This window comes from Streptomyces sp. NPDC051582 (genome assembly GCF_040681715.1).
Classification (GTDB): Bacteria; Actinomycetota; Actinomycetes; order Streptomycetales; family Streptomycetaceae; genus Streptomyces.
Genome location: NZ_JBFAZJ010000003.1, coordinates 284,101 through 399,443 on the forward strand (window position 1 = coordinate 284,101; position 115,343 = coordinate 399,443).

96 protein-coding genes and 1 pseudogene (2 of these 97 only partly in view) are annotated in these 115,343 nt (G+C 71.6%); 37 read left to right on the top strand and 60 right to left on the bottom strand.

Annotated elements, in window-relative coordinates:
• On the top strand, positions 1–109 hold the 3' portion of the coding sequence (locus AB0M92_RS06870) for a lipopolysaccharide biosynthesis protein (protein ID WP_366101018.1). Its footprint begins 1,694 nt before the window's first position; the window shows 109 of its 1,803 coding nt (coding positions 1,695–1,803); its start codon lies beyond the left edge, outside the window; its stop codon occupies positions 107–109.
• Complete coding sequence (locus tag AB0M92_RS06875) at positions 106–1,332, top strand: hypothetical protein (RefSeq protein ID WP_366101019.1); 1,227 nt, start codon at positions 106–108, stop codon at positions 1,330–1,332. The genes AB0M92_RS06870 and AB0M92_RS06875 overlap by 4 nt, the downstream gene beginning before the upstream one ends.
• 12 nt (positions 1,333–1,344) lie before the next feature.
• On the opposite strand, the gene AB0M92_RS06880 is transcribed toward AB0M92_RS06875, so the two are convergent.
• On the bottom strand, positions 1,345–2,853 hold the full coding sequence (locus AB0M92_RS06880) for a hypothetical protein (protein ID WP_366101165.1): 1,509 nt from the start codon (positions 2,851–2,853) through the stop codon (positions 1,345–1,347).
• Between the two features lie 127 nt (positions 2,854–2,980).
• Here AB0M92_RS06880 and AB0M92_RS06885 point away from each other — a divergent pair, with 127 nt between their 5' ends.
• Positions 2,981–3,520 carry a WcaF family extracellular polysaccharide biosynthesis acetyltransferase gene (locus AB0M92_RS06885; protein ID WP_351780897.1) on the top strand — a complete coding sequence of 180 codons (540 nt, stop codon included), beginning with the start codon at positions 2,981–2,983 and terminating at the stop codon, positions 3,518–3,520.
• Positions 3,517–4,632 carry a glycosyltransferase gene (locus tag AB0M92_RS06890; RefSeq protein ID WP_366101020.1) on the top strand — a complete coding sequence of 372 codons (1,116 nt, stop codon included), beginning with the start codon at positions 3,517–3,519 and terminating at the stop codon, positions 4,630–4,632. The genes AB0M92_RS06885 and AB0M92_RS06890 overlap by 4 nt, the downstream gene beginning before the upstream one ends.
• A 54-nt stretch (positions 4,633–4,686) precedes the next feature.
• Here AB0M92_RS06890 and AB0M92_RS06895 read toward each other — a convergent pair whose 3' ends face one another.
• The 5 genes from AB0M92_RS06895 to gmd form a co-directional block, all read right to left on the bottom strand.
• Positions 4,687–5,490, bottom strand: coding sequence for a hypothetical protein (locus tag AB0M92_RS06895; protein WP_366101023.1), 804 nt, complete (start codon positions 5,488–5,490; stop codon positions 4,687–4,689).
• A 110-nt stretch (positions 5,491–5,600) separates the two neighbouring features.
• Positions 5,601–5,813 carry a DUF6458 family protein gene (locus tag AB0M92_RS06900; protein ID WP_030857282.1) on the bottom strand — a complete coding sequence of 71 codons (213 nt, stop codon included), beginning with the start codon at positions 5,811–5,813 and terminating at the stop codon, positions 5,601–5,603.
• A 120-nt stretch (positions 5,814–5,933) separates the two neighbouring features.
• Positions 5,934–6,611 carry a hypothetical protein gene (locus AB0M92_RS06905; RefSeq protein WP_366101024.1) on the bottom strand — a complete coding sequence of 226 codons (678 nt, stop codon included), beginning with the start codon at positions 6,609–6,611 and terminating at the stop codon, positions 5,934–5,936.
• A gap of 101 nt (positions 6,612–6,712) precedes the next feature.
• Positions 6,713–9,493, bottom strand: coding sequence for a LamG-like jellyroll fold domain-containing protein (locus AB0M92_RS06910; protein WP_366101025.1), 2,781 nt, complete (start codon positions 9,491–9,493; stop codon positions 6,713–6,715).
• 245 nt (positions 9,494–9,738) lie between these two features.
• Entirely contained in the window at positions 9,739–10,752 is a 1,014-nt protein-coding gene (gene gmd, locus AB0M92_RS06915; RefSeq protein ID WP_366101026.1) for a GDP-mannose 4,6-dehydratase, read from the bottom strand.
• Positions 10,753–11,061: 309 nt separating this feature from the next.
• Here gmd and AB0M92_RS06920 point away from each other — a divergent pair, with 309 nt between their 5' ends.
• Complete coding sequence (locus AB0M92_RS06920) at positions 11,062–12,006, top strand: GDP-L-fucose synthase (protein WP_366101027.1); 945 nt, start codon at positions 11,062–11,064, stop codon at positions 12,004–12,006.
• 20 nt (positions 12,007–12,026) lie between these two features.
• Here AB0M92_RS06920 and AB0M92_RS06925 read toward each other — a convergent pair whose 3' ends face one another.
• The gene (locus AB0M92_RS06925) at positions 12,027–13,514 is read right to left on the bottom strand and encodes a sugar transferase (RefSeq protein ID WP_366101028.1); all 1,488 of its coding nucleotides are present in this window, start codon (positions 13,512–13,514) and stop codon (positions 12,027–12,029) included.
• 381 nt (positions 13,515–13,895) lie between these two features.
• Here AB0M92_RS06925 and AB0M92_RS06930 point away from each other — a divergent pair, with 381 nt between their 5' ends.
• Both AB0M92_RS06930 and AB0M92_RS06935 read left to right on the top strand, forming a co-directional pair.
• Positions 13,896–16,163, top strand: coding sequence for a M4 family metallopeptidase (locus tag AB0M92_RS06930; RefSeq protein WP_366101029.1), 2,268 nt, complete (start codon positions 13,896–13,898; stop codon positions 16,161–16,163).
• A 227-nt stretch (positions 16,164–16,390) separates the two neighbouring features.
• Entirely contained in the window at positions 16,391–17,872 is a 1,482-nt protein-coding gene (locus AB0M92_RS06935; protein ID WP_366101030.1) for a nitronate monooxygenase, read from the top strand.
• Positions 17,873–17,942: 70 nt separating this feature from the next.
• Here the strand turns inward: AB0M92_RS06935 and AB0M92_RS06940 are convergent, their stop codons facing one another.
• Together AB0M92_RS06940 and AB0M92_RS06945 are read right to left on the bottom strand one after the other, a co-directional pair.
• Complete coding sequence (locus tag AB0M92_RS06940) at positions 17,943–18,386, bottom strand: hypothetical protein (RefSeq protein WP_366101032.1); 444 nt, start codon at positions 18,384–18,386, stop codon at positions 17,943–17,945.
• A 166-nt stretch (positions 18,387–18,552) separates the two neighbouring features.
• Complete coding sequence (locus AB0M92_RS06945; RefSeq protein WP_366101033.1) at positions 18,553–20,097, bottom strand: DHA2 family efflux MFS transporter permease subunit; 1,545 nt, start codon at positions 20,095–20,097, stop codon at positions 18,553–18,555.
• 149 nt (positions 20,098–20,246) lie between these two features.
• Between AB0M92_RS06945 and AB0M92_RS06950 the strand changes: the two genes are divergently transcribed.
• A complete protein-coding gene (locus AB0M92_RS06950; RefSeq protein WP_366101034.1) occupies positions 20,247–21,269 on the top strand; it encodes an AsnC family transcriptional regulator in 1,023 nt (340 codons plus the stop codon).
• 30 nt (positions 21,270–21,299) lie between these two features.
• Here the strand turns inward: AB0M92_RS06950 and glgP are convergent, their stop codons facing one another.
• Both glgP and AB0M92_RS06960 read right to left on the bottom strand, forming a co-directional pair.
• The gene (glgP, locus tag AB0M92_RS06955; protein ID WP_366101035.1) at positions 21,300–23,951 is read right to left on the bottom strand and encodes an alpha-glucan family phosphorylase; all 2,652 of its coding nucleotides are present in this window, start codon (positions 23,949–23,951) and stop codon (positions 21,300–21,302) included.
• Positions 23,952–24,179: 228 nt separating this feature from the next.
• Positions 24,180–26,927 (bottom strand): PKD domain-containing protein, encoded by a 2,748-nt coding sequence (locus tag AB0M92_RS06960; protein WP_366101036.1) that lies wholly within the window; start codon positions 26,925–26,927, stop codon positions 24,180–24,182.
• A gap of 529 nt (positions 26,928–27,456) precedes the next feature.
• On the opposite strand from AB0M92_RS06960, the gene AB0M92_RS06965 reads away from it, so the two are divergent.
• The 4 genes from AB0M92_RS06965 (at position 27,457) to glgB (ending at position 35,047) form a co-directional block, all read left to right on the top strand.
• Entirely contained in the window at positions 27,457–29,451 is a 1,995-nt protein-coding gene (locus AB0M92_RS06965; RefSeq protein WP_366101037.1) for an alpha-1,4-glucan--maltose-1-phosphate maltosyltransferase, read from the top strand.
• Complete coding sequence (gene treS, locus AB0M92_RS06970; protein WP_366101038.1) at positions 29,448–31,142, top strand: maltose alpha-D-glucosyltransferase; 1,695 nt, start codon at positions 29,448–29,450, stop codon at positions 31,140–31,142. The genes AB0M92_RS06965 and treS overlap by 4 nt, the downstream gene beginning before the upstream one ends.
• Before the next feature lie 153 nt (positions 31,143–31,295).
• Positions 31,296–32,762: a maltokinase gene (locus tag AB0M92_RS06975; protein ID WP_366101039.1), complete on the top strand. Its 1,467-nt coding sequence runs from the start codon at positions 31,296–31,298 to the stop codon at positions 32,760–32,762.
• A complete protein-coding gene (gene glgB / locus AB0M92_RS06980) occupies positions 32,759–35,047 on the top strand; it encodes a 1,4-alpha-glucan branching enzyme (protein WP_366101040.1) in 2,289 nt (762 codons plus the stop codon). Before AB0M92_RS06975 ends, glgB begins: the two co-directional genes overlap by 4 nt.
• On the opposite strand, the gene trxA is transcribed toward glgB, so the two are convergent.
• Positions 35,037–35,408, bottom strand: coding sequence for a thioredoxin (trxA, locus tag AB0M92_RS06985; RefSeq protein ID WP_366101041.1), 372 nt, complete (start codon positions 35,406–35,408; stop codon positions 35,037–35,039). The genes glgB and trxA overlap by 11 nt on opposite strands.
• The gene (locus AB0M92_RS06990) at positions 35,405–35,818 is read right to left on the bottom strand and encodes a MerR family transcriptional regulator (protein WP_366101042.1); all 414 of its coding nucleotides are present in this window, start codon (positions 35,816–35,818) and stop codon (positions 35,405–35,407) included. The genes trxA and AB0M92_RS06990 overlap by 4 nt, the downstream gene beginning before the upstream one ends.
• A gap of 294 nt (positions 35,819–36,112) precedes the next feature.
• Between AB0M92_RS06990 and AB0M92_RS06995 the strand changes: the two genes are divergently transcribed.
• The gene (locus AB0M92_RS06995) at positions 36,113–36,805 is read left to right on the top strand and encodes a helix-turn-helix transcriptional regulator (protein WP_366101044.1); all 693 of its coding nucleotides are present in this window, start codon (positions 36,113–36,115) and stop codon (positions 36,803–36,805) included.
• A 21-nt stretch (positions 36,806–36,826) separates the two neighbouring features.
• Here AB0M92_RS06995 and AB0M92_RS07000 read toward each other — a convergent pair whose 3' ends face one another.
• Entirely contained in the window at positions 36,827–38,845 is a 2,019-nt protein-coding gene (locus AB0M92_RS07000) for a hypothetical protein (protein WP_366101045.1), read from the bottom strand.
• A gap of 247 nt (positions 38,846–39,092) precedes the next feature.
• Entirely contained in the window at positions 39,093–40,118 is a 1,026-nt protein-coding gene (locus AB0M92_RS07005) for an ATP-dependent 6-phosphofructokinase (RefSeq protein ID WP_366101047.1), read from the bottom strand.
• A gap of 310 nt (positions 40,119–40,428) precedes the next feature.
• On the opposite strand from AB0M92_RS07005, the gene pta reads away from it, so the two are divergent.
• The 3 genes from pta to pyk all read left to right on the top strand — a co-directional run bounded on the left by pta (position 40,429) and on the right by pyk (position 45,282).
• A complete protein-coding gene (gene pta, locus AB0M92_RS07010; protein WP_366101048.1) occupies positions 40,429–42,522 on the top strand; it encodes a phosphate acetyltransferase in 2,094 nt (697 codons plus the stop codon).
• Between the two features lie 49 nt (positions 42,523–42,571).
• A complete protein-coding gene (locus tag AB0M92_RS07015; protein WP_366101049.1) occupies positions 42,572–43,789 on the top strand; it encodes an acetate kinase in 1,218 nt (405 codons plus the stop codon).
• A gap of 62 nt (positions 43,790–43,851) precedes the next feature.
• A complete protein-coding gene (gene pyk / locus AB0M92_RS07020; protein ID WP_366101050.1) occupies positions 43,852–45,282 on the top strand; it encodes a pyruvate kinase in 1,431 nt (476 codons plus the stop codon).
• Positions 45,283–45,389: 107 nt separating this feature from the next.
• Here the strand turns inward: pyk and AB0M92_RS07025 are convergent, their stop codons facing one another.
• From AB0M92_RS07025 to AB0M92_RS07040, 4 genes are all read right to left on the bottom strand, one after another.
• On the bottom strand, positions 45,390–46,679 hold the full coding sequence (locus tag AB0M92_RS07025) for a hypothetical protein (protein ID WP_366101051.1): 1,290 nt from the start codon (positions 46,677–46,679) through the stop codon (positions 45,390–45,392).
• Positions 46,669–47,208 (bottom strand): DUF6114 domain-containing protein, encoded by a 540-nt coding sequence (locus tag AB0M92_RS07030; RefSeq protein ID WP_366101052.1) that lies wholly within the window; start codon positions 47,206–47,208, stop codon positions 46,669–46,671. Before AB0M92_RS07030 ends, AB0M92_RS07025 begins: the two co-directional genes overlap by 11 nt.
• Positions 47,209–47,315: 107 nt before the next feature.
• Positions 47,316–47,966 (bottom strand): DUF6230 family protein, encoded by a 651-nt coding sequence (locus tag AB0M92_RS07035; protein ID WP_366101053.1) that lies wholly within the window; start codon positions 47,964–47,966, stop codon positions 47,316–47,318.
• A gap of 573 nt (positions 47,967–48,539) precedes the next feature.
• Complete coding sequence (locus AB0M92_RS07040) at positions 48,540–49,547, bottom strand: tetratricopeptide repeat protein (RefSeq protein ID WP_366101054.1); 1,008 nt, start codon at positions 49,545–49,547, stop codon at positions 48,540–48,542.
• Positions 49,548–49,787: 240 nt separating this feature from the next.
• Here AB0M92_RS07040 and AB0M92_RS07045 point away from each other — a divergent pair, with 240 nt between their 5' ends.
• Complete coding sequence (locus AB0M92_RS07045) at positions 49,788–50,414, top strand: TetR/AcrR family transcriptional regulator (protein WP_366101055.1); 627 nt, start codon at positions 49,788–49,790, stop codon at positions 50,412–50,414.
• A gap of 61 nt (positions 50,415–50,475) precedes the next feature.
• Here AB0M92_RS07045 and AB0M92_RS07050 read toward each other — a convergent pair whose 3' ends face one another.
• The 4 genes from AB0M92_RS07050 to AB0M92_RS07065 form a co-directional block, all read right to left on the bottom strand.
• The gene (locus AB0M92_RS07050) at positions 50,476–52,176 is read right to left on the bottom strand and encodes a methylmalonyl-CoA mutase family protein (protein WP_366101056.1); all 1,701 of its coding nucleotides are present in this window, start codon (positions 52,174–52,176) and stop codon (positions 50,476–50,478) included.
• A gap of 86 nt (positions 52,177–52,262) precedes the next feature.
• On the bottom strand, positions 52,263–52,592 hold the full coding sequence (locus tag AB0M92_RS07055) for a DUF3817 domain-containing protein (RefSeq protein WP_366101057.1): 330 nt from the start codon (positions 52,590–52,592) through the stop codon (positions 52,263–52,265).
• A gap of 61 nt (positions 52,593–52,653) precedes the next feature.
• Positions 52,654–53,160, bottom strand: a complete 507-nt coding sequence (locus AB0M92_RS07060; protein ID WP_366101059.1) for a MarR family transcriptional regulator — start codon at positions 53,158–53,160, stop codon at positions 52,654–52,656.
• Between the two features lie 21 nt (positions 53,161–53,181).
• Positions 53,182–54,423, bottom strand: a complete 1,242-nt coding sequence (locus AB0M92_RS07065; RefSeq protein ID WP_366101060.1) for an MFS transporter — start codon at positions 54,421–54,423, stop codon at positions 53,182–53,184.
• Between the two features lie 86 nt (positions 54,424–54,509).
• Here AB0M92_RS07065 and AB0M92_RS07070 point away from each other — a divergent pair, with 86 nt between their 5' ends.
• Together AB0M92_RS07070 and AB0M92_RS07075 are read left to right on the top strand one after the other, a co-directional pair.
• On the top strand, positions 54,510–55,547 hold the full coding sequence (locus tag AB0M92_RS07070; RefSeq protein WP_366101061.1) for a DUF5937 family protein: 1,038 nt from the start codon (positions 54,510–54,512) through the stop codon (positions 55,545–55,547).
• Between the two features lie 63 nt (positions 55,548–55,610).
• Entirely contained in the window at positions 55,611–56,618 is a 1,008-nt protein-coding gene (locus AB0M92_RS07075) for a glycoside hydrolase family 6 protein (protein WP_366101062.1), read from the top strand.
• Between the two features lie 20 nt (positions 56,619–56,638).
• Here AB0M92_RS07075 and AB0M92_RS07080 read toward each other — a convergent pair.
• The 4 genes and pseudogenes from AB0M92_RS07080 to AB0M92_RS07095 all read right to left on the bottom strand — a co-directional run bounded on the left by AB0M92_RS07080 (position 56,639) and on the right by AB0M92_RS07095 (position 61,229).
• Positions 56,639–58,642, bottom strand: a pseudogene (locus tag AB0M92_RS07080) (kelch motif-containing protein).
• A 3-nt stretch (positions 58,643–58,645) separates the two neighbouring features.
• A complete protein-coding gene (locus AB0M92_RS07085; protein WP_366101063.1) occupies positions 58,646–60,445 on the bottom strand; it encodes a cellulose synthase catalytic subunit in 1,800 nt (599 codons plus the stop codon).
• 146 nt (positions 60,446–60,591) lie between these two features.
• Positions 60,592–60,882: an MTH1187 family thiamine-binding protein gene (locus AB0M92_RS07090; protein WP_366101064.1), complete on the bottom strand. Its 291-nt coding sequence runs from the start codon at positions 60,880–60,882 to the stop codon at positions 60,592–60,594.
• Positions 60,879–61,229, bottom strand: a complete 351-nt coding sequence (locus AB0M92_RS07095) for a DUF3817 domain-containing protein (protein WP_030153811.1) — start codon at positions 61,227–61,229, stop codon at positions 60,879–60,881. The genes AB0M92_RS07090 and AB0M92_RS07095 overlap by 4 nt, the downstream gene beginning before the upstream one ends.
• 183 nt (positions 61,230–61,412) lie before the next feature.
• On the opposite strand from AB0M92_RS07095, the gene AB0M92_RS07100 reads away from it, so the two are divergent.
• The 5 genes from AB0M92_RS07100 (at position 61,413) to AB0M92_RS07120 (ending at position 64,816) form a co-directional block, all read left to right on the top strand.
• Positions 61,413–62,051 (top strand): AIM24 family protein, encoded by a 639-nt coding sequence (locus AB0M92_RS07100; protein WP_053689446.1) that lies wholly within the window; start codon positions 61,413–61,415, stop codon positions 62,049–62,051.
• Positions 62,051–62,701 (top strand): AIM24 family protein, encoded by a 651-nt coding sequence (locus AB0M92_RS07105; protein ID WP_366101065.1) that lies wholly within the window; start codon positions 62,051–62,053, stop codon positions 62,699–62,701. Before AB0M92_RS07100 ends, AB0M92_RS07105 begins: the two co-directional genes overlap by 1 nt.
• 26 nt (positions 62,702–62,727) lie before the next feature.
• Positions 62,728–63,543: an AIM24 family protein gene (locus AB0M92_RS07110; RefSeq protein WP_366101166.1), complete on the top strand. Its 816-nt coding sequence runs from the start codon at positions 62,728–62,730 to the stop codon at positions 63,541–63,543.
• 64 nt (positions 63,544–63,607) lie between these two features.
• Entirely contained in the window at positions 63,608–64,084 is a 477-nt protein-coding gene (locus AB0M92_RS07115) for a MarR family transcriptional regulator (protein ID WP_366101167.1), read from the top strand.
• A 153-nt stretch (positions 64,085–64,237) separates the two neighbouring features.
• Positions 64,238–64,816, top strand: a complete 579-nt coding sequence (locus AB0M92_RS07120; protein WP_366101066.1) for a PepSY domain-containing protein — start codon at positions 64,238–64,240, stop codon at positions 64,814–64,816.
• Between the two features lie 241 nt (positions 64,817–65,057).
• Here AB0M92_RS07120 and meaB read toward each other — a convergent pair whose 3' ends face one another.
• Both meaB and AB0M92_RS07130 read right to left on the bottom strand, forming a co-directional pair.
• A complete protein-coding gene (meaB, locus tag AB0M92_RS07125) occupies positions 65,058–66,017 on the bottom strand; it encodes a methylmalonyl Co-A mutase-associated GTPase MeaB (RefSeq protein WP_366101067.1) in 960 nt (319 codons plus the stop codon).
• A 49-nt stretch (positions 66,018–66,066) separates the two neighbouring features.
• Positions 66,067–67,272, bottom strand: coding sequence for an acetyl-CoA C-acetyltransferase (locus AB0M92_RS07130; protein WP_366101068.1), 1,206 nt, complete (start codon positions 67,270–67,272; stop codon positions 66,067–66,069).
• Positions 67,273–67,408: 136 nt separating this feature from the next.
• On the opposite strand from AB0M92_RS07130, the gene mce reads away from it, so the two are divergent.
• The 7 genes from mce (at position 67,409) to AB0M92_RS07165 (ending at position 77,848) form a co-directional block, all read left to right on the top strand.
• Positions 67,409–67,837: a methylmalonyl-CoA epimerase gene (gene mce, locus AB0M92_RS07135; protein WP_048476381.1), complete on the top strand. Its 429-nt coding sequence runs from the start codon at positions 67,409–67,411 to the stop codon at positions 67,835–67,837.
• 192 nt (positions 67,838–68,029) lie between these two features.
• Positions 68,030–72,565, top strand: coding sequence for a polarized growth protein Scy (gene scy / locus AB0M92_RS07140; RefSeq protein ID WP_366101069.1), 4,536 nt, complete (start codon positions 68,030–68,032; stop codon positions 72,563–72,565).
• 193 nt (positions 72,566–72,758) lie between these two features.
• Positions 72,759–73,697 (top strand): cellulose-binding protein, encoded by a 939-nt coding sequence (locus tag AB0M92_RS07145; RefSeq protein WP_362735377.1) that lies wholly within the window; start codon positions 72,759–72,761, stop codon positions 73,695–73,697.
• A 149-nt stretch (positions 73,698–73,846) separates the two neighbouring features.
• Positions 73,847–74,866: an ABC transporter ATP-binding protein gene (locus tag AB0M92_RS07150; RefSeq protein WP_366101070.1), complete on the top strand. Its 1,020-nt coding sequence runs from the start codon at positions 73,847–73,849 to the stop codon at positions 74,864–74,866.
• Between the two features lie 2 nt (positions 74,867–74,868).
• On the top strand, positions 74,869–75,648 hold the full coding sequence (locus AB0M92_RS07155) for an ABC transporter permease subunit (protein WP_366101072.1): 780 nt from the start codon (positions 74,869–74,871) through the stop codon (positions 75,646–75,648).
• Positions 75,649–75,845: 197 nt separating this feature from the next.
• On the top strand, positions 75,846–76,973 hold the full coding sequence (locus AB0M92_RS07160; protein WP_366101073.1) for an ABC transporter ATP-binding protein: 1,128 nt from the start codon (positions 75,846–75,848) through the stop codon (positions 76,971–76,973).
• Positions 76,970–77,848: an ABC transporter permease gene (locus AB0M92_RS07165; RefSeq protein ID WP_366101074.1), complete on the top strand. Its 879-nt coding sequence runs from the start codon at positions 76,970–76,972 to the stop codon at positions 77,846–77,848. Before AB0M92_RS07160 ends, AB0M92_RS07165 begins: the two co-directional genes overlap by 4 nt.
• A gap of 13 nt (positions 77,849–77,861) precedes the next feature.
• Here the strand turns inward: AB0M92_RS07165 and AB0M92_RS07170 are convergent, their stop codons facing one another.
• Positions 77,862–78,188 carry an ATP/GTP-binding protein gene (locus AB0M92_RS07170; protein ID WP_366101075.1) on the bottom strand — a complete coding sequence of 109 codons (327 nt, stop codon included), beginning with the start codon at positions 78,186–78,188 and terminating at the stop codon, positions 77,862–77,864.
• Positions 78,189–78,429: 241 nt separating this feature from the next.
• Here AB0M92_RS07170 and AB0M92_RS07175 point away from each other — a divergent pair, with 241 nt between their 5' ends.
• Positions 78,430–79,449, top strand: a complete 1,020-nt coding sequence (locus AB0M92_RS07175; RefSeq protein ID WP_366101077.1) for an LLM class flavin-dependent oxidoreductase — start codon at positions 78,430–78,432, stop codon at positions 79,447–79,449.
• A 56-nt stretch (positions 79,450–79,505) separates the two neighbouring features.
• On the opposite strand, the gene AB0M92_RS07180 is transcribed toward AB0M92_RS07175, so the two are convergent.
• Entirely contained in the window at positions 79,506–79,898 is a 393-nt protein-coding gene (locus tag AB0M92_RS07180; RefSeq protein ID WP_266997067.1) for an SCO5389 family protein, read from the bottom strand.
• A gap of 220 nt (positions 79,899–80,118) precedes the next feature.
• On the opposite strand from AB0M92_RS07180, the gene nucS reads away from it, so the two are divergent.
• Positions 80,119–80,790 carry an endonuclease NucS gene (gene nucS / locus AB0M92_RS07185; protein WP_048476388.1) on the top strand — a complete coding sequence of 224 codons (672 nt, stop codon included), beginning with the start codon at positions 80,119–80,121 and terminating at the stop codon, positions 80,788–80,790.
• 88 nt (positions 80,791–80,878) lie between these two features.
• Here the strand turns inward: nucS and AB0M92_RS07190 are convergent, their stop codons facing one another.
• The 4 genes from AB0M92_RS07190 to AB0M92_RS07205 form a co-directional block, all read right to left on the bottom strand.
• Positions 80,879–83,320: an ATP-binding protein gene (locus tag AB0M92_RS07190; RefSeq protein ID WP_366101078.1), complete on the bottom strand. Its 2,442-nt coding sequence runs from the start codon at positions 83,318–83,320 to the stop codon at positions 80,879–80,881.
• A gap of 190 nt (positions 83,321–83,510) precedes the next feature.
• Positions 83,511–83,834 carry an STAS domain-containing protein gene (locus AB0M92_RS07195; protein WP_054224709.1) on the bottom strand — a complete coding sequence of 108 codons (324 nt, stop codon included), beginning with the start codon at positions 83,832–83,834 and terminating at the stop codon, positions 83,511–83,513.
• Between the two features lie 172 nt (positions 83,835–84,006).
• The gene (locus AB0M92_RS07200; protein WP_366101079.1) at positions 84,007–84,855 is read right to left on the bottom strand and encodes a 3-hydroxyacyl-CoA dehydrogenase family protein; all 849 of its coding nucleotides are present in this window, start codon (positions 84,853–84,855) and stop codon (positions 84,007–84,009) included.
• Between the two features lie 192 nt (positions 84,856–85,047).
• The gene (locus tag AB0M92_RS07205) at positions 85,048–85,251 is read right to left on the bottom strand and encodes a hypothetical protein (RefSeq protein ID WP_366101080.1); all 204 of its coding nucleotides are present in this window, start codon (positions 85,249–85,251) and stop codon (positions 85,048–85,050) included.
• 110 nt (positions 85,252–85,361) lie between these two features.
• Here AB0M92_RS07205 and AB0M92_RS07210 point away from each other — a divergent pair, with 110 nt between their 5' ends.
• Positions 85,362–85,934 carry a cob(I)yrinic acid a,c-diamide adenosyltransferase gene (locus AB0M92_RS07210; protein WP_366101081.1) on the top strand — a complete coding sequence of 191 codons (573 nt, stop codon included), beginning with the start codon at positions 85,362–85,364 and terminating at the stop codon, positions 85,932–85,934.
• On the opposite strand, the gene AB0M92_RS07215 is transcribed toward AB0M92_RS07210, so the two are convergent.
• Positions 85,931–86,512 carry a hypothetical protein gene (locus AB0M92_RS07215; RefSeq protein ID WP_366101082.1) on the bottom strand — a complete coding sequence of 194 codons (582 nt, stop codon included), beginning with the start codon at positions 86,510–86,512 and terminating at the stop codon, positions 85,931–85,933. The two genes, AB0M92_RS07210 and AB0M92_RS07215, sit on opposite strands and share 4 nt — an antisense overlap.
• Positions 86,513–86,699: 187 nt before the next feature.
• Here AB0M92_RS07215 and AB0M92_RS07220 point away from each other — a divergent pair, with 187 nt between their 5' ends.
• From AB0M92_RS07220 to AB0M92_RS07230, 3 genes are all read left to right on the top strand, one after another.
• Entirely contained in the window at positions 86,700–87,908 is a 1,209-nt protein-coding gene (locus AB0M92_RS07220; RefSeq protein WP_366101083.1) for a histidine kinase, read from the top strand.
• Entirely contained in the window at positions 87,905–88,558 is a 654-nt protein-coding gene (locus AB0M92_RS07225; RefSeq protein ID WP_366101084.1) for a response regulator transcription factor, read from the top strand. Before AB0M92_RS07220 ends, AB0M92_RS07225 begins: the two co-directional genes overlap by 4 nt.
• Positions 88,559–88,759: 201 nt before the next feature.
• The gene (locus AB0M92_RS07230; protein WP_366101168.1) at positions 88,760–90,583 is read left to right on the top strand and encodes a glycoside hydrolase family 18 chitinase; all 1,824 of its coding nucleotides are present in this window, start codon (positions 88,760–88,762) and stop codon (positions 90,581–90,583) included.
• A 94-nt stretch (positions 90,584–90,677) separates the two neighbouring features.
• Here the strand turns inward: AB0M92_RS07230 and AB0M92_RS07235 are convergent, their stop codons facing one another.
• From AB0M92_RS07235 to nrtL, 24 genes are all read right to left on the bottom strand, one after another.
• Complete coding sequence (locus AB0M92_RS07235) at positions 90,678–91,124, bottom strand: DUF2550 domain-containing protein (RefSeq protein ID WP_030153784.1); 447 nt, start codon at positions 91,122–91,124, stop codon at positions 90,678–90,680.
• Between the two features lie 128 nt (positions 91,125–91,252).
• A complete protein-coding gene (locus tag AB0M92_RS07240; protein WP_030857159.1) occupies positions 91,253–91,627 on the bottom strand; it encodes a F0F1 ATP synthase subunit epsilon in 375 nt (124 codons plus the stop codon).
• Positions 91,628–91,789: 162 nt separating this feature from the next.
• Complete coding sequence (gene atpD, locus AB0M92_RS07245; protein ID WP_366101085.1) at positions 91,790–93,232, bottom strand: F0F1 ATP synthase subunit beta; 1,443 nt, start codon at positions 93,230–93,232, stop codon at positions 91,790–91,792.
• Complete coding sequence (locus AB0M92_RS07250; RefSeq protein ID WP_366101086.1) at positions 93,232–94,149, bottom strand: F0F1 ATP synthase subunit gamma; 918 nt, start codon at positions 94,147–94,149, stop codon at positions 93,232–93,234. Before AB0M92_RS07250 ends, atpD begins: the two co-directional genes overlap by 1 nt.
• Positions 94,150–94,169: 20 nt before the next feature.
• Positions 94,170–95,765 (bottom strand): F0F1 ATP synthase subunit alpha, encoded by a 1,596-nt coding sequence (gene atpA / locus AB0M92_RS07255; protein ID WP_053689429.1) that lies wholly within the window; start codon positions 95,763–95,765, stop codon positions 94,170–94,172.
• A gap of 130 nt (positions 95,766–95,895) precedes the next feature.
• On the bottom strand, positions 95,896–96,711 hold the full coding sequence (locus AB0M92_RS07260; RefSeq protein WP_366101087.1) for a F0F1 ATP synthase subunit delta: 816 nt from the start codon (positions 96,709–96,711) through the stop codon (positions 95,896–95,898).
• Positions 96,708–97,247 (bottom strand): F0F1 ATP synthase subunit B, encoded by a 540-nt coding sequence (locus AB0M92_RS07265; RefSeq protein WP_030857149.1) that lies wholly within the window; start codon positions 97,245–97,247, stop codon positions 96,708–96,710. The genes AB0M92_RS07260 and AB0M92_RS07265 overlap by 4 nt, the downstream gene beginning before the upstream one ends.
• Positions 97,248–97,288: 41 nt before the next feature.
• A complete protein-coding gene (locus AB0M92_RS07270) occupies positions 97,289–97,525 on the bottom strand; it encodes an ATP synthase subunit C (protein WP_030153776.1) in 237 nt (78 codons plus the stop codon).
• 76 nt (positions 97,526–97,601) lie between these two features.
• Positions 97,602–98,426, bottom strand: a complete 825-nt coding sequence (atpB, locus tag AB0M92_RS07275) for a F0F1 ATP synthase subunit A (protein WP_366101088.1) — start codon at positions 98,424–98,426, stop codon at positions 97,602–97,604.
• 225 nt (positions 98,427–98,651) lie between these two features.
• Positions 98,652–99,089: a hypothetical protein gene (locus tag AB0M92_RS07280; protein WP_366101089.1), complete on the bottom strand. Its 438-nt coding sequence runs from the start codon at positions 99,087–99,089 to the stop codon at positions 98,652–98,654.
• 285 nt (positions 99,090–99,374) lie between these two features.
• Positions 99,375–100,697 (bottom strand): MraY family glycosyltransferase, encoded by a 1,323-nt coding sequence (locus AB0M92_RS07285; protein ID WP_366101090.1) that lies wholly within the window; start codon positions 100,695–100,697, stop codon positions 99,375–99,377.
• 116 nt (positions 100,698–100,813) lie between these two features.
• Complete coding sequence (glyA, locus tag AB0M92_RS07290) at positions 100,814–102,043, bottom strand: serine hydroxymethyltransferase (protein WP_366101091.1); 1,230 nt, start codon at positions 102,041–102,043, stop codon at positions 100,814–100,816.
• A gap of 181 nt (positions 102,044–102,224) precedes the next feature.
• Positions 102,225–102,812 carry a protein-tyrosine-phosphatase gene (locus AB0M92_RS07295; protein ID WP_366101169.1) on the bottom strand — a complete coding sequence of 196 codons (588 nt, stop codon included), beginning with the start codon at positions 102,810–102,812 and terminating at the stop codon, positions 102,225–102,227.
• Positions 102,813–102,910: 98 nt separating this feature from the next.
• Positions 102,911–103,558, bottom strand: coding sequence for an L-threonylcarbamoyladenylate synthase (locus AB0M92_RS07300; RefSeq protein WP_030153769.1), 648 nt, complete (start codon positions 103,556–103,558; stop codon positions 102,911–102,913).
• A gap of 49 nt (positions 103,559–103,607) precedes the next feature.
• A complete protein-coding gene (prmC, locus tag AB0M92_RS07305; protein ID WP_030857135.1) occupies positions 103,608–104,453 on the bottom strand; it encodes a peptide chain release factor N(5)-glutamine methyltransferase in 846 nt (281 codons plus the stop codon).
• Between the two features lie 76 nt (positions 104,454–104,529).
• Complete coding sequence (gene prfA, locus AB0M92_RS07310; RefSeq protein WP_366101093.1) at positions 104,530–105,609, bottom strand: peptide chain release factor 1; 1,080 nt, start codon at positions 105,607–105,609, stop codon at positions 104,530–104,532.
• A gap of 111 nt (positions 105,610–105,720) precedes the next feature.
• On the bottom strand, positions 105,721–105,939 hold the full coding sequence (gene rpmE, locus AB0M92_RS07315; protein ID WP_030153765.1) for a 50S ribosomal protein L31: 219 nt from the start codon (positions 105,937–105,939) through the stop codon (positions 105,721–105,723).
• A 189-nt stretch (positions 105,940–106,128) separates the two neighbouring features.
• A complete protein-coding gene (locus AB0M92_RS07320) occupies positions 106,129–107,229 on the bottom strand; it encodes an LCP family protein (RefSeq protein ID WP_366101095.1) in 1,101 nt (366 codons plus the stop codon).
• A 306-nt stretch (positions 107,230–107,535) separates the two neighbouring features.
• Positions 107,536–109,686 carry a transcription termination factor Rho gene (gene rho, locus AB0M92_RS07325; protein ID WP_366101097.1) on the bottom strand — a complete coding sequence of 717 codons (2,151 nt, stop codon included), beginning with the start codon at positions 109,684–109,686 and terminating at the stop codon, positions 107,536–107,538.
• Between the two features lie 434 nt (positions 109,687–110,120).
• The gene (thrB, locus tag AB0M92_RS07330; protein WP_366101098.1) at positions 110,121–111,047 is read right to left on the bottom strand and encodes a homoserine kinase; all 927 of its coding nucleotides are present in this window, start codon (positions 111,045–111,047) and stop codon (positions 110,121–110,123) included.
• Positions 111,048–111,387: 340 nt separating this feature from the next.
• The gene (gene thrC, locus AB0M92_RS07335; RefSeq protein WP_366101099.1) at positions 111,388–112,458 is read right to left on the bottom strand and encodes a threonine synthase; all 1,071 of its coding nucleotides are present in this window, start codon (positions 112,456–112,458) and stop codon (positions 111,388–111,390) included.
• Between the two features lie 6 nt (positions 112,459–112,464).
• Positions 112,465–113,769 (bottom strand): homoserine dehydrogenase, encoded by a 1,305-nt coding sequence (locus AB0M92_RS07340; RefSeq protein WP_366101100.1) that lies wholly within the window; start codon positions 113,767–113,769, stop codon positions 112,465–112,467.
• Positions 113,770–113,927: 158 nt separating this feature from the next.
• Positions 113,928–115,319 carry a diaminopimelate decarboxylase gene (lysA, locus tag AB0M92_RS07345; RefSeq protein ID WP_366101101.1) on the bottom strand — a complete coding sequence of 464 codons (1,392 nt, stop codon included), beginning with the start codon at positions 115,317–115,319 and terminating at the stop codon, positions 113,928–113,930.
• 19 nt (positions 115,320–115,338) lie between these two features.
• Positions 115,339–115,343, bottom strand: partial view of an ArgS-related anticodon-binding protein NrtL gene (gene nrtL / locus AB0M92_RS07350; protein ID WP_366101102.1) — the 3' portion only. Its footprint extends 1,027 nt past the window's final position; 5 of the gene's 1,032 nt are visible here — the last part of the coding sequence; its start codon lies beyond the right edge, outside the window; its stop codon occupies positions 115,339–115,341.

A 115,343-nucleotide genomic window follows, 5' to 3' on the forward strand; every position in this document is an offset into this window, starting at 1 on the left:
GGGACAGCAGGGGCAGCAGGCGCACCGGCAGGCCGAGCCCGAGCAGCACATCCCGGGCGACGGGACGGACACGGTGGCCCTGCGCACGGTGCGCATGGGCCGCAGATGAGCCGGCGCGGCCTCGCCGCCGTCTCCTCCGTCCTGGACCAGGCCGCGTCCAGCGCCACCAACATCCTGGTGCTGGTGCTGGCCGCCCGGCTGTCCTCGGCTTCCGGGTTCGCCGACTTCTCGATGGTGTACGTGACGTTCAGCGTGCTCCTCGGGCTGAACATGGCGTACGTCGGCCAGACCGTGGTGCTGGAGAAGGACGAGGACCGGCTGGGCGCGGTGTGCCGCTCCAGCCTGGCGTTCACGGCGGCCGCCTCGGCCGCCGCCGGGGCGCTGCTGGCCGTCGTCGGCCTCGCCGTACCCGGGGCCGGGGGCCGGGCCTTCCTCGCGCTGGGCCTCGTACTGCCGCTGGTGCTCGTCCAGGACGGGTTGCGGTACTGCTTCTCGGCGCTGCGGACCCCCGAGCGGGCGCTGGCCGCGGACGCGCTGCGGCTGGTGTGCGTCGTCGCCGCGCTGCTTCTCCAGCCCGAAGGGGCTTCGGCGGGGCGGCTGGTGCTGGTGTGGGGGGTCTCTGCGCTGCCGGCGCTGGCGCTGGGCCTGGTGCTGCTGCGCCCGTACGTCCGGGGCTCGGCGGCCGATCTGCGGCCGTACCTGCGGCGCGGGCACCTCGGTCAGCGGTTCGTGGTCGAGTTCGCGGTGGGCAACGGCTCCAGCCAGCTGGCGGTGCTGGGGCTCGGCCTGTTCGCGACCCCGCTGGCGGTGGGCGCGCTGCGGGGTGCGACGACCTTGTTCGGCCCGCTGAACGTCCTGTTCAACTCGGCGAACGCGTTCGGCCCGCCGGTGGTGGGGCGCGCGTCCGGCAAGCGGGGCGTGGTCCGGCTGACGGTGGCCATGGGCGGTGTGCTGGCGGCGCTGGGCGCGCTCTGGGGCACGGTCCTGTACGCGCTGCCCGAGCACCTGGGCCGGGAGCTGCTGGGCGACACGTGGGCCGCGGCCCACGCCCTGCTCCCGGCCACGGGAGCCCAGTACGCGGTGATGGGCCTCGGCACGTGCGCCCTGCTCACCCTGCGCGTCCTCAACCCGAGGGCGACGCTCTCCCTCCAGGTGGTCTTCTCGCTGCTGTCGGTGGCCCTGCTGCTCGGCGGGTACGCGCTGGCCGGGGTGGCCGGCGCCGCCTGGGGCCTGGCGGCCGGCTCGGCGCTGAAGGCCGCGGCCGCGTGGCTGCGCGTCTCGCGGCTTGCGGCCGTCGGCGCCCGCGAGTCCGGCGTCACCACCGCCGCCTGACCCGCCCCGTGTCTAGCGCAGCCTGGTGGACTTGTCCTGGCGGTACGTCGCCACCAGCGCCAGGCAGAGGCCGGCGATCGCCACCCGGCCGGAGGCCTGGAGCAGGGGGCCGCGGAGCAGGATGAACGAGTAGCCCGCCACCAGCGGGACCACCACCGAGATCAGGCTGCCCGGCGGCGAGCGCCGCGTGGCTCGCTTCGCGTAGCGGCGGTCCACCCGGGCCGCCGCGTACCCCGTCGCCAGGAGCCCGGCGCCCATGCCCAGCGGGCCGAAGTCCAGCCACAGCTCGGCCCAGATCGGGGACGAGAGGTTGGTGTTGACCGTCCCCATCCACTCGCCGACCATCACGCCCGTGTCCTTCGGCTTGCTCGGCCAGACCGACCGCGGCACCGCGAAGAAGACGGATCCGGCGAGCTGGCGCCCGTACAGGTGCCCGGGGCCGGAGTTCGAGTACGTGATGGTGTTCGCGAACATGCCGATCTGGTCGTAGTCCTTCAGCGCCATCGGCTCCAGGAACGAGGTGGTCTCGACCGGCTTGTAGTTCTTCTCGTCGTACCGGAAGCGGTCCGCGAACGGGAACACGAGCAGGGCGATCACCACGGCCATCGACAGCGCCACCCGGTACATCGCGGCGCTCACCGGGAAGACGGTGAACAGCAGCGCGAACATGACCGTGAGGAACCAGTACCGCGGGTTCGAGATCGGGTTGTTGACCACCAGGTTGAGCAGGGCCAGCGCCCCCCAGGTGACGATGATCGACACCTTGCGGCGGGCGTACGTCGAGGTGATCAGCCAGCGCGTGTACAGCAGCAGGGCGAGCAGCGCCGGGACGGTGCCGAAGCCGCGCAGCAGGGCCTGCCCGGCCTGGCCGTCGCCGTTGGAGACGCCGGCCTCCTCGATGCCCGCGATGATCTCCTGGCGGCTGGAGAAGAACACCGCCGGGCCGCCGAGTTTCATGATGAACGCGGCGCTGCACAGGAAGGCGAGCACGGTCAGCAGTTGGAGGCGGCGCCGGTGGGCCATGACCGGCCGCGGCTCCTTCTGGGATCCGCCGGCCCGCCCGGTCGGCCGGTGGCGGGCGAGCAGGACGCCGACGTCGAACGCCGTGCAGCCGAGCAGGACCAGCCCGATGGCGACGGTCAGGTCGGAGCGGGGGCCGACCACGGGGGTCGGGACCCGGCCCAGGACGGCCTGCGCGAGCGGGGCCACGCCCATCGCCATGTAGACGAAGAGCCAGAAGGAGCCTTGGAGCAGCTTGCGGCGGCTGGTCAGGACCATCGCGGAGAGCCGGGCGCCCGCGTACATCGTGAGCAGGAGCTGGAGCCAGAAGGCGGCGTCGCGCTGCCCGTCGCCGTGCTGGACGGCGACGATCAGCGGCAGGAAGACGGTGAAGCCGAGGATGAGCGGGACGGACAGCGCGCGGGAGAGCAGGGTGCGCGGGGTGGTGACCCGGCCCCACTTGTGCCCGTCGTCCGGTTCGGGGACGGGCGGAACCGGCGGGGTCACCGAGGGCTTGCGTATGTCCGTTGCCACTGCTGCCCCCGCCCGATGTGCCTGGTCCGCGCGCAGTCTAATCTGAGCGGGCGGCGCCCGGGGAGGCGCTCCCGCGGAGGGCGACGAGCCCGCGGCGCACGATGAGGGGCGACAGTTGCGTGATCTTCCTGCCTTCACGCTGGCCGGATACGACAAAGGGCGCGGACTGCTGACGCAGGCGCTCTGGTTCGCGGTGATGAACACGCTGTTCATGGCGTGGTTCTGCCCGGCCCGGCTGCGGGTGGCGCTGCTGCGCGCGTTCGGCGCGCGGATCGGCGAGGGCGTGCTGATCCGGCACAGGGTACGGGTGCTGTGGCCGTGGAAGCTCACGGTCGGCGACCACACGTGGATCGGCGAGGGCGCCTGGCTGCTGAACCTGGAGCCGGTGACCATCGGGGCGAACGTCTGCATCTCGCAGGAGGCCATGCTCTGCACCGGTTCGCACGACCACCGGGCCGCCGACTTCCGCTACCGCAACGCGCCGATCGTGGTCGAGGACGGTGCCTGGGTGGCCGTACGGGCGACCGTGCTGGCCGGGGTCACGGTGGGCCGCTGCGCGGTGGCGGGTGCCGGTTCCGTGGTCCACAGAAACCTTCCTGCACTGACCCTGCAGACGATGGACGGGCAGCGCCGCCCGGTCGAGGAGCCCAAGTGAGAGTCCTGCACGCCGTCACGCTCCACTCCCCCTCGCACGCGTTCGGCGGGCCGGTCCGGGTTGCGCTTAACCTGGCCAAGGGGCTGCGGGCGCGCGGGCACGAGGCGCGGCTCCTGGCGCTCGGCGAGGGCTTCGCGGACCCGTGGCCGACCTCCGTGGAGGGGGTGCCGGCGAAGCTGTTCCCGGCCCGCCGGATCCTGCCGCTGGGCTTCAGCGGGATGACCTCGCCGGCCCTGCTGGCCTCGGCGGGCCGCCTGGTCCGGGACGCGGACGTGGTCCACGTCCACCTGGCACGGGACCTCGTGACCCTGCCGGTGGCCCTCGCCGCGCTGCGGGCCGGCAAGCCGCTGGTGCTCCAGACCCACGGGATGGTGGACCCGAGCGGGAAACTGCTGGCCAAGGTGCTGGACGCGGTGGCCGTACGCAGGCTGCTGCGCGGCGCGGGCGCGGTGCTGTACCTGACCCCGCATGAACGCGAGGGCCTCGACGCGGTGGTGGGCGGCCCTCTGGCGGGGGCGGTCCGGCTGGTGAACGGCACGCCCGCGCAGGAGGAGCGGCCGGCCCCGGCCGGTCCCCCGCGCGTCCTGTACTCGGCGCGCCTGCAGGCCCGCAAACGCCCGGTGGACTTCGTGGACGCGGCCCCGGCGGTCCTGGCGGCGCACCCGGACGCACAGTTCGTGGTGGCCGGCCCGGACGAGGGCGAACTGGCGGCGGTCCGGGCGAGGATCACGGAGCTGGGACTGTCGGCGCGGTTCACGGTGCCGGGGCCGCTGTCGAGCACCGAGGTCCTGGCGGAGCTGCGCAGGGCGCACGTCTACGTCCTGCCCTCGGTGGACGAGCCGTTCCCGATGTCGGTGCTGGAAGCCCTGTCGGTCGGCGTGCCCACGGTGGTCACGCACTCCAACGGGCTGGCCCGCGACATCGCGTCCGCGGGCGCCGGCCGGGCGGTCGCGCCGGGCCCGGCGGGCGTCGCGGAGGCCGTCCTGGGCCTCCTGGACCCCGGGTCCAACGCGAAGGCCGGGGCGGCGGCCCGCGAACTGGCCGCGGCCTCCTTCTCGATGGACGCGGTCCTGGACACCCTCCTGTCCGTCTACGAGCGCATCACCCGCTGAACCCGCGGGGCACGGGTGCGGGCCGCGCCGGGCCGGCCCGGCCCGGCCGCGGTCTCAGCGCCGGCGGCGGGACTCGCTCTCGTCCGAGGAGGACGAGGCGTCGAGGATGGTCTCGACCTCGGGAGTGGCCCGCCGCACCCGGCCCGACCGCACGCGCGCCTCGTGCTGGGCACCGCCGACCCGGCCCTGCGGGAAGTCGTTGGTGAACTCCGATGCCTCGTGCTCCGGATCGGCCTGCCGCCGCAGCGCGCTGCGGATCTGCTTGAGCGCTCCCGGCGCGCGGACAGCCTCGGCGCTGAAGATCCCCAGGAGCATCGCGGCCGCCCGGCACTGGTCGTCGCTCAGTCCCTCGATCTCCTCGGCGCTCAGCTCGCCCCCCTTCAGCGCGTTGGCGAGGGGGACGAAGTGCTCGGCGTCGAGCGCGGGGATCAGGCCGACGTACTGGTCGTCTTCCTCACGGACGTAGCGGCCGTCGGTCTTCTGCGTTCCCGGGTACTGCTTCTTGTTGGTGGTGACGTACGGAGCGTCGCCGCGTCCGGGCCTCTGGTTGTACGGGCCGTACGGGGTCTCGTGCGTGGTGAAGCGCTCGGCCTTCGCGGTGCCGCCCCTTGCGATGTCGCGCTCTTCCCAGCGTTGGCGCCGCGCATTGGCCTCCTCCGCCTGCTCGTCGGTGACCCGCTGCACGTAGGCGGTCGCGGCGGCGTTCCCGCCCAGGTCCTGCACGGCCCGCAGGGACGACTGCGTGACCCGCCGGTTCCCCAGGAAGGGCGCCGTATCGGCGCTCCGTTGTGCCGAGGTCCGAGGGGGCAGGGCCTTCGCGTCCCTCTCGCCGTGCTCTTTCTTCCGGTCGAAGCCCATGACGCCGCCGCTCCCTGTAGTCCCGAACCGTTCCGCCCGTCGCTTTCGACGCTAGGCGGGCCGGGGGCGTCCGTACATGTCCAAGAGGGCAGTCCTGCGTCCCCTGCCGGTCACAGTTCGCGGTGGGTCTCGTCGACCACCGGCAGGGCCGCCGCGCGGCGGCGCTTGAACACGCTCGCGTAGACGGCGAGGCCGATGGCGCCCGCCGCCATCATGATCAGCCCGACCACGTCGAGGTTGACGCTCTCCATCTTCCAGTCCGTCGCGAAGGTGAGGATGGCCCCCACCACGATCAGCGCGATGCAGCCGCCGATGCCTCCCATGTGATTCGCCTCCGCAGTCGTCGTCGTCTGACCGCGCGGCTACCCGGGAAGCGCATGCGAAAACGCCGCCCCCGGCCCGGAGTTCGGGGCGGGGGCGGCGTCGCGCCGCGTACGGGGTCCCTACGCGGGGATCCAGGCGTAGCAGCCCGTCGACGTGAACGTCGCCGTGCCCGCGGGGATCGTGGCCGTGATCTTGTCGCCCGGCTTCACCGGGGCTTCGGGGCCCGAGGCCAGGACCGCGCCGTCCTTGCCCTTCGCCTCCCAGGTGCAGTTCACGGCCTGCGTCAGCGCCCGGTACGTGCCCGCCGCGGGCGACGTGCGGGTCCCGTCGGGGAAGCCCTTCGACGCCGCGTCCAGGATCGGCTTCTGCTCCGGGCACAGGTACGTGATCGCGTCCTTCGCCCCCGGGATCTCCCCGGCGACGATGGCCCCGGTCGCCGCGTCCTTGTCGCGCTTGGCGGTGCGCTCCACCCGCTGGCAGGACTCCTGGCCGGTCTGGAGGACGGCCGCCGGGTCCATCTTCTGCGGGACGCGGCCGCTCAGGTACTGCTTCTCGTTGGCCTTGAAGCTGCCCGTCTTCGGGGTGAGCTTCGCGTCCGGCAGGACCGGACCGGTCGGCTTCGCGTCGGGCGAGACGGGCGCGGCCGAGGCGTCCGCCGGATCCGGGACCGACGATGCGGCCGGCGGCTTCGGCTTCGCCGCCTCTGCGTCGGCCTTGCCTTCGCCGCCCGAGCTGCAGGCGGTCAGGGTCAGAGCCGCGGCCAGCAGAACAGCAGCCGCGGCGGAGCGTCGGTACATCTCTGGGGCTCCTGTATTACGTGCCGGTTGACCGGCGGAACTCGGGGGTGGAGCGCGGGGCCCGGCCGTCGTGCGCGGCGGGCCCCGCGTCCGTCAGGCGCTTACTTCGGGCCGAACGTGAGGACCAGCTGCGGAGCGGCGTCCGCGGCCGTCGCTTCCATGGACCAGATCCACAGCGGGTCGGTGCCCGTGCTCGTCAGGGCCAGGCTGTAGCCGGTGCCCAGCACCGGGGTGAGCGCGGCGGTGTCCAGCGGGGTGCTCTGGATCGCCGAGCCGTCCGGCACGCTCGCGAACGAGCCGAGCTCGGTGGCGCCGAGCGCGGGCTTGGTGTTGAAGGTGGTGCTCGCGCCGCTCCAGGTGCCGGTGACCGGGACCACGGAGATCTTGTCGGTCGTACCGGCGTTCGCCTGGGTCGACGTCTTGATCTGGAGCGAGGCGGACTTCAGGACCTGCCCGGCCGGCGCGGCCGGCAGGTTGAAGCGCAGGTACGTCTGGTACGCCGAGGTGCCGCGGACGGCCAGCGAGGTGGTCGCGCCGTTGGCGGCGCTGGGAGCGCCCTGGTTGACGTAGGTGTCCTCGGTCGCGGAGACCTTGGAGACCGTGTCGGACGGCGCCTTGGCCAGGTCGTAGTGCTTCTTGGCCTGGGCCGCGGTGAGCGCCTTCGGGTAGACGGCCGTCTCGTCGATCTGGCCGGCGAAGAAGTTGCTCGTCGGCTTGGTCGGCCAGCCGCTCAGGTTGTCGCCGCCGACGTGCCAGAAGCCCTCGTAAGAGACCGCGTTGGCGACGTTGTTCAGCGTGCCCTTGCTCTGGCCGTCGACGATCAGCTCCATGCCGCCCGCACCCATGGTGCCGACGACGTGGTGCCACTTGTTGTCGTTGTACGTGTCGAACAGGCCGGTGGTGATGGTGCGCGCCGAACCGTTGCTGACGCCGAAGACCAGACGACCGGTGTTGGTCATGTAGATCTGCTTGTCGTAGGAGCCGCTGGAGCGGTCCGTGTTGCTGCCGAAGCCGATCAGCTTGCCGCCGCGCGTGGTGCCGGTCTTGAACCAGGTCTCGACCGAGAACGCGCTGCCCACCGTCTGGCGGTGGTCGCTGTAGACCTGCTGGCTGGTGCCGTTGAAGCCCATCGCCGTGCTGGCGCCGCTGATCGCGCCGGGCGTCTGGCGCAGGGCCGGGGCGTTGAGCTGGACACCGCTGGTGTTGCCGGCGACCGAGGAGTCGGCGACGTACGGGCTGACGAGGTCGTCGTAGCGCCAGTACAGGCCGGCGCCGTCGGCGCGGACCTGCTCCGGGTAGGACTGGACCGAGCCCGGGACCGTGACCGCGGCGTTCGCCGACAGGGCGCTGGTGTTGCCCGCCGCGTCGGTGGCCGTCACGCGGTAGGTGTACGACTGGCCGGCCTTGACCGTGGTGTCGGTCCAGGAGGCCTGCGGGCGCTGCCACTCCAGGGACTCGGCGGCGACGGTGGCGATGGGGCTGGACGAGCCGTTGCGGTAGATGCGGTACGTCAGCTTGCTGTCGTCGGCGTCGTAGCTGGTGCGCCAGCGGACCTGGACCTCACCGGGCTTGACGCTGCCGGCGCTCGCGACCGGGGTGGTCGGCGCGCCGACGTCGCCGGTGGAGGCGAAGCGGGTGAGCGCCTGCTGCGGCTTGCCGTTGATGGCGGTGAACTCACCGCCGGACCACAGGTACTTGACGTCGTTCTTCTCGGCGATGGTCAGCGTGCGCGGGCCGATGCCCTCGCCGATGCCGTCGTTGGCGGTGGGGTGCCAGCCGAGCTTGCGCGGGCTGCGCACGAAACCGTCCACGGGCGCGGGGGCGGCGCCTTCGTAGTTGGTCAGCTGCGCGTTGTAGAAGTTGCGCTTGCCGTCGGGGAACTGGCCCTCAAGGGAGCAGTCGTGCGCGTGCGAGGCGCTGTAGAGCACGCCGTCGTACGGCAGGACGGCCTGCGTGGCGCCGAGGCAGCGGTCGCGCCACTTCTCGCTGAAGTCGTTCAGGTTCAGGCCGATGCGGCCGTCGAAGACGCCGCCGCCCGAACCCTCGTTGCCGGTGTAGAAGCCGGTCGAGTCGGTGGCGATGTCCTTGACCACCGAGTTCGACGGGATGTTGCTGTACGTCTTGGTGACCGCACCGGTGGTGGCGTTGACGACGGCCAGGGCGTGCGTGCTCTTGCCGTTGATGTCGAAGAAGTCACCGCCCAGCAGGACGTTCTTGCCGTCCGGGGTGACCTCGACCGCGCGGCCCGGCTCGTCGGCGTTGGCGGTGAAGGGCTTGAGGGCGCCGGAGCCGGCGTCGACGGCGGCGAACCGCTCGCGCGTCTGGCCCTCGACGGTGCCGAAGTCGCCGGCCGCGTACACGGTGTCGTCGGTGACGGCGAGTCCGCGCACGGTGGCGGGGAAGCCCGGGTGGAAGGCCGCCTTGGGAGTGCAGGTCGCGATGTCGATCGCGGCCATGCTGGAGACCGGGGTGCCGTTGACGGCGCCGAAGTAGCCGCCCGCGTACAGGGTCTTCTTGTCCTTGGAGACTTCCAGGGCCCGCACGGTCGCGCTGCCGTCGCCGATGGTGAAGGCGAGCTTGCACGAGGTCGGGTTGCCCGTCGCGGCGTCGAGCGCCACGAAGTTCACCGCTTCCTGCTCCGCCCCGCTGGTGCCGTCGGGCGGGCGGACGGCGGAGAAGGTGCCGCCGGCGAAGACGGTGCCGTTCGCCTCGGCGGTCGCGAACACGACGCCGTTGGGCTGCCAGGTGGGCAGCTCGTCGGCGGTGAATGCCACGGGAGGCGTGATGGCGGACGCCTCGGGCATCAGCACCAGACCTATGCCGGTGCCGGCGCCGGCCAGTGACAGGACGAGGGCAGCAGTCAGCCCTCTGGATCTACGCATGAGCCCCCCAGGGCAATCGCCCGGTTTGATGGCTGGAACTATCCGAACAGCCATATGTACTGGCGCAGACTAGGGCTCCAGCGAGAACCCGGTCACCCCCCTTGACCCTTTGCATACCAACTTGGAATGAACGGTTCAGGTTGGAGGGGGCACAGCGGACATACGGCAGGTTTGCCCCGGCCACACCCACCGATACCAGTGGAGATGACCGGGACACGGCAAATCGTAGGGGAAATATAAGGCCTTCAGCGGTCGATGCGGACCGTGGCGCCCGCCAGCTGGTCCTCGACCTGCCGGATGTCGGCGTCGACCATGATCCGCGCCAGCTCGGCCACGAGCACCGTCGGCTTCCAGCCAAGCAGTTCGTTGGCCTTGGAGGCGTCGCCGATGAGGGCGTCGACCTCGCTCGGGCGCTCGTACTTGGGGTCGTAGCGCACGTGCGCCGCCCAGTCGAGGCCCGCGTGGGCGAAGGAGGACTCGACGAACTCGCGGACCGTGGCGGCCACGCCCGTGGCGACGACGTAGTCGGTCGGCTCGTCCTGCTGGAGCATCCGCCACATGGCGTCCACGTACTCGGGCGCGTAGCCCCAGTCGCGGACCGCGTCGAGGTTGCCCAGGTAGAGGTGCTCCTGGAGTCCGGCCTTGATCCGGGCGACCGCACGGGTGATCTTGCGGGTCACGAAGGTCTCGCCGCGGCGCGGGGACTCGTGGTTGAACAGGATCCCGTTGACGGCGAACATGTCGTACGCCTCGCGGTAGTTCACCGTGGTCCAGTACGCGAACACCTTCGCGGCGCCGTACGGGCTGCGCGGGTGGAACGGGGTCTTCTCGTTCTGCGGGGGCGGGGTGGCTCCGAACATCTCCGAGGACGAGGCCTGGTAGATCCGGGTGTCCACACCGCTGGCGCGGATGGCCTCCAGGAGCCGCAGGGCGCCGAGGCCGGTCACGTCGCCCGTGTAGAGGGGCGCGTCGAAGGAGACCCGGACGTGCGACTGGGCTCCGAGGTTGTAGACCTCGTCGGGCCGGATCTCGCGGAGCAGGTTCACGAGGGCCACGCCGTCGGAGAGGTCGGCGTGGTGCAGGACGAAGGACCGGTTGGCGGTCTGCGGGTCCTGGTAGATGTGGTCGATCCGCTCGGTGTTGAAGCTGGAGGAACGCCGCACCAGGCCGTGCACCGTGTAGCCCTTGGAGAGCAGCAGCTCGGAGAGGTACGAGCCGTCCTGCCCGGTGACGCCGGTTATCAGTGCGGTCTTGCCCATGGGGTCCCCTTGATGGTGGTTGCTGTGGGTCGTGGTGAGGCTGGGCCTCGGGGTGGCTGCGGGCCGGGCCCTGGCAGGGGGTGGCGCACCTCGCTGCCGGGCCGCTGCCCGGAGGGCTGGATGGGTACCGTACACGCCCGGTGCGGCCGTCTTTGCGGCGGATTCCGCCGCGGCACGCGCCGGGCCCGGCGGGCCGGTACGGCTCGCCCGGTGCCCGGGGTGCCCGGGCGCGGGCGCGCCCCGGGGTACCGGTGACCGGAATGCGGGCTGGTCCGAGGAGTGCCGGAGGCGGGTGGCATCATCGGCGGTATGACAAGTTCGCTGCCGCTCCTGCCCCCGAACGCCCGCGTCTTCGTCGCGGGCCACCGCGGCCTCGTGGGCTCCGCGGTCGCCCGCCGGCTCACGGCCGACGGCCACGAGGTGCTCACCCGGGGCCGCGCCGACCTCGACCTGCGCGACGCCGCCGCCACGGGTGCGTACCTGAAGGACGTCCGCCCCGACGCCGTCGTGCTGGCGGCCGCCAAGGTCGGCGGGATCATGGCCAACAGCACCTATCCGGTGCAGTTCCTGGAGGACAACCTCAAGATCCAGCTCAGCGTCATCGGCGGCGCGCACGCCGCCGGGGTCGCCCGGCTGCTGTTCCTGGGCTCCTCCTGCATCTACCCGAAGCTGGCCCCGCAGCCCATCAGCGAGGACGCCCTGCTGACGGGCCCGCTGGAGCCGACCAACGAGGCGTACGCCCTGGCGAAGATCGCCGGCATCGTCCAGGTGCAGTCGTACCGGAAGCAGTACGGGGCCTCGTACATCTCGGCGATGCCGACGAACCTCTACGGCCCGGGCGACAACTTCGACCTGGAGACCTCGCACGTGCTGCCCGCCCTGATCCGGCGCTTCCACGAGGCCGCCGCCGAGGGCCGCGAGGAGGTCACGCTGTGGGGCAGCGGGACCCCGCGCCGCGAATTCCTGCACGTGGACGACCTGGCGGCCGCGTGCGCGGTGCTGCTCGGCCGCTACGACGGGGACGAGCCGGTCAACATCGGCTGCGGCGAGGACCTCACCATCAAGGCCCTCGCCGAGACCGTCGCCGAGGTGACCGGCTTCCGCGGCCGGCTCGCCTGGGACACGTCCAAGCCCGACGGCACGCCGCGCAAGCTCCTGGACGTCACGCGCCTGACCTCGCTGGGCTGGAAGCCGGAGATCGGGCTGCGGGACGGGATCGCCGCCACCTACCGGTGGTGGCGCGAGCAGGGCTGAGCGCACGTACCGAGGTCCTCCTAGTACGCTCCGCGGCCGTCGACGACGGCGCGGAGGGTACGGCCCATGACGTCGACGTCACTGGTGAAGGACCAGTTGTCCACGTACTGCAGGTCGAGCTGGATCGTCTCGTCCCAGGACAGGTCGGAGCGTCCGCTGATCTGCCACAGTCCGGTCATTCCCGGCCGTACGGTGAGCCGGCGCAGCTCGACCTCGTCGTACCGCGCCACCTCCTCCGGCAGCGGCGGGCGCGGGCCGACCAGTGACATGTGGCCGCTCAGCACGTTCAGCAGCTGGGGCAGTTCGTCCATGGAGGTGCGGCGCAGCAGTCGGCCCACCCGGGTCACCCGGGGGTCGCGGCGGATCTTGAACATCAGGCCGTCGTTCTCGTTGGCCCCGGACAGCTCGTTCTTGAGCCGGTCCGCGTCCACGACCATGGTGCGGAACTTCCACATGGTGAACGGGACCCCGTCGCGGCCGATGCGCTGCTGGCGGTAGAACGCCGGGCCGCGCGAACCGAGCCGGATCGCCAGGACGATGCCGAGGAAGACCGGCGAGAGCAGCAGCAGTCCGACGCCGGCCCCGGTCCGGTCGAGGGCCGACTTGAGCAGGGTCTGTACGCCCCGGCTCACCGGCGGCGCCACCCTCAGCACGGCGAGCCCGCCCGCGGACAGGGTCTCCAGCCGCTTGACGGACACCTCCACGAGCCCGGGGAAGACGGCGAGTTCCAGCCCCGCGTCGTGCAGCGCCCAGGCGACCTTGCGCAGCCGCTCCCCCGCGATCCGGGCGCCCGGGGCCACCAGGACCAGGTCGGCGTGGTGGCTGCGGACGGCGCCGAGCACGGCGGTGGAGTCCGCGTTCGGGGCCTCGGGCACGCTCTCGTCGAGCCGGGCCGCGACGGGCACCCCGCCTTCGATCGGCCCGGCGCCGACCGGCACCACGCCGACCACCACGTACGGGTGGTCGGTGCGCGCGGCCAGGTGCTCGATGACGGCCCCTGCCGCGCCGGGCTCGCCGACCACCAGGACCCGGCTGACGGCGTGCGCCTCGCGGCGGGCCGCCGAGAGGTGGCGGTAGGTCAGTTTGTGGCAGGCCACGGTGACGAGGAGGGCGGGCAGCAGGGCGCCGAGCGCGGACAGCCGGGGGGTGCTCTCGCCGGTCACCACGCGGGCGACGGCCAGGACGCCGATGAGAATCAGCCAGTCGTGAAGGACGGGCAGCACTCCGCGCGATTCTCCGAGCGCGCGGGAGGCGTAGCGGCGGCGCACCGCCTGCACGCCGGTCCACGCGAGCGCCGCGCCGAGGGCGCAGTACACCGGCCGGACCTGCTGCGCCGCCTGGAAGACCAGCCCCACGGGGACCGCGGCGCCGAGGAAGTCGGCCGTGAGGGCGGCGGGCAGGTACCAGCGGGCCTTGTCGCCGATCCGCCTCACCGGGGCTGCTGCGAGCCCCGCCGCCGCAGCCGCCGCTCCGGCCAGTCTTTGCGCAGGAAAATGAACATGCCTCATGGGCCCCCCTGGCACGTGGTCTATGACAGTGGCGCGTGCCCGCGGCTTCCCCTGGCTTCGGACAACTGGCGCACCGGGAAACAGTACGACAAACGCCCGTACGACAAATGCCGATTGCCCGAACGGAGCCTCTTGTTGCGCAAGTGTTAGCAACCGGTACCAACCGTTCCAGATATCGGACCCTTCTTTCGCACGCGAAGGTGAATGGTTCGGATACCGGATACGTCTCATCGGTCAACGAACCGTTTCCAGCCAACCTTTTGACGCGGCCCTGACATCGACGCCGACAGCTGGCACTCTTCGATCCGTTCTACGCACCAGCCTGCTCTGCCCGGAGGCCCACCCAGCCATCCGGAACCCCCCTTGCAGAAGGAGTCTGCGTTGAGTCACACCCCCCACAGGCGTGCCACCGCGGCCGGCGCTCTCGTCGCCGCCGCCGCACTGCTCGCCGTCGGCATCCAGGCCGGCACCGCCTCCGCCGACGCCACCGCGTCGCAGGCACGCAACGCCGCTCAGCCCAACCCGGGCGCGGCAGCCGTCAATCTCAGCGCGTCCGAGCGTGCGACGCTCATAGCCGACGCCAACTCGACCACCGTCCAGGCGGCCAAGGCCCTCGGCCTCGGCGAGCAGGAGAAGCTGGTCGTACGCGACGTCGTCAAGGACGCCGACGGCACCACGCACACCACGTACGAGCGCACCTACGGCGGACTCCCCGTGCTCGGCGGCGACCTGACGGTCCACGCCAAGGGCGGCGTCACCAAGAGCATCACCAAGGCCACCAACCACGAGATCAAGGTCGCGGACACCGCGGCGACCGTGACCCCGGCGGGTGCCGAGGGCCAGGCCGTCTCCGCGGCCAACGCCGCGGGCTCCAAGGACGCCAAGGCGTCCAAGAGCGCCCGCAAGGTGATCTGGGCCGCCGAGGGCGCCCCCGTCCTCGCCTGGGAGACCGTCGTCGGCGGCCTTCAGGACGACGGCACCCCGAGCGAGCTGCACGTGGTCACCGACGCCAAGACCGGCGCGAAGATCACCCAGTGGCAGGCCATCGAGACCGGCACCGGCAACACGATGTACAGCGGCCAGGTCACGATCGGCACCTCGCAGTCGGGCAGCAACTGGACGCTGACCGACGCCGCGCGCGGCAACCACAAGACCTACAACCTCAACGGTGGCAGCTCCGGCACCGGCACGCTCTTCAGCAACACCACCAACATCTTCGGCAACGGCGCCGCCTCCAACAAGGAGACCGCCGCCGCCGACGCGCACTACGGTGCCCAGCTGACGTGGGACTACTACAAGAACGTGCACGGCCGCAACGGCCTGCGCAACGACGGCGTGGCCCCGTACAGCCGGGTCCACTACGGCAACGCGTACGTGAACGCGTTCTGGGACGACTCCTGCTTCTGCATGACGTACGGCGACGGCACGAGCAACACGCACCCGCTGACGTCCATCGACGTGGCCGCCCACGAGATGACCCACGGCCTCACCTCGGTCACCGGCAACATGACCTACAGCGGTGAGCCCGGCGGCCTGAACGAGGCGACCTCCGACATCATGGCGGCGAACGTCGAGTTCTACGCCAACAACCCGCAGGACGTCGGCGACTACCTGGTCGGCGAGAAGATCGACATCAACGGCGACGGCACCCCGCTGCGCTACATGGACAAGCCGAGCAAGGACGGCGGCTCCAAGGACGCGTGGTACTCGGGCATCGGCGGCATCGACGTCCACTACTCCTCGGGCCCGGCCAACCACGTCTACTACCTGATGTCCGAGGGCTCCGGCGCCAAGGTCATCAACGGCGTCAGCTACAACTCGCCGACCTCGGACAACCTCCCGGTCACCGCGATCGGCCGCGACGCCGCCGCGAAGATCTGGTTCCGCGCGCTGACGGTGGGCTACTTCAAGTCCAACACCAACTACGCGGCCGCCCGCACGGCGACCCTCCAGGCCGCCGCCGACCTGTACGGCCAGGGCTCGACCACGTACAACAACGTGGCCAACGCCTGGGCCGGCATCAACGTCGGTGCGCGCATCGTCTCCGGCGTCTCGGTGACCCCGATCGCCAACCAGACCACCCAGATCAACACCGCCGTGAGCCTCCAGGTCCAGGCGACCAGCACCAACCCGGGTGCGCTCAGCTACGCGGCGACCGGCCTGCCGGCCGGTCTGTCGATCAACTCCTCGACCGGTCTGATCTCGGGCACGGCCACCACCGCGGGCACGTCCAACGTGACCGTGACGGTGACCGACTCGCAGAGCAAGACGGGCACGGCGGCCTTCACCTGGACCGTCGGCACGTCCCAGCAGAACGTGTTCGAGAACACGAACGACTACACGATCGCGGACAACGCGACCGTCGAGTCCCCGATCGCCGTCACCCGCACGGGCAACGCCCCGAGCGCCCTCAAGGTGGACGTGAACATCGTCCACACCTACGTCGGTGACCTGGTGGTCGACCTCGTCGCCCCCGACGGCACCGTCTACAACCTGCGCAACCGCACCGGCGGCAGCGCGGACAACATCGTCCAGCAGTTCACGGTGAACGCCTCCTCCGAGGTCGCGCAGGGCACCTGGAAGCTCCGGGTCCGTGACGCCGCCACTCTGGACACCGGCAAGATCGACAGCTGGAAGCTCACCTTCTGACCCCACCGGGGCAGGCAGGTGGAGCCACACGGCTGACCCACTGAAAACGCGGGGCCGTCCGGGAGAGACCCTCCCGGGCGGCCCTGTTCCACGTACCCCCGCCGTACGGGACCTGCGCCCCGGCAAGCCGGGACCTTCGGCGGCCCTCGGCGGCCCGGGCACGCCGGAGACTGAAACGGAAGCGAACCTGCGCGACCGTAGGTCCGGGCGACCCGAGGACGTGCCCCATGCCGCAGACCCCCACGACCGCCCCTGCCGCGCAGCCCTCCGCGGCCGCCCCCGCCCGGCAACGGCCCTGGCTGATCCAGGGCGGCATGGGCGTCGGCGTCTCCGGCTGGCGGCTGGCCCGGGCCGTCTCCCGGGAGGGGCAGCTGGGCGTGGTCTCCGGGACCGCCCTGGACGTCGTACTGGCCCGGGTCCTGCAGACCGGCGACCCCGGCGGGCACGCGCGCCGGGCGCTGGCCGCCTTCCCGCTCCCCGAACTCGCGCAGACGGCGCTCGACTGCTACTTCCGCCCGGACGGCCTCGGAGAGGATCCTGGTGCCCGGATGCGGACCACCCCGCGGCTGCGCGCCGCCGGCGGTGCCCCGGCGGAAGTCCTCACCGTCCTCGGCAACTTCGTCGAGGTCTGGCTCGCCAAGGAGGGACACGATGGTGTCGTCGGAGTCAACTACCTGGAGAAGATCCGGCTCGCCACCGCCCCGGCGATGTTCGGCGCGATCCTGGCAGGCGTCGACCACGTGCTCGTGGGCGCGGGAGTCCCCGGTCAGATCCCTGCCCTCGCCGACCGGCTGGCGCGCGGCGAACCCTGTGTGACGCGGATCGCCGTCGAGGGCGACGAGCGGCCGCTGGACCACGTGTTCGACCCCGCCGCGCTGCTGGCCGGGCACGTGCCGGGGGCGCTGCGCCGCCCCGAGGTGCTCGCGATCGTCTCGCTCCCGGTGCTGGCCGCCTATCTGGCCCGGGACGAGGCCACCCGGCCCGACGGCTTCGTGATCGAGACCAGCGGGGCGGGCGGGCACAGCGCACCGCCGCGCGGTCCGATGCGGCTCGACGGGGCCGGGGAGCCGGTCTACGGGCCGCGCGACCGTCCGGACCTCGCCAGGATGGCGGCGCTGGGGCTGCCGTTCTGGCTCGCCGGCGGCCAGGCGAGCCCGGAGGCGGTCGCGGCCGCCCGGGCCGCGGGAGCGGCCGGGGTGCAGATCGGCAGCGCCTTCGCGCTGTGCGAGGAGTCCGGGATGGCGCGCACGCTGCGCGAGGAACTCCTGGACCGGGCGCGCGCGGGCACCCTGACGGTGCGCAACGACCCCGAGGCCTCGCCGAGCGCGTTCCCCTTCAAGGTGGCGGAGCTGCCGGGCACGGTCTCCGAACCGGAGGTGGCCGCGGCCCGGCGCCGGGTCTGCGACCTGGGCTTCCTGCGGACTCCCGTGCGGGGCCCGCGCGGTCTGGTCTACCGGTGCGCGGCCGAGCCGGTGGCCGCGTACGTCCGCAAGGGCGGGGACGCGGCGGACACCCGGGGGCGGCGGTGCCTGTGCAACGGCCTGCTGGCCACCATCGGCCTGGCTCAGCGGCGGCCGGGCGGGCGGGCGGAGCCGGCGCTGGTGACGATCGGCAAGGACCTGTCGTTCCTGCCGCGGATCTCCCCGGACGCGTCCCCGTACACGGCGGCGGACGTGGTGCGGTGGCTGGCGGCGGGGGCCGGGGCCTGAGGAGTGCACGGGCGAGGGCCCGGCACCCTCGGGGTGCCGGGCCCTCGCCCGTGCTCGGCGGACCGGAAGGTCAGCCGATGCGCCGGAAGGCGGAGCGGAAGTCGTCGTCGTCCCAGCGCGAGTCGCCGCAGCCGCCGCCCCGGAACTCGTCGCGGCAGTCGTCGCCGTGGCTGCGCAGCGGCACGAACGTGACCGAGCGGACCGAGACGTCGTACACCGTGTCGCCGGGCTGCAGCTCGCGCTCCACCCGGCCGCCGCAGCCGAAGTTCGCGTAGAGCACGGCCCGCGAGTCGGTGCCGTTGTGCACAGCCGTCGCCGGGCGGCCCCGCGAGGTGCCCGTCAGCTCGTAGCAGGTGTCGTTGTCCGCGGGGCGGATCTGCGCGCGGTCGTCGTTGTCGATGATGTATTGCAGTCGGCCGAGGTCGTCATGGCCGCCGGCCAGTGACGGGCCGGCGGTCGGCAGGACGAGGGCGAGGGCGCCGAGGAACGCCACGGCGGTCGGGCGAAGACGCATGGGGAGGCAGTCCGTTCTGTGGGCACAGGATGCCGGTCCGAATGGCACCCAGCGGTCAGCGTTGAGAGCGGTATTCCACGCCGGAGCACTGCGGCATGCCCAACATGTTCGAATGTTCACCCTTTTGGGAGGGCCGCCTGCGCCCGTACGGCCCCACCCCCGACCGCTAGACGGACATGCGTTCGGACGCGGGGGAGCCCTCGCCCGCCTGAGCCGGGACACCGGCGCCGGCGCCGGCCGCGACGGGAGCCTGGGCCCGGTCCTTCGTACGGACGAGAACCAGCACCAGCAGCGCGCCCGCCAGCCCCATCAGCCCCGAGACCAGGAACGTCTCCCGCAGCCCGCTCGCGAAGGCCTCCTCCACCCAGACCCTGGCCGCCGGACCCGACGCCAGCAGCTGCCCGGCCCGCCCCGAGGCCAGCGCCTCGGCCGTGCCGTGCCCTTGGCCGGAGCCGCTGAGCCCGTCCCGCAGCCCGGCCTGGAAGACCGCGCCGAGCACCGCGACGCCGAGCGCCATGCCCAGCTGCCGCGCGGTGTTCAGGGCCCCGCCGGCCATGCCCGCCCGGGCCGGGGCCACGGCGCCCATCGCGGCGGCCGCCAGGGCCGGGGTCGCCATGCCCACGCCGAGCCCGGTCACCACCAGCCCCGGGACCAGGGCGGACCAGCCGTCGCCCGCGTCCGTCATCCAGGCCTGCAGCAGCGCGCCCGCTCCGATCAGCAGCATCCCGCCGCCGATGGTCAGCCGCGCCGGAGCCCCGTGCAGCAGCCGCCCGGCCACCGCGGAGACGGCGAACGAGGAGATGCTCAGCGGCACGAGCACCAGGCCGGCGGAGACCGGGCCCATCCCCTCGGCGGACTGCAGCCACAGGGACACGTACATCAGGTACGAGAAGGCCGCCCCGGACAGCAGCAGCGCCCCGGCCATCACGCCGACGAAGGAGCGGCTGCGGAACAGCGAGAGGTCCAGCATCGGGCGGGAGCTGCGCAGTTCGACCAGGACGAAGGCGGCGAAGGCGGCCACGCCGAGGCCGAAGAGGCCGAGGGTGGCGGCCCCGGTCCAGCCGTTCTCGCCGACGCGGATCAGCGCGTACGTGACGGCCGCGGCCCCCGTGGTGAACGCGGCCATCCCGGGCAGGTCGAGACCCTTGGCGCGCGGGTCGCGGGACTCGGCGACCGACCGGAGGGTCACGTACACGGCCAGGGCGCAGACGGGGAGGTTCACGAAGAAGATCCAGCGCCAGCCGAAGTGCTGGGTGAGCAGCCCGCCGAGGATCGGGCCGGCCGCGGCGGCGGCGCCGTTGACCGCGCCCCAGACGCCGAAGGCGACCCCGCGGTCGCGGCCCTGGTAGGCGCTGCTCAGCAGGGCCATGGTGGTGGCGAACATCGCGGCGCCGCCGATGCCCTGGACGGCGCGGAACGCGATCAGCGCGGCCGGCCCGTCGGCCAGCCCGCAGGCGAGCGAGGCGGCGGCGAAGATGCCGAGCCCCGCGAGGTAGACCCGGCGGCGGCCGATCCGGTCGGCGAGGGACCCGGCCCCGAGCAGCAGCGCGGCGAGGGCCAGGGCGTAGCCGTCGATGACCCACTGGAGTCCGGAGAAGGAGGTGTGCATGTCGGCGGCCATGTCGGGCAGGGCGACCATCACGATCGTGACGTCGACCAGGAGCATGAACGCCCCGAGGCACACCGCGGTGAGCGGGAGCCATTTGCGCATGGGAGAACTCCTCGGGACCCGGAGGCCCGGCAGGGGATTGATAAGAGACCGGCGGTGGTTCCAAACTCCCATCCGGACGGCCGATCCCCCACCCAGACCCGTCCGGCTGCCGGATTTCCCCCATCGCACGCCCTGCCATGATGGAAACCATGACGACACCCGTACAACTGGATGAGCTGGACCGGGGCCTGATGGAAGCCCTGATGATCGACGGGCGGGCCGCCTTCAGCAAGATCGCCGAGGTGCTGGAGGTCTCCGACCAGACGGTGGTGCGCCGCTACCGCCGGCTGCGGACCTCGGGGCTGCTCCGGGTGATCGGGCTGCCGCTCGGCAGCCGCGTCGGGCTCTTCGAATCCTGGCTGCGGGTGCAGTGCGCACCGGACGCCGCGCTCGCGGTGGCCGGGGCGCTGGCCCGGCGGTCGGACATCTCCTGGGTGAAGCTCGGCTCCGGCGGGACCGAGATCAACTGCCTGACCAAGGCCCGCACCCGCCAGGACCGCGACGGCCTGCTCCTGGACAAGCTCCCGCGCACCCGCCGGGTGACCGGGGTCATCGCCCACACCATCCTGCGGGTGTACATCGGCGGCCCGTCGGGGTGGTGCGGCCTGGACGTGCTGCGGCCCGAGCAGGTCGAGGCGCTGGGGTCGGCCCCGGCCAGGCCCCCCGTGGTGCACGGGCGGGAGCAGGAGCGGTACGCCCTGGACGAGGCCGAGCACGCGCTGCTCGCGGTGCTGGCGCAGGACGGCCGGGCCGGCTATCCGGAGCTGGCCCGGGCCTCGGGCCTCTCGGAGTCCACCGCGCGCCGGCGCCTCGACCGGCTGCGGGAGCTGCGGGCGCTCTACTTCGACCTGGAGCTCGTGCCCTCGACCCTGGGCTTCGACGCCGAGGCCACGCTGCTGCTGACCGCGGCCCCGGCCCGGCTGGCGGAGGCGGGGGCCGCGCTGGCCGGCCATCCGGAGGTTCCGTTCGCGGCCGCGGTGACGGGTACGGCCAACCTGATGGCCGCGGTGGTGTGCCGGGACACCGACGAGCTCTACACGTACATGACCGAGCGGATCGGCGCGGTGCCAGGCATACAGCACGTGGAGGTGATCCCGACCCTGCGCAACATCAAGCGGGCCGGGATGCTGGTCGAGGACGGGCGGCTGGTCGATCCGCCGCCCGCCCCCTGACCGTGCCCGGAGCCTCGAAGGCCCGAGCCGCTAGCGCAGCAGTACGCCGCCGCCCCCCGCCTCACCGGCCGCGTCGGTCTCCACCGGGGCCGCGACCAGCCCCAGTTCGGCCGGGGTCGCCAGCATCGCGTGCGCGGGCAGGATCCGTACGGTGTAGCCGTAGGGCCCCGTACGGTCGAGGGCGAGCGGGCCCTCGTACATCCAGCGCCCCTCCAGGTCGGGCCCGGCGGTGGGCTTGAGCGGGAAGGAGCGTCCGCCCTGGATCACGTCGTGCGGATCCACCCGCCCGGCGACCGCCTGGACCTCCACGTCCTCGGGCGTGAGGGCGTCCAGCGCGACGCGCACCCGCAGGCCGAGGGTGGTCCCGAGCTCGGCCGTGCCGTTGACCGGGGCCGCCGCCAGCGCCTCCACGTGCTCGACGGTGACCCGCGGCCAGGCCGCCCGGACCCGCCCCTTCCACCAGGCCAGGTCCCGAGCCGCGTCCGCGTTCAGGGTCCGGTGGGCGCGGGCGGCCGGAGCGTACAGCCGCTCCACGTACTCGCGGACCATGCGGCCCGCGAGCACCTTGGGCCCCAGGGAGACGAGGGTGCGCCGGACCATCTCGATCCACCGCACCGGCAGCCCGCTGCGGCCCGCCCGGTCGTAGAACCGCGGCGCGACCCGGTCCTCGATCAACTCGTAGAGGGCGCCCGCCTCCAGGTCGTCGCGCCGGTCCTCGTCCGTTCCGAGCCCGTCGGCCGTCGGGATGGCCCAGCCGAAGTCCGGCTCGAACCATTCGTCCCACCAGCCGTCCAGCACGGACAGGTTGAGGCAGCCGTTGAGCGCCGCCTTCATCCCGCTGGTTCCGCAGGCCTCCAGCGGCCGCAGCGGGTTGTTCAGCCAGACGTCGCAGCCCGGGTAGAGCTTCTGCGCCATGGCCATGCCGTAGTCGGGCAGGAACACGATCCGGTGGCGCACCCGCGGATCGTCGGAGAACCGCACCAGCTCCTGGACGAGCCGCTTGCCCCCGTCGTCGGCCGGGTGCGCCTTGCCCGCGACGACGATCTGCACGGGCCGGTCCGGGTCGAGCAGCAGCGCGCGCAGCCGCTCGGGGTCGCGCAGCATCAGCGTGAGCCGCTTGTACGAGGGCACGCGCCGGGCGAAGCCGATGGTGAGCACGTCCGGGTCGAGCACGGAGTCCACCCAGCCGAGTTCGGCCTCCGCGGCCCCGCGCTGGAGCCACGAGGCCCGCAGCCGGTCGCGCACCTCCTGCACCAGCTGCTCGCGCAGCACGCGCCGCAGGTCCCAGATGTCCTGGTCACCGATGTCGGCCACCGCGTCCCAGCGCTGGGAGCCGCCCACCGACAACGCGTCCTCGGTCCGTCCGGCGCCGATCTGGCGCGCGCCCAGGCGGACCACCTCGGGGGCCACCCAGGTCGGGGCGTGCACGCCGTTGGTCACGGAGGTGATCGGCACGTCGGCCGGGTCGAAGCCCGGCCACAGCCCGGCGAACATGCCGCGGCTGACCGCCCCGTGCAGGGTCGAGACCCCGTTGGCCCGCTGGGCCAGGCGCAGCCCCATGACCGCCATGTTGAAGACCCCGGGGTCGCCGCCGGGATAGGACTCGGCGCCCAGCTCCAGGATCCGGTCGACCGGCAGGGCGGCCAGCTCCGCGCCGGGCCCGAAGTGCCGGGCGACCAGGGCCCGCTCGAAACGGTCGATGCCGGCGGGCACCGGCGTGTGCGTCGTGAACACGGTCCCGGCGCGCACCGCCTCGACGGCGGCCTCGAAGCCGAGCCCCTGCTCCCCTTCCAGTTCCCTTATGCGTTCGAGCCCGAGGAAGCCGGCGTGCCCCTCGTTCGTGTGGAACACCTCGGGGTCGGGGTGCCCGGTGATCCGGCAGTACGCGCGCACCGCGCGCACGCCTCCGATGCCGAGCAGCATCTCCTGGAGGAGGCGGTGGTCGCTGCCGCCGCCGTAGAGCCGGTCGGTCACCTCGCGGGCGCCGGAGTCGTTGTCCTCGACGTCGGAGTCGAGGAGCAGCAGGGGTACGCGGCCGACGCGGGCCTGCCAGATGTGCGCGTGCAGGGCCCGGCCGCCGGGCAGGCTCAGGGTCACCCGGGCCGGTGCCCCCTCGCCGTCGCGCAGCAGGGAGACGGGCAGTTCGTTGGGGTCGAGGACGGGATAGTGCTCCTGCTGCCAGCCGTCGCGGGAGAGGGACTGGCGGAAGTAGCCGTGCCGGTACAGCAGTCCCACGCCGATGAGCGGGACGCCGAGGTCGCTGGCGGCCTTGAGGTGGTCCCCGGCGAGGATCCCGAGCCCGCCGGAGTACTGCGGCAGGGCGGCGGTGATCCCGAACTCGGGGGAGAAATAGGCGATCCCGGCGGGCAGCTCGGCATGGTCCTCGTGGCTCTGGTACCACCTCCCGCCGTGGACGTAGTCGTCGAGGTCGGCGGCGATGACGGCGAGGCGGCGCAGGAACCGCCGGTCGCCGGCCAGTTCCTCCAGCCGGGGTGCGGAGACCGCGCCGAGCAGCCGGACGGGATCGCCTCCGGCGGCCTGCCAGCCTTCGGGGTCGACGGATTGGAAGAGTTCACGGGTCTCGGCATGCCACGACCAGCGCAGATTGCGCGCGAGATCGGCAAGCGGAAGCAATGGTTCCGGGAGGACGGGGCGCACGGTGAATCGACGGATAGCCTTCACACGTTCTACCTTCGCAGGCGATTGCGGATCGAAGCGGCCGCACCACGCTGTGCGCCCGCGCATCACCCCGGGAAGGCTAGCTTCACCGGGGCCCCGCCTGCCACGGTGCCTCGGGCTCCGCGCGCCGCCGCGGACCCGCCCCCGTCCCCGCCCCGAACGCCGCCGCCCCGGCCGCCGCGTGCGGTGCACGGGCGGCCGGGGCGGCGGGGGTGTCGGGGTCCCGGGGCGTCAGGGCTGCGTGAACCAGCCGAGCAGGTCGGTGATCACGTGGGTGCTGCCGCCCCAGCTGTTGGCGACGGTGACGCGGCCGCCGTCGCCCACCGGGGTGGTGACGTGGTTGGGGACGGTGTCACCGGGACGGGTGTTGAGGCTGCTGGCGTCCGGGCGGGCGGAGCCGTACCCGTACACGGTCAGGAAGCCGGGGCCGGTGGAATCGGTCGCGGTGACGTTCAGGGCCGCGCCGATCGCGCCGGCGGGCAGTCCGGTGACGGTGGTGGTGGCGCCGGGTGCGAGCTTGCCGGTGGTGCGGGTGTCGGCGAGGCGGCGCGGGGCGGCCGGGGTGAACAGGGCCTTGCCGTCCTTGCCGTACCAGCCGACGGCGTCCAGGACCAGATGCGTGGAGCCGGTGTTGGTGTAGAGGGTGATGGTCCCGTCGGGACCGACCGGGACGATGGCCTGGTTCGACCTGTCCTTGCCCGGTTCCAGGTTGAGGTTCGAGGTCGCGGGCCGCTTCGCCGGGTCGGGATAGGCGATGACGTGCGCGTTCTCGGTGGAGCCGGTGCCGGTCAGGTTGAAGGCGACGGCGGTGGCGTCGGCGGGGATGCCGTTCACCCCGGCGACCTTGACGGTCCGGGTCTGCCCGCCGCCGAGCGCGCCGCCCGCGGTACGGGTGTCGGCGAGGCGGGTCGGGGCGATCGGGCTGAACCGCTGCCCGATGCCGGGCTGATAGTAGCCGACGAAGTCGACGATCAGCGCGGCGCGGCCGGAGTTGAGCTGGGCCGAGACCTTTCCGTCGGCACCGACCGGGACCGTGACCGTGTTGGAGGAGGTACCGCCCGCCTTGACGTTGACGTTCGAGGTGGCGGGGCGCGACTGGCCGGACGGCCACACGCTCAGGTGGGTGTCCTCGCCGGCCCCGGTCACGGTGACGTTGAGGACGGCCGCGGCCATGCCGGCGGACAGGACGTGGTCCGGCACGCTGAGCCCGACGGGCAGGGTCACGGCCGTGGGGCTCCCGCTCTGCAGGACGGTGCCGTTGGCACGGGTGTCCAGCAGGCGGAACGGCGCCGTGGCGACGTAGCCGGAGGGGGCGTAGTCGACCTTCACGCTCCGCGTGGCCGTGGAGGTGGCGCCCTTGGTGTCGCGGAGGGTGAGCGTCACCTTGTACTCACCCGGGCGGGCGTAGGTGTGATCCGTGCCGGACAGGCCGTTGTGGTGCCAGGTGGTGCCGTCACCGAAGTCGAAGTCCACGCTCTCCACCGGCCACGGCGCAGCGGAGGGCGAGATGTCGACGCCCACGCTCAGCGGCGGGGTGTGGCCGATCGGGTTGTCCGAGGTCGGCAGAACCGGATCCACGGTGAGAGCGGCGGTGAGCGGGCCGGCCGCGGTCACCTTCGTCGACTTCGTGTCGGACACCGTCTCCCCGGCGTCGGAGACGGCCGTCACCGTGACCGCACACCAGGCACAGGGCGCGCCGTAGACGTGTTCCGCGGTGGTCGAGCGGGTCACGGCGGGGGCCGTGCCGTCACCGAAGTCGTAGCGGAAGGTCAGTGCGCCCGGCCAGCGGTTGTCCGCAACGGCCGTCGCCTTCACGGTGGTGCCGACCGGCGCCCAATACTGATCGAGGTCCAGCCGGACACCCCTCAGCCGGTCTTGGGTCTCGGCGGCCCCGCGGTCCATGTACCCGCCGTCCTTGCCGGTGTTCGGGACGCGGGGGTCGTCGGTGGCGGGCTTGCCGTAGATGTCGGTCGACAGGGCGCCCGGAGCGGTCGCGTCGGCCGAGTCGACGGTGGGCGAGCCGTCGATCGCGCCGACCTTGTAGCCGTCGGGGGCCAGGAGGTCGTGCGCCCCCTGGCCGGTGGCGGCCTGGAGGGCCGCCGGGCTCGGGTAGGCCTTTCCGGCCCAGGTGTACGGGTTCACCGCCGGCGTTCCGTGACCGCTGAGCACGTTGTAGTCGACCCGCGTGCCTTGGGCCGCGCTCTGCGACACGTCGACGCCGCCCCGCGGACCCGCGGACCGGCAGCCGCTGTGGGTGGACTCGCTGAAGATCACGTTGTTGAACAGTGCGGAGCCGGTCGAGGCGCCGCCGAACGACACGGTCGCCCCGCAGAGGGCGGAGAAGTCGTTGTTGGTGATGACCGTGCCGGGCGCGTCCACCACGGCCACGTTGCTCGCCCCGAGGGTTCCGTTGAGCTCGTTGCGACTGAGGACGGTGCCCCGCGCGCCGCCCTCGATCCGGACCCCCCACACCGAGCCGCGGGTGAAGCGCACGTCGGCGCTCCCCTCCCCGACGACGAGGCCGTCGAAATCACCCCCGCCGCCCTGCATCCGGTCCAGCTCGACGTCCGTGGACCGGGAGACGCGGATGCCGTCGCCGACGTACATCCCGCGCACCACCACGTGGCCCGCACCGGTGACGGCCAGCGCCTTGCCGAGAGACACCCGGCCTCGGCCGTCGGCCGCACCGGACACGAAGGAGATCGGCTTGCCCGGCTCGCCGGAGCGGTCGACGGTGACGGCCTCGTCGTAGGTCTCACCCGGTTCGATCCGCACGGTCTGGCCCGGCCGCACGATCTTGGCGGCCGCGGAGATGGTGCAGAACGGGGCGGCCTGTGCGCCGGACCCCGCGTCCGAACAGTTGGCGTCGACGTTGTCGACGTAAAGCGTGGCCGGCGTTTCGGCAGCCGCGGCGCCCGGGACACCGAGAAGGGTGACAAGGCCCGCGGTGAGCAGGCCCACCGTACGAGTGGCACGCAACAGGAACGTTCCTTCAGAAAAAGGGGATGTGGATTCAGGACATTCCGGCAGTCGGAACCCCCCATGGAAGCCACTGAGACGGACCCCATGATCCCTCCTCAGGGGGACGCTGTCACTCGGGATATACCGCTCTCACCGCCCCAAATCACCGGTCACGAATGAGGTCCGTGGTACCGGTGGGACAGGGGGCGTCAGGGCGTACATCCGTTAGTCCCAACCGACTTGACTGAGCCTCGGCGGATGTCGGCCAAGACCTTGGTACGGGCCGCGCGACTACGTACGAGTAGTTAACCGAGTGCACTGATTGAGCGGGGTGAGAGTGGGCAGGGCTCCCCGCGTACACGCACGGCACCCCGCCCCACCACCTCTCCCCGCCACCCGAGTGAACGCGGACAGGAGCGGCCATGCCCGCAGCCCAGCCGTCTTCCGAGCGGCTAGAAACAGAGCGAACAGAGCGTGCACGACCAGCCGGTGTTCCGGCTGGGCTGTTGTCACCGAGCCCTGCGAACTGCCCCCAGGTGATCCCATCATGATCGGTCGCATTCCCGTTCTGGACGTCCGCCCCGCCGTCGACTGCGGCGCCAGACCCGCCAAGGCGGTCGTCGAGGAGGTCTTCGAGATCTCCGCCACCGTTTTCCGCGAAGGCCACGACGCCGTCGCCGCCCATGTCGTGCTCCGCGACCCCAGCGGGCGGCTGCGGCCCCCCGTGCCGATGCGGGAGCTGGCGCCCGGCACCGACCGGTGGGGCGCTCGGGTCTGCGCCGAGGTCGAGGGGAGGTGGACGTACACCGTCGAGGCGTGGAGCGACCCGGTCGGCACCTGGCAGGCCCACGCAGCCATCAAGATCCCGGCCGGCATCGACCCCGGGCTCACCCTGCTCGAAGGCGCCGAGCTCTACGAGCGGGCCGGCTCCCGGATCCCCAAGAAGGACGGCCGCGAGCACGTGCTGGCCGCCGCCGAGGCCATGCGCGACGAGGACCGCCCCGTGGAGCTGCGGTACTCCGCCGCCCTCGCGGCCCCGGTGCAGGACGCCCTCGTACGGCGCCCGTACCGGGAACTGGTCACCGCCTCCAAGGCCCTGCCGCTGGTCGTGGAGCGCAAGCGGGCCCTCTTCGGCTCCTGGTACGAGATGTTCCCCCGCTCCGAGGGCGCCGTCGTCGAGCCCGGCGCGGAGCCCGTGAGCGGCACGCTGCGCACCGCCGCCGAGCGGCTGCCGGCCATCGCCGCGATGGGATTCGACGTGGTGTACCTGCCACCGATCCACCCCATTGGGAGTACGTACCGCAAGGGACCGAACAACACCCTTTCGGCCGGAAGTTGGGACCCCGGCGTGCCGTGGGCCATCGGTTCCACCGAAGGCGGCCACGACGCCGTCCACCCCGACCTCGGCACGATCGAGGACTTCGACGCCTTCGTCGCCCGCGCCCGCGAGCTGCGCCTGGAGATCGCCCTCGACTTCGCGCTCCAGTGCTCCCCGGACCACCCCTGGGTGGAGAAGCACCCCGAGTGGTTCCGCCACCGGGCCGACGGGACGATCGCGTACGCCGAGAACCCGCCGAAGAAGTACCAGGACATCTATCCGATCCACTTCGACACCGACATGGCCGGGCTCGTCGAGGAGACGGTCCGCGTCCTGCGGTACTGGATGGACCACGGCGTCCGCATCTTCCGTGTGGACAATCCGCACACCAAGCCGGTCGTCTTCTGGCAGAAGGTGATCGCGGACATCAACAAGTCCGACCCCGACGTGATCTTCCTGGCGGAGGCCTTCACCCGGCCCGCCATGATGCGCACGCTCGCCGCGATCGGCTTCCAGCAGTCGTACACGTACTTCACCTGGCGCAACACGAAGGCCGAGCTGACCGAGTACCTGACCGAGCTCGCGGACGTCCGCTCGGCCTCCGTCATGCGGCCGAATTTCTTCGTCAATACGCCCGACATCCTCCACGAGTACCTCCAGCACGGCGGCCGCCCGGCCTTCGAGGTGCGCGCCGTCCTCGCCGCCACCCTCTCCCCCACCTGGGGCGTCTACGCGGGGTACGAGCTGTGCGAGAACACCCCGGTCCGGGAGGGCAGCGAGGAGTACCTGAACTCGGAGAAGTACGAGTTCCGGCCACGCGACTGGGCGGCCGCCGACCGCGAGGGCCGCACGATCGCCCCGCTGATCACCTCGCTGAACCGGCTGCGCCGCCGCCACCCGGCGCTCCAGCAGCTGCGCGACATCCATTTCCACACGACCGACAACGACCAGGTGATCGCCTATTCGAAGCACGCGGGCGCCAATTCCGTACTGGTGGTCGTCAACCTCGATCCGCACCACACCCAGGAGGCGACGGTCTCGTTGGACATGCCGGCACTCGGCCTCGACTGGCACGGGTCCCTCGCTGTGCGCGACGAGCTCACCGGCGAGACCTACCACTGGGGCAGGGCCAACTACGTACGCCTTGAGCCGGGTCGCACGCCCGCTCACGTACTGGCGGCTCTGCGACCGTCCCCGCCCACCGGAGGGTCACCCACCACATGATGATCAACGATCCCGTCCACGACACGTTCGAGGACACCCCCGCGAAGGACCGCGACCCCGACTGGTTCAAGCGGGCGGTCTTCTACGAGGTGCTCGTACGGTCCTTCCACGACAGCAACGGTGACGGCGTAGGGGACCTGAAGGGGCTCACCGCCAAGCTCGACTACCTGCAGTGGCTGGGCGTCGACTGCCTCTGGCTGCCGCCGTTCTTCGCCTCCCCGCTCCGCGACGGGGGCTACGACGTCGCGGACTACACCTCCGTGCTGCCCGAGTTCGGCGATCTCGCCGACTTCGTGGAGTTCGTGGACGCCGCGCACCACCGCGGCATGCGGGTGATCATCGACTTCGTCATGAACCACACGAGCGACCAGCACGAGTGGTTCCAGCAGTCCCGCAAGGACCCGGACGGTCCGTACGGCGACTACTACATGTGGGCCGACAACGACAAGCAGTACCAGGACGCCCGCATCATCTTCATCGACACCGAGACCTCCAACTGGACCTACGACCCGGTCCGCAAGCAGTACTACTGGCACCGCTTCTTCTCGCACCAGCCGGACCTCAACTACGAGAACCCGGCCGTCGTGGAGGAGATCGTCTCGGCGCTGCGCTTCTGGCTGGACCTCGGCATCGACGGCTTCCGGCTCGACGCCGTGCCCTACCTCTACGCCGAGGAGGGCACCAACTGCGAGAACCTGCCGCGCACCCACCGGCTCCTCAAGCGGGTCAGGGCCGAGATCGACGCGCACTACCCCGACACCGTGCTGCTGGCCGAGGCCAATCAGTGGCCCGAGGACGTCGTCGACTACTTCGGCGACTTCGCGAAGGGCGGGGACGAATGCCACATGGCCTTCCACTTCCCCGTCATGCCGCGCATCTTCATGGCCGTGCGAAGAGAGTCGCGCTACCCCGTCTCCGAAATCCTGGCCAAGACCCCGGCGATCCCGGACCGCTGCCAGTGGGGCATCTTCCTGCGCAACCACGACGAGCTCACCCTCGAAATGGTCACCGACGAAGAGCGCGACTACATGTACGCCGAGTACGCCAAGGACCCGCGGATGCGGGCCAACATCGGCATCCGGCGCCGGCTCGCCCCGCTCCTCGACAACGACCGCAACCAGATGGAGCTGTTCACCGCCCTGCTGCTGTCGCTGCCCGGCTCGCCGGTGCTCTACTACGGCGACGAGATCGGCATGGGCGACAACATCTGGCTCGGCGACCGCGACGGGGTCCGCACCCCGATGCAGTGGACCCCGGACCGCAACGCCGGTTTCTCCTCCTGCGATCCGGGCAGGCTCAACCTGCCGGTCATCATGGACCCGGTCCACGGGTACCAGGTCACCAACGTAGAGGCAGCGATGGCATCGCCCTCGTCGCTGCTGCACTGGACCCGCAGGCTGATCGAGGTCCGCAAGGCGAATCCGGCCTTCGGCCTCGGCTCCTACACCGAACTGCCCTCGTCCAACCCGGCGGTACTGGCCTTCCTGCGCGAGTACGGGGACGACCTGGTGCTGTGCGTGCACAACTTCTCGCGTTTCGCGCAGCCGACCGAGCTGGACCTCCGGTCGTTCAACGGGCGGGTCCCGGTGGAGCTCACGGGTGACGTGCGCTTCCCGCCGATCGGCGAGTGGCCGTACCTGCTCACGCTCGCGGGACACGGCTTCTACTGGTACCGCCTGCTGGGCGAGTAGCCGCCGAGTACGGGGTGGGCGCGCGAATGGGTCAATCGCCCGCCCCTGTACGGATCATCCTGACCCGACACTCGTACACCACCGGAGAAGCAACTGACGCGATCCGGGACACTCTCCGCATTCTGTGACGGCCCGGGGAAAGGACGCGACGCCATGTCGGAGGCTGCATCCGCCGGGACGACGAGCACGACCGGACTCAGTCCGCTGGAGCCGATGCTCCGGGACTGGCTGCCGCTCCAGCGCTGGTTCGCCGGCAAGGGGCGGCGCATCGGCCGGCTCCGGATGATCTCGGCGGCCGATCTGTTGCCGCCGGGGTCCTCCCCCGGACTCGTCCACCTGCTCCTCGACGTCGACGGCGACTGCTACCAGCTGCTGCTCGGCGTGCGCCCCACCCTGCCGCCGGCGCTGGCGCCCGCGCTGATCGGACGGGCCGAGCAGGGCCCGTACGCCGGCCAGTGCGTCTACGAGGGGCTGGGCGATCCGCGGCTGGCGGCGCTGCTGCTGGAACGATTGCGCGCTCCCGGCACCCTCGGCCCGCTGCGCTTCGACCGCGATCCGAGGGTGCTGATCCCCGCGGCGCTCACCCCGCGGCCGTTGTCCGGGGAACAGACCAACTCCTCGCTGATCTACGGGGATTCCTACATCCTGAAGGTGTTCCGCCGGGTCGGCCCCGGAGTCAATCCGGACCTGGAGCTGCCGAGGGCGCTGGCGGCCGCCGGATGCGCCCGCGTCCCCGCGCCGGTCGCCTGGTACGAGGCGGCGCTGCCCGGTGGAGAACCGTTGACCCTGGGCGTGCTCCAGCCCTATCTGCGCGGCTCCGACGACGGCTGGCAGCTCGCGCTCGGCCGGCTGCGCTCGGGGGACGACTTCACCGCCGAGGCGCACGCGCTGGGCCGGGCCACCGCCGAGGTGCACAGCGCGCTCGCCGCCGCGCTGCCCACCGTCGCGCTGGGTCCGGAGCAGACCGCCCGGCTCGCCTCCGGGATGACGGCCCGGCTGGCGGCCACCGCCCGCGAGGTACCCGCACTGCGGCCGTACGAGGCGGGGCTGCGCGGGGCGTTCGACGCGCTGGCCGCCTCCCGCGGGGCCGGGGTTCCCGCCCAGCGGATCCACGGGGACCTGCACCTGGGCCAGACCCTGCGCACCGCCGACGGCAGCTGGGCGCTGATCGACTTCGAGGGCGAGCCGGCCCGGCCGCTGGCCGACCGGCGCCGCCCCGAACCCGCCGTCCGCGACATCGCCGGGATACTGCGCTCGTTCGACTACGCGGCCCGCTCCCACCGCCCGTTCGCGCCCGCCTGGGCGGACGCCTGCCGGGCGGCGTTCTGCGAGGGCTACGCCCGCACCACCGGCCGGGACCCGCGCGAGGACCTCGTCCTGCTGCGCGCGTACGAGACCGACAAGGCGGTGTACGAGGCGCGCTACGAGTCCCGGCACCGCCCCGACTGGCTGCACGTCCCGATGGCCGCCATCCGCAGGCTCGCCGCCGGCGCGGACCGGGGATTCGGCCGGGCGCAGCCTGGCGCCGCGTCCCCCGGTGCCGGGCCCGCCCCCGCAGAAGGCTTCCCCTCCCGCTCCCCCCACCCCCGCCCGCAGCCGCCTAGGAGGCCGCACACGTGAGCCCCGCCCGTCAGTCACCCTCGACCAACCCGCCGCCCGCGTCCCCGGCTCCGGCCGCGACGGCGCCGCGCAAAGCCACGGCACCGCGCGCCCGCAGGGCTCCAGCGCACGGGGTACGGCCGGCGCCCGCGCTCGGCGCCGAGGAACGGGCCCGGCTGCTGGAGGGCCGCCACCACGACCCCCACGGGGTACTGGGCGCCCGGACGCGCCGGGACGGAGTGGTCTTCCGCGTGCTGCGCCCGTACGCCAAGTCGGTCACGGTCGTCGCGAAGGGGCTGCGGGCCGCGCTCCACGACGACGGCGACGGGCTGTTCTCGGGGCTGCTGCCGCTGTCCGGCGTACCGGACTACCGGCTGCTGGTCGCCTACGACGAGGACGAGATCGAGGTGCACGACCCGTACCGGTTCCTGCCCGCGCTCGGCGAGCTGGACCTGCACCTGATCGGCGAGGGCCGGCACGAGGAGCTGTGGACCGCGCTCGGGGCCCGGCCGATGGAGCACCAGGGCGTGGCCGGCACCCGGTTCACGGTGTGGGCGCCGAACGCCCAGGGCGTCCGGGTCACCGGCGACTTCTCGTACTGGGACTCGGTCGCCCACCCGATGCGCTCGCTGGGGTCGAGCGGCGTGTGGGAGCTGTTCCTGCCGGGGGTGGGCGAGGGCGCGCTGTACAAGTACGACATCACGCGGCCGGACGGCGGCCACACCCTGCGCGCCGACCCGATGGCCCGCGCGGCGGAGGTCCCGCCGGCCACCGCCTCGGTCGTCACCGCCTCGCACCACGAGTGGCAGGACGAGCAGTGGATGGCGCGGCGCGCGGCCCGCCCGGCGCACCAGGCCCCGTTCTCGGTGTACGAGCTGCACCTGGCCTCGTGGCGGCCGGGGCTCTCGTACCGCCAGCTGGCCGAGCAGCTGCCCCCGTACGTCAAGGAGCTGGGCTTCACGCACGTGGAGCTGATGCCGGTCGCCGAGCACCCCTTCGGCGGTTCGTGGGGCTACCAGGTCACCGGGTTCTACGCGCCGACCTCGCGGATGGGCGGTCCGGACGACTTCCGGTTCCTGGTGGACGCGCTGCACCGGGCCGGGATCGGGGTGATCGTCGACTGGGTGCCCGCGCACTTCCCGCGCGACGAGTGGGCGCTCGCGGAGTTCGACGGTCGGCCCCTGTACGAGCACCACGACCCGCGGCGGGCCGCGCACCCGGACTGGGGGACGCTGGAGTTCGACTACGGCCGCAAGGAGGTCCGCAACTTCCTCGTCGCCAACGCCGTGTACTGGTGCCAGGAGTTCCACGTGGACGGCCTGCGCGTGGACGCGGTGGCCTCGATGCTCTACCTCGACTACTCGCGGGGCGAGGGCGAGTGGACGCCCAACGAGCACGGCGGCCGGGAGAACCTGGACGCGGTCGGCTTCCTCCAGGAGATGAACGCGACGGTGTACCGGCGCTGCCCGGGCGTGCTGACGATCGCGGAGGAGTCCACGGCGTGGGGGGGCGTGACCCGGCCGACGGACGGGGGCGGGCTCGGCTTCGGCATGAAGTGGAACATGGGCTGGATGCACGACACCCTGCGCTACGCGACGAAGGACCCGGTGCACCGCAAGTACCACCACCACGACATGACGTTCGGGATGATCTACGCGTACAGCGAGAACTACGTGCTGCCGATCTCGCACGACGAGGTGGTGCACGGCAAGGGCTCGCTGGTGTCGAAGATGCCCGGCGACTGGTGGCAGCAGCGGGCCATACACCGTGCGTACCTGGGCTTCATGTGGGCCCATCCCGGCAAGCAACTGCTGTTCATGGGGCAGGAGTTCGCGCAGGGTTCGGAGTGGTCGGAGGCGCACGGGCCGGACTGGTGGCTGCTGGACTCCTCGTACACGGCGGCCGACGACCACCGGGGCGTGCGCGACCTGGTGCGCGATCTGAACCACACGTACACGGCCGCGCCCGCGCTGTGGGAGCGGGACACGGTGCCGGAGGGCTTCGCGTGGGTGGAGGCGGACGCGGCGGAGGACAACGTGTTCGCGTTCCTGCGGTACGCGCAGGACGGCTCGCCGCTGCTGTGCGTGTCGAACTTCTCGCCGGTGGTGCGGCACGGCTACCGGATCGGCGTGCCGCAGGAGGTGCCGTCCTGGCGGGAGGTCCTGAACACGGACCTGGAGCAGTACGGCGGCAGCGGGGTGCGCCATCCGCAGCCGTTGCGGCCCGAGCGCGTGCCCGCGCAGGGCCGCCCGGCGAGTCTGCGGATGACGCTGCCGCCGCTGGCGACGGTCTGGTTCAGGCCCTGACGGCGGCGCTGCCCGTGGCGGCGGCGCCGGTGACCTCTTCGAGCTCCTGAAGCAGCTTGCGCTTGGCGCGGGCCCCGACCATCTGCTTCACGGGCTCGCCGTCGCGGAAGACGAGCAGGGTCGGCATGGACAGCACCCCGTACCGGACGACGGTGGCGGGGTTGCCGTCCGCGTCGATCTGCACCACCTTGAGCCGGTCGGCCTCCTCGGCGGCGATGGCGGACAGTACGGGCGCGAGCTGCCGGCACGGCCCGCACCAGTCGGCGGTGAACTCCACGAGGACGGGCCGCCCCCGCTCGGCGAGCACCTGCGCCTCGAAGTCCTCGTCGGTCACTTCGGCAACACCCTTGGCGTGGATCACGTGGTTCCCCTCTCCTGCGTTCCGGTCATTTCACAGCGCGTCGACGCCGCCTCCCCGGCGGCGTCCTCGGCGGCGGCGAGCTGCCGCGCGACCTGCTCCCGTACGTCGGCCAGCTGGCCGATCAGAGCGTCGAGCTCGGCGAGCTTGCGCCGGTAGACGGCCAGGGACGCGGGACAGGAGTCCCCGGCGGGATGGCCGGCGCGCAGGCAGTCGACGAACGGGCGGGTCTCCTCCAGCTCGAAGCCGAAGTCCTGGAGCATGCGGATCTGGCGCAGCAGCCGCAGGTCGTCCTCGTCGTACGTGCGGTAGCCGTTGCCGGTGCGCCGCGCGGGCAGCAGTCCGCGCGACTCGTAGTACCGCAGGGTCCGCGTGCTGGTCCCGGCCCGCTCCGCCAGTTCGCCGATTCGCATGCCCCGACCGTAAGCCTTGACGCCGACGTCAAGGCAAGGCGCGGATCCGGGCCGAGGAGCGGGGGCCCGCCGGGATGGCGGTTCGGGAGACGGTGCGGGAGAACGGTGAACATCGTGCACGGGGGTTTCGCCCGGTCGGCCGGGACCGTACGCTGGGAAATGGATCTAGCGCTGTTCCGATTACCGGACAGTCGCCGCGAAGCTCGCGTACGGCGTCGAACTCCCTAGGACGTTCCTACGAGTTCTGGGCTTGTTTGAACGGTCTGTAGTCGCCACCCCTTGGGCACTCCTACGGTGTGCCCTGTGCACTCCAGCCCTCCCTTCAATGCCCCCGCCGCGCGTCGCCTCCGCGCAGCCCTGGGCATGGCTCCCGGTCATGTCGCCTATGGCCTGCGCGCCCAGTACGGACTGATCGTCGAGCCCGAGACCGTGATGGCCTGGGAGCGCGGTGAGATATCCCCGAGTTCCGCCGAGCTGACGGCGCTGGCCGGCGTGCTGTGGTGCGCCCCCGGCGAGCTGCTCGCCGAGCCCGTGACCCTGCGGGAGCACCGGATGGCCCGGGGCATGGCCGCGGACGAGCTGGCCCGGCGGATCGGGCTGGAGACGGCCGCGTACCAGAAGATGGAGGACACCGGGCGCTGGAAGGGCAACGAACGGCAGTCCGTGGCCCTCGCGCAGGTGCTCGGGCTCTCGCTGGCCCAGTTCGTGGCGGCGACCGGCAAGCAGGACGAGCTCGCCGAACTGCTGCGCAACGCGGTGACCACGCGCTGGCAGGCGTACGTGAAGCCGCTGGCCAAGCTGCTGCCGGTCCCCAAGCAGCACCTGGAGCCGGTCCTGGAACGGCTGCACGGTGACTACCAGTCGAAGATGGTGGCCACGCTGAGCTGGGGCGGCGCTTCGGGCGAGGCCGGCACGGGCGACGCGGGCCGCCAGTTCCTGGCCGACATCGTGGCCCACTTCTGGTCCTACGCCACCGGCCCCCGCTAGCGCGGGGGCCTTTCGCGGCCGCTACTTCAGCGGTGCGTACACCACGGTCGCGGCGGTGCCCGCCCGGCCGAGGTCCTGCCGGAGCCGGCCGGCCGTCTTCTGGTCCCCCACCAGGACGGTCGGCGGGGCGGGGCAGGAAGCGATCGCGCCCTTCAGCCGGCCGAGCGATGCCTGGTACTCCTTCTCGTCGACCGCTGCCGGGCCGCCGATCTTGACGTGGAAGACCTCGTAGAGCCCGACCATGGCGCCCGCCTGATGCGTCAGGATCTGGGCGAGGAACGTCGACTTCAGGTTCAGGTACGAGTCGTTGCCGTACAGGGCGATCACCGGGGAGGTGACCCCCTTCAGGTCGCGCCGGGTGAGGGCGTTCGCCGGCGGGCCGATGTCGGACTTGGCCTCGCCCCTGCCCCACTTCATCATCGGGCTGTCGTACCAGGCGGAGGGGTGGCCCCAGCCGGACGGCACCCCCCACTGGACGTTGCCGAACAGGGCGAGCGCGGCGGCCGTCGCGACGCCGGAGCGCAGCAGCAGGCCGGTGCGCCGGCGCAGCGGGGAGCCGCTCGTGCGGGCGGCGGGCTGGAGCATCAGTCCGATCACGCCGAGCGAGATCAGGGCGATCACCAGGCCGGCGGCGGTCAGCTTCTCGAAGTAGTACGAGTAGTAGCCGATGGTGAGCTTCTGCCAGGCACCAAAGACGCCGATCACGGCGGTCGCGCCAAGGACCAGGGCCAGGACCGTCTGCCCGGTGCCCGTCTTGCGGTTCACCGGCAGGGAGGCGGCCACCAGGGCCAGCAGCCCGCAGCCGATGAACACCGGGCGGTCGGGGATGACCATCGGTCCGGCCAGGTTCGAGGTCTTGGCGACGTCCAGCTTGGTCAGGACCGAGAAGACGCTGGGCAGTCCCGCGATCAGGGTGCCGCCGGCCAGGGCGCCGATGACCAGGCGACGGCGCGCGGCGAAGCGCCGGCGGTGGATCACCAGGACCGCGGCCAGGGTGATGCCGACGAGGACGCCGTAGAGGTTGTAGACGAAGGTCACCGAGACCAGCGCGGCCACCCCGACGAGCACGAACTCGGCCCGGCCCATGGCCGGCCGCACGAGCAGCGCCAGGGCGACGGCCAGGAACAGCAGGCCGATGGTCTCGGAGTCGAAGCCGCGCTCGACCAGTTGCGCCATCGAGCCCGACATCATCACGGCCGTCACGGTCGCGCAGACCGCGGCCGTGCGCCAGCCGCGCAGGCGCGGGCCGCCGATCCAGCGGGCGGCCCAGACGAGGGCGCCGCAGAACAGCGCGTAGGCCGCCAGGACGTACAGGAGGTAGCGGTGCGTCATGTCGAGGGCGGAGCCGCCGTCGGTCGAGGACTTGACCAGGACGTCGATCCAGGCCAGCAGGAAGTGCGAGCCCTGCGGGTAGACCGCCTCGGCCGGGGACATCATGTACGCCTTGGCGGCCTCCTGGTGGAGGAAGGCGTAGCCGCCGACGTGGTGGATGCCGTCGAAGTACGAGAAGTGTCCGAGCCGGTCCTCGGAGGTCACGAAGTACGCCAGCCGGTCGACGGCCGACTTCCCGGCCACCGGGTGGTGCAGGTAGCGCCAGACCACGGCCACGGTGGCGAGCACGAGGGCGTCCGAGCCGCGCAGGCGCAGCGGTATGTGGGGTCTGCGGCCGCCGAGCCAGCCGGTGACGGACAGGACGGTCAGCAGCAGTCCCGTGCCGGGGACGGGGGCCAGCCCCCACGGCCAGACGGAGAAGAGCAGACCGAAGGCCATCACCGCGCCGCACAGGAGGAAGGACGCGACCACCAAGCGGTCGAGAAGCCCTCCACCCACGCGGATCAGGGAGGCGATCGCCAGCACCAGGACGGGGATGAGCACCACGTCCAGGGAGAGCGTGTGGAGCAGGAGCGGAAGCGCCCAGGACAGGGCCACGGCCGCACCGAGGACGGGCCACCGCCTCCCGCCGTCGGCCCGCACTTCGGCCGGGCGCGGCGGCCGGACGCCGGCGGGCTTGCTTGTCGGAACGGCAGAGCGGGTGGCCACGGGAGACGGGCACCTTCCATCGAGCGGTGGGAGCGGATGACGGGGCCGGACACAACGGCCCGATCCGTCCACACGACTCGGCCACACACCCCAACCCCCGATCGGAAATCATATCGGCCGGGTGTGGGCGCGGGAGAAAGCCCCGGAGAACGGATCTCCGGGGCAGGGCGCTGCGGGGGCCTTCGGCCTGCGCGACTCAGGCCGAAGGTCCCGCCGGGGCGGGGCCTTCGGTCTGGTGCGGAGCGGGTCAGAAGACCGATTCGGCCTCGTACATGCGGTCCTCCGGGACCGTCTTCAGTTCGGTGACGGCCTGGGCCAGCGGGGCCATCACGATGTCGGTGCCGCGCAGGGCGGTCATGTTGCCGTAGTCGCCGCGGTGGACGGCCTCCACCGCGTGCCAGCCGAAGCGGGTCGCCAGGACGCGGTCGTAGGCGGTGGGGACGCCGCCGCGCTGGACGTGGCCGAGGATGACCGGGCGGGCCTCCTTGCCGAGGCGGTGCTCCAGCTCGACGGCCAGGCGGTTGCCGATGCCGGCGAAGCGCTCGTGGCCGTACTGGTCGATGGCGCCCTTCTCGTACGGCATGGAGCCCTCGGCCGGGTGCGCGCCCTCGGCGACGCAGATGACGGCGAACTTCTTCCCTCGGGAGAATCGTTCTTCCACCATCTTCACCAGGGCGTCCACCTCGAAGGGGCGCTCCGGGAGGCAGATCCCGTGCGCGCCGCCGGCCATGCCGGACTCCAGGGCGATCCAGCCCGCGTGCCGGCCCATGACCTCGACGACCATCACGCGCTGGTGCGATTCGGCGGTGGTCTTGAGGCGGTCGATGGCCTCGGTGGCGACCATGACGGCGGTGTCGAAGCCGAAGGTGCGGTCGGTGGTGGAGATGTCGTTGTCGATGGTCTTCGGCACGCCGACGACCGGCATCCCGGCGTCCGACAGCATCCGGGCGGCGGTCAGGGTGCCCTCGCCGCCGATCGGGATCAGGGCGTCGATGCCGTAGCGCCGCGCCAATTCCTGGGCGTTCTCGGCGGCTTCGTGCAGCCGCGCGCGCTCCATGCGGGCCGAACCGAGGATCGTGCCGCCACGGGCGAGGATGCCGCTGACGGCGTTGATGTCGAGGGGGCGGTGGTGCCCGTCCAGCAGGCCCTTGAAGCCGTCCTCGAAGCCGATGACTTCGTCCCCGTGTCCGACCACGGCGCGGTGCACGACCGAACGGATGACAGCGTTCAGGCCCGGGCAGTCGCCGCCTGCGGTGAGAACTCCGATACGCATCGTGCTGTGTCTCCTGCTCCTGGTCGTACCGGGCCGTTCGCGTGCGGGCGGACGGCCGTACATCCGAAAGGCGTCGTGTTCGTCATGGTGAAGCCTGTCCGATTGTTCCACGGGCCAGGGGTGCGGCGCTTTGCGCGCTGCTCCGCCCACCAGGCCTTTCGACCCCCGAGAACAGGCCTTCCCGGGGGGCGCCCTATCTGGCCGCCGAGGTATTGTCAAGAGGTCAGGCCCACCCTAACGGGGAAAAATCCACTACATCCACTGCATGTATGGCATTCACGACATCCACACGATGGGACGGAGACCACGCGTGACGCGCAGCGTGTACGTGACCGGTATCGAGCGGGGGGACGGCCGCCAGGTCGTCGAGCTGGGGATCATGGAGCTCCTGACCCGCCAGACGGCGCGGGTCGGCGTCTACCGGCCGTTGCTCCACGACGCACCGGACCGGCTCTTCGACCTCCTGAAGGCCCGCTACCGGATCGACCAGGACCCCCGGGCGGCCTACGGCATGGAGTACCACGAGGCCTCCGCCATCCTGGCCGAGAAGGGCACCGACGAGCTCGTGTCCCAGCTGGTGGACCGTTACCACCGGGTGGCCCGCGACTACGAGGTCATGCTCGTCCTCGGCACCGACTACGCCGACACGAACCTCCCCGACGAGCTGGCGCTCAACGCCCGCCTCGCCAACGAACTGGGGGCCGTCGTGGTGCCCGTGGTCGGCGGCACCAGGCACCCCGCCGACTCGGTGCGCGCCGAGGCCCAGAGCGCCTTCCGCGCGTACCGGAGCCTCGGCTGCCACGTCGTCGCGATGATGGTCAACCGGGTGGCCGCCGAGGACCGGGACGACATAGCCGAGCGGCTGGCCGCCCGGCTGCCCGTGCCCTGCTACGTGCTGCCGGACGACAAGTCGCTCTCCGCCCCGACCGTCGCCCAGATCACCCGGGCGCTCGGCGCCGAGGTGCTCCTCGGGGACGACGCCGGGCTGGCCCGCGACGCCGTGGACTTCGTCTTCGGCGGCGCCATGCTGCCGAACTTCCTGGGCGCCCTGACGCCCGGCTGCCTGGTGGTCACCCCCGGGGACCGCGCCGACCTGGTCATCGGGGCGCTGGCCGCGCACGCCTCGGGCACCCCGCCGATCGCCGGCGTACTGCTGACCCTGAACGAGCGCCCGGGCCCGGACATCCTGACCCTGGCCTCGAAGCTGGCGCCGGGAACGCCCGTGGTCTCGGTGGCCGGCAACAGCTTCCCGACGGCCGCCGAACTGTTCTCGCTGCAGAGCCGCTTGAACTCCGCGACCCCGCGCAAGCTGGAGACCGCCCTCGGCCTGTTCGAGCGGCACGTGGACACCGCCGAGCTGCGCGGGCTGCTGTCGGTGGCCCGCTCCGAGCGGGTCACGCCGATGATGTTCGAGCACGAGCTGCTGGAGCGGGCCCGCTCCGAGCGCCGCCGCGTGGTGCTTCCCGAGGGCACCGAGGAGCGCGTGCTGCGCGCCGCGGACGTGGTGCTGCGCCGCGGGGTCTGCGACCTGACCCTGCTGGGCGAGGAGCAGGCGATCCTGAAGAAGGCCGCCGACCTGGGCATCGACATCTCGGGCGCCCAGCTCATCGACCCGGCGACGTCCGCGCTGCGGGAACGGTTCGCCGAGTACTACGCCCAGGCCCGCGCCCACAAGGGCATGACGGTCGAGCTGGCCCTCGACGTGGTCACCGACGTCAACTACTTCGGCACTCTGATGGTCCAGGAGGGCCTCGCCGACGGCATGGTCTCGGGCTCGGTGCACTCCACGGCCGCGACCATCCGGCCCGCCTTCGAGATCATCAAGACGAAGCCCGACGCCTCGATCGTCTCCTCGGTCTTCTTCATGTGCCTGGCCGACCGGGTCCTCGTCTACGGGGACTGCGCGGTCAACCCGGACCCGGGCGCCGAGCAGCTCGCCGACATCGCCGTGCAGTCGGCGGCGACCGCGGCCGCCTTCGGGGTCGAGCCGCGGATCGCGATGCTCTCGTACTCGACCGGCACCTCGGGCAGCGGCGCGGACGTGGACAAGGTCCGCAAGGCCACCGAGATCGTCCGCGCCCAGCGCCCCGATCTGCTGGTCGAGGGACCGATCCAGTACGACGCCGCCGTCGAACCCTCGGTCGCCGCGACCAAGCTGCCCGGGTCGCAGGTGGCCGGCCGCGCGAGCGTGCTGATCTTCCCCGACCTCAACACGGGCAACAACACGTACAAGGCCGTGCAGCGCTCGGCGGGCGCCGTCGCGGTCGGCCCGGTGCTCCAGGGTCTGCGCAAACCGGTCAACGACCTCTCGCGCGGCGCGCTGGTGCAGGACATCGTCACCACCGTGGCGATCACCGCCATCCAGGCGCAGGGCGCCCGGACCGCGCCGGCGCCGACCGCCTGACCACCCGTACCGCCCCGGCCACCCCGCTTCCGAACGAAAGACGCCCATCGTGACCACCGCATCGCGCGTACTCGTCCTCAACTCCGGCTCCTCGTCGGTGAAGTACCAGCTGCTCGACATGGCGGACTCCGCCCGCCTGGCCGTCGGCCTGGTGGAACGGATCGGGGAAGGGAGCTCGCGCCTCGTGCACGAGCCGCTCACCGGTCCGGGCGCGGAGGGCGGCAAGCGCGAGCGGCTCGGCGCGATCGCGGACCACGCGGCCGCGCTGCGGGCCGTCGCGGCGGAGCTCGCCGCCGACGGGCTGGGCCTGGACTCCCCCGAACTGGCGGCGGTCGGGCACCGGGTGGTGCACGGCGGGACCCGGTTCACGCAGCCGACGGTGATCGACGACGAGGTGCTGGCGGAGATCCGCAGCCTGATCCCGCTCGCCCCGCTGCACAACCCGGCGAACGTGACCGGCATCGAGGTGGCCCGCTCGCTGCGCGCGGACATCCCGCAGGTGGCGGTCTTCGACACGGCCTTCCACTCGACGATGCCGGAGCACGTGGCCCGGTACGCGATCGACGCCGCGACGGCGGAGAAGTACGCCATCCGGCGGTACGGGTTCCACGGCACCTCCCACGCGTACGTCTCGCGGGCGACGGCCGCGCTGCTCGGCCGGCCGGTGGAGGACGTGAACGTGATCGTGCTGCACCTGGGCAACGGGGCCTCGGCCTCGGCGGTCCGCGGCGGGGTGTGCGAGGAGACGTCGATGGGGCTGACCCCGCTGGAGGGTCTGGTCATGGGGACCCGTTCGGGCGACCTGGATCCGGCGGTCGTCTTCCACCTGGCGCGGGTGGGCGGCTTCTCGGTGGATGAGATCGATTCGCTCCTGAACAAGAAGAGCGGTCTGCTGGGCCTGTGCGGCGACAACGACATGCGCGAGGTGCTGCGGCGGGCGGGCGAGGGCGACGAGTCGGCGCGGCTCGCCTTCGCGGCGTACGTCCACCGCTTGAAGAAGTACATCGGCGCCTACTCGGCGGTGCTCGGCCGGGTGGACGCGGTGGCGTTCACGGCGGGGGTCGGCGAGAACGCGCACCAGGTCCGGGAAGCTGCCGTCGACGGCCTCGCGGAGCTGGGGCTCGCGCTGGACCCGGAGGCCAATGCCGTGCGCTCTTCGCAGCCGCGGCTGGTGTCGCCGGATGACGCGCGGGTGGCGGTGGCCGTGGTCCCGACGGATGAGGAACTGGAGATCGCCACCCAGGCGTACGCCTTGGTTACCCGTTAGTCACTTGGACTTTCCACCAGACGGAATATTCCGCTACGAAACAAACGGATAGGATCCGCTCCATGCGCCGTTCCAAAATCGTCTGCACGCTGGGCCCCGCCGTCGACTCGTATGAGCAGCTGAAAGCTCTCATCGAGGCAGGTATGAACGTGGCCCGATTCAACTTCAGCCACGGATCCCAGGCAGAACACCAGGAGCGGTACGACCGCGTCCGGAAGGTCTCCGAGGACACCGGGCGCGCGGTCGGCGTCCTCGCCGACCTCCAGGGCCCCAAGATCCGTCTGGAGACCTTCGCCGAGGGCCCCGTCGAGCTGGTGCGCGGTGACGAGTTCACCATCACCACCGAGGACGTCCCGGGCGACAAGTCCATCTGCGGCACCACCTACAAGGGTCTGCCGGGCGACGTCTCCAAGGGCGACCAGGTCCTGATCAACGACGGCAACGTCGAGCTCCGGGTGACCGAGGTCGAGGGCCCGCGGGTCAAGACCATCGTCGTCGAGGGCGGTGTCATCTCGGACCACAAGGGCATCAACCTGCCGGGTGCCGCCGTGAACGTCCCCGCCCTGTCGGAGAAGGACGTCGACGACCTGCGCTTCGCCCTGCGGATGGGCTGCGACATGGTCGCCCTGTCCTTCGTCCGCGACGCCAACGACGTCAAGGACGTCCACAAGGTCATGGACGAGGAGGGCCGCCGGGTCCCCGTCATCGCCAAGGTCGAGAAGCCGCAGGCCGTCGAGAACATGGCGGCCGTGGTCGACGCGTTCGACGCGGTCATGGTGGCCCGCGGCGACCTGGCCGTCGAGTACCCGCTCGAAAAGGTCCCGATGGTCCAGAAGCGGCTCATCGAGATGTGCCGCCGCAACGCCAAGCCGGTGATCGTCGCGACCCAGATGATGGAGTCGATGATCACCAACTCCCGCCCGACGCGCGCGGAGGCCTCCGACGTCGCCAACGCGATCCTCGACGGCGCCGACGCGGTCATGCTCTCGGCCGAGTCCTCGGTCGGCGCATACCCGATCGAGACGGTCAAGACGATGTCGAAGATCGTCACGGCGGCCGAGGAGGAGCTCCTCTCCAAGGGCCTCCAGCCGCTGGTCCCGGGCAAGAAGCCCCGTACCCAGGGCGGCTCCGTCGCCCGCGCGGCCTGCGAGATCGCGGACTTCCTCGACGGCAAGGCGCTCATCGCCTTCACGCAGTCCGGTGACACCGCCCGCCGGCTGTCGCGCTACCGCGTGACCCAGCCGATCCTGGCCTTCACCACCGACGTCAACACCCGCAACCAGCTCACGCTGAGCTGGGGCGTCGAGTCCTACATCGTCCCGCACGTGGACACCACCGACGCCATGGTCGACCTGGTGGACGGCGAGCTGCTGAAGCTGGGCCGCCACAACGCCGGCGACACGATGGTCATCACCGCCGGCTCGCCCCCCGGCGTCCCCGGCACGACCAACATGGTCCGCGTCCACCACCTGGGCGGCCAGTCCCAGGCCTGACCCCCGCCGCGCCACTGCCGCACAGACCGAGGGCGGCACTCCGGACCCCTGACGGGGACCGGGGTGCCGCCCTCGGTGCGTTGCGCGCGGCGCGGGGCCGTACGGGACTACTCGGGCGGGCCTACGTAGTTGTGCAGGCCCGGGACCGTGAGGGTGCCGCCGAACTGACCGGCCTGGACGACCTTGACGTTCGAGAAGAACGCGAACGGGACGTTCAGGGGCGGCGGGCTGTTCGGGGTGAACTCGATCGGGATGAGGCCGAAGAGGTTCCCCTTGAGGCTCTCCGTGTACATCGTCACCGTGCCGCCGCGGATCTTGGAGGTGGAGCCCGGGCGGGACTTCAGGTGGGCGACGTTCCCGGTCGTGCCGACCGTCTGGTAGAGGTCCTTGATGTCCAGCGAGTCCGCCGTGAACTTCAGGACCTTCTTCGTCTTGCCGCCTGCCGTCTTCACCTCGACTATGCCGTGGTAATCCAGGCCGTAGAGGGTCAGCAGCGAGCTGTCGAGGTACCAGGGCTCGTCCGGCAGGAGCGGGATGCCCGGCTCCAGTTCGGCGTCGGCCAGCGCCTTGGCGTCGTACGTCGGGCAGGGGAAGGGTTGCTTCCCGTCCGCGTCCTTCGCCTCGTCGGACGTGGACTTGTCCTCGTCGTCCTTCTTGCCCGTCTCGTCCTTCGGCTTCTTCTCGGTGCCCTTGACGTCCTCGGACAGCTCCTTGACGTCGACGCCGGCCTTCTTCGCGGCGTCGCGGATCGCGTCCGCGGCCGGGTCGGGGGCCGGCTTGGTCACCGGTGGCGTCACCGGTGGCGTCGTCGGGGCCGACTTCGTGGGCGTGGGCGTCGGCGTCGGGGTCGCCGACGGGCCGCCCAGGATCGGATGGGTGATGCCGTCGACGACGCCCTTGACCTTGTCGCCGATGCCGAGCGGGTCCAGCGGGTTCGGGGTCTTGGACGGGGACGGTGTGGCGGCCGGTCCGGCGGGGGCCGAGGGGGCCGTCTGCTTCGACGCCGTGGAGGACTCCGCCGACTTGCTGGCGGACGGCTTCGGGGTCGTCTTCGGCGCCTTCGACGCACCCGGCGAGGGGGTCGCGGAGGGCGACGAACCCGGCGAGGGCGACGTGGACGCCGACGGGCTCGGAGAAGCCGACTCCGCGGGTTCGTCGGACCGCGTCACGCACGGGCCGGGCGCGAAGGGGATCTCCTCGTCGGCGAGCGCCAGCTTCGGCGCCATGCCCATCCCGACGAAGACCGCGGTCGGCATGGCCGCCAGGGCCATCGTCTTGCCGACGGGTATCTGGATCTTGTTGAGCAGCGACTTCCGGGGCGCGGCGTGCCGCGGACCCCTTCGTTCACGGGACTCTGCGCTCGGGGTCACGTCCCGCTGCGTCTCGTCACCCCGCACTGTTCCTCCCGCCATCGGCATGGGCAGTCGTCTCTGTCGCGTAAGCCGTTTCCGTGTCGCGGGGACCGGGGACCCCCGGGGAACCTTCCGTGAACTGCTCCGCCTTGGCCGGCTCCGCACCTTCCGGCTTGCCCGGCGCCCATGCCAGGGCGAGGGCTCCGCCGATCAGGGAGAAGAGGAAGCCGAGGAAGAAGCCGCCCAGGTTGGACACCGGCAGGGAGACCAGCGCGAGCAGGATGGACGCCACTCCGGCGAAGACCCGGATGCCCTGCTGGAACCAGAGGGCGAGGCCGAGGGTGATCAGCAGGACGCCGATGATCAGCGAGCCCGCGCCCGCGGTCGTCGCCATGGCGATGGTGACGTTGCCCAGCCGGAGGTCCGCGTACGGGAAGTACGCGATGGGAACGCCCCCGATGAGAGTGAAGAGGCCCGCCCAGAAGGGCCGGCCACCACTCCAGGCGTGGAAGCGGTGGTACACCGCGGTGAGCCATGCGTCGTCTGCGGCGCGAACCGGGGCCTGGGGGTTCATGGACAACAGCTCCCTGGAAACGGTGGTACGGAGAACTGGGGGAGCCCGGCGGGACGGGCGGCGGCCACGGCCGCCACCCGCCTCCACCGGTCACGCCCCGGGACGGACTACTTCTCGTCCTGGTAGCACGGCTGGTCGCCGCTGAGCAGGCGCAGCTTGAGGTCGGGCAGCGTGAAGGTACCCGCCGTCGTCGCCCACGCCTTCTGACGCACGTTGGTCAGAACGGCCTTCTTGGCGCGCTGCGAGAACAGCGAGCCGTTCGCCACCGTGCCGGCCTGCGGCGCGGTGGGGTGCTTGTCGTCGGCCGCGGCGCCGACCGCGACACCGATGTCCAGGTCGGTGAACGTGGCGTCGGTGTCGAGCTCGGCGACATCCAGGTAGATGTTCTCCGCGACGGCGGGCTTGCCCTTGTTGCCCGTCCGCAGCTGCATCGTGATGTTGCCGAGGCCCGGGATCGGGGTCACCAGGGACTGGCACATGTTGGTGATCTCGGCGTGACGGAACCCGGAGATGGTGACCGGGTGCGCCGCGTCCTTGCCGTCCAGGCCCTTGCCCTTGGCGACGCTGCCGTACTGGAGCAGGTCGTCACCGTCGAGCTTGTCGGCCGAGACCTTGAAGTCCTGGCCGGAGACGCTGAAGGACGCCGCGAGGGCACCCTGCGCCAGACCCACACCGACCGCGGCGGTGGCCGCGATGCTCGGCACCATGACGAGCGCGAAGCGCTTCCATCTGGTCCCGCCACGAACCTGAGAACTCATTATTCGTTCCTCCTTCTCGGACGTACATCTCCGGTCCGGGCCGTACCCGTCCTGGGATGGGAGAAGTGCTACGTCCTCGGGAAGGAGCGCAGGCGGCCGAGCCGCGGCACAGCCGCGTCCGATACACCGGCGTCCACCCCCGAGCGACAACCACTGGGTCACGCGTTCGCGCAACCAGGAGGACAGGCTCCGCCGGTGTGGCGGAGACCCCCCTGTCCCACGGCCGGCACCCCTGGCGCCGGCCGGCCCGGTGGGGACCCTCCGCCGCGGCTCCGATGAGCGGGACTGCGGGAAGGACCGAGCGTCGCCGATCGTGGTCCATTACAGGCCGGGGCACAAGGGGGTTCGTTACTGGCGGGTAACGGCAAGATAACCGGGGATCGACCCGGCGCCATCGGGCGACGACGCTGGGTGTCACCATGGGCCACGACAGAGCGGTCGATTCATGAACACACCGGACAGTTCACGGGGTTCCACTTACTGCGAGTAACAGCAGCCGCATTTACCAAGTTTTGGCAAAGTGCGGCTGCTGTTTATCTACGTGTCAACAAATCGTCGGCACTGGGGTCGGGGCTAGAACAGCACCCGCGCGAGCGCCGTACGGGCCGCCGCCACCCGCGGGTCGTCGGCCCCGATGACCTCGAACAGCTCCAGCAGCCGGACCCGTACCGCGTCCCGGTCCGCGCCCACCGTCACCCGGACCGTGTCCACCAGGCGCCCGAAGGCGTCTTCGACGTGACCGCCGACCAGGTCCAGGTCCGCCGCGGCGATCTGGGCCGCCGGGTCCTTCGGGTCCTCGGCCGCCGCGGCGCGCACCGCCTGCGGGTTCATGTCCTTGACCCGGGCGAGCAGCTCGGCCTGGGCCAGGCCCAGCTTGGCCTCGGTGTTGGCCGGGTCGTCGGCCAGTACGTTCTTGTACGCCTGCACCGCGCCGCCGAGGTCACCGGCGTCCAGCGCGACGACGGCCGCTTCGAGCAGCGCGTCGTACGGGCCCGCAGGGGCCTCGGCCGCACCCTCGGCCGGGATGCCCGCGGGGCCCCCCTCGGCGTTCGGGTCCACCTCGATGCCGATGATCCCGAAGCGCTCCTCGGCGACCTGGACCAGCTGGGCGAGGGTCTCGCGGATCTCCTGCTCGGGGGCCACGCCCTGGAACAGCGGCAGCACCTGGCCCGCGACCACGGCGAACACGGCCGGAATGCCCTGAATGCCGAACTGCTGCATCAGCATCTGGTTGGAGTCGACGTCGACCTTGGCCAGCAGGAGGCGGCCGTTCGCCTCGACCGTCAGGCGCTCCAGGAGCGGGCTGAGCTGCTTGCAGGGCTCGCACCACTCGGCCCAGAAGTCCAGGATGACCGGGACCTCGGCGGAGAGCTGGAGGACGTCGCGTTCGAAGCCGGCCTCGTCGACGTCGATCACGAGCGCGGACGGCGGCACGGCACCGGCGGACGCGGGCGCGCCGCCCTGGGCGGCCTGCCGGGCCGCTTCGGCACGGGCCTGCTCGGCCTTCGCCTTGGCCTCGCCGGCCGCCTTCACAGCGGCGAGGTCGACGACGCCGCTCATGGACATGTTTCTGGGCTGCATGCGTACATCCTCCCCCGTGTGCGCGCGCCGACGAAAAAGATCGGCCGAAATGCCTTCTTGAGTACCCTCGGTGGTGCGTTGTTGGCGCCGGGTCCCCACCTGGCGCCGGTAGCTTCGCGTGGTCGTCGCTCTTACGCTACGAGCCGTAGCGTAACTCCCCGCGCCGCTTCGCGCCCCGTGATCTGAACCACAGCATTTCGGAGCCCGCCGCCTTGGCTACCGACGGGTATGGTCTCGGCCATGCGCAACGCCAGCCCCCCGACCGGACGCACCGGCCGCCCCCGCAGCGCCGCCGCGGACGCCGCGATCCTCGCCGCGACGCGGGACGCGCTGGTCGAGCTGGGCTGGTCGAAGCTGACGATGGGCGACGTCTCCACCCGGGCCGGGGTCGCCAAGACCACCCTCTACCGCCGCTGGGCCGGCAAGAACGAGCTGGTCGTGGACGCCGTCGCGGAACTCTTCGACTCCCTCGAACTCCCCGACCGCGGCTCCCTCGAAGCCGACATAGAGGACGTGGTCCTGCAGTTCGCGGCGCTGCTGCGGCGGCCGGAGGCCCGTACCGCCCTGATGGCGGTCGTGGCCGAGTCCACCCGCGACGAAGCCCTGCGCGACCGCATCCGGTCGGCGATCGTGGATCGGCAGAAACGTCTCGTCGTACTGGGTCGCGAACGGGCCCAGGCCCGCGGCGAACTCCCGTACGAAGAGGACGAGGAGCTCGCCTGCCGTACCACGGACCTGATCTTCGACGTGATCGCGGGCACGGTGGTGCACCGCGCCCTGGTCAGCTCCGAACCGGTGGACGAGCTGTGGGTGGCCACCTTCACGGCCCTCCTGATGCACGGCCTCCAGGGCCCCGCCCACGCCTGACGCGCCGAAGGCCGGCCGCGGGCCCCCAGAGGGTGCCGCGACCGGCCTCCGGGCCGGCGGATCAGAAGCCCGGCGGCTCCGTGTACGTGCCCCACTCGTCGCGCAGCACGTTGCAGATCTCCCCGAGCGTGGCCTCGGCGCGCACCGCGTCGAGCATCGCCGGGATCATGTTCGACCCGTCGCGGGCCGCGGCCAGCATCGCGTCCAGCGAGGACTTCACCTTCGCGTCGTCGCGCCGCGCCTTGCGGGCCGCCAGGTGCTCCACCTGCACGCGCTCCACCTCGTGGCTGACGCGCAGGATCTCCAGGTCCCCGGTCACCGACCCGTGGTGCACGTTGACGCCGACGACCCGCTTGTCGCCCTTCTCCAGGGACCGCTGGTACTGGAAGGCCGACTCGGCGATCTCCCCGGTGAACCAGCCGTCCTCGATGCCGCGCAGGATGCCCGAGGTGATCGGCCCGATCGGGTGCTGCCCGTCCGGGTGGGCGCGCAGACCGCGCTCCTTGATCTGGTCGAAGATCTTCTCGGCGTCGGCCTCGATGCGGTCGGTCAGCTGCTCCACGTACCAGGAACCGCCCAGCGGGTCGGCCACGTTGGCCACGCCGGTCTCCTCCATCAGCACCTGCTGCGTGCGCAGGGCGATCTCGGCGGCCTGCTCGCTGGGCAGCGCGAGGGTCTCGTCGAGGGCGTTGGTGTGCAGCGAGTTGGTGCCGCCGAGGACGGCCGCGAGGGCCTCGACCGCGGTGCGGACGACGTTGTTGTACGGCTGCTGCGCGGTCAGCGAGACGCCGGCCGTCTGGGTGTGGAAGCGCAGCCACATCGACTTCTCGCTCTGCGCCCCGTACACCTCCTTCATCCAGCGCGCCCAGATCCGGCGGGCGGCGCGGAACTTGGCGATCTCCTCGAAGAAGTCGAGGTGCGCGTCGAAGAAGAAGGAGAGGCCGGAGGCGAAGTGGTCCACGTCCAGACCCCGGGACAGGCCCAGCTCCACGTACCCGAACCCGTCGGCGAGGGTGTACGCGAGCTCCTGCGCGGCCGTGGCCCCGGCCTCGCGGATGTGGTAGCCGGAGACGGACAGCGGCTTGTACGCCGGGATGCCCTCGGCGCAGTACTCCATGAGGTCGCCGATGAGGCGCAGGTGCGGCTCGGGTTCGAAGAGCCACTCCTTCTGGGCGATGTACTCCTTGAAGATGTCCGTCTGGAGCGTCCCGTTGAGCACGGCCGGGTCCACGCCCTGCCGCTCGGCGGCGACCAGGTACATGCAGAAGGCGGGCACGGCCGGGCCCGAGATCGTCATCGAGGTGGTCACGTCGCCCAGCGGGATGTCCTGGAACAGGACCTCCATGTCGGCGGCGGAGTCTATGGCGACCCCGCAGTGGCCGACCTCGCCGAGCGCGCGGGGGTCGTCGGAGTCGCGGCCCATGAGGGTCGGCATGTCGAAGGCCACGGAGAGCCCGCCGCCGCCGGCGGCCAGGATCATCTTGTAGCGCTCGTTGGTCTGCTCCGCGTTGCCGAAGCCGGCGAACTGGCGGATGGTCCAGGTCCGGCCGCGGTATCCGGTGGCGTGCAGGCCGCGGGTGTACGGGTACTCCCCCGGCCAGCCGATGCGCTCGAATCCCTCGTACGCGTCGCCGGGGCGGGGCCCGTAGACGGGATCGACGTCATCCCCGGAGAGCGTGGTGAAATCGGCCTCGCGCTTGCGGGCCTTGTCATAACGGGCCTGCCAGCGGCGGCGGCCCTCCTCGATGGCGTCAGCGTCCATACCCATGAATTTACTAGGACGTCCTAGTAAATGTCGATGGGAAACCCCGGGGAGTCTCCCCGGGGTGTCGGTACGCGAGCCGCGCTCTAGGCGTCGGCGGTGGCCAGATCGCCCTCGACGAGCGGCTCGACCTCGGCGCGGACCTTGCGCTCGACGAAGAAGGCGGCCAGCGGGATCGTGCCGGAGACCAGCACCCACAGCAGCTTCGGGAACGGCCAGCGGGCCTTGGACCCGAGGTCGAAGGCGAACACCAGGTAGATCATGAACAGCACGCCGTGCACCTGCGAGACCGCGAGGGTCAGGTCGGCGCCGGTCTCGAAGCCGTACTTGAAAACCATGCAGGTGCAGAGGATCAACAGCATGACCGCGGTCAGGTAGGCCATGACCCGGTAGCGGGTCAGCACGCTCTTCTTCATGCCGACGAGCCTAACCGTCCGTTTTGCTCGATCTTGACGGGGGCCCGGCGAGCGCGCTCCGCTACTCCTCGAAGTCCGCGGCGGCGACCCGCAGGGGGCGCAGGAGCGCGAAGATCTCCTGGCATTCCTCGGCGTCGTACGCGCGCAGCCCGAAGTCGACGGCCATCAGGTCCTCGGTCGCCGCCTCGACGACCTCGCGCCCCTTGTCCGTGATGGACGCGAGCGTGCCGCGGCCGTCGTTCGGATTGGGCCGCTTGGCCACGAGCCCGGAGCGCACCAGCCGGTCCACCGTGTTCGTCACCGACGTCGGGTGGACCATCAGCCGCTCGCCGATCTTCGACATCGGCAGCTCACCGGCCTTGGAGAAGGTGAGCAGCACCAGCGCCTCGTACCGGGCGAAGGTCAGCCCGTACGGCTTGACCACCGCGTCGACCTCGCCGAGCAGGATCTGGTGCGCGCGCATGATCGAGGTGATGGCGGCCATCGAGGGCACCGGCCCCCAGCGGCGCTGCCAGAGCTCGTCGGCGCGGGCGATGGGGTCGAAGGGGAGGCTGAGCGGCTTGGACACGCACCCGACCCTACCGGGCGGTCATTTGGCGGCGGGCCCCGTCTCATTCTTCGGTCGGCCCTCCCGCGGGCCCGCGGACCGCAGTTCGGCGAGGAGGAGCAGGACCACCGCCGTACCGAGCACACCCGCGCCCGCGACGACCGCGTGCACCGGCAGGAATTCGGCGGCCAGCCCGGCCAGGGCCATGCCGACGCCCTGGAGGGTCATCAGCCCGGTGCTCAGCAGGGTCATCGCCCGGCCGCGCAGCGCGTCCGGGACGGCGTCGACGTACCACTGGTCGAGGCCGAGGGTGTAGGCGTGCGCCAGCCCGGCGAGCAGCAGGGCGGCGAGCACGGCCGTCACTCCGGGCCGGAAGGCGTAGACGAGCAGCGGCAGCAGGCCGGCGGCCGCGAGCGGGGCGACGATCCGGGAACGGGTGCGCGGGCCGAGCACCGAGCCGGCCCACAGTTCACCCGCGATGGTGCCGACGGGCAGCGCGCACATCATCACTCCCAGGGCGGCGGTGCCGGCGCCGATGCCGTCGGCGTACGGAACGAGCAGCGCCTCGGGGGCGATGACGAAGACGGGCGGCAGCCAGAACAGCAGGATCAGGGCGCGCCGCCGGCGGTCGCCGAGGACGGCCCGCGCCCCGGCGAGCGGGGAGGTGCGGGCGGCGGCGCGGGCGGGACGGGAGCGGGTGCCGAAGCGCAGCAGCAGGGCCGAGCAGAGGAAACCGGCGGCGGTCAGCGCGATGGCGGCGCGCGGGGCGAGGACGGTGAGCAGCAGCCCGCCGAGACCGAAGCCGATGAGCTGGGCGCTCTGGGCCACCATGCGCATGAGGGAGCGGCCGAGGACGTAGCCGTCGCCGGGCCCGAGGACGTCGGCCAGCGAGGCGTTGCGCGTGCCCTGGAACAGCGGGGCGACGAAGGCCATGGCGCAGCGCAGGACGAGCAGCCCGGCGACGGGGGTGGCGGGCAGGACCATGGCCGTCGCGCAGGCGGCGCAGACGAGGTCGCAGCCGACGAGCACCCGCCGGGCGGGCCGCCGGTCGGCGACCCCGGCGAGGAGGGTGCCGCCGAGGGCGTACGGGAGGAAGCCGAGCGCGAAGGTGAGCGCGCTCATCAGGGGCGAGCCGGTCGCGCGGAACACGAGGACGGTGAGGGCGATCTCGGCGACGACGGTCCCGAGTACGGAGAGCAGGTGCGCGGCGAACACGGGCCGGAACTCCCCGACCCGGAAAACGGACCGGTAGCCGCCCGCGGCCTCGTTGACGGTGATGGACATACGGAGACCCTGCGGGGCTACCGTGGGCGTACGGCAGTGATTCGTCCTGCGGCGAATCACTCACGCATCACGCGCCCGGGAGGGACATGGCGTTCCACTTCCGGTTCGGGGCCGGGGACCTGCTCCGCTGCCGGTTCTCCGTCTCGCCCCGCTGGGAGACCCAGGAAGCGGTACGGACCCTGCTGCGGCCGGCCCGCCAGCAGTACCACCTGCCTTGGCTGCGCCGCATCGGCGCGGCCGCCGACGGCCTCGACCTGCGCCCCCTGTGGCTCCTGATGCCGCAGAGCGGACACAACCCCGACTTCCTGAGCCCGCCCCCGCTCGGCCCCACCGTGACCTTCGAGGAGGAGCTGGCCCGCGTCCGCTCGGCGGCGGCCGCCGCGGATCCGGAGGCCGTGCGGGAGGACCTGCGGCGCTCCCTCGTCTGCACGCCGGGCGCCGCCGAGAGCGAGCTCGGGCGGCGGATGCTCGCCGATCCGGTGCGCGCCGTACGGGAGCTGGCCGACCTCTTCGAGCAGGCCTGGGCGGCGCTGATCGCCCCGCACTGGCCCCGGCTGCGGTCCCTGCTGGAGGCCGACATCGTGTTCCACTCGCGGCGGCTCGCCGCCGGCGGGCTGGAGGCGCTGTTCGACGGCCTGCACCCGGACCTGCGCTGGTCGGACGGGACGCTCACCATCGACCGCCCCACCCACCACGACCGCTCCCTCGACGGGCAGGGCCTGCTCCTCATGCCGAGCGCGTTCGTCTGGCCGGAGGTGGTGGGCGGCTACGACCCGCCCTGGCAGCCGACGCTGGTGTACCCGGCCCGCGGCATCGGCGCGCTGTGGACGGGCTCGGCGGGCCCGACCCCGCAGGCGCTCGCGCGGCTGCTGGGCCGGGGCCGGGCCGACGTGCTGTGCGCGCTCGACGAACCGGCTTCCACGACGGACCTGGCCCACCGGCTGGGCCTGGCTCCGGCCACGGTCTCGGCGCACCTCAAGGCCCTGCACGGCGCGGGCCTGCTGATCTCGGCCCGGCACGGTCACCGGGTCCTGTACGAGCGCACCCCGCTCGCCATCGCCCTGGCGACGGGCGGCCGGCCCCGGAGGCAGGCAGGCAGGTCCGGTGTCGCGGAACCGGGGTGACTGACCGTCATGTCACGATGTGCCGGTCGTGATTTCCGTGTGTCGACCCTTCGAGGAACCCGGATGCCAGGCCGCCCCCGCCCCAGATCCCTCGCCGCCGCGCTCGGCGTCGCGCTGCTGATCGCCGCGGTCCCCGGCTGCGGGAGCGAGGAGTCCGCCCCCTCGCCCGCGCCCGCCGAGGCCGCGCCCGCCGGATCCCCGTACTGGGTGGACCCGGAGAGCGACGCGGCCCGGCAGGTCGCCGCCTGGGAGGCGCAGGGCCGCAACGGCGAGGCGCAGCTGCTGCGCCGGATCGCGGAACGGCCCATGGCCCTGTGGGGGCCGGGCGACGACCCCGGTCCCGCGATCCGCCGGGCCGCGAAGGGCGCGAAGGCGGCGGGCCGGGTCCTCCTCCTCACGGCGTACAACATCCCCCACCGCGACTGCGGCCTGCACTCGGCGGGCGGGGCCACGGGCGCCACCGCGTACCGCGACTGGATCGGAGCCTTCGCCGACGCCGTCGGCGACGCCAGGGCGGTGGTGGTCCTGGAGCCGGACGCCGTCCCGCACGTCGTGGACGGCTGCACCCGGGCCGCCCACCACGAGGAGCGCCTGCGGCTGCTCTCGGAGGCCGTCACCCGGCTGAAGAGGAACCGGAACACCAAGGTCTACCTGGACGCCGGCAATCCGGCCTGGATCCCGGACCCGATGAAGCTCGTCGAGCCCCTCTTCAGGGCCGGGCTCGGGCAGGCCGACGGCTTCTCCCTCAACGTCTCCAACTTCCAGCCCGACGCGGCCGGCCGGGAGTACGGCGCCCGGATCTCCGCGGCCGCCCACGGCAAGCACTTCGTCATCGACACCAGCCGCAACGGCCAGGGCCCGCTCCCGGGCGGCGGCCACGAGTCCTGGTGCAATCCGCCGGGCCGCGCCCTCGGGATCGCGCCGACCGACCGGACGGGCGACCCGCTCGTCGACGCGTACCTCTGGATCAAGCGGCCCGGGGAGTCCGACGGGCCCTGCCGCGGCGGCCCGGCGGCGGGCCGCTGGTGGCCGGAGTACGCGCTGGGCCTGGCGAGCCGCGCCGCGCGGTAGCCGGCCGCCCGCGCCCCCGTCTACGGCTCCGGCTCCGGCCCCGGCTCCTCCCCCGACGGCCGCTGCGGCTCCCGTACCCGGATCCAGCGGGCCTGCGAGGGCGTGCCCTCCGCATCCGTCGCGAACAGCATGTACCAGCCCGGCGGCACCAGCGACGGGTCCTTCGGCACCTCGACCGTCACCGACCCGGCCCCCCGCGTCAGCCCGAGCTCGATCGAGCGCTGCTCCACGTCCGTGGTGTGCGTGACCGCGCTCGGCCGCATCAGCCGGGCCCGCCGGATCCGCTCCGGGTGCGCCGTCGCGAACGTGGCCCGGCCGCCTCGGCCCACCTCGGCCGGCCCGGCGCCCAGGGCCGGCCGCAGCGCCGGGTTCCGGTAGAGGTAGGGCGGCGAGTACACCTCCAGCCGGTGCTCGAACTTGCCGAGCCGGGTGTTGTCCTTGTCCGCGAAGAGCGGGTCGGAGCCGAAGGTCGCGATCCGCCCGTCGGGCAGCAGCAGCGCCTAGGAGTGGTAGTTGCGGCCCACCGTCGGATCGGCGGCGGCCACGAAGGAGTCGGTGCGCGGGTAGTAGAACTGCGCCTTGTACACGTCGCTGGCGCCCCGGCCCCGGTAGTCGCGGGAGCCGCCCGTGGTGAACACGGAGTCGTCCGGCAGCAGCACGCTGCTCAGGTACCGGGTGCCCTGCGGCAGCCGCGCGGAGGAGCGGAAGACGGGGTCGTCCTCCTTGAGGTCCACGATCGCCGTCCGGCTCGACGACAGCTTCGACTCGCCCACCCCGCCGCCGCCCAGCACCATCACCCGCTGGTCCTGGGCGGGGGGCAGCAGCACCGAGGACGAGGTCTCCAGCTGGTCGGGGTCGGTCAGCCCCGCCACCTTCGTGAACGTGTTGGCCGTCAGATCCCACACGCCGGGCTCGCGCCCCTTGTCCGCCGGGCCGTAGCCCGCGTTGGACCCGGTGTAGAGCAGCTTGCCGCCCTGCACGAGGAAGAGCGCGGGGTAGGTCGGGAAGTAGCGGGAGGGGCCGCGGGTCCACTTCCTCGTCTTCGGGTCGTAGTACTCGTTGTCGCCGGGGACCACGTCCCCCACGTCGTTGAGCCCGGAGACCGCGAGGACCCGCCCGTCCTGGAGGGGCACCAGCGTCGGGTACCAGCGGGCGTCCTTCATCGGGTCGACGGGGACGTACTTCTCGGCCTTCGGGTCGAACTCGTACGCCGACCTGATGCCCTGGAAGTCCTGCTTCTCGACGCTGAGGCGCTCCGCGAGCCCGTAGACGTCGTCGGCGTCCTTCCCCTTGAGCCCGAGGACCCGGTACTGCGCCGCCTCGGTCGTCAGCCCCTCGGCACCCGTCTTCACCGCCTCGACGAAGACCCGCGCCTCCGAGGCGACCACCTTGCTCCGCCAGGGTTTCAGGTGGCCCTTCTTCCCGTACGTGATCTCGAACTCGCGCTTGGCCTTCGGCACGGTGACGTCGAACTTCGACACGTACTCGACTCCGGACGGGGACCGGAACCGGGTGCCCTTCTTCAGCCGGGCCACTTTGTCGGGGCTCTCGTTCTTGACCCGCATGCCGCCGCCCGCGCGGGTCACCTTCCCGTCGAGGACCTCGTAGCGGGCGGTGCCGCCCGCCACCAGCAGCCGCCCGTCCGGCAGCTGGCTGTGGCCGGAGCAGAAGAAGTCCTCGGGCGTCGGGATCTTCTTGAAGCTGTCGTCCCGCGGGTCCCACAGGACGGTGTCGAAGGTGCCCCGGTCGAACTTCCTCTGGTTGTTGCCGGAGCCCGCGATCAGCAGCACCTTGCCCGTGTGCAGCAGGGCCGCGTGCATCGCGTTGATCCGGTACTCCTCGGGGAGCCGGACCTGCCCCCACGAGCCGTACTGGATCTTGTAGCTGGACTGCCCGATCTTGTACGAGTGGTAGCGCTCCTGCGCGAAGGACAGCGCGGCGGGGGCGTTGAGCGCGGCCAGCACCACCACGGCCCCGGTGCCCAGCACGGTGTTCTTGAACTGCTTCGACGGCCGGTGGGCCATGGGTCAGCTCCCTCCCGTCGGCGTGGCGAACGCCGGCTCCGGCTCCTCGCCCGGCCCGTGGCCGAGCCCGAGGACCGGGGACCCGGCGGCCCGGGAGGGGGCGGCGGCCCGGGCGCGGCCCCCGCGCAGCAGGGTCCAGGCCCACACCGCCACCGGTGCGAGGGCGATGAGCAGGGCGAGCACCGCCCAGGTGCGCATGGCGGCGTGCGTGTGGCCCAGGCGGACCGAGGCCGCGAGGGAGAGGGCCAGGACGGCGGCCCAGCCGAGGTGGATCCGGAAGGTCGCCGGCCGGTCGGGGCTGGCGTCGCCGCCCTTGGGGGTGACGACGAACCCGCCCCGGGTGCGCATCAGGGCCGAGGCCAGCGAGGCGAGGTAGACGGGGGCGCAGATCGCGGACATGGCCATGCCGGCCAGGCCTCCGGAGCCGTCGGGCTCGTGGGGGGAGACGTTGTGCCGGCGGTTCCACAGGTACAGCCCCACCTGGAGGGCGGCGGCGTCGGTGTAGAGCATGAGCCAGACCTCGGAGGAGACCTGGGTGCCGGAGGCGCCGAACCACAGGAACAGGACGCAGCTGAGGATGCCGAGGAGCCAGTTGACGGCCGTCATCGGGTAGTAGACGAGCATCAGCGTGTAGTTGAGGGCCCGCCCCGGGGGCATCCGGAAGAAGCCTTTCCAGTACTGCCGCAGGAGGGTCTCGTACGTCCCCCGCGACCAGCGCAGCTGCTGCGTGAAGAAGTCGGTCCACGAGGCCGGGCCCTCGCCGACGGCGAGCACGTCGGGGGTGTAGACCGACCTCCAGAACCGCCCGGTGGCCGGATTGCGCCGGCGGTGCAGCTCGAAGCCGGTCGCCATGTCCTCGGTGAGGGAGTCGTAGAGCCCGCCGATCTGCCGGAGGGCGCTGATCCGTACGGCGTTGTTGGTGCCGACGAACATGGGGGCGCCGTAGCGGTTGCCGGCGCGCTGGATCAGCGCGTGGAAGAGGTACTGCTGGGATTCGGCGGCCTTGGTGACGGCGCCGGTGTAGTTGCCGTACACCTGCGGGCCGACGACGAAGGCGATGTCCGGGTCGCGGAAGTAGCCGAGCATCCGCTCCAGGAAGTTCGCCAGCGGGACGTGGTCGGTGTCGACGGAGGCGAAGAACTCGTAGTCGTCGCCGTGCGCGACCAGCCAGGCGTTGTAGTTGCCGTGCTTGGTCCGCTCCCGGTGGGGGCCCTTGGGGGTGTTCCAGCCGGCGATGCCCTTGCGGGTGAAGTGGCGTACGCCGAGCTCCGCGCACAGGGCCCGGACCTCGGGGTCGTCCCCCTCGTCGAGCAGCCATACGTCGAGCGGGCCGTCGTGGCGCAGGGCGACCGCCCCCAGGAGGGTGCCCCGCACCATGGCGAGCGGCTCCTTGCCGGGGACGTACGTGGTCAGGAAGGCGACCTTGGTGCCGGGTTCGGGCGGCACCGGTACGGGATCGCGGGCGACCATCGTGGCGTGGGCCACCGACAGGACGTTGACCAGCATGAAGAGCATGATCAGCGCGATGGATACGAGCATCGCGGCGTCGAGGTGGACCAGCCAGCGCTCGCCGCCCTCGCGGACGGTCCAGTGCGCGGGCCAGACGAGGTAGAGCAGCAGGCCGGCCGCGGCGAGCGGGGCCAGGGCCATCAGGAGGACGGCGCGTATTCGGGTGCGGAGCTGCTCGCGCGACAACAGGGAGCGGTAGCCCACGCGGTAGGGGGCGGCGGCGGTGCGGTCCGGCTCCGCGAACGGGCCGGCGAGCTGGCTGTGGGTCTCGTAGTCGAAGCCTTCCGGCCGCACGGCCCCTCCAGTGCTCGAAGCCCAGGGTTATATCACCACGAAAGGTGACAAACCCTGGGCGTGTCGAACGGGGCTCGGCCGAACGGGGGGTTCCGCGCACCCGCCTGCGGACAGGGCCGTCCGGGTGGCGGGGACGGGGGGGTGGCCTAGGCCAGGTGGCGCTCCACCGTTTCCACCTTGGTCGTCAGGCCGCCGACCACCCCGGGGCGGATGTCGGCCTTGAGGACCAGCGAGACCCGCGGCGCCCTCTCCTCCACCGCGGCCACCGCGCGCTTGACCACGTCCATCACCTCGTCCCACTCCCCCTCGATCGAGGTGAACATGGCGTCCGTGCGGTTCGGCAGTCCCGACTCCCGTACGACGCGCACCGCGTCGGCCACGTACTCGCCGACCTCTTCGCCGACCCCCAGCGGGGTCACCGAGAACGCGACGATCACGCTGCGTTCGCCGCCTCGCGCCGGGCGCGGGCCGCCATGACGCTGTCGGCCTCCTCGCGCTTGAGGAGCTTGTCGCCGTAGAGGCCGCCGAAGGGCAGCAGCGCCAGCAGGAAGAACAGGGCGACCTTCTTGACCGGCCACTTCGCCTTGTTCCACACGTCCAGCAGGAAGACCGCGTAGATGACGAACAGGATCCCGTGCAGGATGCCGAGCGGCATCATCAGGTAGTCGATGTCGGAGATCCGGCTCAGCACCGATCCGAAGATCAGCAGGGCCGGGAACGACAGCGCCTCCGGTACGGAGATGAGGCGCAGCCGGTGCAGGGCGGAAGCGGTCTTGATGTCCACGATGAGCCTTCGGGGTGGTGGCCGGGGGTCCGTTCCAGTCTCTCAGCCGCGCTGCCGGATCTTGAGGCGGGGCCGCCGCCGCGGGCGGGCGGCGGGGTGTCCCGGGTGTGTGAGATGCCGCAGTCGCCGGATATCGGCCACCGGGCCCTGTTCGCCTCCGCCCGCTGCCGATAACGTCATCCCGTGGCTCAGTTCCGACTCCAAGGCAGCAAGGTGCTGGCCGTCGACCTGACCGGGGACGCCGTGAAAGCGAAGAACGGCTCCATGGTCGCGTACGACGGTCAGATGGCCTTCAAGAAGATGACCGGCGGCGGCGAAGGTTTGCGCGGCATGGTGACCCGTCGGCTGACGGGTGAGCAGATGACCGTGATGGAAGTGCAGGGGCACGGCACCTGCTTCTTCGCCGACCGCGCGAGCGAGATCAATCTGGTCAACCTGCGCGGCGAGAAGCTGTACGTGGAGTCCAGCAACCTCCTGTGCACCGACGCCGGCCTGCGCACCGGCACCACCTTCACCGGCCTGCGCGGCGGGGCGACGGGCAACGGCCTGTTCACCACCACCGTCGAGGGCAGCGGGCAGGCGGCGATCATGTCCGACGGGCCGGCGGTGGTGCTGCGCGTCAGCGCCCAGTACCCGCTCTCCGTCGACCCGGGGGCGTACATCGCGCACACCGGGAACCTCCAGCAGTCCTTCCAGTCGGGGATCAACTTCCGCACCCTGATCGGCGAGGGTTCGGGCGAGGCGTTCCAGATCCGCTTCGAGGGCGAGGGCCTGGTCTACGTGCAGCCCAGCGAGCGCAACACCATCGGGGGCGACATCTGATGCCGTTCCGCGAGATCAACTCGAAGATGGTCGAGGCCCAGGTGATCCCGGGGCAGAAGATGTTCAGCCAGCGCGGCGCGATGCTCGCGTACCGCGGCGAGGTCTCCTTCACCCCGAGTCTGACGGGCGGTCAGGGCGGGGTGATGGGCATGATCGGGCGCCGCGTGGCGAACGAGCAGACCCCGCTGATGTCGGTCGAGGGCAGCGGCACCGTGATGTTCGGCCACGGCGGCCACCACATCCAGGTGATCAACCTGACCGGCGAGACCCTGTACGTCGAGGCCGACCGGCTGCTCGCCTTCGACGGCACGCTCCAGCAGGGCACGATGTTCATGGGCTCGCAGGGTGGTGTCATGGGCATGGTCCGCGGCCAGGTGACCGGCCAGGGCCTGTTCACCACCACCCTCAAGGGGCACGGCGCGGTCGCCGTGATGGCCCACGGCGGGGTCATCGAGCTCCCCATCACCCCGAACCGGCCGATCCACGTCGACCCGCAGGCGTACGTGGCCCACCACGGGGACGTCCGGAACAAGCTCTCCGCGGCGCTCGGCTGGCGGGACATGGTGGGGCGCGGCTCGGGCGAGGCGTTCCAGCTGGAGCTCTCGGGTCAGGGAGCGGTGTACGTACAGGCCTCGGAGGAGAAGCTGTGAGTCATTACGCCGGAACGAACGGCCCCGTGACGGGCGGGCCCGGCGCCCCGACGGTCTTCGACCCGCACTCCCTGCCCTCCGACGACAACGTGAACGCGTACACCTTCTGCGTGGAGCTCAAGGGGAGCCAGTGGTTCCTGCAGAAGGGCAAGATGATCGCCTACTACGGGCGCATCGAGTTCAACGGCGTCGGCAACGGCCGCTTCGACCGGCTCCTGCGCACGAGCTTCCACTCGCCGATGCACGCCGCCGACTGGGTGGTGGCCGAGGGCCAGGGCAAGATGCTGCTGGCCGACCGGGCCTTCGACGTGAACTCGTACGACCTGGACAACGGGAACCTGACGATCAGGTCGGGGAACCTGCTGGCCTACCAGCCCTCGCTCGCCCTGAAGCAGTCGATCGTGCCCGGGTTCCTGACCCTGATCGGTACGGGGAAGTTCGTGGCGGCGTCCAACGGACCGGTGGTGTTCATGGAGCCGCCGCTGCGCGTGGACCCGCAGGCGCTGGTGGGCTGGGCGGACTGCCCGTCCCCCTGCCACCACTACGACCACGGCTACATGTCGGGCGTCATCGGCGGGCTGCGCTCGCTGACGGGCATCGGCGGCAGCTCCGGCGAGGAACACCAGTTCGAGTTCGTCGGGGCCGGGACGGTGCTGCTGCAGTCCTCGGAGACGCTGATGGCGGAGCAGGCGATCGGGGCCGTGGGCGCCGGCGCGGAGTCGGCGGGCGTGCCCGGGGCCGGTTACGGCGGCGGGCACGGGCAGCAGGGTCCGCTGGGCCAGCTGGGCGTGCCGCGGATGCCGGGGCAGCTGGGTGACATCCAGCGGCGCCTGGGACTCTGACATATTCGACCATTCTTCTTTGTACGTAATTCAACTTCTTAGGTAGAGTTCATTCATGGAGACCATGGAGACCGAGACGGCCACACGCTGGCTGACCGAGGCCGAGCAGTGCACCTGGCGCACCCACCTGGACGTCAGCCGGCTGCTGATGCACCAGCTGGAAAAGGATCTCCAGCCCTTCGGACTCACCAACAACGACTACGAGATCCTGGTGAACCTCTCGGAGTCCGAGGGCCACCGGATGCGGATGAGCGATCTCGCGACGTCGACGCTCCAGTCCAAGAGCCGGCTGTCCCACCAGATCACCCGCATGGAGACCGCGGGCCTGGTCGTGCGGGTGAACTGCGAGTCCGACCGCCGGGGGCTGTACGCGGTCCTGACCGACGGGGGCATGGAGCTGATGCAGAAGGTCGCCCCGCACCACGTGGCGTCCGTGCGCCGGCACTTCATCGACCTGCTGCCGCCGGAGGCCCTGGCGGCGCTGCGCGCCTCGCTGGGGCCGGTCGCGAACCACCTGCGGGACGAGCGCGGCAAGGCCTGACGCCCGCGGGGCGGCGGCGGGGCGACGGTCGGGCGGCGGCGCCCGGCCGGGGTGCCGTCCGCCGCGGCTGCCCCGAGAATTGGGTGACAACGCTCGCTCGCCGGCCGCCCGCCGAGCAACCGTAAGCGCATGGCCGGCCAGAGGAGGTCAGCCATGCAGCGCAAGCACAAGGCGGCCGTCCCGGCCGCAGCCGCGGCCGCGGCCGCGCTCCTGATCGCCGGGGGCCCGGTGGCGGCCGCCGCGGCGCACACCGCCGACGCGGCGGGAACCGCCCCCGCGGCCGCCCCGGCCCGCGCCGACGTGGACGCCGCGGGCGCGGCCGCCGCCGCCCTGAAGAGGTACCCCGGTGTCGTGACGTCCCTCGACAAGGACGGCCCCGTCTGGCACGTCGACATCATCGGCAAGAGCGGCAAGCACGCGGAGCTGACGGTCGACACCCGCACCGGCAAGGTGTTCACCGAGAACGCGGACGACGACGGCGACGACGACAGCGGGAACAAGGCGTCGGCCGCCGCGAAGGTCACCGCCCAGCAGGCGATGAAGGCGGCCGTCGCCGCCCACGCGGGCCAGGTCCGGTCCGTGGAGTGGGACGACGATGACGACAACGGCTCCCGTTACTGGAACGTCGAGATCCAGTCCGGGGACAAGAGCACCAACGTGCACGTCGACGCCACGTCGGGCAAGGCCACGGTGTCCGGGTCGGACTCGGACGACGACGGCGGCGACAACTGACGCGCGCCGGTCCGCGGGTTCCCGTGCGGACCTGATCGGGCGCCCCTAGACTGGCGAACGCCCGGATTACCCCGATCTTCGAGGGAGTGGCGTCATGGCCAAGCGCGGCAACAAGAAGCGAGCACGCAAGAAGAAGAAGGCGAACCACGGCAAGCGTCCCAACGCCTGACCGTCGGTCCCGCAGACGTACGAGAGCCGCGCCCCGCGAACCCGGGGCGCGGCTCTCGCGTGAAGTGGTGCGTCAGGACTCCGTGAGCGTCGCCAGGAGCGTGTCCGCGGCCGCGTACGGGTCCAGCTCGCCGGCCGCGACCCGGGCCGCGAGGGCGTCGAGGTGCGCGTCCCCGCGCACGTCCGCCATCTTGGCCCGCAGGGCCGTCACCGCGATGGTCTCCACCTCGCGCGCGGCCCGGACCGTACGCCGCTCGGCCAGCACCCCGCGCTCGTCCATCCACGCGCGGTGCTTCTCCAGGGCCTCGACCAGCTCGTCGATGCCCTGGCCGCGCGCCGCGACCGTCTTGACGATCGGCGGCCGCCAGTCGCCCGCGCCCCGGGACTCCCCGAGGCCCAGCATGTGGTTCAGCTCCCGGGCGGTGGCGTCGGCGCCGTCGCGGTCCGCCTTGTTCACCACGTACACGTCGCCGATCTCCAGGATGCCCGCCTTCGCGGCCTGGATCCCGTCGCCCATACCGGGCGCCAGCAGCACCACCGAGGTGTCGGCCTGCGCGGCGATCTCCACCTCCGACTGTCCGACCCCGACCGTCTCGACCAGGATCACCTCGCAGCCGGCCGCGTCCAGCACCCGGATCGCCTGCGGGGCGGCCCAGGCCAGGCCGCCCAGGTGGCCGCGGGTGGCCATGGAGCGGATGTAGACCCCCGGGTCGGAGGCGTGGTCCGACATCCGGACCCGGTCGCCGAGCAGCGCACCGCCGGAGAACGGCGAGGACGGGTCGACGGCGAGGACGCCGACCCGCTTGCCGGCCTTGCGGTACGCGGAGACCAGCGCCGAGGTGGAGGTGGACTTGCCGACGCCCGGGGAGCCGGTCAGGCCCACCACGTACGCCCCGCCCGTCAGCGGGGCCAGGGCCGCCATCACCTCGCGCAGCTGCGGGGACGCCCCCTCGACCAGCGAGATCAGCCGGGCCACCGCTCTCGGCCTGCCCTCACGCGCCTGGGCCACCAGCTGGGGGACGTCCACCGTCATACGTGCTGCGCTCCTCGGTTCGGTTGGGGAAGGTCCGGCGGGCCGGGGGTTACTTCTTCTTCGGGACGCGGACGATCAGGGCGTCGCCCTGGCCCCCGCCGCCGCACAGCGCGGCCGCGCCGGTCCCGCCGCCCCGGCGCGCGAGCTCCAGGGCCAGGTGCAGCACCACGCGGGCGCCGGACATGCCGATCGGGTGGCCCAGGGCGATGGCGCCACCGTTGACGTTCACCCTTTCCGGGGTCACGCCAAGATCCTTCATTGACTGTACGGCGACCGCCGCGAAGGCCTCGTTGATCTCGATGAGGTCCAGGTCGGAGACCTGGAGCCCCTCCTTCTTCAGGGCGTGCAGGATCGCGTTCGACGGCTGCGACTGCAGCGAGTTGTCGGGACCGGCCACATTGCCGTGGGCGCCGATCTCGGCGATCCACTCCAGGCCGAGCTCCTCGGCCTTCGCCTTGCTCATCACGACCACGGCGGCGGCGCCGTCGGAGATCTGCGAGGAGGTGCCGGCGGTGATCGTGCCGTCCTTCGCGAAGGCCGGGCGCAGCTTGCCGAGGGACTCGGCCGTGGTCTCCGGGCGGATGCCCTCGTCCTGGGCGAAGAGGACCGGGTCGCCCTTGCGCTGCGGGATCTCGACGGGGACGATCTCGGCCTCGAAGACGCCGTTCTTCTGCGCGGCGGCGGCCCGCTGGTGCGAGGCGGCGGCGAACTCGTCCTGCGGGGCGCGCTCGATGCCCAGGCGGCTGTTGTGCTTCTCGGTGGACTCGCCCATCGCGATGTTCTCGAAGGCGTCGGTGAGGCCGTCGTAGGCCATCGCGTCGAGCATCTCGATCGCGCCGTACTTGAAGCCCTCTCGGGACTTCGGCAGCAGGTGCGGGGCGTTGGTCATGGACTCCTGGCCGCCCGCGACCACGATGTCGAACTCGCCCGCGCGGATCAGCTGGTCGGCCAGCGCGATCGCGTCGAGGCCGGAGAGGCACACCTTGTTGATCGTGAGCGCCGGGACGTTCATGGGAATGCCGCCCTTGACCGCTGCCTGGCGCGCCGGGATCTGGCCCGCACCGGCCTGGAGCACCTGCCCCATGATCACGTATTGCACCTGGTCACCGGCGATGCCGGCCCGCTCCAGCGCGGACTTGATGGCGAACCCGCCGAGATCGGCGCCGGAGAAGGACTTCAGCGAACCGAGCAGCCGCCCCATGGGCGTGCGGGCCCCGGCGACGATCACTGACGTGGTGTTGTTCGTTCCGGACATGGAGCACAGCCCCTTGAAGATGAGGGTGAACGAGGGTTTACATGAATGTACTGAGCAGTACCCGCGCCGTCACCGGGCAGTCGGTGTGATCGCTGGCACGTTGCGTGACGGGCCTCCGCAGCGGTGCACTGGTCCCATGCTGACAAGAATCGACCACATCGGGATCGCCTGCTTCGACCTGGACAAGACCGTCGAGTTCTACCGTGCCACGTACGGCTTCGAGGTGTTCCACACCGAGGTCAACGAGGAGCAGGGTGTCCGCGAGGCCATGCTCAAGATCAACGAGACCTCCGACGGCGGCGCCTCCTACCTCCAGCTCCTCGAACCCACCCGCGAGGACTCCGCGGTGGGCAAGTGGCTGGCCAAGAACGGCGAGGGCGTGCACCACATCGCCTTCGGCACCGAGGACGTCCTGGGCGACTCGGAGGCCATCCGCGGCAAGGGCGTCCGGGTCCTCTACGACCAGCCCCGGACGGGTTCCATGGGCTCCTCGATCACCTTCCTGCACCCCAAGGACTGCCACGGAGTCCTCACCGAACTGGTCACCTCGAACCCCGACCACTGACGGACCACTGATGGCCCGATTCCCCGGCCGGTAGAGTGGCCATGGCTCGGCCGGGGTTCGGTGCGGAGACGGGGTCGGGGCCTGTGACCCCTGCCCCGGTATCTGACACCATTCCCCGGGGGCGTCGTTCAGCGGGCGAGCGATGCTCAATTGGGAGTGAGCTTGCGACCAGGGGACGGATGGGACCGCGCTGTGCGGGGCTACGAAAGCCAGGAGAGCCATCAGGCTGAAGCCGACCATCTCTCGCGCTTCGAAGCCGAGATGGAGCGGCTGAAGAAGGAGCGCGGGAAGGCCGTCCAGCACGCCGAAGACCTCGGCTACCAAGTCGAGGTGCTGCGCGCCAAGCTCCACGAGGTGCGCCGCAATCTGGCGTCCCGCCCCGCCTACGACAGTGCGGACATGGGCTACCAGGCGGAGCAGCTGCTCCGTAATGCCCAGATCCAGGCCGACCAGATGCGTTCGGACGCCGAGCGCGAGCTGCGCGACGCCCGGGCGCAGACCCAGCGCATCCTCCAGGAGCACGCCGAGCACCAGGCGCGCCTCCAGGCCGAGCTGCACGCCGAGGCCGTCAACCGCCGCCAGCGCCTGGACCAGGAGCTCAACGAGCGCCGCCAGACCGTCGAGGCGCACGTCAACGAGAACGTGGCCTGGGCCGAGCAGCTGCGCTCCCGTACGGAGTCGCAGGCCCGCCGGCTCATGGACGAGTCCCGCGCCGAGGCCGAGCAGTCCCTGAACGCGGCCCGCGCCGAGGCCGCACGCGTCGCCGAGGAGACCCGCCGCCGGCTGACCGCCGACGCCGAGGCCGCCCGTGCGGAGACCGAGGCGACCCTGCTGCGCGCCCGCAAGGAGGCCGAGCGGCTGCTGACCGCCGCCTCCGCGCAGGCCCAGGAGGCCACCGAGCACGCCGAACGGCTGCGCAGCAGCACCACCGCCGAGGCCGAGCAGACCCGGCAGCAGACCCTCGATCTCGGCCGGGTGGCCGAGCAGCGGGCCCAGGAGGCCGACGGCGCCCTGCGCACCGCGCGCGCCGAGGCCGAGAAGCTCCTCGCGGACGCCAAGGAGAGCGCCGCCCGGCAGCTCGCCTCGGCGGAGTCCGTGAACGAGCAGCGCACCCGCACCGCCAAGGAGCAGGTGGCCCGGCTGGTCGGCGAGGCCACCAAGGACGCCGAGGTCCTCAAGGCCGAGGCCGAGCAGACCCTCGCCGACGCCCGCGCCGGCGTGGAGCGGCTGCGCGCGGAGGCCGCCGAGCAGGCCCGCGCGGCGGCGGCCGAGGACACGGCCGCCCAGCTGGCGAAGGCGGCCCGTACGGCCGAGGACGTACTGAACAAGGCCTCGGAGGACGCCCGGGCCACCACCCGCGCCGCGTCCGAGGAGGCCGAGCGGATCCGCCGCGAGGCCGAGTCCGAGTCCGAGCGGCTGCGCGCCCAGGCGGCGACCACGGCCGCCGAGCTCAAGGGCGCGGCGAAGGACGACACCGAGGAGTACCGGGCCCGGACCGTCGAACTCCAGGAGGAGGCCCGGCGGCTGCGCGGCGAGGCCGAGCAGCTGCGCGCCGAGGCCGTCGCGGAGGGCGAGCGCATCCGCGGCGAGGCGCGCCGCGAGGCCGTGCAGCAGATCGAGGAGGCGGCCCGGACCGCCGAGGAGCTGCTGGGCAAGGCCAAGTCGGACGCGGACGAGCTGCGCGGCGGCGCGCGCACCGAGAGCGAGCGGGTCCGCGCCGAGGCCGTCGAGCGGGCCACCACCTTGCGCCGGCAGGCCGAGGAGACGCTGGAGCGCACCCGCGCCGAGGCGGAGCGGCTGCGCGGCGAGGCCGAGGAGCGGGCGGAGTCCGTACGGGCCGAGGCCGACGCGGCGGCGCGGGCGCGGCGCGAGGAGACCGAGCAGGCCGTCGCGGCGAAGCGGGCGGAGGCCGACGAGGAGCTCGTACGCCTGCACGCGGAGGCCGAGAGCCGGCTGGGCACGGCCGAGCAGACGCTGCGCGACGCCCGCGGGGCGGCGGAGAACATCCGGCGGGAGACCGCCGAGGAGGCCGACCGGCTGCGCGCCGAGTCGGCGGAGCGGATCCGCACCCTCCAGACGCAGTCGGAGGCGGAGGCCGACCAGCTGCGCACGGACGCGGCGGAGGACGCCGGGCGCACCCGCGCGGAGGCCGAGCAGGTCGCCGTACGGCTGCGCAGCGAGGCGGAGTCCGAGGCCGAGCGGGTGCGCGCGGAGGCGAAGGAGACCGCGGACCGGCTGCGCGCGGAGGCGAAGGCCGCCGCCGAGCGGGTCGCCGCGGAGGCCGCCGAGGCCCTGGCCGCCGCGCAGGAGGAGGCCGCCCGGCGGCGCCGGGAGGCCGAGGAGACCCTCGCGTCGGCCCGTACGGACGCGGACAGCGAGCGGGCGCAGGCCCGCGAGCAGAGCGAGGAACTGCTGGCCTCGGCCCGCAAGCGCTCCGAGGAGGCGCAGGCCGAGGCGGCCCGCCTGACCGAGGAGGCGGAGCGGCGCGCCGCTGAGCTGGTGTCGGCGGCCGAGGCCACCGCGCAGCAGGTGCGGGATTCCGTGGCCGGGCTGCGCGAGGAGGCCGACGAGGAGATCGCCGGGCTGCGCAGCGCCGCCGAGCACGTGGCGGAGCGTACGAAGACGGAGGCCGAGGAGGAGGCCGCGCGGGTCCGCGCGGACGCCTACGACGAGCGCGAGCGGGCCACCGGGGACGCCAACCGGATCCGTACCGAGGCGCGGGCCGAGACGGACGCGGCGAAGGCGCTGGCCGAGCGCACGGTCGGCGACGCGATCGCCGAGGCGGAGCAGCTGCGGGGCGACACCGCCGAGTACGCGCAGCGCCTTCGTACGGAGGCGACGGACGCGCTGTCCGCGGCCGAGCGCGACGCGGCCCGTACCCGGGCCGACGCCCGGGACGACGCGAACCGGATCCGCGGCGAGGCGGCGGAGGCCCTGGAGTCCTCGCGCGCCGAGGGCGCCAGGATCGTCGCGGAGGCGACGGCGGAGGCCGAGCGGCTGACCGGCGAGACCGAGGCGGCGAACGCCGTGACGGTCGGCGAGGCGGCGGCGGAGGCCGAACGGCTCACCACCGAGGCGGCCGAGGCGGCGGACGCCACCCGCGCCGAGGCGGCGGGCACCCTGGACGAGGCGCGCTCCGAGGCCAACCGGCTGCGCAGCGACGCCGCGGAGCAGGCGGACCGGCTCATCACCGAGGCGGCGTCCGAGGCGGACAAGCTCACCGAGCAGACGCGCGCCGCGAACGAGGCCGCGGTCGGGGAGGCGACGGCGAAGGCCGAGCGGCTCACCCGGCAGGCGTCCGACATGCTGGCCGCGGCCGAGCGGGACGCGGCGCGGGTCCTGGTCGACGCCCGCAACGAGGGCGACCGGCTGGTCGACGAGACGCGTGCGGCCAACGAGGCCACGGTCGGCGAGGCCGCGGCCGAGGCCGAGCGGCTGCGCGCCGAGGCGGCGGGCACCCTGGACGACGCCCGCGCGGAGGGCGGCCGGATCATCGGCGAGGCCACCGCGGAGGCCGACCGGGTCACGGTCGCGGCGAACGAGACCCTGGCGAGCGCCGAGCGGGAGTCGCAGCAGACGCTCGACGACGCGCGCGCCGAGGCGGGCCGGCTGCGCGGCGAGGCGGCCGAGCAGGCGGACCGGCTCATCACCGAGGCGGCGTCCGAGGCGGACAAGCTCACCGAGCAGACCCGCAAGGACAACGAGCGCACGGTCGGCGAGGCCCGGTCCGAGGCCGAACGGCTGCGCGCGGAGGCCTCGCAGGCCCTGGCTTCGGCCCAGGAGCACGCGACCCGTACCCGCTCGGAGGCCGAGCGGGTCAAGGCCGAGGCGGCGACGCAGGCGGAGCGCACCCGTGCGCAGGCCCGCGCGGAGTCGGAGCGGCTGCTGGACGAGGCCCGCGAGGAGGCCAACAAGCGCCGCAGCGAGGCCGCGGAGCAGGTCGACCGGCTCATCACCGAGGCGGCGTCCGAGGCGGACAAGCTCACCGGCGACGCGCAGGCGCAGGCCCTGGCCGCGACGACGGCGGCCGAGGAGCAGGCCGACGCGATGGTCGACGCGGCCCGCAAGGAGGCCGCGCGGATCTCCTCGGAGGCGACGGTCGAGGGCAACTCCCTGGTGGAGAAGGCCCGTACGGACGCGGACGAGCTGCTGGTCGGCGCGCGCACGGACGCGGCCGCCATAAGGGAGCGGGCGGAGGAGCTGCGCTCCCGCGTGGAGGGCGAGGTCGAGGAGCTGCACGAGCGGGCCCGCCGGGAGTCCGCCGAGCAGATGAAGTCGGCCGGCGAGCGCGTGGACAAGCTGGTGCGGGCGGCGACCGAGCAGAGCGTCGAGGCCGAGGCGAAGGCCAAGGCGCTGGTGTCGGACGCGAGCAGCGAGGCGAGCAAGGTCCGGATCGCGGCCGTGCGCAAGGCGGAGGCGCTGCTCAAGGAGGCCGAGCAGAAGAAGGCCGAGCTGGCCCGGGAGGCCGAGAGCGCCCTCGCGCAGGCGAAGGCGGAGGCCGAGCGGCTGGTCGACGAGGGCCGCCGCGAGCTGGAGGTCCTGGTGCGCAGGCGCGAGGACATTCAGGCGGAGATCTCCCGTGTCCAGGACGTTCTTGAGGCGTTGGAATCATTCGAGGCGCCTTCGGGCGGCGGAAAGCCGGTGGTCGGCGGTCAGGGCGCGGGGGGCGTGAAGGCGGGAGCCACAGCCGGTTCCACCCGTTCGGGTGGCAAGGCGTCGGAGGGCTAGCAATCGATCAGATTGTGTGTTCCTGATGAAGGTTCAGCCGAACGAGTGACAAGCATTCTGTCGCCTTGCCACTCAAAAGGGGTGTCATTGTCCAGATCAAACGTGGATTGACTCGATGACACGCCGCTCGGGCGCCTAGGATTCCCCTAACACCTCACGTAGCACCTCATCGGTCTCATTCGACAGGAACCCCATGAGCGACACTTCCTCCCCCTTCGGCTTCGAGCTCGTGCGGCGTGGTTACGACCGCGGTCAGGTGGACGACCGCATTACCAAGCTGGTCTCCGACCGCGACAGCGCCCTTGGACGTATCAACTCTCTGGAAAAGCGGATCGAGGAGCTGCACCTCGAAACGCAGAACGCCCAGGCCCAGGTGAGCGACGCCGAGCCGTCGTACGCCGGCCTCGGCGCCCGGGTCGAGAAGATCCTGCGCCTGGCCGAGGAGGAGGCGAAGGACCTGCGCGAGGAGGCCCGTCGCGCGGCCGAGCAGCACCGTGAGCTCGCCGAGTCGGCTGCCCAGCAGGTGCGCAACGACGCCGAGTCGTTCGCCGCCGACCGCAAGACGAAGGCGGAGGACGAGGGCGTCCGCATCGTCGAGAAGGCCAAGGGCGACGCCTCCACCCTGCGCGCCGAGGCCCAGAAGGACGCCGCCTCCAAGCGCGAGGAGGCCGACGCCCTGTTCGAGGAGACCCGCGCCAAGGCCGCCCAGGCCGCCGCGGACTTCGAGACCAACCTGGCCAAGCGCCGCGAGCAGTCCGAGCGCGACCTGGCCTCGCGTCAGGCCAAGGCCGAGAAGCGCCTCGCCGAGATCGAGCACCGCGCCGAGCAGCTGCGCCTGGAGGCCGAGAAGCTCCGTACGGACGCCGAGCGCCGCGCCCGCCAGACGGTGGAGACCGCCCAGCGCCAGGCCGAGGACATCGTCGCGGACGCCAACGCGAAGGCGGACCGCATCCGCAGCGAGTCCGAGCGCGAGCTGGCGGCGCTCACCAACCGCCGCGACTCGATCAACGCCCAGCTGACCAACGTCCGCGAGATGCTGGCGACGCTGACCGGTGCGGCCGTCGCGGCGGCCAACCCGATCGTCGACGACGAGCCGGTCACCCGCGGCGTTCCGGCGCAGCAGAGCCGCTAGTACGCGCGGTAGCGCGCGCGGGAGTTCACCGGCGGTCGACCGGTCGGACTGCCGCCGTCTACCCGCCCGTGGACGAACGTCCTGCCCGAGGGCCCTATGTCACCTGTTTGAGGTGGCGTGGGGCCCTCGGGCGTTCTAGCGTGAGCGGCATGATCGAGCTTGAGGGCCTTACCAAACGATTCGGCGCGAAGACCGCCGTGGACCACCTCAGCTTCCAGGTCAGACCGGGGGTGGTGACCGGCTTCCTCGGCCCCAACGGGGCGGGCAAGTCGACGACCATGCGCATGATGCTCGACCTCGACAACCCGACCAGTGGCACGGTCCGGATCGACGGGAAGCACTACCGGGACCTGCCGGAACCGCTGAAGCACATCGGTGCGCTGCTGGACGCGAAGGCCATGAACGGCGGCCGCAGCGCTTACAACAACCTTCTCTGCCTTGCCCAGTCGAACCGCATCCCGGAACGCCGGGTCGCGGAGGTACTGGATCTTGTCGGGCTGACGCCCGTGGCGAAGAAGAAGTCGAAAGGATTTTCGCTCGGCATGGGCCAGCGGCTGGGAATCGCCTCCGCCCTGCTGGGTGATCCGGAGATCCTGATGTTCGACGAGCCCGTCAATGGTCTGGACCCGGAGGGAATTCTCTGGATCCGAAACCTTATGAAGGGGTTGGCTGCCGAGGGTCGGACGATCTTCGTCTCGTCCCACCTGATGAGCGAAATGGCGCTGACCGCGGACCATTTGATCGTCATCGGCCAGGGAAAGCTTTTGGCCGACATGTCCATGGCTGATTTCATTCACGAGAACTCGCGCAGCTACGTCCGGCTGCGCTCGCCGCAGCAGGAGCGGCTCAAGGACGTCCTGCACGAAGCGGGCATCGACGCCATCAGCGTCCCGGCCACCGGCGCGCTGGAGATCGACGGGGTCGCCCCGGAGCAGCTCGGCGAGCTGGCCGCGCAGCACCAGATCGTGCTGCACGAACTCAGCCCGCAACGGGCTTCACTGGAGGAAGCGTTCATGCGCATGACGGCGGACTCCGTCGAGTACCACGCCCACGCGCCGGGAGAACCGGGGCCGCCCCCGGGGCCCGGCTCCGCGGACAACCCCGCCCGGCCGGCCGACGTCCCCGCGTGGGGCGCCGGGTACGAGGCGACGCGCAAGGGCGGCGAGTGATCATGTCCTCCTTCCCCGCCGTCCTCCGGTCCGAGTGGACCAAGATCCGCACCGTCGCCTCCACCATCTGGACCCTGGTCGCAGCGCTGGTGGTCACGGTCGGCGTGAGCGCCGGCCTGTGCGCCGTCTTCAACGCCACCTTCAACGACATGCCGAAGGAGCAGCAGGTCACCTTCGACCCGACCCTGGCCAGCTTCGCGGGCATGACCCTCGGCCAGCTCGCCATGATCGTCTTCGGTGTGCTGGTGGTGGGCACCGAGTACAGCTCGGGCATGATCCGCACCTCGCTGGCCGCCGTACCGCGCCGGGCGAGCTTCCTGGCCGGCAAGCTGCTCGTGGCCACCGGCCTCGCGCTGGTCGTGGGCCTGGTCACCAGCTTCCTGTCCTTCTTCCTCGGACAGGCCATCCTGGGCGACCGCAGCATCGGGATCGACGAGCCGAACGTCCTGCGCGCCGTGGTCGGCGCCGGCCTCTACATGGCCATGATCGCCCTGTTCTCGATGGGCGTGGCCACGATCCTGCGCAGCTCGATGCTGTCGCTCGGCATCCTGATGCCGTTCTTCTTCCTGGTCTCGACGATCCTCGGGGCGGTCAGCGCGACCCGCAAGGTCGCCCAGTACTTCCCGGACCAGGCGGGCTCCAAGATCATGCAGGTGGTCCCGGGGGCGATGGACAGCGGCGAGGCCCCCTACGGGCCGTGGGGCGGCTTCGGGATCATGGCGCTGTGGGTGCTGGCCGCCGTGCTCGGTGGCTACCTGGTGCTGAAGAAGCGCGACGCCTGATCCAGCTGTTCCCCGCGCGCCCGAGGCGTCCGCCCTGTGGCGGACGCCTCGGGTACTACGGGTCATCCCCGGGTCGGAGTCAGGGGCAGCTCAGGGATCCGGCCCGGGATGGAACCGTAGGCGACTCGATATCCTCTTAACCCTTACGCGGACGAAAGCCGTCCGGTCCTGGCTAGGGGCAGAGCAGAGGCAGAGCAATGATCGAGGCTGTCGGCCTGACCAAGCGCTACGGCGCCAAGACTGCCGTCGACCAGCTGTCCTTCCAGGTCAGGCCGGGTCACGTGACAGGATTCCTGGGGCCGAACGGCTCCGGGAAGTCCACCACCATGCGCATGATCCTCGGCCTGGACCGGCCCACGGCGGGCAGCGTGACGATCAACGGCCGGCCCTTCCGGCAGCTGCCCAACGCCCAGCGGCACGTGGGGGCCCTGCTCGACGCGAAGGCCGTGCACGGCGGCCGCCGGGCCCGCAGGCACCTGCTCAGCCTCGCCCAGCTCTCCGGGATCCCCGAGAAGCGGGTGGACGAGGTGCTGGCCGTCGTCGGCCTCCAGGACGTGTCCAAGCAGCGCACGAAGGGCTTCTCGCTCGGCATGGGCCAGCGGCTCGGCGTCGCCGCCGCCCTCCTCGGCGACCCCCAGGTGCTGCTCTTCGACGAGCCGGTCAACGGGCTCGACCCCGAGGGCATCCTCTGGGTCCGCACCCTGATGCGCCGGCTCGCCGCCGAGGGCCGCACGGTGTTCGTTTCCTCACACCTGATGAGCGAGATGGCGCTGACCGCCGACCACCTCATCGTGATCGGCCGCGGCCGGCTGCTGGCCGACATGGGCACCCAGGAATTCATCGCGCACAACTCGGCCGGATTCGCGCGGGTGCGCGCGGCCGACAACGATCACGGTGGCCGGGATGCACTGGGTGAAGCCCTGACCAAAGCCGGCGGCCGGGTCCTCCAGGAGCCCGAGGGAACACTGCGCGTGACCGGCCTGGAGCTCCCGCGGATCTCCGACCTCGCGCACGAGGCCGGCGTACGGCTGTGGGAGCTGTCCCCGCACCGGGCCTCGCTGGAGGAGGCCTACATGCGGATGACCCAGGCCGACGTGGAGTACGCCTCCACCGAGGACCCGCGCGCCGAGCTGTGGGAGCCGGAGCCGCTGACCGTCCCCGCCTGGGAGGACGGGCTCCAGGCTCCGGAGGTGCCGCGGGGCTCCTTCTTCGCTCCCCCGCCGCCCGGGGCGGGCGGACAGCCCTTCCTGATGCCCTCCGACCCCGGCGAGCTCGCCGGCCCCGACCGGAACCCCACCCAGGACACCCGCGAGGACACCCGATGACCGGCCCCACGACCCCCGCGCACCCCAGGAACAACACAAGCACCACGGGCGCCACGGGCACCTCCGACCGGCCGAAGAGCTACAGCTCCCCGCTGGAGACGCCCCGGCCCCACCTCGGGCACGCCGTCGCCTCCGAGTGGACGAAGATGATCTCGGTGCGCTCGACGGTGTGGACGCTCGGCTCGCTGGTGCTGCTCGTCGTCGGCATCGGGGTGCTGGCCGTCTCCGAGACGCGCTCGGCCGACTACCAGGAGGTGCCGCTCACGGCGCCCGCCCTGTTCGGGCTGCTGGTGGGGCAGGTCGCCGTGATGGTGCTCGGCGTCCTGACGATCACCTCCGAGTACGGCACGGGCATGATCCGTACGACGTTCACCGCCGCCCCCGACCGGGCGCGGGTGCTGACCGCGAAGTACCTCGTCTTCGCCGGCGTCGCCTTCGCCACCATCTCCGGGTCGGTGGCCGTCGTGGGTCTCTCCTCCGCGATCCTGCGGGGTGGCGCGGGTTCCGGTTCGCACGGCGGCGGCGAATGGGCCCGTGCCCTGGCCGGCTGCGTCTACGTCACCCTGCTCGGGGTCCTCGCCCTCGCGATCGGGGCCATGCTGCGGCACTCCGCGGGAGCGATCGCCGTGATGCTGGGGCTGGTCACGCTGCCGCCGGTGGTGGGGGGAATGGTCAGCATGTGGCAGACCCTGGCCCCGCTCGGCAGCGTCATCCTCCGGTACAACGCCCCGGTCGCCCTGATGGGGCTGTTCGGCCTGCCGGACGCCGCCACCGGGAACTCTCCCGGAAGCGGGCTCCAGGTCCTGCTGATCCTGCTGGTGACGGGCGCCGCGGTGGCGGGCTCGTACGCGGTGGTCGGCCGCCGCGACGTGTGAGCGCCGGTACCGCCTAGTGCCTGGGAGCGTTCCTGGACCGCTGCACCCTTGAGGTGCGGCGGTCCTTCGCGTTCCAGCAGGCCTTGTGCCAGTGCCGGCGGTCGTCCACACCGCCGTACTCCGGCCAGGCCACCAGGTGCGGGGTGCCCGAGGGGATCTCCTGGTCGCAGCCGGGGCAGCGGTAGCGCTTGCCCGCCGCGCTCGCGCCCGCGACGTGCCGGATCTTCCATTCCTCGCCCTGGTACTCCTCCGTGCGCTCCAGCCCGTAGCGGTCGAGGCCGGTGCTGGGGCGTTCGTCCGGAGTCTCGCCGCCCCTGGGGCGGTTGTGGCGCGGTGACACGTATACCTCACGTATGGGCGGACGGAAGTGACTTTCTCCCAGACTACGCGCAGCGAGGCCGGGTACCCGCAGGGTGGCTGACAGAGGTCGGCCGACCTCGACGTGCTCGCAGTCGGCTGGCCTGACTATCCCAATAACTTTCGTGTCAGGCCGTGCCTTTGGCACGTGTCAGACGTTGTTGCCATCAGATGAACCGGTCCACCTGGGGGAGGCCGCGTCAGCCACGAGGAGGGCAAAGGCGATGCGCGTAGGAGCGTTTGTACTGGCGGCCCAGTTTCCGGGCCAGGGGCAGGGGGAGGCGCTGCACCGGGCGGTGCGGACCGCGGAGGTGGCCGAGGAGGCGGGGCTGGACTCGGTGTGGCTCGCCGAGCACCACTTCGTCCCGTACGGGGTGTGCCCCTCGGCGGTGACCCTGGCGGCCCTCCTGCTGGGGCGGACCCGGCGGCTGCGGGTGGGAACGGCCGTGAGCGTGCTGCCGAACACGCATCCGGTGGCCCTCGGGGAGCAGGCGGCACTGCTGCACCTGACCTCCGGCGGCCGCTTCACGCTGGGGGTGGGCCGGGGCGGTCCCTGGGTGGACCTGGAGGTGTTCGGCGGCGGCCTGGACTCCTACGAGAAGGAGTTCCCGGAGGGACTGGACCTGCTGCGGCGCTGGCTGGCCGAACCGCGGGTGGCGGCCGCCGGCGAGCGGTACGGGTTCCGCGAAGTGGCCGTCGTACCGCGTCCGTCGGAGGCGCTGGACGGGGACGGATCAGGGCCGGAAGTGATCGTCGCGTGCACCTCCCCCGCCTCCGTCCGGCTGGCCGCGCAGCGGGGGCTGCCGATGCTGCTGGGCATGCACTGCGGGGACGAGGACAAGGCGGAGATGGTCGCGCTGTACCGTCGTACGGCCGCGGCGGCGGGGCGGAACCCGCACGCCCCGCACGTGTCGGCGGGCGTGTGCCAGCTGGCGGACCGTACGGCGGACGCCCGCGAGGCCCTGCTGAAGGCCATGCCGGGGTGGTTGAAGCAGGGGCTGGACGCGCACGTGACGGTGGACGGCCGGGAGCGCGCGATGCGGGACCCCGTCGCCTACACGGAGCTGCTGTGCGACCTGCACCCGGTGGGCACCCCGCGGCTGGCGGCGAACCGGCTGGCGGCGACCTCGGAGCGGACGGGCATCACGCGGTTCGCGCTGCTGGCGGAGGGCTCCGGGGATCTCGCCGCGACGGAGGAGAACGTCCGGCGCCTCGGCGCCGAGGTCCTGCCCCGTCTCGGCTGAGGCTGCCGCCCCGGTATCACCTCCCCCGATACGGAGCGGCAGCGAAGTGCGGTCGGTCAGCAGTCCCGGAGTTCGGGCGACTGGTTGAGCAGCTGGCCGCGGATCGAAGTGAACTTGGCGAGCCGGTCGTCCGACGAGGGATCCAGCGGGAACACGGCCACCCGGTGGCAGTTCTGGAACGCCAGGCGCACGCCGAAGTGCCGCTGCAGCGCACCACGTATCGCGTCACTCGCGAGAGCGCGCAGCAGCTGGCCACGCGCCTGCTCGTCGGGCGGCGGCGCCTGGTTGTCGGCGAACTCTCCGCCGTCCACCTTCAGCTGGGCCACCAGCGAGCTGATCATCTCCCACGCGAAGGGCAGGGAGGTCCGGACGCAGTCGACGAAAGCGGCTTCGTCGACCTCGCCTCGCTCGGCCTGTTCGAGTAGGGCCGGTGAGACGTCGAGCGACATGGGTTCTCCTCTCGCGACCCCGGCGGTTTGGGTTGCCGGAGTCTTACGGGCAGGGAAGGGGGCCGCGACGCAGAGTGCACGCTCCGCCACCTCCTGCTCACCACGGTAGGCGCCCCATGGGTGGCGCACCAGGAGAATGCGCATACAACGCGCCATCGGCGAACGGGGCTTTCGGGGGCGAATCGCGTGCAGGCCTTCTCGTCGAGTAGCGTTGCCGACCATGCGTCTCGTCATCGCCCGCTGCTCCGTCGACTACGCGGGCCGGCTCACCGCCCATCTGCCCTCGGCACCCCGTCTGATCCTCGTGAAGGCCGACGGCAGTGTCTCGATCCACGCGGACGACCGGGCGTACAAACCGCTCAACTGGATGTCGCCCCCCTGCACCCTCAAGGAGGGGAGCGGGGATGAGGCCGGCGTCTGGACGGTCGTCAACAAGGCGGGCGAGAAGCTCATCATCACCATGGAGGAAGTCCTCCACGACTCCTCCCACGAGCTGGGCATCGACCCCGGCCTCATCAAGGACGGCGTCGAAGCACACCTCCAGGAGCTCCTGGCGGACCGCATCGAAACGCTGGGCGACGGCTACACGCTGATCCGGCGGGAGTACATGACGGCGATCGGGCCGGTGGACATCCTGTGCCGGGACGCCTCCGGCGCGACGGTGGCCGTGGAGATCAAGCGGCGCGGTGAGATCGACGGCGTGGAGCAGCTGACCCGCTACCTGGAACTGCTGAACCGGGACCCGCACCTGGCGCCGGTGCGCGGCGTTTTCGCGGCCCAGGAGATCAAGCCGCAGGCCCGCGTTCTGGCCACGGACCGCGGCATGGACTGCGTGGTCCTGGACTACAACGCCATGCGCGGCATCGAGGACGACAAGCTCCGCCTGTTCTGACGGAGCCTGGGCCGGAGCCGGCTCCGGCCGCGGTCCCGCCCCCGCCCGCCCGCCCGCCCGCCCGCCCGCCCGCCCGCCCGCCCGCCCGCTACAGCGTCGCCGTCGGGCTGGCGGGTGTTGTCGTCGCGATGGGCGTCGGCGTGGGCGTCGGTGTGGGCGGCGCCGTGGGCGGAGTCGTCGACGGGTCCGGGGACGGCGACGTCGGTCCGTTCGAGGACGGCTTCTGCGACGGCGGCGGCGTGACCGGCTTGCGCGACGGGGGCCGCGGCGGCTGGTTCGGGTCCGGCGTGAGGGTCGACTGCGGGGAGCCCGGGTCCGAGGCTTCGGGGGCCGGAGTTCCCGGGTCCGCTGCAGAATCGTTCCCGCTCGTGCCCGGCACGCCCGGTGCCGATGCTCCCGCCGTCGGCGTGGAGGACACCGCCGGACCGTCCCCGCCCGCCGGGGTCTGCGGATCGTCCGAGCCGGACATCGCCAGGGCCATCACCGTACCCAGCACCACCACCGTCAGCGCCCCCGCGGCGGCCAGCAGCACCGGCTTGCGGCCCGGCCGCGTACGCCGCGCCGGCGCGGCCGCGCCCACGGTGGCGGGCGCCGCCGGCGGCGCGGACTTCGGGGTCAGGGGGAAGGCCTCCTCGAACACCTCCGTGAGACTCGTCGGGGAATCCGAGCGGCCGATCACCGGCACCACGGGCGTCACCGGCGCCACCGGTGTCACCGGCACCACGGCTGTCACGGCCGTCACGGGCGCCGCGGGCGCCGCCGCGGGCAGCACCGTCGTGACGGCCTCGGCGGCCCCGCCGGCCGGTGCGGGCGCCGGCGGCTCCAGCCGCAGCGGCGGCGAGACCTCCACCCCCGCCTTCTCGCGGTCGGCGACCAGTGCGAGCGCCCGGCGCCCCGCCACCGTGCCCCGCTTGTCGGCGAGCGCGCCCTTCAGGCCTATGGAGGCCTCCAGTTCGGCCCGCGCCCGGTCCAGGCGCCCCTCGCACAGTGCGAGCACGCCGAGCTCGTGGTGGAAGTACGCCTGCTCCGCGACCTCCCCCGCCTTCCGGGCGGCCTCGGCACCGGAGCGCAGCACCCGCTCCCACGCCTCCCAGTGCCGCGAGGCCGCGAACGCCGGGGCCGCGGTCCGGGCCAGCAGCACGGCGGCCACCACGTCCGCGCCGGCCAGCGCCGCCAGCACCGCGTCGGCCTCGGCCGCGACCCGCTCCGGGGTCACCGAGGCGTGCCCGGTCCACCAGGCGTAGTGACGGGCGGCCGTACGGGCCTCCTCGGCCGCGGTGTCCCCGTACCCGGCCTCCTCCAGCTGGCGCAGGACCCCGGCGGCCAGCCGGTAACGGGTGCCGACCGGGGTGAGCAGTCCGCAGCCCAGCAGTTCCGCGACCGCCGCGTCGGCGTGGGTGTCCCCCACGAGCGCCGGCAGGTGGGCGTGGTGCGGGAGCTCCCCGCCCAGCGCGCTCGCGATCCGCAGCGCCGCCCGCGCCGACTCGCTGACCCGGGAGGCCAGCAGCTCGGCGGGGGCCGCGCCCTCGGCCAGCGTGGGCAGCGCCACGAACTCGGCGTCGCGCGGCCGCTCGTCGAAGACCCCGGGCTCGTCGTGCTCGTCCTCGGCGGAGGACAGGTTCCGTTCGTCGCGCTGGCGCAGCAGCGCCGCCGCCTGGACGAACCGCAGCGGCAGCCCCTCGGAGGCGAACCGCAGGTCTCCCGCCCAGGCGGTCTCCTCCTCGGTCAGCGCCCGGCCCACGCCCGCTTCCAGCAGCTCCACGCAGTCGGCCCGGCCCAGCCCACCGAGGAAGATCTCCTCCAGGTGCGAGTCGTCGGAGGGGGCGCGGACGTCGGGGGTGGCTGCCAGCAGGTAGGCGCACTCGGGGGTGGCGCGCAGCAGCTCGTCGAGGACGGCGCCGCCCATCTCCAGGTCGTCGAGGAGCACGATGGCGCCGATGTCCCGGACGCGGGCGAGGAGTTGGGTGCGCTCGGGACGCTCCAGGGGGGCCTCGTACACGGCGTCGTACAGCGCGTACAGCAGCTCGCCGGGCTGCTGGTGCCCGTATCCGCTCAGCCGTACGACGCCGTCGGGCGCCAGGTGCGTGCATTCGGCGGCGACGGCGTCGAGCAGGGAGCTGCGGCCGGAGCCGGCGGGGCCGGTCAGCCGTACGGAGCGGCCGCGGCCCAGCAGCCGTACCAGGCGCCCCCGCTCCTCGTCGCGGGCCAGCAGCGGCGGGGTCGGGGCGGCGGGGCCGGGCAGGACGGGCGGCCGCGCGGCGGCCTCCCGGGCGGCGCGGCCGGCGGCGTCGCGCTTGGCGGGGGCGCTGCCGCCGGTGCCGGGGCGGCGCGGTTCTATCTCGCTGCCGTCGACGGGGTTCACGGTGAGCGTGAAGTCCCCGGCGGTGAGGGTGACGACGCGCGCCACGCCGGGGCCGCCGGGGGCGGAGGCCGGGGCGGCCGGTGCGGGCGCCGCGGCGGCCGTCGCGGGAGGCACGGGTGCCGTCGCGGGCTGCTCCACCGGTTCGGGCTGCCCCTGCGTGCGGTCCATGACCTAGTCCCCCGATCGCGCCCTGCGCCATAGCCGTCGTGTCGTACCGTCCGGCCTTCGCACATTCCGCTGTCGCTACGGGTCCGGTTTCCGCCCGAACCCTAGACGGTGCCCGGTCGTGCGCGGAACCGCAGGGGTGCCATCACCACCGGACCGTTACGTTTCCGCAGAAGGGTAAACGGTGACCGTCTCAGACCCGCGGGAGGGATTCCGCTTCCAGTCCGCCCTCGATCGCGAGGATGCGGTGCAGCCGGGTGGCGACGAGGAGGCGCTGCATCTGCGGCGGCACCCCGCGCAGGACGAGGCGGCGGCCGGTCCGGCCGGCCCGCCGGTGGGCTCCCATGATCACGCCGAGTCCGGTCGCGTCCCAGGAGTCGAGCCCGGTGAGGTCCAGCACGAGGTCGCCGTGGCCGTCGTCGAGCGCGGAGTGGAGGGCCGTACGGGCGTCCGCCGCGCTGCGCACGTCGAGGCGGCCCCCGACAGCGAGTTCGGCGTGGTCGCCCCTGATGTGCATATGTGCTCCCGGCAGTCCTGGGTACGGGTACGTAGGGATCCGACTGGTCCGTGGTCGGCAACTCTCACCGCATCTGACTGCCGTTCGGGCAGCGAGGTTGCCGACCGTGAGCGAACCGATACCTAATTCACCCGTGCGGGTGCGGATATTCGAACTGGCGCTCAGTGTCGCTTCAGTGCTTGTAGAAGCCCTGACCGCTCTTGCGGCCGATGTCGCCGGCGTCCACCATGCGGCGCATGAGCTCCGGCGGCGCGAACTTCTCGTCCTGGGACTCGGTGTAGATGTTGCTCGTGGCGTGCAGCAGGATGTCGACGCCCGTGAGGTCGGCGGTGGCGAGCGGCCCCATGGCGTGGCCGAAGCCCAGCTTGCAGGCGATGTCGATGTCCTCGGCGGAGGCCACGCCCGATTCGTACAGCTTCGCGGCCTCGACGATCAGGGCGGAGATCAGACGGGTCGTCACGAAACCGGCGACGTCGCGGTTGACGACGATGCAGGTCTTGCCGACGGACTCGGCGAACGCGCGGGTGGTGGCGAGGGTCTCGTCGCTCGTCTTGTAGCCGCGGACGAGCTCGCAGAGCTGCATCATCGGGACGGGCGAGAAGAAGTGCGCGCCGACGACGCGCTCCGGACGCTCCGTCACGGCCGCGATCTTGGTGATCGGGATGGCGGAGGTGTTGGACGCCAGGATCGCGTCGTCCCGCACGAGCTTGTCGAGCGCGCGGAAGATCTCGTGCTTGATCTCAAGCTTCTCGAAGACGGCCTCGACGACGATGTCGACGTCCGCGACCGCGTCGAGGTCGGTGGTGGTCGTGATGCGGGCGAGCGCGGCCTCGGCGTCCTCGGCCGTCATCTTGCCCTTGGAGACGAACTTGTCGTACGAGGCCTTGATGCCGTCCGTGCCGCGGGTCAGCGCGGCGTCGGTGACATCACGCAGTACGACGTCCCACCCCGCCTGAGCGGAGACCTGAGCGATTCCGGAACCCATCAGTCCGGCACCGATGACGGCGAGCTTCCCAGCCACTGCACACCCCACGTTCTTCCATACGGCCCAGGCTCGTAGCCTCTCCGGCGGAGACTAGCGCCAGCGAGGGTTCGTGTGACCGCGAAGTAACACGCGTCACGTCTCAACTGACGGACATCACACCGCGACGGCCCAGCACCCGTGCGCGGCCGCACAGTTCACCCGCCGCCCGCGCGGGGGCGGCGCGCCGGCTCACGCAACCGCTCCGTCTCCCGGCGCGCCGCAGGCAGACGGCCGGGTTCGACGGCCGTGGCGCCCGCACTCGGCGCACACCGCCAGTTCACGCCGGATGTCCGGGTCGTCCGGGTACCGGGTGGCGAGGAAGCCCGCCGGGAGGTCGACCTGCCGGAGCGCCTCCGCCCGCTGCCGGATGTCGTACGGGTCGGTCAATCGCACCGCTCCCGGTCTCCCCCGCGCTCCCCTGCGCCGCGTCCCCGCAGGACGGCACGCCGGGCAGGGACCGCCGTGCCCGGAACCACCGCGGCGGGGCCGTCTAGGCTGGCGCCATGGTGAACCTCACGCGCATCTACACCCGTACCGGCGACAAGGGCACGACCGCCCTGGGCGACATGAGCCGTACGGCCAAGACCGACCTGCGTATCTCCGCCTACGCCGATGCCAACGAGGCCAACGCGGCCATCGGCTCGGCGATCGCCCTCGGCGGGCTGCCGGAGGATGTCGTGAAGGTCCTGGTACGGGTGCAGAACGACCTCTTCGACGTCGGCGCGGACCTCTGCACCCCGGTCGTCGAGAACCCCGAGTACCCGCCGCTGCGCGTCGAGCAGTTCTACGTCGACAAGCTCGAAGCCGACTGCGACACCTTCAACGAGCGGCTGGAGAAGCTGCGCAGCTTCATCCTCCCCGGCGGCACCCCCGGCGCGGCCCTCCTGCACCAGGCCTGCACGGTGGTCCGCCGCGCCGAGCGCTCCACCTGGGCGGCCCTGGAGGTGCACGGCGAGGCGATGAACCCGCTGACCGCGACCTACCTGAACCGCCTCTCCGACCTCCTCTTCATCCTGGCGCGCACGGCCAACAAGGAGATCGGCGACGTCCTGTGGGTGCCCGGCGGCGAGCGCTAGCGCCGGCGCTGGCGCTCGGCCGCGGCGCGTTCCTCCCGCGGCCCCGCCGCAGGGGGCTTGCGCGGCCAGAGCGTGTACGTGGCGGCGATCACGGCCTGGATGCCGAGCACCCGCAGGGCGGCGTACTGCCAGCTCTGCAGCGCGCCGGTGTCGGCCGCGTCGCCCACGTACCCGATCGCCCCCTGGAGCAGCCCGAGCGCGACGGCCGCGCCGACGAGCGTGCGCGTCCACAGCTTCCACTCGTGGACCGCCCTGGCCCTGCCGTACTTCGGGCCGGGCGGTTTCGGGCCCCCGGCGAAGCGGTACGCCGCGTGCCGGTCGAGCCACTTCACCGTGTAGTGGCCGTAGCCGACGGTGTAGCCGATGTAGAGCGCGGCGAGACCGTGCGTCCACCTCGGCTCGCCCCCGTTCTTGAGGTCCACTGCGGTGGCCACCAGCAGCACCAGTTCCAGCAGCGGCTCGCACAGCAGGACCGCCGCCCCCAGTCTCGGCATCCTCGCGAGGTAGCGCAGCGCCAGTCCGCCGGCCAGCAGCACCCAGAAGCCGACCTCGCAGGCGATGATCAGTGCGACGAGCACCGGTTTCTCCCTTCCGTTGCCGTTTGCGGCCTTCCGGCAACCGCTGGATCCAGCCTCCCTCCCGATCCCCGCCCCTTCGTCGTCGCCGGTGACGAACCGTGACTGCATCCTTCGGCGTACTGGCGCCCCGTCCGGCCTCCGCCCCCGTGGCGACGCCGGGCCCTCCCCCACCCTGTTGGATGGGTCCGTGACCCCGACCATCGCCGCCGCGACGCCGGCCAGGACCTTCCGTCCCCACCGCGACGACGTGCTCCTCGCGGTGTGCAGCGTGCTCGCGGGCCTGGCGCTCTGGTCGCTCGGCATCTACAGCACGAACAACCGGCACTTCCTGCCCCCGTGGGCGGCCCTGGTCCCGCTCCTCGCGCTCGGCCCGATGGAGCTGCTGCGCCGCACCGCGCCCACCGCCACCCTGGCCGTCGGCACGATCGGCGTGATCGCCGACCAGTTCACCGTGGGCAACCTCGGCACGGTCCTGATCTTCACGGACCTGATGTACGCGGCCGTCGTCTACGGAAAACCGGCCATGGCCCGGCGGCTCCCGATCACCACCGGCTTGGTCACCATCACCGTCACCATCACCGCGGTGGCCTGGCTGCGCACCCCGCAGTCCCTGATGATCGGCGTGATCACCGGCATCGTGAGCTTCGGCCCGGCCCTGACCGGCGCCACTCTGCGCAACCACCGCGAGGCCGCCGAGGCCGCCCGGCTGCGCGCCGAGCAGACCGCGCTGCTGGCCGAAATGGACCGTAGCCAGGCCGTCGTCGCCGAGCGCGCCCGGATGGCCCGCGAGCTGCACGACATGGTGGCCAACCACCTCTCCGCCATCGCCATCCACTCCACGGCCGCGCTGTCCATCGACACCCCCGCGACCAGCCGGGAGGCGCTCGGGGTGATCCGGGAGAACAGCGTGCAGGGGCTCGCCGAGATGCGCCGGCTGATCGGGCTGCTGCGGGACGCGGGCGCCGAGCAGGGGGCGGTCGCGACGCCCTCCCTCGACGGGCTCGACGCCCTCCTGGAGCAGGCCCGCGTCAACGGCGCCGCGAGCGGTCTGGACTTCGTGCTCCACGACGACCGGCCGCCCGGGGAGGCGCTGCCGGCCCCGGTGGAGCTGGCGGCGTACCGGATCGTCCAGGAGTCGCTGACGAACACCCTCAAGCACGCCGCTCCGGGCACGGTCCGGGTCCGCGTGACGCGGGCGGACGGGCTGCTGGGCGTACGCGTGGAGTCCCCGTACGGGGACCGGCCGGGTCCCCGCGCCCCCGGCTCGGGGGCCGGGCTGGTCGGCATGCGGGAACGGACGGAACTGCTGGGCGGGGAGTTCTCGGCGGGCCGTACGGGATCGCTGTGGCTGGTGCGGGCGGATCTGCCCGCGGAGGAGAAGGCGGTGGCCGGATGAGCATCCGGGTGGTGGTGGCCGAGGACCAGAGCGCGGTACGGGCGGGGCTGGTGCTGATCCTGCGCAGCGCGGGCGACGTGGAGGTCGTGGGCGAGGCGGCGGACGGGGAGGAGGCGGTGCGCCTGGCCCGGGACCTGCGGCCCGACCTGGTCCTGATGGACGTGCAGATGCCGCGCCTCGACGGGGTCTCGGCGACCCGGCAGGTGGTCGCGGAGGGGCTGTCCGACGTCCTCGTCCTGACCACCTTCGACCTCGACGAGTACGTGTTCGGGGCCCTGCGCGCGGGGGCGGCGGGTTTCCTGCTGAAGAACGCGGACGCGGCCGAGCTGATCGAGGCGGTGCGGACGGTCGCGCGCGGGGAGGGCCTGATCGCCCCGGCGGTGACCCGCCGGCTGATCGCCGAGTTCGCGGCTCCGCAGCCCGTCAGGGCCCCGGTGGCGCCGGAGACGGCCGCGGCGGTGGCCTCGCTGACACGGCGGGAGCGGGAGGTGTTCGGCGCTCTGGGCGAGGGGCTCTCGAACGCGGAGATCGCGGTGCGCCTGGAGATGGCGGAGGCGACGGTGAAGACGCACGTCAGCAGGCTGCTGGGGAAGCTGAACCTGCGCAGCCGGGTCCAAGCGGCGGTGCTGGCGCAGGAGTTGGGCCTCTAGAGGCATAACGGAGCGAAGGTCTGGACCTCTTGACGGTTGGTCCAGACCTTTCTACGCTCGCGGCAACTGTGGTGAGCGTGCCATGACAAGCGTGCTCACGGGCGGCGCAGGTCCCATCCCCAGTCCCGGTCGGCCCCACGGCCGGGACGGACCTACGGAGGAGCACCCTTGAGCACAGCAAGCTCGGCACCCCCACCCCGCATGCGACTGCTGCGGAGGCTCGCCGCGAGCGTGGCCGCCTTCGCCCTGCCCATCGCCGGACTCGTGGCCCTGGCCGGTCCCGCCGAGGCCGCCGCCTCCGCGAGCGCCACGTACACGAAGGTCTCCGACTGGGGCTCCGGCTTCGAGGGCAAGTGGACGGTGAAGAACACCGGCACCACCACCCTCACCAGCTGGACCGTCGAGTGGGACTACCCCTCCGGCACGACGGTCACCTCCGCCTGGGACGCCACCGTCACCAGCTCCGGAACCCACTGGACCGGCAAGAACGTCGGCTGGAACGGAACCCTCGCCCCCGGCGCCACGATCAGCTTCGGCTTCAACGGCGCCGGCTCCGGCGCCCCCAGCGGCTGCAAGGTCAACGGCGGCTCCTGCGACGGCGGTTCCAACCCCACCGACAGCCCGCCGTCGGCCCCCGGCACCCCCACCGCCAGCGGGGTCGGCGACACCTCGCTGACCATCGGCTGGGCGGCCGCCACCGACGACAAGGGCGTCAAGAACTACGACGTCTACCGCGGCGGCACCAAGATCGCCACCGTCGCCGGTACGAGCCACACCGACTCCGGCCTGACCAAGGGCACGACGTACACCTACAGCGTCATCGCCCGCGACACCGCCGACCAGACGGGCCCGGCCTCCGGCTCCGTCTCCGTCACCACGACCGGCGGCGGCACCACGCCCCCGGACCCGGGCGGCAAGGTCAAGCTCGGCTACTTCACCGAGTGGGGCGTCTACGGGCGCAACTACCACGTGAAGAACCTGGACACCTCCGGCTCCGCCTCGAAGATCACCCACATCAACTACGCGTTCGGCAACGTCCAGGGCGGCAAGTGCACCATCGGTGACGCCTACGCCGACTACGACAAGGCCTACACCGCCGACCAGAGCGTCGACGGCGTCGCCGACAACTGGGACCAGCCCCTGCGCGGCAACTTCAACCAGCTGCGCAAGCTCAAGGCGAAGTACCCGGGCATCAAGGTGCTGTGGTCCTTCGGCGGCTGGACCTGGTCCGGCGGCTTCGGCCAGGCCGCGGCGAACCCCGCCGCCTTCGCCGACTCCTGCTACAGCCTGGTCGAGGACCCGCGCTGGGCGGACGTCTTCGACGGCATCGACATCGACTGGGAGTACCCGAACGCCTGCGGGCTGTCCTGCGACACCAGCGGCGCCGCCTCCCTGAAGAACGTCCTGTCCGCACTGCGCACCAAGTTCGGCGCCAGCAACCTGGTGACGGCCGCGATCTCCGCCGACGGCTCCAACGGCGGCAAGCTGGACCTCGCGGACTACGCGGGCGCCTCCCAGTACGTCGACTTCTACAACGTCATGACGTACGACTTCTTCGGCGCATGGGACGCCCAGGGCCCGACCGCCCCGCACTCCCCGCTCACCTCGTACGCCGGCATCCCGATCGCCGGCTTCAACTCCGAGGCGGCGATCACCAAGCTCAAGGGCAAGGGCATCGCGGGCTCGAAGCTCAACCTCGGCATCGGCTTCTACGGCCGCGGCTGGACCGGCGTCACGCAGGCCGCCCCCGGCGGCACGGCGACCGGGCCCGCCCCCGGCACGTACGAGCAGGGCATCGAGGACTACAAGGTGCTCAAGAACAGCTGCCCGGCCACCGGCACCGTCGCCGGCACGGCCTACGCCAAGTGCGGCGGCAACTGGTGGAGCTACGACACCCCCGCCACCATCGCCGGGAAGATGAGCTGGACCAAGCAGCAGGGCCTCAGGGGCGCCTTCTACTGGGAGTTCAGCGGCGACACGGCGAACGGCGAGCTCGCCAACGCGGTCCACACCGGGCTCCAGTAGCCCCCGCCGGCCCGGTGGACGACGAAGCCGGGGAGACGGGGTCCGCCCCCCGTCTCCCCGGCTTCTCCACGTCGTTCGCCGGCTGAGGCCGCGTTCAGGCCACGTTCACCCTCTGCCCGGGAGGCGCCGCCTCCAGCCAGGCCAGGAAGCCCGTCAGCGCGTCCTCGCTCATCGCCAGCTCCAGGCGGGTCCCGCGGTGGAGACAGCCGAGCACGACGGCGTCGGACAGCAGCGCCAGCTCCTCCTCGCCCTCGGGGGCGCGGCGGGCGACGACCTCGATGGAGGAGCGCTCCAGCAGCCGGCGCGGGCGCGGGGAGTACGAGAAGACGCGGAACCACTCGATGCGGTCACCGCTGTACCGGGCGACCCCGTACACCCAGCCCTTGCCGGAGATGTCGGGTTCCTCGGAGACCCCCCAGCGCAGGCTGCAGTCGAACGTGCCGCCGGAACGCTGGATCAGTCTGCGGCGCAGCCCGAACACAAACAGCCCGATCACCACCAGGGCTACGACCAGGCCGCTCACAAGCAGAGCGAGGAGCATCTTCACCGACCTCCTCGCTCATCGAATACCTCAAACGAAAAACGACCTGCATCGCCTCAGCCGCGACCCGGTCTGGAAAATTCCAGACCGGACCGCGGCTGAGGTCTCAAACCTGTTCGGTACGGGGCTCAGTGCCCCGTGACCGCGCGCAGCCGGACATCGGCGCGACGCTCGGCGGCCCCATCGGCCTCCGACTTCGCGCGCTCCAGTGCCCGCTCCGCCCGCTGGACGTCAATCTCGTCAGCGAGCTCGGCGATCTCGGCCAGCAGGGACAGCTTGTTGTCCGCGAACGAGATGAATCCGCCGTGCACCGCTGCGACGACAGTGTTGCCCTCGCTGGTACGGATGGTCACCGGGCCCGATTCCAGCACACCGAGAAGCGGCTGGTGACCGGGCATGACGCCGATGTCGCCGGACGTGGTGCGGGCGACGACCAGGGTGGCCTCGCCGGACCAGACATTGCGGTCCGCCGCGACCAGCTCGACGTGCAGCTCAGCAGCCAAGGTGGCTCCTCGGGTCACCACCCGGCGGGTCAGCCGGGTGTTGGGTCAAATTCTAATGGGCGTGGGGAGAGGGACGGGACACACCCGCCCCTCTCCGACGAGACACCTGCCGGCGAACCGGCGGGCATTCGATCCGATGCGCTCCGTACGGAGCGCGCCGGATCAGGAGACGCCCAGCTCCTTGGCGTTCGCCTTCAGGTCCTCGATGCCACCGCACAGGAAGAACGCCTGCTCGGGGAAGTGGTCGTAGTCACCATCGCAGATCGCGTTGAACGCGGTGATCGACTCGTCGAGCGGAACGTCCGAACCGTCCACGCCGGTGAACTGCTTGGCGACGTGGGTGTTCTGCGACAGGAAGCGCTCGACACGACGGGCACGGTGGACAACGAGCTTGTCCTCCTCGCCCAGCTCGTCGATACCGAGGATCGCGATGATGTCCTGGAGGTCCTTGTACTTCTGCAGGATCCCCTTGACGCGCATCGCGGTGGCGTAGTGGTCCGCCGCGATGTACCGCGGGTCGAGGATGCGGGACGTCGAGTCCAGCGGGTCCACGGCCGGGTAGATGCCCTTCTCGGAGATCGGACGGGAGAGAACCGTCGTCGCGTCGAGGTGGGCGAAGGTGGTGGCCGGCGCCGGGTCGGTCAGGTCGTCCGCGGGGACGTAGATCGCCTGCATCGAGGTGATCGAGTGACCGCGGGTCGAGGTGATGCGCTCCTGCAGCAGACCCATCTCGTCAGCCAGGTTCGGCTGGTAACCCACGGCGGACGGCATGCGGCCCAGAAGGGTCGACACCTCCGAACCGGCCTGGGTGTAACGGAAGATGTTGTCGATGAAGAAGAGCACGTCCTGCTTCTGCACATCGCGGAAGTACTCCGCCATGGTCAGACCGGCCAGGGCGACGCGCAGACGGGTGCCCGGGGGCTCGTCCATCTGGCCGAAGACGAGCGCCGTCTTGTCGATGACGCCGGAGTCGGCCATTTCCTCGATGAGGTCGTTGCCCTCACGGGTACGCTCACCGACGCCCGCGAAGACCGACACACCGTCGTGGTTGTTGGCGACGCGGTAGATCATTTCCTGGATCAGAACGGTCTTGCCGACACCGGCACCACCGAACAGACCGATCTTTCCACCCTTGACGTACGGGGTGAGAAGGTCGATGACCTTGACGCCGGTCTCGAACATCTCGGTCTTCGACTCAAGCTCGTCGAAGCGGGGCGCCTTGCGGTGGATGGGCCAGCGCTCGGTGACCTCGGCGTTCGCCTCGGGGTAGTTGAGCACCTCGCCCAGGGTGTTGAAGACCTTGCCCTTGGTGAAGTCACCGACGGGGACGGTGATGCCCTCGCCCGTGTTGGTCACCGGGGCCTGGCGGACCAGACCGTCGGTCGGCTGCATCGAGATGGTGCGGACGAGGCCGTCACCCAGGTGCTGCGCGACCTCAAGGGTCAGGGTCTTCAGCGCGCCGTCCTCGGCCGGGTCGGCGACCTGGACCTTGAGGGCGTTGTAGATGTCGGGCATGGCGTCGACGGGGAACTCCACGTCGACGACCGGGCCGATGACCCGGGCGACGCGGCCCGTGGCGGCGGCCGTCTCAACAGTGGTCGTCATTACTTGTCACTCCCCGCGGTCGCGTCAGCCATGGCGCTCGCGCCACCGACGATCTCGCTGATTTCCTGGGTGATTTCGGCCTGGCGGGCCGCGTTGGCAAGCCGGGAGAGGCTCTTGATGAGGTCTCCGGCGTTATCGGTCGCCGCCTTCATCGCGCGGCGGCGGGCGGCGTGCTCGGAAGCGGCCGACTGCAGCAGTGCGTTGTAGATACGGCTTTCGACGTAGCGCGGCAGAAGGGCGTCGAGGACGTCCTCCGCCGACGGCTCGAAGTCGAACAGCGGAAGGATCTCGCCCTTCGTACCGCTCTCCTCCGCAGCCTCGTCGAGGCTGAGCGGCAGCATCCGGCCGTCGACCGGGTTCTGCGTCATCATCGACACGAATTCCGTGTAGACGATGTGCAGCTCGTCGACGCCACCCTCGGCCGTCTCCGTCTGGATGGCTTCGATCAGCGGCCCGGCGACGCGCTTGGCGTCGGCGTAGGCCGGGCTGTCGGTGAAGCCGGTCCACGAATCCACGACCTTGCGCTCGCGGAAGCCGTAGTAGGCCAGACCCTTACGGCCGACGATGTAGGTGTCGACCTCCTTGCCCTCGCCGCGCAGCCGCTCGGTGAGCCGCTCCGCCTGCTTGATGGCGTTGGAGGAGTAGCCGCCGGCCAGACCGCGGTCGCTCGTGATGAGCACGATCGCGGCACGGCTCGGCTGCTCGACCTCGGTCGTCAGGGCGTGCTTGGTGTTCGAACCGGTCGCCACCGCGGTCACCGCACGGGTGAGCTCGGTCGCGTACGGCATCGACGCCGCCACCTTGCGCTGCGCCTTGACGATGCGCGAGGCGGCGATCATCTCCATCGCCTTGGTGATCTTCTTGGTCGCCGTGATGGCACGGATGCGACGCTTGTAGACCCGGAGCTGCGCTCCCATGAGTCAGGTCCCTTCCGTCGTCACTTGGAGACGTTGACGGCCGGTGCGTCCTCGCCCAGGAGCTTGCCGTCCGAGGTCTCGAACTGGCGCTTGAAGCCGGCGATGGCGTCCGCGATGGAGGACAGGGTGTCGTCCGACATCTTGCCGCCGTCCGCGATGGAGGTCAGGAGGTCCTTGCGCTCGCGGCGCAGGTGCTCCAGAAGCTCCGACTCGAAGCGACGGATGTCGCCCACCGGAACGTCGTCCATCTTGCCGGTGGTGCCGGCCCAGACGGAGACGACCTGCTCCTCGACGGGCATCGGCTGGTACTGGCCCTGCTTCAGCAGCTCGACCAGGCGCTTGCCGCGCTCCAGCGAGGCCTTCGACGCGGCGTCCAGGTCGGAACCGAAGGCGGCGAACGCCTCCAGCTCGCGGTACTGGGCCAGGTCCAGGCGCAGACGGCCGGAAACCTGCTTCATGGCCTTGTGCTGGGCGGAGCCACCGACGCGGGAGACCGAGATGCCGACGTTCAGCGCCGGGCGCTGGCCCGCGTTGAACAGGTCGGACTCCAGGAAGCACTGACCGTCGGTGATGGAGATGACGTTGGTCGGGATGAACGCCGACACGTCGTTCGCCTTGGTCTCGACGATCGGCAGACCGGTCATCGAACCGGCGCCCATGTCGTCGGAGAGCTTCGCGCAGCGCTCCAGCAGACGGGAGTGCAGGTAGAAGACGTCACCCGGGTAGGCCTCACGGCCCGGCGGGCGGCGCAGCAGCAGCGACACGGCGCGGTAGGCGTCGGCCTGCTTCGACAGGTCGTCGAAGATGATCAGGACGTGCTTGCCGGCGTACATCCAGTGCTGGCCGATGGCCGAACCGGTGTACGGCGCCAGGTACTTGAAGCCGGCCGGGTCGGACGCCGGGGCGGCGACGATCGTCGTGTACTCAAGCGCACCGGCGTCTTCCAGGGCGCCGCGAACGGACGCGATGGTCGAGCCCTTCTGGCCGATGGCGACGTAGATGCAGCGGACCTGCTTGTTCACGTCGCCCGAGCGCCAGTTGTCGCGCTGGTTGATGATCGTGTCGACGGCCAGCGCGGTCTTGCCGGTCTGACGGTCACCGATGATCAGCTGACGCTGGCCGCGGCCGACGGGCACCATCGCGTCGATGGCCTTGTAGCCGGTCTGCATCGGCTCGTGGACCGACTTGCGGACCATGACGCCCGGGGCCTGCAGCTCAAGGGCGCGACGGCCTTCGGTCGCGATCTCGCCGAGACCGTCGATCGGGTTGCCGAGCGGGTCGACGACGCGGCCGAGGTAACCCTCGCCGACGCCGACGGAGAGCACCTCACCGGTGCGCTGCACCGGCTGGCCCTCCTCGATGCCGCTGAACTCGCCGAGGACGACCGCACCGATCTCGCGCTCCTCAAGGTTGAGGGCGAGACCGAGGGTGCCGTCCTCGAACTTCAGCAGCTCGTTCGCCATGGCGGAGGGCAGGCCCTCCACCTTCGCGATGCCGTCGCCGGCAACGCTGACCGTTCCGACCTCCTCGCGCGAGGCCGCGTCCGGCTGGTACGACTGGACAAAGTTCTCCAGTGCGTCCCGGATCTCCTCCGGCCGGATCGTGAGCTCCGCCATCTGGGTTCCCTGCTCTCCTTGTTGGGCCTGAAGCTTCTTAGGGGTCTGGGGGCGACCCCCAGGAATCTTCTGCAAGTTCTGCACGGCCCAACCGGGCCGCTAGGAATGCTTCTGTTCTATTGGTGGCTGGTCAGCCGGCCATGCGGCGCGACGCCTCGGCGAGGCGGTCCGCGATGGTGCCGTCGATGACCTCGTCGCCGACCCGCACCGTGATCCCGCCGAGGACCGCGGGGTCCACGTCGAGGTTCAGGTGCATCTGGCGGCCGTACAGCTTGGCCAGCACCGCGCCGAGACGCTGCTTCTGCACGTCGCTGAGCGGAACCGCGGTGGTCACGGTGGCGACCATGCGGTCACGGCGCTCGGCGGCGAGCTTGGAAAGGGACTCCAGTCCCGCTTCCAGGCTACGTCCACGCGGGTGCGTGACAAGACGGGCGACCAGTCGCTCGGTGACGGCGTTCGCCTTGCCGCCGAGCAGGCTGCGCAGCAGCTCACCCTTGGCGGAGGCGGTGGCGCCGCGGTCGGTCAGTGCCGCACGCAGCCCGGTGTTCGAGGCGACGATCCGGCCGAAGCGGAAGATCTCGTCCTCGACGTCGTCGAGCGCGCCGGACCGCTGGGCCGCCGTGAGGTCGGCGGTGGCCGCGAGGGCCTCCAGCGAGTCGACCAGGTCACGGGACTGCGACCAGCGCGACCGCGCCATGCCGGACACCAGGTCGAGGGTCTCCCCGCCCACCTGGCCGGACAGCAGCCGGCCGACCAGCTCGGCCTTGGCCTCGCCGGACTGCGCCGGGTCCGTGATGACCCGACGCAGCGAGACCTCACGGTCGAGCAGCGCGGTGACGGCTGCCAGCTCGCCGGCGAGCTTCGCCGCGTCGACGGACGTGTTGTCCGTCAGCGCGTCGAGACGCTCACGCGCGGAGGCCAGCGCCTCGCGGCTCGCTCCGTTCATCGGGCCGCCTCGGCCTTCTCCTCAAGCTCGCTGAGGAAGCGGTCGATCGTGCGGCTCTGCCGGGCGGCGTCCTCAAGGGACTCGCCGACGAGCTTGCCGGCCAGGTCGGTGGCGAGCTTGCCCACGTCCTGGCGCAGCGCCTGAGAGGCGGCCTTGCGGTCGGCCTCGATCTGGGCGTGGCCGGCAGCGATGATCTCCTCACGCTGCCGCTGGCCCTCTGCGCGCAGTTCTTCCTTGAGCGCAGTGCCCTGCTCCAGCGCTTCCTGGCGCAGGCGCGCGGCCTCGTGCCGGGCTTCGGCGAGCTGGGCCTTGTACTGCTCCAGCACGCTCTGGGCCTCGGTCTGAGCGGCCTCAGCCTTCTCGATACCGCCCTCGATCTGCTCGCGGCGCTCGTCCAGAACCTTGTTGATGTTCGGGAGGAGCTTCTTCGCGAGGAAACCGAAGACGATGACGAAGGCGATCAGACCGATGACGAGCTCGGGGATCGGCGGAACGAGCGGGTTTTCCGTCTCGGCCGCGAGAACCAGGAGGTTCACATCAGTGCCTTTCGTCTAATCGGACTAGTGGTCGCGGTTCGTCAGCTGTAGACGAACGGCATGACCAGACCGATGAGGGCGAGCGCCTCACAGAAGGCGAAGCCGAGGATCTGGTTGGCGCGGATCAGACCGGCAGCCTCGGGCTGACGGGCGAGAGCCTGCGTGCCGTTACCGAAGATGATGCCGACGCCGACACCCGGGCCGATGGCCGCGAGACCGTAACCAACGGAGCTGAGGGAGCCGGTGACGCCATCGGCGGCAGCGAGGATCTGGGACATGCCAGTTCTTCCTTCTCTTTCACGGACCGGTGGGGGTTGGCCACCGGACGACAGGGGGTTTGGGGGAGGGCCGGACTCAGTGGTGCTCGGCGAGTGCGCCCTGGATGAAGCTGCAGGCCAGCAGTACGAAGACGTAGGCCTGGACAGCCTGGATGAAGAGCTCGAACGCCGTCATCACGATGACCATGATGAAAGAGACGCCGGCGTAGGCGATCCCGATGCCGTTCAGCAGGTACCAGCTGGCGATGGTGAACAGCAGCAGCAGGGTGTGACCGGCGAACATGTTCGCGAACAGTCGGACCGCGTGGGTGAACGGGCGCACCAGGACGTTCGAGAAGAACTCGATGACCATGACCAGGGGCAGGACGCCGCCGAGCGACTTGTCGTAGCCCGTCAGGTTCTTGAGTCCGCCGACGAAGCCGTGACGCTTGAACGTCACCGACATCCAGATGAAGTAGACGACCAGCGCGAGTCCCGCCGGGTACGCGATGATCGCGGTCACCGGGAACTGGGCCACGGGGACGATCGACCAGACGTTCAGGACCCAGACGAAGAAGAACAGCGACACCATGAAGGGGACGTACTTCTCGCCCTCCTTCTTGCCCAGCGTCTCGTAGACGATGCCGCGGCGCACGAAGTCGTAGCCGGCCTCGGCGACCATCTGCAGCTTGCCCGGTACGACCTTGGGCTTGCGGAACGCGGCCCAGAAGAAGGCGACGATGATCACCGAGCCCAGCAGGGCCAGCAGCATCGGCTTGTTGAAGTACGCACTGGTGGTGCCGGCTTCGCCCCACAGCGGCTCGAAGAGGAACGAGTGCAGGCCCGGGCCGGGGAAGCCACATCCGTCGAAGATGTGACAGTCGGTCTCGAAAGCGAGCACCTGCGTCAGGTCAGCACTCACCGCGGGCTCCTTCAGCGTGGCGCATAGGTACGGCAACCTCGTTGTGTCGGCGCGGCGCACAGCCGCTGTTCGGCACTGGACTGGTGTTACGGGTGTGGGGGCGGCGATCAGGCATCGAGCCTCGCGATGGAACAGGCGTCAGCTCAGATGCCCGCGCCCGCAATGCCGCAGTTGGCACCGGACGATAGCAGCATCTCGAACGCGCCCTTATTCCGGCCCTACCCCTCACGACTTCGGCCCCGAATTTTCGGGCTTGTCGCCCTTCGTCGAGTCCGGTTCGACGTAGAGGATCTTGGCTTTCATGTGAGCACGCGTCTGTGCGCCGATCCACACGAGGGTGGTGGCGACGAGCGTGATCGCGAAAGCCTTGGGGTTGAACAACGTCGTGTTCTTGAACACGGCGACAAAGACGAACAGCAACAGGATCTGGGCCGTGTAGAGCATCAGCCCCATGGCCTGGAACAGGTGCGGAAGCGATTTCGCGGTGCGTTGCAGAACGACGAATCCGATGCCCATGAACAGCATCACGACCAGCGTGGCGATGACTGCGCCAAGGGCCCCCTTGCCGCCTGCCACCACGGCGCTGATGACGGCTGCGAGAGCGCCGGCGACAGCCGTGGGTACGGCGGCGTGCAGGAGGGATCGGACGTCATCTGACCGCATGGCGGTTTGCTCCGCGTGGTGGTGGGGGCACGGACTCGTACGGGAACTCGTACGGGACGAGCGTAAGCCCGGTCCGAGATCGAACCTCGGGCCGATGGGCCGTCGCACTACGGTCCTTCGGCTCTGTCGCCGGGTTTAGTGAACGGTATCACAAACTATTTGATGAGAGCTTTACCTGCGGAGTGTGCTGACTGTCACACATGAGAGCTAATCCGCCCGTGTGTGCGCGACAAGCCGTCATTGTGTGTGGTAAAGGCAGTTCATGTCCGACATGTACCGCGGGCGTCAGCGTGCCGACTCGGCCTTACGCCGGTCGGGGAAGCGCGAACGGGGGCCTACCGCGGTCGCTCCGTTGACGCCGGAGACACCGACCCGGATCGTCCCGGCCGGCTCCGGCTCGCGGCCCGAGGCGTCCAGGGCGGCCGCCTCGGCGGCCCGCTCGGCGTGCCGGTAGCGCGGCGGGACCAGACCCTCGGCCCAGCGCGGGGCGCGCGGGGTGAAGCGCGGCAGGAGCAGCAGGACGAGGCCCAGCGCGCTCAGCGCGACGATCGCGAGCACGATCCACATCGAGGCGGAGTGCACCGAGTACGCCACCGCGCCGAAGGCGATCAGCCCCGACCAGAAGTACATGATCAGCACCGCGCGGCTGTGCGAGTGCCCGAGCTCCAGCAGCCGGTGGTGCAGGTGCCCGCGGTCGGCCGCGAACGGCGACTGGCCCTTCCAGGTGCGCCGCACGATGGCCAGGATCAGGTCCGCCATCGGGATCGCGATGATGGTCAGCGGAAGCAGAAGCGGAATGAACACCGGGATCATCGCGTGGACCGCATTGCGCTCACCGCCCGCGAACAGGGCCATGGTGTCCGGGTCCACCTGCCCGGTGATCGAGATCGCGGCGGCGGCCAGCACCAGGCCGATGAGCATCGATCCGGAATCGCCCATGAAGATCCGGGCCGGATGCATGTTGTGCGGCAGGAAGCCGAGGCACATCCCCATCAGGATCGCGGCGAACAGGGTCGCGGGGGCAGCCGCCTCGATCCCGTACCCGAACCAGATCCGGTACGAGTAGAGGAAGAACGCGGTGGCGGCGATGCAGACCATGCCGGCGGCCAGACCGTCGAGACCGTCCACGAAGTTCACCGCGTTGATGGTGATCACGACGAGCGCCACGGTCAGCAGGTTGCCCTGCCACTGGGTCAGCGCGACCGTCCCGATGCCGGGGACGGGGATCCACAGGATGGTCAAGCCCTGGATGACCATCACGCCGGCGGCGATCATCTGCGCGCCGAGCTTGATCAGGGCGTCGATCTCGAACTTGTCGTCGAGGACGCCGATCAGCCAGATCAGGGCCGCTCCGGAGAGCAGCGCCCGCGGCTCGTTCGACAGCTCGAAGACGCCGTTGAGGTTGCGCAGGTGGTCCGCGACCAGCAGCCCCGCGCACAGCCCGCCGAACATGGCGATGCCGCCGAGCCGCGGAGTGGGCTCGCGGTGCACGTCGCGGGCGCGGATCTCCGGCATCGCACCGGCCGCGATCGCGAACTTCCGCACGGGCCCGGTGAGCAGATAGGTCACCGCGACCGTGACGCAAAGCGTCAGCAGATATTCACGCACGGGCTGCCCCAGATGTATCGCCGGCCATCTCAGCCCCACACATTAGCTGCGATGTACCCCTCATCGAGGACGCGAGGGGGCGCTATCCCGGTTGCAGTACGCCCCGCTTGCCCCTCTTACTCCCCATACGGGGGAAATCCGCGCGTCAGCTCGGCCACCTCCGGGCGGGTCTGCGCGCCTTCCCCGCGCAGTGCGGCGGCAAACAGCGCGGCGATGCGGACCATCTCGGGCTCCCCCATGCCCTGCGTGGTGACGGCCGCCGTGCCGAGCCGGACCCCGCGCTGGTCCCCGTACGGGAGGGCACAGGTGTCGAGCACGATCCCGGCGGCGGCGAGCCGGCCGCGGGCGGTGGGGCCGTCCACGCCGAGCGGCGCCGGGTCGGCGGTGATCAGGTGGGTGTCGGTGCCGCCCGTCGTCACCGCGAGGCCGTGGGCGGCGAGCTCGTCGGCCAGCGTCCGCGCGTTGGCGACCACCCGATGGGCGTACGTGGTGAACGCGGGGGCCGCGGCCTCGCCGAAGGCCACGGCCTTGGCGGCGATCGTGTGCATCTGGGCGCCGCCCTGGGTGAAGGGGAAGACGGCGCGGTCGATCCGCTCGGCGAACTCGGCCCCGCACAGGACCATCCCGCCGCGCGGACCGCGCAGCACCTTGTGCGTCGTCGCGCAGACGATGTCCGCGTACGGGACGGGGCTCGGCGCTGCCCCGCCCGCGACCAGCCCGATCGGATGGGCGGCGTCCGCGATGAGGTGGGCCCCGACCTCGTCGGCGATCTCCCGGAACACGGAGTACTCGGGGTGGCGCGGGTAGGAGATCGAACCGCAGACGATGGCCTTGGGCCGGTGCAGCCGGGCGAGGTCCTGCACCTGCCGGTAGTCGATCAGGCCGGTCTCGGCGTCGACGCCGTACCCGACGAAGTCGAACCAGCGGCCGGAGAAGTTGGCGGGCGAGCCGTGCGTGAGGTGGCCGCCGTACGGGAGCCCCATCGCGAGGACGGTGTCCCCGGGCCGCAGCAGCGCGGCGTACGCGGCCAGCACGGCGGCGGAACCGGAATGCGGCTGTACGTTGGCGTGCTCGACCCCGAACAGCGCGCGGGCCCGCTCGACGGCCAGCCCCTCGGCACGATCGGCGTACTCGCAGCCGCCGTGGTAGCGGTGGCCCGGATAGCCCTCGGCGTACTTGTTGGCGAGCGCCGAGCCGAGGGCCGCCAGCACGGCGGGCGAGGTGAAGTTCTCGGCGGCGCTCAGCTGCAGCGTGACGGCCTGCCGCTGGGCCTCCCCCGCGAGCACGTCGGCCATCTGCGGATCCTGCTGCCGCAGCAGGTCGGAGGGCGGGGTGATGACGCTCATGGCGCGACTCCAGTGGGCTGTCCCGAATAGCCCCACTCTAGGTCGCCCTGTCCCACTGCGCCCGATTTCGAACCTGTCGGCGTCAGCGCCGGCGGCCCCTCCCGAACGCGACCCTCGCACTGCTCGGCCCCAGGGGCCTCTCAGGCTTCGCCCCGCTGCGCCGGCCTCCGGCCGACGACCCTCAGCGCCGGGCGTTGACGCCCGTCAGGGCCGTGACCACCGGGTCCAGCGCCTGGTTGATCTCGTCGCCGATCGAGCGGAAGAAGGTGATCGGCGCCCCGTACGGGTCGTACACCTCGTCCGCGTCCGGCGACGGCGCGAGCAGCCATCCCCGCAGGGCGGCGGCGGCCCGCACCAGGGCTCGCGCCCGCTCCGCGACCCCGTCGTCCAGCGGCGGCAGCGTGGCCGGATCTATCGCCCGCACCAGCCGCGTGAACTCCTTCAGCGTGAACGTCCGCAGCCCCGCCGAATGCCCCATCGAGATGACCTGCGCCCGGTGGTCCCGCGTGGCGGTGAGCACCAGGTCCGCCCGTATGACGTGCTCGTCCAGCAGCTCGCGCCCGGTGAACCCGGTGGCGTCCGCGCCGAAGTCCGCGAGCACGGCCGCCGCGTTCGCCTCCATCGGGGCCCCCTCGTGGCCCCAGGTCCCCGCACTCTCCACGATCAGGTCGCCGACCGGAATACCGCCCAGCCGGTGCGCCAGGGCATGCCGCGTCAGCCGCTCGGTGATCGGCGAGCGGCACACGTTGCCGGTGCTGACGTGGAGGATGCGGAACGTGTCCCCGCCGGCGCCCGCCGGGTGGGAGTCCCCCCAGCCGTGGCTCCCGCCGGAGGTGTGCCCGCTTGCTATGCCACGCCCCTCAGGGCTCACGGGGCCACCTCTAGGTCGGGCACGACCTCCCGCAGCTGCTCGGCGGTCAGCGCCCCCTCGCGCAGCAGCACGGGAACCTTCCCGGTGACGTCGACGATCGACGACGGCTGGATTCCCGGGGTCGGACCGCCGTCCAGGTACACGGACACGGAATCGCCGAGCATCTCGCGCGCCGCGTCGCAGTCCTCCGGCGCCGGGTGTCCGGTCAGGTTCGCCGAGGACACGGCCATCGGGCCGACCTCGGTCAGCAGCTCGATCGCGACGGGGTGCAGGGGCATCCGCACGGCCACGGTCCCGCGGGTCTCCCCCAGGTCCCAGGCCAGCGAGGGCTGGTGCTTGGCGACGAGGGTCAGCGCGCCCGGCCAGAAGGCGTCGACGAGTTCCCAGGCCTGCTCGGAGAAGTCGGTGACGAGCCCGTGCAGGGTGTTCGGGGAGCCGATGAGGACGGGGGTGGGCATGTTGCGGCCGCGTCCCTTGGCGGCGAGCAGGTCGCCGACGGCCTCCGCGCTGAAGGCGTCCGCGCCGATCCCGTAGAGGGTGTCGGTGGGCAGCACGACCAGCTCGCCGCGGCGCACGGCGGATGCGGCTTCACGCAGACCCGTCTTGCGGTCCGTCGCGTCGTTGCAGTCGTATCGCCGGGCCATCAGCGGGACTCCTCGTGCAGCAGGGGGGTGGAGGGGTGGGTCGCGCCCGTCACGGCATCGCCTTGCGGGCGGTGGCGAAGCGCGGGCGGTTGTTCAGGTCGGGGTGGTCGGCGGCGTCGGCCCAGCCCCGCTCCTCGGCGAAGATCCACGGAACCTGGCCGCCCTGGGTGTCGGCGTGCTCGATGACGACGATGCCGCCGGGCCGCAGCAGCCGGTGCGCGGTGCGCTCGATGCCGCGGATGGTGTCGAGGCCGTCCTCGCCGGAGAACAGGGCCATCTCGGGGTCGTGGTCCCGGGCCTCGGGGGCGACGTACTCCCATTCGGTGAGCGGGATGTACGGCGGGTTCGAGATCACCAGGTCGACCTGGCCGTCCAGCTCGGGCAGGGCCCTCAGCGCGTCACCCTGGTGGACGGTGACCCGCGACCCCTCGGCGTTCTTGCGGGTCCACCGCAGGGCGTCCTCGGACAGCTCCACCGCGTGCACGCGCGAGCGCGGCACCTCCTGGGCCATGGCCAGCGCGATGGCGCCGGAGCCGGTGCACAGGTCCACGATCAGCGGCTCGACGACGTCCATCGCCCGGACGGCGTGTATGGCCCAGTCCACGACCGACTCGGTCTCGGGCCGGGGCACGAAGACCCCGGGCCCGACCTGGAGCTCCAGGTACCGGAAGAAGGCGCGGCCGGTGATGTGCTGGAGCGGCTCGCGCGCCTCGCGGCGGGCGACGGCCTCCCAGTAGCGGGCGTCGAAGTCCGCGTCCTTGACGTGGTGCAGTTCCCCCCGCTTGACGCCGTGCACGAAGGCCGCGAGCTCCTCCGCGTCGAAGCGCGGTGAGGGCACGCCGGCGGCGGCCAGCCGCTGGGTGGCCTGGGCCACCTCGGCAAGCAGCAAGTTCACGCTGGTCCTCCGGGCTGCTGTCGTACGGGGGTGGTGCGGGGGCGGTACGGGTCCTGCGGGGGCCGTGCGGCCGGGATCAGTGCGCGGACGCCAGCTTGGCGGCCGAGTCCGCGTCGACGCAGGCCTGGATCATCGGATCCAGGTCGCCGTCGAGCACCTGGTCCAAGTTGTACGCCTTGAAACCCGTCCGGTGGTCCGAGATCCGGTTTTCCGGGAAGTTGTACGTACGGATCTTCTCGGAGCGGTCCACGGAGCGCACCTGGCTGCGGCGCACGTCGGAGGCCTCCTGCTCGGCGGCCTCCTGGGCCGCGGCCAGCAGGCGCGACCGGAGGATGCGCATGGCCTGCTCCTTGTTCTGGAGCTGGCTCTTCTCGTTCTGGCAGGAGGCGACCACGCCGGTCGGGATGTGCGTGATGCGCACGGCCGAGTCGGTGGTGTTGACGGACTGGCCGCCGGGGCCCGACGAGCGGTACACGTCGATGCGGAGGTCGTTCGGGTTGATCTCGACCTCGACCTCCTCGGCCTCCGGGGTGACGAGCACGCCCGCGGCGGAGGTGTGGATGCGGCCCTGGGACTCGGTGGCCGGAACGCGCTGGACGCGGTGCACGCCGCCCTCGTACTTCAGGCGGGCCCACACGCCCTGGCCGGGCTCGGTGGCGCCGTTGCCGCCCTTGGTGCGGACGGAGACCTGAACGTCCTTGTAGCCGCCGAGCTCGGACTCGGTGGCGTCGATGATCTCGGTCTTCCAGCCCACGCGCTCGGCGTAGCGCAGGTACATGCGCAGCAGGTCGCCGGCGAACAGGGCGGACTCGTCGCCGCCCGCGCCCGCCTTGACCTCCAGGAGCACGTCCTTGTCGTCGCTGGGGTCGCGCGGGACCAGCAGCAGGCGGAGCTTCTCGGTGAGCTCCTCGCGCTGCGCGCTGAGCTCCTTCACCTCGGCCACGAAGTCGGGGTCGTCGGCCGCGAACTCCTTCGCCGTCTCGATGTCCTCGGCGGACTGCTTCCAGGCACGGAAGGTCGCGACGATCGGGGTCAGCTCCGCGTAGCGCTTGTTGAGCTTGCGCGCGTTGGCCTGATCCGAGTGGACCGAAGGGTCGGCGAGCTTCTTCTCAAGATCGGCGTGCTCGCCGACCAGTTCCTCGACCGCCTCGAACATCGGGGGCTCCTGAAGTGAAAGTACGAAAAAGGGCTGCGGGACGACAAAGGCGCCGGTCCGGCTGCCCCCGTGTTGGACAGGGTGCAGCCGGGGTCCGGCGCCGGGGGCTCGCTACTTCGAGCCGGCAGCCTTGCCGAAGCGGGCCTCGAAGCGGGCGACGCGGCCACCGGTGTCGAGGATCTTCTGCTTGCCCGTGTAGAACGGGTGGCACTCGGAGCAGACCTCGGCACGGATGGTGCCCTCGGTCAGGGTGCTACGGGTGGTGAACGACGCGCCACAGGTGCAGCTGACCTGGGTCTCGACGTACTCGGGGTGAACATCGCGCTTCAAGGTGTCTCCTAGATTCGGGAGGGCGCCGGGTCGCAGGAGCCGAATTGCGCACTGCGTGAACCGGGGCCGACAGACCAGTCTGCCAGGACCGGGCTGCCTGTCAAAATTCTGAGGACGCCTCCCTCAACGAGGGGGGTACGCCATCTATTCCACTCCCCCGCGGGAAGCGTGTGACCAGGCATTTTCGGGTCACTGCACGATCTGACCGGCCGTGCCCTTGTCGCCCATCGAGTTGGCGGTGGCCTCGGCGGGTACCGGCTGGTCGGCCAGGAGCGCGTTCCAGACCAGCTGGGACTCCTTGGTGAGCGGGGCGACGCGGTCGTGGTCGCGCGGGTCCTGCGTCACCGGCAGCGTGATCATCTTCATGTTCTGGGCGTCGATGCCCTGGAGGCTCTGCGCGAAGCCCATCAGGGACTTCACGTCGCCGAGCGCCTTGTCGGTGGTGAGCGCCTTGGTGCCGGTGTCGGCGAGGTCGAGCAGCCGCTTGGGGTTGTCGAACAGGCCGATGCCCTTGACCTGCTTGATCAGGGCCTTCATGAACGCCTGCTGGAGCTGTATTCGGCCGAGGTCGGAGCCGTCGCCGACGCTCTTGCGGGTCCGTACGAGGCCCAGGGCCTGCTCGCCGTTGAGCTTGTTGGCGCCGGCCGGGAGGTCGAGGTGGCTCGATCCGTCCTTGATCGGCTTGGTGGTGGTGAGCTCGACGCCGCCGAGGTTGTCGATGATCTTCTTGAAGCCCGTGAAGTCGACCTCGATGTAGTGGTCCATGCGGATCCCCGACATCTTCTCGACGGTCTTGACCGCGCAGGCGGCCCCGCCGATGGTGAACGACTCGTTGAACTGGGAGCGCGAGCTGCCGCGGTCGTTCTTGCCGTTGGCCGTCGTGCAGGCCGGCCGGTTGACCATGGTGTCGCGCGGTATGGAGACGACGGTGGCCTGCTTGTGGCCCTCGTACAGGTGGACGATCATCGCCGTGTCGGAGCGGGCCGAGCCGCCGTCGTCCTGCCCGTACTCGGAATTGGCGCCGCCGCGGGAGTCGGAGCCGAGGACGAGGATGTCCATCGAGCCGTTGTCCACGTTCTGCGGGCGGTCGGTGCCGAGCGCCTGGTCGATGTCGACCGTCTTGAGGTTCCCGTTGAGGTGGAAGTAGAACCAGCCGAGACCCGCCCCGCCCAGCAGGACCACTCCGGCGGCGCTCCACGCGGCGATGACCAGGGCCCTGCGGCGCTTCGGCGCTTTCCGTCGGCGCCGGCCCGCGGCACGCCTGCCGCTGCCCCTGCTGTCCTCGCTCATGCTCTCCTCGGTCCCTGAGTACGTTCCCTCTGAACACAGACGGACGAATGGCGTCCAGGGTTCCACGGCCGAAAGGGGTGCCCGTACGGGGGCACTATGGCGGCCACGGTGGGACCAACGGCCCTGGCGCCCTCGGGCGCACCGCTCCCACCTGCGGTTTTCCAAGGGCACGCACGGTGCGACGGGCGGGTTCACGAAAGCCGCGAGTGTGGCGAAGCTCGCAGCCGCGCAAAAACGGGAACCGCCCCCGCCGCGGCTGCGGTGGGGGCGGTCCGGTGGTGCCGTGTACGGCGACGGATCGACGGATCAGTCGTCGTTCTTGCCCGACGGGGTCGTCTTGGCGATCTGCATCAGGAACTCGGCGTTCGACTTCGTCTGCTTCATCTTGTCGAGCAGCAGCTCGATGGCCTGCTGCGAGTCGAGCGCGTGCAGCACCCGGCGCAGCTTCCAGACGATGGCGAGCTCCTCGCTGTTGAGGAGGATCTCCTCCTTGCGGGTGCCCGACGGGTCGACGTCGACGGCCGGGAAGATGCGCTTGTCGGCGAGCTTCCGGTCGAGCTTGAGCTCCATGTTGCCGGTGCCCTTGAACTCCTCGAAGATCACCTCGTCCATGCGCGAGCCGGTGTCGACCAGCGCGGTGGCCAGGATGGTCAGCGAGCCGCCGTCCTCGATGTTGCGCGCGGCACCGAAGAAGCGCTTCGGCGGGTACAGCGCGGTCGAGTCGACACCACCGGACAGGATGCGGCCGGAGGCGGGCGCCGCGAGGTTGTACGCACGGCCCAGACGGGTGATGGAGTCCAGCAGGACGACCACGTCGTGACCCAGCTCGACGAGGCGCTTGGCGCGCTCGATGGCCAGCTCGGCGACGGTGGTGTGGTCCTCGGCCGGACGGTCGAAGGTCGAGGAGATGACCTCGCCCTTGACCGAGCGCTGCATGTCGGTGACCTCTTCCGGACGCTCGTCGACCAGGACGACCATCAGGTGGCACTCGGGGTTGTTCGTGGTGATCGCGTTGGCGATCGCCTGCATGATCATGGTCTTGCCGGTCTTCGGCGGGGCCACGATCAGGCCTCGCTGACCCTTGCCGATCGGCGACACGAGGTCGATGATGCGGGTCGTCAGCACGCCCGGGTCGGTCTCCAGACGGAGCCGGTCCTGGGGGTACAGCGGGGTCAGCTTCTGGAACTCCGGGCGGCCGCGGCCGGATTCGGGCGCCATGCCGTTCACCGAGTCCAGACGCACGAGGGCGTTGAACTTCTCGCGGCGCTCGCCGTCCTTGGGCTGGCGCACGGCACCGGTGGTGTGGTCGCCCTTGCGCAGACCGGCCTTGCGGACCTGGGCCAGCGACACGTACACGTCGTTCGGGCCGGGCAGGTAGCCCGAGGTCCGGATGAACGCGTAGTTGTCGAGGATGTCCAGGATGCCCGCGACGGGGATCAGGACGTCGTCGTCGGCGACCTGCGGCTCGCTCGGCGCGAACTCGTCGCGGCCACGACGGCCACGGCGGTCGCGGTAGCGGCCGCGACGGCCGCGACGGCCGCCCTCGTCGTCGAAATCGTCCTCGGGGCCGTTGCCGGGGGGACCCTGACGGTCCTGACGGTCCTGACGGTCCTGACGGCCACCCTGCTGCTGACGGTCCTGGCGACCGCCCTGCTGCTGACGGTCCTGACGGTCGCCGCGGCCACCGCCCTGACCCTGGCCGCCCTGGCCACCGGCCTGGCCCTGGCCACCCTGGCCACCGGCCTGACCCTGGCCCGCCTGGCCCTGACCCTGGGCGCCCTGGCCCTGGTCGTCGGCCTTGGCGCCGCGTTCGCGGCGGTCGCGGCGGCCGCCCTCGCGCTCGGTACGGTCACCGCGCTCGCGGCGGTCGCGCCGGCCGCGGCCCTCGCCCTCCTGGGCGGGCGCGGAGACGGCGGTGGCGGCCTCGGCCTTGGCCTCGGCCGGAGCGGTCGCGGTGGTGGTGGCGGTCTCGGCCTTGGCCTCGACCTGCACGGCGGTGGCGGGAGCCGCGGTCTCCGGGCTGCCGGAGGGGGCCGTGGCCCGACGGCGGCGGCGCTCGCCGGCCGGGGCGTCCTCGGAGGCAGGCTGGCCCGGGATCTCGATCTGCGCCTGCGCGGCGGGCTTCTCGGCGGGCGCCTCGGCGGCGGCCTCACCCGTACGGGCCTTGCTGGTGGCGCGGCGCTTCGGCTTGGCCTCGGCGGCGTCGGCGGCCGGAGCCGCGGCCTTGGCGGCGCCGCTTCCCGCCTGCGCCTCCTTGATGACCTCGATCAGCTGGCTCTTGCGCATACGCGCGGTGCCCCTGATGCCGAGGCCCGACGCGACCTGCTGGAGCTCGGCCAGGACCATGCCATCGAGGCCCGTGCCGGAGCGGCGACGCTTGGGGGCGGCGCCCGCGGCGGGGGCACTGGTGTCGACAGTGGTGTCGGCAGCGCCCATCAGATCGGTGGTGTCGCTCACGAAGGGTCCTTCCCTGGAGCGGACGTCGGCCTGTCTGGCTCGGCGACCGGTTGTGCTGTCCGACAACGGTCCATGGCTTGATGGGTCATGGGCCGCGGCCGGGGCGGTGGTCCGCCGAAAGAGGAACGGCGGAAAGAAACGTGCATGGGTGGTTCCGGCGAGAAGCCCCCGAGCTGGAAGCGTGGGAATGTCACGCCGATTCCGGAGCGTGCTCGAAACTGCTGGCAGCGATCAAAGCAGTCGGGGAGGCTCCCGGAAGAAAGGTGGTCCCGGATGGGGACACTGAGCACCGAGCCATGGCGGCTTCGGCTGCGCACTTGAGACTAACACTACCGGATCCAACAGATATTCCCCCTCTCAATCACCGGCAATCGCGCCTGCAGCGCGGGCGGCCTGCCCTGGCCGCCCGCCCCCGGCGGGTATGCCCCTACGGCCTAGCCGCCCTGGTTTCCCAGCGGCAGGACGCTCGCGCCCGCGGCGTCGAGGGCGAGCCGGTTCGCCGCCCACCCTTCGCCCGCGAGCCGCGCGACCTTGTCGGCCGCGCCGTTGTCGACCAGCGCGAGGACCGTGGGGCCCGCGCCGGAGATGACCGCGGGGATGCCGTCCGCCCGCAGCCGGTTGACAAGTGCGATGCTCTCCGGCATCGCCGGGGACCGGTACTCCTGGTGGAGCCGGTCTTCGGTGGCCGGCAGCAGCAACTCGGGACGCCTGGTCAGGGCTTCGACGAGCAGGGCCGCGCGACCCGCGTTGACGGCCGCGTCCACGTGCGGGACGTTGCGCGGCAACAGGCCGCGCGCGGTTTCCGTCAGGACCGGCTTGGAGGGGACGAAGACCACCGGAACGATGGAATCGGCGGGCTCCATACGGATCGCCTTGGCGCTGCCGCCGTCCATCCAGGCGAGGGTGAAGCCGCCGAGGAGACAGGCGGCGACGTTGTCGGGGTGGCCCTCGATCTCGGTGGCCAGTTCCAGCAGGGCCGCGTCGTCGAGCTTGGCCTCCCCGCCTATGGTCACGGCGCGGGCGGCGACGATGCCGGCGCAGATCGCGGCGGAGGAGGACCCGAGGCCGCGGCCGTGCGGGATGCGGTTGGCGCAGACGACCTCAAGGCCGCGCGGCTGCCCGCCCAGCAGGTCGAAGGCGGTGCGCATGGAGCGTACGAGCAGGTGGCTCTCGTCCCGCGGGAGGGTGTCGGCACCCTCGCCCGCGATGTCGATGTTCAGCCCGGAATCGGCCACCCGGACGACGACGTCGTCGTAGAGCCCCAGGGCCAGACCGAGGGCGTCGAAGCCCGGGCCGAGGTTGGCACTGCTGGCGGGGACGCGCACCCGTACGGCGGCGGCGCGGAACGCTGGACCGGCCATCGTCCGATGACACTCCTTGTGACTGTGCGAGACGAGATCTTCGCTGGCTCGCTGCGAATGTACTGGAGAACGTACGACACCCGAAGGCCCTCTGGGCAGCACCACGGACATATGCGCGGTGGCGGATGTAAGTACAGCCTATCGAAGGAAGGTTCTCTCGCGACATAGGGCGCACAGGAGGCGCACGATGCGTGTCGGGGTCTTCCCGCGGATTCCGCTGAATGCCGCCGGGTTTTGCGCCGTACGACCTGAGTTGCCGGATTCCGGAAGCCTCCGGGAGGCGTTCCGGAATCCGGCGGACAGGGCGACCGGGGGCTGCCCGGGTGCCGGGGTACTGAGGTCAGACCAGGCCGAGGCGGATGGCGGCCGCCTCCGCGTCCACCGGGACGGTGACCGGCTGGGGAGCGCCGGCGACGGCCCAGTCGGGGTCCTTGAGGCCGTTTCCGGTCACGGTGCACACGATCTTCTGGCCGGGGTCGACCAGGCCCAGCTCGGCGGCCTTGAGCAGGCCGGCCACGGACGCGGCCGAGGCGGGCTCGACGAAGACGCCCTCCTGCGCGGCCAACAGGCGGTAGGCGGCCAGGATCTGGCGGTCCGTCACCTCGTCGATGAAGCCGCCCGACTCATCGCGCGCGGCGAGCGCGTAGTCCCAGGAGGCCGGGTTGCCGATGCGGATCGCGGTGGCGATGGTGTGCGGCTCCTTGACGACCTCGCCGCGCACGATCGGCGCGGAACCGGAGGCCTGGAAACCCCACACGCGGGGCGTACGGGAGGCCAGGCCATCGGCCTTGTACTCCTTGAAGCCCTTCCAGTACGCGGTGATGTTTCCGGCGTTCCCGACGGGCAGGACGTGGATGTCGGGGGCGTCGCCGAGCGCGTCGACGATCTCGAACGCGGCCGTCTTCTGGCCCTCGATGCGCACCGGGTTCACGGAATTGACCAGCGCGACCGGGTAGTTGTCGGACAGCGCGCGGGCCAGGTCCAGGCAGTCGTCGAAGTTGCCGTTCACCTGGAGGATCTTGGCGCCGTGCACCAGCGCCTGGCCCATCTTGCCGAGCGCGATCTTGCCCTGGGGCACGAGGACGGCCGAGACCATCCCGGCGCGCACCGCGTACGCGGCGGCGGAGGCCGAGGTGTTGCCCGTGGAGGCGCAGATGACGGCCTTGGCGCCGTCCTCCTTGGCCTTGGTGATGGCCATGGTCATGCCGCGGTCCTTGAAGGACCCGGTGGGGTTCGCGCCCTCGACCTTGAGGTGGACCTCGCAGCCGGTGCGCTCGGAGAGCACCTGCGCGGGAACGAGGGGCGTACCGCCCTCGCGGAGTGTGACCACGGGAGTCGTGTCCGTCACCGGCAGGCGGTCCCGGTACTCCTCGATGATGCCGCGCCACTGGTGGGTGCGATTGCTGCTCATGGGCCCTTACTCCCCTTCAACACGCATGATGCTGGCGACACCGCGCACGGTGTCCAGCTTCCGCAGTGCCTCGACGGTGCCGGAGAGGGCGGCGTCGGGCGCGCGGTGGGTGACGACGACGAGGGAGGCCTCATTGCCGACCCCGTCCGGACGTCCTTGCTGTCGTACGGTATCGATGGAGACACCGTGCTCCGCGAACGTCGTCGCCACCTGGGCGAGGACGCCGGGCTTGTCGGCCACGTCGAGGCTGATGTGGTACCGCGTGACGACGTCGCCCATGGGGCTGACCGGCAGCTGGGTGTACGCCGACTCGCCGGGCCCCGTTGCCTCGGCGAGCTTGTTGCGGCAGACGGCGACGAGGTCGCCCAGGACCGCCGAGGCGGTCGGAGAGCCGCCCGCGCCGGGCCCGTAGAACATGAGCCGCCCGGCGGCCTCCGCCTCGACGAAGACGGCGTTGTACGCCTCGCGGACGGAGGCGAGCGGGTGGGTGAGCGGGATCATCGCCGGGTGCACCCGGGCGGTGACGGACTCGCCGTCGGCGGCGCGCTCCAGGATGGCGAGGAGCTTGACGGTGCAGCCCATGCGCTTGGCGGAGGCGAAGTCCGCGGCGCTGACCTCGGTCATGCCCTCGCGGTAGACGTCGTCGAGGCGGACGCGGGTGTGGAAGGCGATGCCGGCCAGGATCGCGGCCTTGGCGGCGGCGTCGTAGCCCTCGACGTCGGCGGTGGGGTCGGCCTCGGCGTACCCGAGGGCGGTGGCCTCGTCGAGCGCCTCCTGGTACCCGGCGCCGGTGGAGTCCATCTTGTCGAGGATGAAGTTCGTCGTGCCGTTGACGATGCCCATCACCCGGTTGATCTTGTCGCCGGCGAGGGACTCGCGCATCGGGCGGACCAGCGGGATGGCGCCGGCGACGGCGGCCTCGTAATAGAGGTCCCGCCCGTGCTGCTCGGCCGCGGCGTGCAGGGCCGCGCCGTCCTGGGCGAGCAGCGCCTTGTTCGCCGAGACGACGGAGATGCCCTGCTCGAAGGCGGTGGTGATGAGGGTGCGGGCGGGCTCGATGCCGCCGATGACCTCGATCGCGACGTCGATGTCGCCGCGTTTGAGGAGGGCGGTCGCATCCGTGGTGATCAGGGCGGGGTCGATGCCCTCGCGCACCTTGGAGGGGCGGCGTACGGCCACGCCGGCGAGCTCGACGGGCGCGCCGATGCGGGCCGTGAGGTCGTCGGCGTGCGTCGTCATGATGCGCGCCACCTCTGAGCCGACCACTCCACAGCCCAGCAGCGCCACCTTCAGCGGACGCGTACGCATCATTCGACCTACGCCTTTCGATCTTCCATCACCACCCGGCGTGCGGTATTGCGCGCCGGGTCTCAACCAGTCTCACTCAATGGACAGGACTTTCCATCCCCGGTCCATTGAGTGAGACACCTATTTTGAGGGTATGGGGGCTTCTCCCCGAAACAACCGGATCATCCGAGGTCGAGACGCAGAAGATCTTCCTCCGTCTCGCGCCGGACGATCACCCGGGCCCGTCCGTCGCGCACGGCGACGACGGGCGGGCGCAGCGCGTGGTTGTAGTTGCTGGCCATGGAGCGGCAGTAGGCCCCGGTGGCGGGTACGGCGAGGAGGTCTCCCGGGGCCAGGTCGGCCGGCAGGAAGGCGTCCTTCACCACGATGTCGCCGCTCTCGCAGTGCTTGCCGACGACGCGGACCAGCATGGGCTCGGCGTCGGAGACGCGGGAGACGAGCGTGACCGCGTACTCGGCGTCGTAGAGGGCGGTGCGGATGTTGTCCGACATGCCGCCGTCGACGGAGACGTACGTGCGCAGCCCTTCGAGCGGCTTGATCGTGCCGACCTCGTAGAGGGTGAAGGCGGTGGGCCCGACGATGGCGCGGCCGGGCTCGACGGAGATGCGGGGCGCGCGCAGCCCGGCGGACTCGCATTCGCGGGCGACGATCTCGTGCAGGGCCTTGGCGATCTCGTGGGGCTCGCGCGGGTCGTCGGAGGAGGTGTACGCGATGCCGAGGCCGCCGCCGAGGTCGATCTCGGGCAGCTCGACGCCGTGCTCGTCCCGTACGGCGGCCAGCAGCCGCACGACGCGCTTGGCGGAGACCTCGAAGCCGGCCATGTCGAAGATCTGCGAGCCGATGTGGGAGTGGACGCCGAGCAGGTCGAGGCTGTCGTGCCCGAGGGCGCGCCGTACGGCCTCGGCGGCGCTGCCGTCGGCGACGGCGATGCCGAACTTCTGGTCCTCGTGCGCGGTGGCGATGAACTCGTGCGTGTGCGCCTCGACGCCCACCGTCACGCGGATCTGGACGGGCTGGCGTACGCCCAGCTCACGGGCGATGTGCGCGACGCGGGCGATCTCCTGGAAGGAGTCGAGCACGATGCGGCCGACGCCGGCGGTGACGGCCCGGGTGATCTCGGCGACGGACTTGTTGTTCCCGTGGTAGGCGATCTGCCCGGCGGGCATGCCGGCGGCGAGGGCGGTGGTCAGCTCGCCGCCGGAGCACACGTCGAGGTTGAGACCTTCCTCCCCCAGCCACTTCACGACGGCCTTGGAGAGGAACGCCTTGCCCGCGTAGAACACGTCGGCGTCGGGCCCGAAGGCGTGCGCCCAGGCCCGGCAGCGCTCCCGGAAGTCCTCTTCGTCGAGGAAGTAGGCGGGGGTCCCGAACTCCTGGGCGAGGGAGGTGACGGGGATGCCCCCCACGGTCACCACCCCGTCGCCGTCGCGCCGCACGGTCCGCGCCCAGACCTTCTCGTCGAGCGCGTTGAGGTCGGCGGGCGGCGGGGAGTAGTGGCCCTCGGGCAGGACGTCGGCGTGGCGGGGCCCGGCGGGGTGCGCGGAACGGCTCATCGGTATCTCTCTTCGCAGATCACA

Excerpts from the sequence above, each read along its gene's own strand:
- AB0M92_RS06905 (WP_366101024.1), bottom strand. The coding sequence starts at position 6,611 with ATGTACCGACGCTCCGCCGCGGCTGCTGTTCTGCTGGCCGCGGCTCTG.
- AB0M92_RS07045 (WP_366101055.1), top strand. The coding sequence starts at position 49,788 with ATGCGCAACGCCAGCCCCCCGACCGGACGCACCGGCCGCCCCCGCAGC.
- AB0M92_RS07005 (WP_366101047.1), bottom strand. The coding sequence starts at position 40,118 with ATGCGTATCGGAGTTCTCACCGCAGGCGGCGACTGCCCGGGCCTGAAC.
- AB0M92_RS07035 (WP_366101053.1), bottom strand. The coding sequence starts at position 47,966 with ATGAGTTCTCAGGTTCGTGGCGGGACCAGATGGAAGCGCTTCGCGCTC.
- AB0M92_RS07115 (WP_366101167.1), top strand. The coding sequence starts at position 63,608 with ATGGAGACCGAGACGGCCACACGCTGGCTGACCGAGGCCGAGCAGTGC.
- AB0M92_RS07070 (WP_366101061.1), top strand. The coding sequence starts at position 54,510 with ATGGCGTTCCACTTCCGGTTCGGGGCCGGGGACCTGCTCCGCTGCCGG.
- AB0M92_RS06910 (WP_366101025.1), bottom strand. The coding sequence starts at position 9,493 with ATGCGTAGATCCAGAGGGCTGACTGCTGCCCTCGTCCTGTCACTGGCC.
- AB0M92_RS07155 (WP_366101072.1), top strand. The coding sequence starts at position 74,869 with ATGTCCTCCTTCCCCGCCGTCCTCCGGTCCGAGTGGACCAAGATCCGC.
- thrB (WP_366101098.1), bottom strand. The coding sequence starts at position 111,047 with ATGGCCGGTCCAGCGTTCCGCGCCGCCGCCGTACGGGTGCGCGTCCCC.
- meaB (WP_366101067.1), bottom strand. The coding sequence starts at position 66,017 with ATGACGGTGGACGTCCCCCAGCTGGTGGCCCAGGCGCGTGAGGGCAGG.
- atpA (WP_053689429.1), bottom strand. The coding sequence starts at position 95,765 with ATGGCGGAGCTCACGATCCGGCCGGAGGAGATCCGGGACGCACTGGAG.
- AB0M92_RS07225 (WP_366101084.1), top strand. The coding sequence starts at position 87,905 with ATGAGCATCCGGGTGGTGGTGGCCGAGGACCAGAGCGCGGTACGGGCG.
- thrC (WP_366101099.1), bottom strand. The coding sequence starts at position 112,458 with ATGAGCAGCAATCGCACCCACCAGTGGCGCGGCATCATCGAGGAGTAC.
- AB0M92_RS07190 (WP_366101078.1), bottom strand. The coding sequence starts at position 83,320 with ATGGACCGCACGCAGGGGCAGCCCGAACCGGTGGAGCAGCCCGCGACG.
- AB0M92_RS06875 (WP_366101019.1), top strand. The coding sequence starts at position 106 with ATGAGCCGGCGCGGCCTCGCCGCCGTCTCCTCCGTCCTGGACCAGGCC.
- AB0M92_RS07030 (WP_366101052.1), bottom strand. The coding sequence starts at position 47,208 with ATGAACCCCCAGGCCCCGGTTCGCGCCGCAGACGACGCATGGCTCACC.
- AB0M92_RS07320 (WP_366101095.1), bottom strand. The coding sequence starts at position 107,229 with ATGAGCGAGGACAGCAGGGGCAGCGGCAGGCGTGCCGCGGGCCGGCGC.
- AB0M92_RS07105 (WP_366101065.1), top strand. The coding sequence starts at position 62,051 with ATGCCGTTCCGCGAGATCAACTCGAAGATGGTCGAGGCCCAGGTGATC.
- AB0M92_RS07175 (WP_366101077.1), top strand. The coding sequence starts at position 78,430 with ATGCGCGTAGGAGCGTTTGTACTGGCGGCCCAGTTTCCGGGCCAGGGG.
- AB0M92_RS06900 (WP_030857282.1), bottom strand. The coding sequence starts at position 5,813 with ATGGGAGGCATCGGCGGCTGCATCGCGCTGATCGTGGTGGGGGCCATC.
- prfA (WP_366101093.1), bottom strand. The coding sequence starts at position 105,609 with ATGTTCGAGGCGGTCGAGGAACTGGTCGGCGAGCACGCCGATCTTGAG.
- AB0M92_RS07340 (WP_366101100.1), bottom strand. The coding sequence starts at position 113,769 with ATGATGCGTACGCGTCCGCTGAAGGTGGCGCTGCTGGGCTGTGGAGTG.
- AB0M92_RS07270 (WP_030153776.1), bottom strand. The coding sequence starts at position 97,525 with ATGTCCCAGATCCTCGCTGCCGCCGATGGCGTCACCGGCTCCCTCAGC.
- AB0M92_RS07165 (WP_366101074.1), top strand. The coding sequence starts at position 76,970 with ATGACCGGCCCCACGACCCCCGCGCACCCCAGGAACAACACAAGCACC.
- AB0M92_RS06945 (WP_366101033.1), bottom strand. The coding sequence starts at position 20,097 with ATGCGCAAATGGCTCCCGCTCACCGCGGTGTGCCTCGGGGCGTTCATG.
- AB0M92_RS07065 (WP_366101060.1), bottom strand. The coding sequence starts at position 54,423 with ATGTCCATCACCGTCAACGAGGCCGCGGGCGGCTACCGGTCCGTTTTC.
- AB0M92_RS07055 (WP_366101057.1), bottom strand. The coding sequence starts at position 52,592 with ATGAAGAAGAGCGTGCTGACCCGCTACCGGGTCATGGCCTACCTGACC.
- AB0M92_RS06990 (WP_366101042.1), bottom strand. The coding sequence starts at position 35,818 with ATGCGAATCGGCGAACTGGCGGAGCGGGCCGGGACCAGCACGCGGACC.
- pyk (WP_366101050.1), top strand. The coding sequence starts at position 43,852 with ATGCGCCGTTCCAAAATCGTCTGCACGCTGGGCCCCGCCGTCGACTCG.
- AB0M92_RS07300 (WP_030153769.1), bottom strand. The coding sequence starts at position 103,558 with ATGGCCCGGCGATACGACTGCAACGACGCGACGGACCGCAAGACGGGT.
- AB0M92_RS07120 (WP_366101066.1), top strand. The coding sequence starts at position 64,238 with ATGCAGCGCAAGCACAAGGCGGCCGTCCCGGCCGCAGCCGCGGCCGCG.
- AB0M92_RS06950 (WP_366101034.1), top strand. The coding sequence starts at position 20,247 with ATGACGACACCCGTACAACTGGATGAGCTGGACCGGGGCCTGATGGAA.
- gmd (WP_366101026.1), bottom strand. The coding sequence starts at position 10,752 with ATGGGCAAGACCGCACTGATAACCGGCGTCACCGGGCAGGACGGCTCG.
- nucS (WP_048476388.1), top strand. The coding sequence starts at position 80,119 with ATGCGTCTCGTCATCGCCCGCTGCTCCGTCGACTACGCGGGCCGGCTC.
- AB0M92_RS07160 (WP_366101073.1), top strand. The coding sequence starts at position 75,846 with ATGATCGAGGCTGTCGGCCTGACCAAGCGCTACGGCGCCAAGACTGCC.
- AB0M92_RS06895 (WP_366101023.1), bottom strand. The coding sequence starts at position 5,490 with ATGGGCTTCGACCGGAAGAAAGAGCACGGCGAGAGGGACGCGAAGGCC.
- lysA (WP_366101101.1), bottom strand. The coding sequence starts at position 115,319 with ATGAGCCGTTCCGCGCACCCCGCCGGGCCCCGCCACGCCGACGTCCTG.
- AB0M92_RS06975 (WP_366101039.1), top strand. The coding sequence starts at position 31,296 with ATGTCGGAGGCTGCATCCGCCGGGACGACGAGCACGACCGGACTCAGT.
- AB0M92_RS07040 (WP_366101054.1), bottom strand. The coding sequence starts at position 49,547 with ATGCAGCCCAGAAACATGTCCATGAGCGGCGTCGTCGACCTCGCCGCT.
- atpD (WP_366101085.1), bottom strand. The coding sequence starts at position 93,232 with ATGACGACCACTGTTGAGACGGCCGCCGCCACGGGCCGCGTCGCCCGG.
- AB0M92_RS07235 (WP_030153784.1), bottom strand. The coding sequence starts at position 91,124 with ATGCTCCTCGCTCTGCTTGTGAGCGGCCTGGTCGTAGCCCTGGTGGTG.
- AB0M92_RS07180 (WP_266997067.1), bottom strand. The coding sequence starts at position 79,898 with ATGTCGCTCGACGTCTCACCGGCCCTACTCGAACAGGCCGAGCGAGGC.
- treS (WP_366101038.1), top strand. The coding sequence starts at position 29,448 with ATGATGATCAACGATCCCGTCCACGACACGTTCGAGGACACCCCCGCG.
- AB0M92_RS07230 (WP_366101168.1), top strand. The coding sequence starts at position 88,760 with ATGCGACTGCTGCGGAGGCTCGCCGCGAGCGTGGCCGCCTTCGCCCTG.
- AB0M92_RS07195 (WP_054224709.1), bottom strand. The coding sequence starts at position 83,834 with ATGCACATCAGGGGCGACCACGCCGAACTCGCTGTCGGGGGCCGCCTC.
- AB0M92_RS07260 (WP_366101087.1), bottom strand. The coding sequence starts at position 96,711 with ATGAACGGAGCGAGCCGCGAGGCGCTGGCCTCCGCGCGTGAGCGTCTC.
- AB0M92_RS07130 (WP_366101068.1), bottom strand. The coding sequence starts at position 67,272 with ATGTCCGGAACGAACAACACCACGTCAGTGATCGTCGCCGGGGCCCGC.
- AB0M92_RS07145 (WP_362735377.1), top strand. The coding sequence starts at position 72,759 with ATGAGCGACACTTCCTCCCCCTTCGGCTTCGAGCTCGTGCGGCGTGGT.
- mce (WP_048476381.1), top strand. The coding sequence starts at position 67,409 with ATGCTGACAAGAATCGACCACATCGGGATCGCCTGCTTCGACCTGGAC.
- AB0M92_RS07050 (WP_366101056.1), bottom strand. The coding sequence starts at position 52,176 with ATGGACGCTGACGCCATCGAGGAGGGCCGCCGCCGCTGGCAGGCCCGT.
- AB0M92_RS06920 (WP_366101027.1), top strand. The coding sequence starts at position 11,062 with ATGACAAGTTCGCTGCCGCTCCTGCCCCCGAACGCCCGCGTCTTCGTC.
- glyA (WP_366101091.1), bottom strand. The coding sequence starts at position 102,043 with ATGAGCGTCATCACCCCGCCCTCCGACCTGCTGCGGCAGCAGGATCCG.
- AB0M92_RS06925 (WP_366101028.1), bottom strand. The coding sequence starts at position 13,514 with ATGAGGCATGTTCATTTTCCTGCGCAAAGACTGGCCGGAGCGGCGGCT.
- AB0M92_RS06935 (WP_366101030.1), top strand. The coding sequence starts at position 16,391 with ATGCCGCAGACCCCCACGACCGCCCCTGCCGCGCAGCCCTCCGCGGCC.
- AB0M92_RS07075 (WP_366101062.1), top strand. The coding sequence starts at position 55,611 with ATGCCAGGCCGCCCCCGCCCCAGATCCCTCGCCGCCGCGCTCGGCGTC.
- AB0M92_RS07210 (WP_366101081.1), top strand. The coding sequence starts at position 85,362 with ATGGTGAACCTCACGCGCATCTACACCCGTACCGGCGACAAGGGCACG.
- AB0M92_RS06940 (WP_366101032.1), bottom strand. The coding sequence starts at position 18,386 with ATGCGTCTTCGCCCGACCGCCGTGGCGTTCCTCGGCGCCCTCGCCCTC.
- AB0M92_RS07280 (WP_366101089.1), bottom strand. The coding sequence starts at position 99,089 with ATGCGGTCAGATGACGTCCGATCCCTCCTGCACGCCGCCGTACCCACG.
- AB0M92_RS07150 (WP_366101070.1), top strand. The coding sequence starts at position 73,847 with ATGATCGAGCTTGAGGGCCTTACCAAACGATTCGGCGCGAAGACCGCC.
- AB0M92_RS06965 (WP_366101037.1), top strand. The coding sequence starts at position 27,457 with ATGATCGGTCGCATTCCCGTTCTGGACGTCCGCCCCGCCGTCGACTGC.
- AB0M92_RS07250 (WP_366101086.1), bottom strand. The coding sequence starts at position 94,149 with ATGGGAGCGCAGCTCCGGGTCTACAAGCGTCGCATCCGTGCCATCACG.